Source organism: Bosea sp. PAMC 26642, assembly GCF_001562255.1.
GTDB lineage: Bacteria > Pseudomonadota > Alphaproteobacteria > Rhizobiales > Beijerinckiaceae > Allobosea.
In genome coordinates this window covers 4,497,954-4,611,432 of sequence record NZ_CP014301.1, presented here as the reverse complement: position 1 = coordinate 4,611,432, position 113,479 = coordinate 4,497,954, and the positions used below count along the sequence as shown (strand labels likewise).

Sequence of the window (113,479 nt, the reverse complement as noted above, 5' to 3'; positions counted from 1 at the left end):
GCGAAGCCGACATCCTCGCCTGCCTGGACGAAGCGCTGGCGCTTGCCGGTGTCGCGGGCGAAGGCACGCCGCGGCTCGCCACGCTGTCGAGCCGGATGACCGAACCGGGGCTTACCGCCGCTGCCGCCAGCCGCGCGGCCGAACTCGTGGTTGTGCCCGACGAGGCGCTCAAGGACTATGAGGCCGCCTGCGCCACGCGCTCGACCCGGATCGTCTCGCTCTATGGCGTCGGTTCGGTGGCGGAAGCCGCCGCACTCGCCGCTGCGGGACCGGGCGGAACGCTGGTCCAGCCGCGCATCGCGACGGCGCGCGTGACCTGTGCGCTGGCGAGAGCGGCATCATGACCGTCCATTTCATCGGCGCCGGCCCCGGCGCACCCGATCTCATCACCGTGCGCGGGCGCGATCTGATCGCGAGCTGCCCGGTCTGCCTCTATGCCGGCTCGCTGATCCCGAAGGCGATGCTCGACTGGTGCCCAGCCGGCGCACGCATCCTCGATACCGCCCCGCTCGATCTCGATGCGATCATCGCGGAGATGAAAACAGCGCACGAGGCCGGGCAGGACGTGGCGCGGCTGCATTCGGGCGACGTTTCGATCTGGAGCGCCTGTGGCGAACAGATGCGCCGGCTCGACGCGCTCGGCATACCCTACGACGTGACGCCCGGCGTCCCGGCCTTTGCGGCGGCGGCCGCGGCACTCAGGCGCGAACTGACGCTGCCGGGCGTGGCGCAGTCGCTCGTGCTGACGCGCACATCCGGTCGGGCTTCGGCGATGCCTCCGAAGGAGACGCTCGCGACCTTCGCGGCGTCCGGCGCGACGCTTGCGATCCATCTGTCGATCCATGTGATCGAGCAGGTGGTGAGCGAGCTCTCGCCGTTCTACGGGCCGGATTGCCCCGTCGCGATCGTGTTCCGCGCATCCTGGCCCGATGAGCGCGTGCTGCGCGGGACGCTGTCGGGCATCGCGGCGCAGGTGCGGGAGTCAGGGCTGGAGCGCACGGCGCTGATTCTGGTCGGGTCGGCGCTGGGCTCGGGCGATTTCGGCGAGAGCGCGCTATATTCGGCAGGCTATGATCGCCGCTTCAGGCCGGGAGGCGGCGCATGAGAGCCTCAGCCGATCTTTCGGAACGGCGTCTTCGCCACCAATCCGCCCTGCCGGTCGAACACCGCGATCTCCAGTTCCGAATCAGGCACGCCGAGCGAGCGGGCAGCATTCGTCCAGGCATATCCCGCAACCACCTCGGCCAGCGGCAGGCCGGCGGCTTGGGCTCGTTGCAGCACCTCCAACGCGGTGTTCGCCTGCGGCACCCACGCGGCGAGATCCTCGCCGCCACCGGCCTCGCGCAACCGATCCGACAGCCAGGCGAGATCGACGGGCCCAGCGCGCGAGTGAAGATCGAGCATGCCCTGGCCGAGCTTGACCATCTTTGCGAAGCCGCCGGCGATCGTGACGCGCGCGACCGGGTGCTTGCGCAGGTATTTGAGCATTCCACCGGCGAAGTCGCCCATGTCGATGAGGGCCTGCTCGGGCAGGCCGTGAAGCTGCCGGATCGCAGCCTCGGAGGTCGATCCGGTGGCGCCGGCGACATGGTTCAGGCCCGTCGCGCGCGCGACATCGATGCCGCGATGGATCGAATGGATCCAGGCGGCGCAGGAGAACGGGATCACGATCCCGGTCGTGCCGAGGATCGACAGCCCGCCGACGATGCCGAGTCGCGGATTCATGGTCTTTTGCGCGATGATGTCGCCGCCGGGGATGGCGATGGTGACGGTGACATCGCGCGGGCCGCTGGTCGCGGCCTGCGTCTCAGCCAGAGCCTGTCGGATCATCTCGCGCGGCATCGGGTTGATGGCGGGCTCGCCGACCGGCAAGGGCAGGCCCGGCAGCGTGACCGTGCCGACGCCCTCTCCGGCCTGGAAGACGATGCCTGCCCCGGCAGGCGCCGGACCGACATGGACAAGCACGGTCGCGCCATGGGTGACGTCGGGATCGTCGCCGGCATCCTTGACGATGCCGGCCTGCGCGCCTTCGGCATGGACGGCATGGCTGGCGAGCGCGAAGGCCGGCTGCTGTCCGCCCGGCAGTGTGATGACGACCGGATCGATGAATTCGCCCGTCACCCAGCCGACATAGGCGGATTTGGCGGCCGCCGCGGCGCAGGCGCCCGTCGTCCAGCCGCGCCGCAATTCCCCTGTTGGCATCTCGTCCATGGCGGATTGCATAGCGCAGGCGCGGGCCGGCGTCAGTCATCGTCATTGCGAGCGCAGCGAAGCAATCGAGGGGGACTCGGAGCGCGCGGCTGTAGATTGCTTCGCTGCGCTCGCAATGACGCTGGAGCCCGCCCATGACCGCGCCCGGCCTCATCATCGCGGCTCCCCGCTCGGGCTCGGGCAAGACCACGATCACGCTCGGGCTGCAGCGGGCTCTGGTGCGCCGAGGCTTGACCGTGCGCGGACTGAAATGCGGGCCGGACTATATCGACCCCGCCTTCCATGCGGCGGCGACGGGCGCGCCCAGTGCCAATCTCGATTCCTTCGCCATGCCGACAGCCCTGCTGCACCAGATCGCGAAGGGCGCGGCCGACGGGGCCGACCTCATCATCGCGGAAGGCTCGATGGGGCTGTTCGACGGCGTGCCAGGACCTGAGGGCCGCACCGGTGCCAGCGCCGATGTCGCGGCGCTGTTCGGCTGGCCGATCCTGCTCGTAATCGACGTTTCGGGACAGGCGCAATCGGCTGCGGCCATTGCACTTGGCTGCATGCATTACGATCCGCGCATCAGCATCGCCGGCGTGATCCTCAACAAGGTCGCGAGCGAGCGGCACAGCCGGCTGGTCGGGCAGGGCATGGCCAGGATCGGGCTGCCGGTGCTCGGCGCGTTGCCGCGCGAGGCGAGCTTGATCCTGCCGGAGCGCCATCTGGGACTGGTGCAGGCCGGCGAGACGGCGGATTTGCATCAGCGGCTCGATGCGTTGGCGGATGCCGTGGCGGCGGCAGTCGATCTCGATGCGATCGTCGCGGTGGCCGGCGCGACGACCGTGGCGTCGGCTGTCATGGCCGCCCCTGCCCTGCCCACGCCCGGCCGGTGCATCGCGATCGCGCGCGATGCCGCCTTCAGCTTCGTCTATCCCCATGTCGAGGCGGGCTGGCGCGCGAGCGGCGCCGAACTCGTGCCGTTCTCACCACTGGCCGACGAAGCACCACCGGACGAATGCGACGCCTGCTGGCTGCCCGGCGGCTATCCCGAGCTGCATGCCGGCAGGCTGGCGGGCGCGTCGCAGTTCCTTGAGGGGCTGCGCGGCTTCGCGCAGACGCGGCCGGTGCATGGCGAATGCGGCGGCTACATGGTTTTGGGCAAAAGCCTGATCGATGCCGATGGCGTCAGTCACGCCATGGCCGGGCTGCTCGGGGTCGAGACCTCCTTTGCCCGGCGCAAGATGAACCTCGGCTATCGCCGCGCCGTGCTGCAGGCGGACGGGCCGCTCGGCGACGCCGGCCAGGCCCTGACGGGGCATGAGTTCCACTACGCCACCATCGTCTCGACGGGCGACGATGCGCCCTTCGCGATGGTGACGGACCCGCATGGCTCAGCCCCCATGCCCGCCGGAAGCCGGCGCGGGCTGGTGACCGGCTCGTTCTTCCACGCCATCGCGGTGGCGCCGTGAGTTCGCCGCCGGTGTTCGACGCAGCCTTCGCCGCCCAGTTCGGCCAATTGCTGGCGTGGCGGCGCGATGTCCGGCGCTTCCGGCGCGAGGCGCTGCCCGACGGGCTGGTCGAGCGGCTGCTGGCGCAGGCGGAGCTTTCGCCTTCGGTAGGGCACTCGCAGCCCTGGCGCTGGGTGCGCGTCATGCGGGAGGCGCAGCGCGAGGCGGCGCAAGCGAGCTTCGCACGCTGCAACCGGCAGGCGCTCGACGATTACGAGGGTGAGCAGGCAAGGCTCTATGCCAGCCTCAAACTGGAGGGGATGCGAGAGGCGCCCGAGCAGATTGCGGTGTTCTGCGACCATGCAACCCGGCAAGGACACGGGCTCGGGCAGAAAACCATGCCCGAGATGCTGGACTACTCCGTCGTCGCGGCGATTACGCAGTTCTGGCTGGCGGCGCGGGTCGCGGGCGTCGGGGTGGGATGGGTGTCGATCCTGGAGCCGAAGGTCGTGCGCGAGGTGCTGGGCGCGCCGCCGGAGTGGCGGCTGATCGCGTGGCTGTGCGTGGGGTGGCCGGAGGAGGAGAGCGAGGTGCCGGAGCTGGTGCGGGCGGGTTGGGAAAGCGGGCGGGGGCGGTAGCAGAAAACCCCAACGATGGAGCACGGGGAATCCCTCTCCTGTAAGGAGAGGGGCAGGGGAGAGGTGACGGACGTTTCGAGATTGGCCTGAACGGGAGTGCGGATAGGATCGTGTTTAGCTGGTTGAAGGGCCGACCCCTCACCCTGCCCTCTCCCTACGGGAGAGGGTTCCCAGCGCTCTTGGCCCGAAGGTTCGAGCTTACACCGCGACCTTGAACGCCGCTTCCGTCTTGCTCGTGATCTCGTCGAGCGTGACGCCCTCGGCGAGTTCGATCAGGGTCATGCCGCCGCCATTCTCGTCGATCGCAAAGACGCCGAGGTCGGTGATGACCATGTCGACGACCCCCGCGCCGGTCAGCGGCAGGTCGCAGGCCTTGAGAAGCTTGGCCGATTCCGAGCCGTCCTTGTTCTTGGCGACGTGCTCCATGACCACCACGACCTTCTTGACGCCGGCGACGAGGTCCATGGCGCCGCCCATGCCCTTCACCACCTTGCCAGGGATCATCCAGTTGGCGAGGTCGCCGTTTTCCGCGACCTGCATAGCGCCTAGGATCGAGAGGTCGATATGGCCGCCGCGGATCATGCCGAACGAGTCGGCCGAGGAGAAATAGCTCGTCGTCTTGAGTTCGGTGATGGTCTGCTTGCCGGCGTTGATCAGGTCGGGATCCTCGTCGCCCTCATAGGGAAACGGGCCCATGCCGAGCATGCCGTTTTCGGACTGGAGCTGAACCGAGACACCTTCGGGGATGTAGTTCGAGACCAGCGTCGGGATGCCGATACCGAGGTTGACGTAGTAGCCGTCCTTCAGTTCCTTCGCCGCGCGCGCGGCGATCTGTTCGCGGGTCCATGCCATTGTCTTGATCTCCTCAGGCCGCACGCTTGCGCACGGTGCGCTGCTCGATGCGCTTGGCCGCGTTGGTGACGTGCACGATCCGCTTCACGAAGATGCCGGGCGTGTGCATCTGGTCAGGGTCGATCTCGCCGGCCGGCACCAGATGCTCGACCTGGGCGATGGTCATGCGCGAGGCCGAGGCCATCATCGGATTGAAGTTCCGCGCTGTCTTCCGATAGACGAGGTTGCCTTCGGTGTCGGCCTTCCAGGCGTGGACGAGGGAGAGATCGGCGAAGAGGCCGCGTTCCATGATATAGCGCTCGCCGTCGAACTCGCGCTCCTCCTTGCCCTCCGCGACAAGCGTGCCGACGCCGGTCTTGGTGTAGAAGGCCGGGATGCCGGCGCCGCCGGCGCGGATGCGCTCCGCCAGCGTACCTTGCGGGGTGAATTCGAGCTCGAGTTCGCCGGCGAGGAACTGCTGGGCGAAGAGCTTGTTCTCGCCGACATAGGACGAGATCATTTTCCTGATCTGGCGGGTTTCTAGCAGGATACCGAGGCCGGCCCCGTCGATGCCGGCATTGTTCGAGATGAAGGTCAAATCCTTGGCGCCGCTCTCCCGCACCGCCTCGATCAGGATATCGGGGATGCCACAAAGACCGAAGCCGCCGGCCATGATCGTCATGCCGTCCTTGATGGCCCCGGCGAGTGCCGCCTTGGCGTCGGGAAAAACCTTCTTCGACATTGTGTTGCCCTTGCCTCTGGAATGTTCTGTCGTCGACTGGCCTAGCGAACCACGGAAAGCAGTAGCCGAGCCGATGGTGAGCTTGCAACATCGACCGCTCCAAACCTTGACGCCGCAGTTGCCATCCGCCATCGCTCGGCCCGTGTCCAACCGCCGGAGCCCGCCATGTCCCTGACCGACCTCGCCGCCACCATCGATGCCGCCTGGGAGGCCCGCTCAGAGATCGGCATCAATACGAAAGGCGCGGTGCGCGAGGCCGTCGAGCAGGCGATCGAACTGCTCGACGCAGGGCAGGCCCGGGTTGCCGAGAAGGTCGGTTCCGACTGGGTGGTGCATCAGTGGCTCAAGAAGGCGGTGCTGCTCTCCTTCCGCCTGACCGACAACATGATCATCGCCAACGGTCCGGGCGAGGGCGTGTTCTGGGACAAGGTGCCGTCCAAGTTCGAAGGCTGGGGCGAAAACCGCTTCCGCGCCGCGGGCTTCCGCGTCGTGCCGCCGGCCGCCGCCCGCCGCGGTTCGTTCCTGGCGCCCAACGTCGTGCTGATGCCGTCCTTCGTCAATATCGGCGCCTATGTCGACAGCGGCACCATGGTCGATACCTGGGCGACGGTCGGCTCCTGCGCCCAGATCGGCAAGAACGTCCATCTCTCGGGCGGCGTCGGCATCGGCGGCGTGCTGGAGCCGCTGCAGGCCAATCCCACCATCATCGAAGACAACTGCTTCATCGGCGCGCGCTCTGAGGTGGTCGAGGGCGTCATCGTCGGCGAGGGCTCGGTGCTCTCGATGGGTGTCTTCATTTCGGCTTCGACCAAGATCGTCGACCGCGCTACCGGCCAGGTCCATGTCGGCAAGGTGCCGCCCTATTCCGTGGTTGTGCCCGGCTCGCTGCCGGGCAGGCCGTTCCCGGACGGCACGCCCGGCCCCTCGCTGTCCTGCGCCGTCATCGTCAAGACGGTCGATGCGCAGACCCGTTCGAAGACCGGCATCAACGAGCTGCTGCGGGATTGACGTCTCCGTCCCCGTCCCCGTCATTCCGGACAAGCGGCGAAGCCGCGCCGATCCTGAATCCATCGTAAGGCAATGTATGTCCTCTATGATGGATTCCGGGTCTCCGCTTCGCTGTGCCCGGAATGACGGAGTTCGAACCGTGATGCTCAGCCCACGGGGGAGGGTGCACCCGAGCCTTCAGGAGCCGGGGCGGGCTGGGGCGGGGTCGTGCCACCGGTCGCCACAAGCGCATCGCGCAATTGCTGTTCGCGGGTATGATCGAGCGACGTCTTCAGCACGACGCCGCCGGTGCCCTTGATCGCCTCTAGCACCTTGTCGCCGGTCATCTTGTTGATCAGCACGAACAGCGCCGCATTGCCCGGCTGCAGGCTGGCGGACAGCTCCTTCATGAAGCCGTCATTGACGCCATAGTCGGTCAACGCTCCGCCAAGTGCGCCCGAAGCTGCACCGAGCGCTGCGCCGAAGACCGGCATCAGGAAGATCGCGCCGATCAGCAGGCCCCAGAAGCTGCCCGAGACGGCGCCGAGCGCCGTGGTGTTCAGCAGCTGGTTGAGCTTGACCTTGCCGTCCTCGTGCATGACGGCAATGGCGGCATCGCCGATCTCGATCAGATATTCCTTCTGCAGCGAGATGATCTTGAGACGCATCTCTTCGGCGCGGGCTTCGGTCGGGTAGACGATGACGACGAGATCGGACATGGGGTTCTCCTGCCACGGCATGGTTGCGAGACTTGCACCCAGTGTTTGACGGTGCTGTGGCAAAGGCAAACGAAAGCGCGATTGACGTGTAAAGCCGCGTCAATCTCCGGCGATCGCCTCGGCCACTGCAGCCGCCCCGCCGCGTAGCGGCAACTCCTTCATCCGGACGATGAAGAAGAGCGCCATGGCGAAGCCGAAGGACGTCGCCGCGAAGACATAGCGGAACAGCTGCACCATCATGCCGCGATCCACGGTGCCGAGCTTCAGCGCCTCGGGCGAGAGCCCCGTGCCCGCGGCGCCGACGCCGCCGAGCACGATCGCTCCAAAGACCGCGACGATCAGCGCCCCGCCGATCTGGCGGAAGAAATTGGCCACCGCGGTCGCCGTGCCAAGCTGGTGATTTTGCACCGCATTCTGGATGGAGATGGTCGCGACGGGGAGCATGGTGCCGAGCCCGAAGCTGATCAAGGCGAGGAGCAGGCCGAAGGGCAGCAGCGGCATCCGTCCGGCAAAGACAGTCAGGAGGACCATGCCGGCCACCGCCAGACTCAATCCCACCATCGGCAGACGCTTGTAGTGGGTCACCCGCGTCAATGCGCGACCCGAGGTCGTCGCGCCAAGCACAGTGCCGCAGGTCAACGGCAGGAGGCCCAGGCCCGAATAGGTGGCCGACAGCCCTGCGACCGTTTCGAAGTACAGCGGCAGATAGATCGTCAGGCCGATGAACGTTCCCATGCCGAAGCCGGCCGCGATGGTGCCGTCGCGCACGACGGGATTGGCCAGAATGGCCAATGGGATGAGCGGCTCGTCGGCCGTGCGCAGCCGCCAGGCGAAGCCGAACCAGAGCAAAAGCGAGAACGCCACCAGCCCGACGATCTGCAGCGAGGCCCATGGGTAATGCGTGCCGCCCCAGGACAGCGCGAGCAGCAGCGTCGTCGTCGCGCTGGTGATCAGCAATGCTCCCAGGACATCGAGCTTGTGCGGCCGCTCATGGCGCGGCAGGCGCTTCAGCGCGGAACTCGTCATCCAGTAAGCTGCAGCGCCCAGCGGCAGGTTGACCCAGAAGATAACCGACCAATGCAGGGCCTCGGCAATGATCCCGCCCAGCACCGGCCCGAGCACGGAGGCGGAAAAGAACACGGTGGCGATATAGACCTGATATTTCCCGCGCTCCTTGGGCGGCACCATGTCGGCAATGATGGTCTGCACCATTGCGATCAGACCACCCCCGCCCAACCCCTGGACGAACCGCGCCACGACGAGCAGCCAGAGTGAGGGCGCGAGCGCACAGGCGACCGAGCCCAGCATGAAGATCGCGATGCCGCTCAGCAGCACGACGCGCCGGCCATGAATGTCGGCCAGCTTGCCGTAGAGCGGCGTCACGGCGGTCGATGCGATCAGATAAGACGTCACCACCCAGGGCAGATGCGTGACGTCGCCGAGCTCGCGGCCGATCGTCGGCATGGCAGTGGCGACGATGGTCTGGTCAAGCGCCGCCAGAAACATGGCGAGCATGATTCCAAACAGGATGCTGAGAATATCCTCATGGGTGAGAGGCGTTTGATGCGCCTCCGTCTCGACCCGCTTGTCCATTGATTGTCATGCCTGCGCCTAGGGAATGATCAGAGTCTAGGGTGGGCCTTGGCCATGCGCCAGAGGCGGGGCCGCAGAGTGGCAATGCGTGTCGTGTCATCACTTTGCGGCACCTGCCGCAGAGCCACACCGAGTGCTACCGTGCTGCTCCGGTCCTGGACATCACGCCATGCCACTTATCAGCGCAACGAATACGACACTCGTCATCATCGATTTCCAGGCCCGGCTGATGCCGGCGATCCATGACGGACCGCGGCTCGTCGCCAATGCGAGGCGGCTGGTCGACGCCGCCGGGCAGCTCGGAATTCCGGTTCTGATGACCGAGCAAAATCCGGACGGTCTCGGAACGAGCGTAGCTGAGCTCGCCGGGAGCGGTCCGGTCATCACCAAGATGAGTTTCGATGCTTGCGCGGAACCCGCCTTCCTGGAGGCGCTGGCGGACAAGGGCGATCTCGTGATCTGCGGCTGCGAGGCGCATGTCTGCGTCGGCCAGACGGTGCTGAGCCTGCTCGAACTGGGGCGGCGAACCATCGTCGTGCAGGATGCGATCGGCTCGCGGGCCGTGGAATCGAAGGAGGTTGCGGTCCGCCGCATGGAGCGTCACGGCGCCGAGATCGTTACGACCGAGATGGTGGTGTTCGAGTGGCTGCGCAGTGCGGAGCACCCGCATTTCAGAACGGTTTCGCGGCTGATCAGGTGAGAGCGGGCGTGGCCCGTTCTTCGCCAGTTAGAGCAGTCGCCGAAGCGCGCGGCCCGCTGAACGGGCCGCGCTTCCACTCAGGCAGCGGCGCTCTGGATCGCAGGGCGCTCCCATTCCTCGCCCCAGATCATCACGGCATGGCCGGGCGAGACTTCGCGGAACTGGCGTTCCGGCGACACGTAGTCGGCCGGGCGAACCGGGCTCTTGATCTCGTCGTTGGAGACCGGGCTCTTCTCGTGGCGACGGGCAGGGTCGGCGATCGGCACGGCAGCCAGCAGGCGCTTGGTATAGGGGTGCTGCGGGTTGCCGAAGATCGCCGCGCGCGGGCCGATCTCGACGATCTCGCCGAGATACATCACCGCAACGCGATGGCTGACGCGCTCGACCACCGCCATGTCATGCGAGATGAAGAGATAGGCCAGGTTCATGCGGGCCTGCAGCTCCAGCATCAGGTTGATGACCTGGGCCTTGACCGAGACGTCGAGCGCGGAGACCGACTCGTCGGCGACGATCAGCCTCGGCTCGACGGCGAGCGCCCGCGCGATGCAGATACGCTGGCGCTGGCCGCCCGAGAACTCGTGCGGGAAGCGGCTCGCCATGTCGGGCTGCAGGCCGACGCGGCGCAACAGTTCGGCGATCTGCTCGCGTGCCTGCGAGCGGGTGGCGAGCTTGTTGATGATCAGCGGCTCGGCGATCGCGGCGCCGACGTTCATGCGCGGGTTCAAGCTTGCGAAGGGGTCCTGGAAGATCATCTGGATGCGCTTGCGCTGTTCGCGCAAATCGGTCTGGTTGAGCTTGAGGAGGTCGACGCCGTCGAGCAGAACGGAACCGGCCTGCGGCTCGATCAGGCGCATCACCGAGCGGCCGGTGGTCGACTTGCCGCAACCGGATTCGCCCACCAGCGCCAGCGTCTCGCCGCCCTGAACGCTGAAGGACAGGTTCTCGACCGCATGGACTCGGCCCTTGACGCGACCGAGCACGCCGGCGCGGATATCGAAGCGCGTGGTCAGACCCGAAACCTCGAGCACCGGACGCTCGCTGGCGGCGACGGTATCGGGCGTCTCCTCCGGCACGTCCGACAGGCCTGTCAGGCGATCGACGACGGGGAACCGCATCGGCCGCGTATGGCCGCCCATCGAGCCGAGCTTGGGGACGGCCGAGAGCAGCGAGCGGGTGTAGGGGTGTTTGGCGCGCACGAAGATGTCGTTGGTCTCGCCGGTCTCGACCGCCTCGCCATTATACATCACGACAGTCCGGTCGGCGATTTCGGCAACGACGCCCATGTCATGGGTGATGAAGAGGACGGACATGCCCTCCTCCTCCTGCAGCAGCTTGATGAGCTGCAGGATCTGCGCCTGGATCGTGACGTCGAGCGCGGTGGTCGGCTCGTCTGCGATCAGGAGCTTGGGCTTGCAGGCGAGCGCCATGGCGATCATCACGCGCTGGCGCATGCCGCCCGAGAAGCGGTGCGGATATTCGTTGAAGCGCGACTTCGCCGCCGGGATGCGGACCTTTTCGAGCAGGCGCACGGTCTCGGCCTCGGCCTGCGAGCGCGACATGCCGCGATGCAGGATCAGCGATTCCGCGATCTGGAAGCCGATGGTCAGAACCGGGTTCAGCGAGGTCATCGGTTCCTGGAAGATCATCGCCATGTCGTCGCCGCGGATCTTGCGCATGTCCGAATTGGGCAGCGTCAGCAGTTCGCGACCGGCAAGCTTGATCGAGCCCTCGACGCGGCTGTTGCCCTCGGGCGTCAGGCGCATGATCGAGAGCGCAGTGACGCTCTTGCCCGAACCCGACTCGCCCACCACTGCCACCGTCTCCTTGGGCGCGATCTCGAAGGAGACATTGCGGACGACGGGCTTCCAAACGCCCTCGACACGAAAAGCGGTCGTCAGATTCTGGACCGAAAGGATGGGTTCGCTCATGAGGAGTTGCCTTTTTCGGTTAGATGACGCGGCGCGGATCGAGCGCGTCGCGCAGGCCGTCGCCGATGAAGTTGATGGAGAGCACGGTCAGGAAGATGGCCGCGCCCGGAAACAGTGCCCAATGCGGGGCTGAGTCGAGGTGATCCTTGGCGTCGAAGAGCAGGCGCCCCCAGGTCGGGATGTCGGGCGGGAAGCCCAGTCCGAGGAAGGACAGCGTCGATTCGGCGATGATCGCGGAGGAGACCTCGATCGTCGCCGCGACGATGACCGGGCCGATCGCGTTCGGCAGGATATGGTGGACCATCTGCCGGAACTTCGTCGCGCCATTGGCCTTGGCGGCCTCGACGAACTCCTTCTCGCGCAGCGACATGAACTGGGCCCGCACCAGCCGTGCCACCGGCATCCATTTCAGGCCGCCGATGACGATCACGATCAGGACGAACACGCCGCCCTCGACGCCGAAAGCCGCCTTCAGCTGTTCGCGGAAGAGATAGATCACGAGCAAAAGCAGCGGCAATTGCGGCAGCGAGAGGAACAGGTCGGTCACCCACATCAGGAAGGAATCGACATAGCCGCGCGACATGCCCGCCAATGCGCCGACGATGACGCCGACGAAGGTCGCGACGAACATCGCGGCGAGGCCGACGGCCAGCGAAATCCGGCCGCCATAGATCATTCGCGCCAGAATATCCTGGCCGAGATCGTCGGTTCCGAAGGGGTGGCTCCAGGAGGGAGTCTGCAGCTGCGCCGTGAAATCGATCTCATTGATCGCGACAGGCCAGAGCCATGGACCGACGACGACGCCGAGCACCAGCATGGTCAGCACGACGGTGCTCGCCATGGCCAGCCGATGGCGGCGGAACCGGCGCCAGGTCTCGCGACCGGGCGAGACCGCAGCGTCCGTTTTCACCAATCCCGCGAGGGGATCAGCTGAAGGAGATGCGAGGGTCGAGCCAGCCATAAAGGAAATCCGCGATGAGGTTGAAGAGGACGACGAGACAGGCGAAGACGAAGGTCACCGCCATGATCACAGGGGTGTCGTTGGCGAGGATGGCATCGATCAAAAGCGAGCCGATGCCGGGAATGCGAAAGATCTGCTCGGTGACGATGGCACCGCCGAACACGGCCGGCATCTGGAGCGCAACCAGCGTGACGACGGGGATCAGTGCGTTGCGCGTGATGTGGCGCAGCGTCACGGTCCGCTCGCCCAGGCCCTTGGCACGGGCGGTGGTGACGTAGTCCAGGCGGATGACGTCGAGCACCGCCGAGCGGACATAGCGCGTATAGGAGGCTGCCTGGAACAGGCCGAGCACCATGATCGGCATGATCGCCTGGCGAAACATCTCCCAATACCAGCGCCAACCTGTCGCCGCGATGTCGGAGCGGTAGACGAAGGGAAACCAGTCGAGCGCCACCGAGAAAATCAGGATGAAGAGCAGGCCGGTGAAGAAGGTCGGCAGAGAGAAGCCGACGAAGGCCAAGGTATTGGCGATCTGGTCGAACACCGAATAGGGACGCGTCGCGGCATAGATGCCGACCGGCAGCGCAACGCAAAGCGCCAGAACCTGCGAGGAACCAACGACGAACAGCGTTGTCGGGACGCGCTGTAGGATCAGCTTGTCGACATCGATGCGGCTGGCGAAGGAGAAGCCCCAGTCGCCCTGCATCATCGCCGTCAGCCAGCGCAGATAGCGCACCATGATCGGGTCGTTGAGGCCGAAGCTGGCGCGAAGCGCCTCGCGAACTTCGGGCGGCACGTTGGGGTTGGTCGCCATTTCCGAAAACGGATCACCCGGAGCCATCGCCAGCACGGTGAACAGGATCACGCTTATGCCTAGAAGGCTTGGAATCGCGATGAGCAATCGCCGGATGAGGTAGTTGAACATAAAGGCTGGTCTCTTTGAGCGCGCGGCTAAGCCACGGACCGGGAGCGGTTCTCGACCGACCCCGCTGCGCGTCAGACGCGCTCACAAGGTCAGGCTGGCACGGAGGGGTGCCCTTCACGGCGACGCAGGCCGCCGTGAAGGATCGTTGCGACTCTTAGCTGCGATACCAGGCGGCGACGTTCCACGTATCGACGTCCCAGCCGCTGTGATCATGCATGAGGTTATGCACGGATGCGGCGACGCGGGTGCGCGACAGCAGCGGCAGGATCACATTGGCTTCGCAGAAGATCTCGTCGACTTTGATCAGCAGCGCGGCGCGCTTGGCCGGGTCGAGTTCCTTCTGGGCGGCCTTGTAAGCCTCATCCGCTGCCGGATCGGTGTAGCGCGAGACGTTGCGGCCGAGCCACTTGTTCTCCTTGTTGGAGATCTGCCAGGAGGTGAACTGGTTCAGGAAGACTTCCGGATCGGGCTGCGGCTGCGTCGTGGTGTACATCTCCATGTCGACATAGAGCTTGGTGTAGGTGTCGGGGTTGGCGACGTCCGACGAGAAGAACACCGAGGCCGTAACCGACTTCAGTTCGAGGTCGATGCCGGCACGCTGGCAGGCCTGCTTGATGATGGCCTGGGTCTTCTGGCGCGGGGCGTTGATCGAGGTCTGGTAGACGTATTTGAGCTTCTTGCCGTCCTTCTCGCGGATCCCGTCGGCGCCCTTCTTGTAGCCGGCGTCATCGAGGATCTTGTTAGCCTTGTCGACGTTGAACTCGTATTTCAGCTTCTTCGAGCGGAACATGTCCGGCTGGTTCACGAAGCTCGCCGTCGCGATGCCGCCGCGGCCATAGATGAACTTCTGTATCGAATCGCGGTCGATCAGCAGGTTGATCGCCTCGCGAACCTTCGGGTCGGAGAGGGTCGGGTGCTTGGTCTTGACGCTTGACCGCTCGCCATCGACCTCGGTCCACGGATCGGTGGTGTTGAGGATGATGAACTCGATGTCGCCCGAAACCACGGCGCTGATCTTGCCGCGTCCGCCTGTCTCCATGCGCTTGAGGACCTCGTCCTCGACCTGCAGGTTCCAGGCATAATCGAATTCGCCGGTCTGCAGCACGGCACGGGCCGCCGAGACGGCATCGCCGCCGCCCTTCACGTCGATCGTGTCGAAATGGGGCTGGTTCTTGACGTGGTAATCGGGGTTGCGCTCGCCGGTCAGGATATCGCCCGGCTTGAAATCGACGAACTTGTAGGGGCCGGTGCCGACGGGCTTGAGGTTGGCGGGAGCCTCGCGCGACTTGGCGCCCTTGTACTCGCCGAAATGGTGCTTGGGCAAAATGGCGCCGAAGACGCCGACGAAAGGATCGGCCCAGAACGGCGTCGGCTCCTTGAATAAAATCTTAATCGTCAGGTCGTCGATCTTCTCGACTTTGATATTAGTATAGGAGCCCGAGGTGTAGGCGGCGGTCGCCGGATCAGCGGCATATTCCCAGGTGAAGACGACGTCGTCGGCGGTAAGGGGCTTGCCGTCATGCCATTTGACGCCCGGCTTTAGCTTCCAGATCACTTCCTTGCCGTCGGCCGAGAGGCCGCCATTGGCCTTGGAAGGAGTTTCGGCCGCCAGGCAGGGAATCAGGTTGCCCTCCTTGTCCCAGCCGGCGAGCGGCTCGAAGAAGATGCGCGAGGCAATCTGGTCCTTGGTGCCGCTGGCGAAATGCGGGTTCAGCAGGGTCGGTGCCTGCCAGAGCAGGATCTTAAGCGGGCCGCCGCCGCCAGCCTTGGTTGGCTTGTATGGCAGCGTGGCATTGGCCATCGCCACGCCGTTCCAGGCGAGCAGCTGGCTGGCGATCGGGGCGGTGAGACCGATTGCCGCCGCCTTCTTAATGAAGGAGCGCCGCGACAGGGCGCCATCCTTCACGTCCGCGACGAGCCGTCGCAGGTCTTGATCGTTCATAGAAACTCCTCCACGGATCAATCTGTCTCAGTCTTCAGCGATCGTTCGGCCGCTGTCGGTCGTTGGAGTGTCGAGCAAGCCATGTGCCAACACAGGCGTCAACCATGCAGCGCAGCAGGGCCGGGACATGCAAAGTGCGCGCCGCGCAAGGGATGACCAAGCCTCCACACGCGGCCCTTGCAGCCTTTCGGCACGTCAACCTGAGGCAAGGGAGATCAGAGCGGCCTGCCGATTTTCTTGGCGATGACGCCAACGATGCCCTCTCGGAAGGTCATGACGCAGATGACGAAGATGACGCCTTGGACGACGAGTACCCATGAGCCGAGGCTGGCGAGGTAGTTCTGCATCGCGACAATGACGGCGGCGCCGACGATCGGCCCGAAGACGGTGCCTAAGCCCCCGACCAGCGTCATCAGCACGACCTCGCCCGACATCGTCCAGTAGACGTCGGTCAGCGAGGCGAGCTGGAAGACGATCGCCTTGGTCGCGCCGGCGAGCCCCGCCAGCATCGCCGAAAGCACGAAGACGGCGAGTTTGTACTGGTTGGCGCGATAGCCGAGCGAGATGGCGCGAGGTTCGTTGTCGCGGATCGCCTTGCAGACCTGGCCGAATGGGGAGTGGATGATGCGGTAGATCGCGATCACGCCGGCCATGAAGATGGCCGCGACGAGCCAGTACAGCGTCCGGTCGTCGGAGAGGTCTATCAGGCCGAAGAGTCGCCCGCGGGGTACCGCCTGGATGCCGTCCTCGCCACCGGTGAAGCGCGGCGTCTGCAGCGAAAAGAAGAACACCATCTGCGCCAGCGCCAGCGTGATCATGGCGAAGTAGATACCCTGCCGCCGGATCGCGAGCGCGCCGAACAGGGCGCCGAGCGCCGCAGACACGGCCGTTCCCAGCAGGATCGCCAGTTCCGGCGTCAGGCCCCAATTCTTGGCGGTGAAGGCGCAGACATAGCTCGCCATGCCGAAATAGGCGGCGTGGCCGAAGGAGAGCAAGCCGCCATAGCCAAGCAGCAAATTGAAGGCGAGCGCGAAGAGCGCGAAGCACAGGACCTTCATCACGAAGACCGGATAGGCGACGAAGGGCGCGATAACGAGCGCGATGGCGAGCCCGATCATGATGGCGCGGTGCAGGCGCAACGTGCCCTTGTCGGCCTTACCGGGTAGGAGCGCAGCAGCGGGAGCGTCGGTGGCGGCGATATCGGCCATGGTCAAATCCTCGTCTCGTCGCGGCGGATCGCCATCACGCGGCCCGTCCGAACAGGCCGGCCGGCCGTACCAGCAATACCAGCACCATGATGATGAAGATCACCGTCGCCGAGCCTTCCGGGTAAAACACCTTGGTCAGGCCCTCGATCAACCCCAGCGAGAAGCCGGTGACAATGGCGCCCAGGATCGAGCCCATGCCGCCGATGACAACCACCGCGAAGACGACGATGATCAGGTCGGCGCCCATGTTCGGGTTGACCGAATAGATCGGAGCGGCGAGCACGCCGGCAAAGCCCGCCAGCGCGACGCCGAAGCCATAGGTCAGCGTCACCAAAAGCGGCACGTTGATGCCGAAGGCCTGGGTCAGGGTCGGGTTCTCGGTCGCGGCGCGCAGGTAGGCGCCAAGCTTCGTTTTCTCGATCAGGAACCAGGTCGCGAGGCAGACCACCAGCGAGGCGACGACGACCCAGCCGCGGTAATAGGGCAAGAACATGAAGCCGAGATTCTGGCCGCCGCGCAGTTCCGCCGGGATCTGGTAAGGCAGGCCCGACGAGCCGTAGCTGTTGCGGAACAGCCCTTGGATGATCAGCGCCAGGCCGAAGGTGAGCAGCAGGCCGTAGAGATGATCGACATGGGCGATGCGCTTGAGCAGCAATCGCTCGATCGCGATGCCGGTCGCGCCGACGATCAGGGGCGCGATCAGCAGCGCCGCCCAGTAGTTGATGCCGAGATAGTTCAGGCACATCCAGGCGACGAAGGCGCCCATCATATACTGCGCGCCATGGCTGAAATTGATGATGTTGAGCAGCCCGAAGATCACCGCCAGCCCGAGGCTGAGGATCGCATAGAACGAGCCGTTGATCAAGCCCAGAAGAACCTGGCCGAACAGGGCTTGTGGCGGAATTCCGAGGAGTTCGAACATGCGGGGCTCAGATCATCTGGACGTCGGAGGGTCTTCGTAAAAAACCTCTGCCGTCATTCCGGGCGGAGCGAAGCGGAAACCCGGAATCCATCGAAGGGCGCGACAGCTCTATGATGGATTCCGGATCGGCGCCGCTTCGCGGCGTGTCCGGAATTACGCCGGAGGGGCTGACACCCGACGGAGCCGGGTGTCACAGGTTCACTTCTTGACGAGCGGGCATTCGCTTTCGGCGAGCGGGCGGAAGGCCTGCTCGGCCGGCAGCACCGAGACCTGTTTGTAGTAGTCCCACGGACCCTTCGACTCGGCCGGCTTCTTGACCTCGAACAGATACATGTCGTGCAGCTTGCGGCCGTCGGCGCGCACCGAGCCCTTGCCGAACAGCGGATCGTCCGTCGGCAGTTCCTTCATCTTGGCCATCACGACGGCGGAGTCCTTGCTCTTGGCCGCCTCGACCGCCTTGAGATAGTGCAGCATCCCGGAATAGACGCCGGCCTGCACCATGGTCGGCTTCTTGCCGCCATTGGCCTTGGCGAAGCGGTCGGACCACCCGCGCGTCTGGTCGTTGGTATCCCAGTAGAAGGATTCCGTCAGCACCAGTCCCTGCGCGGTCGCGAGCCCGAGCGAATGCACGTCGGAGAGGAAGACGAGCAGTCCCGCCAGCTTCTGGCCGCCAGCCGTGATGCCGAACTCGCCGGCCTGCTTGATCGAGTTGATCGTGTCGCCACCGGCATTCGCCAGCCCGATGACCTTGGCCTTGGAGGCCTGCGCCTGCAGCAGGAAGGAGGAGAAATCCGTGCCCGGGAACGGCGTGCGCACGACACCGAGCACCTTGCCGCCGTTCTTGGTGACGACGGCGGATGCATCGCGCTCCAGCGCATGGCCGAAGGCATAGTCGGCGGTGAGGAAGAACCATGAATCGCCGCCGGCCTTGACCATCGCGCCGCCGGTGCCCTGCGCCAGCGCATAGGTGTCGTAGGTCCAGTGGACCGTATTGGGCGAGCAGGCCTTGCCGGTCAGGTCCGACGATGCGGCGCCCGAATTGATGTGGATCTTGTTCTTTTCCTTGGTGATCTGGTTGACCGCAAGCGCCACCGACGAGGTCGGCACGTCGAGGATCAGGTCGACGCCGTCCTGGTCGTACCAGGTGCGGGCGATGGTCGAGCCGACATCGGGCTTGTTCTGGTGGTCGGCCGAGACGATCTCGACCTTGATGCCCTTCTCAGTCGCCTTGAAGTCCTCGACCGCCATCTTCGCGGCGATCACCGAGCCCTCGCCGGAGAGGTCGGCATAGAGGCCGGAGCGGTCGTTGAGGACGCCGGCCTTCACACTGATCTGCTGGGCGAGCGCAGGCGCCGCCATCAAAGCGGCGAATGCGGTCGTCGTCAGTAAGGTCTTGAGTTTCATTCGTTCTTCTCCCTGGAATGATGTCGTTTTCGACGTGTGGTCCGATATGGATCGGATTGGGGGCCTTCTATCTCCGTCCGCGGACACAGATTAGACCCCGAGATAACCATGCAGCTTGTCGATATTGGCATCCAATTGGTCGTTGGGGATCATGTCGATCACCTTGCCCTGTTCGACAACATAGTGCCGGTCTGCAACGGTCGCGGCGAAGCGGAAGTTCTGCTCGACCAGGATGATCGTGTAGCCATCCTGCTTCAGCTTGCGGATCGTCGCGCCGATCTGGTCGATGATTACCGGCGCAAGTCCTTCCGTCGGCTCGTCGAGCAGCAGGAAATGCGCGCCGGTGCGCAGGATGCGGCCGATCGCCAGCATCTGCTGCTCGCCGCCCGAGAGCTTGGTGCCCTGGCTCTTCAGCCGCTCCTTGATGTTGGGAAACAGCGTGAAGATCTGCTCCAGCGAGAGCCCGCCCGGCCGCACCCGGGGCGGCAGCATCAGGTTCTCCTCGACACTGAGCGAAGCATAGATGCCGCGCTCTTCGGGCACATACCCGATGCCGAGCCTGGCGATCGCCCGCGAGGGCAGCCCGATCGTCTCGGCGCCCTCCAGCACGACCGAGCCCTTACGCTTGCCGATGACGCCCATGATCGACTTCAGCGTCGTGGTCTTGCCGGCGCCGTTGCGGCCGAGCAGCGTCACCACCTCTCCCGGCGCGACATCGAAATCGATGCCGTGCAGCACATGCGATTCGCCGTACCAGGCTTCCAGGCCACGTACCTGGAGCAGCGGGGCCGTGCCCGCAGCGGGCCTGTCCATCGTAGACTCAGTGAGCATGGCCAACTCCCGAGCCGATATAGGCTTCGATGACGCGGGGGTCCTTGGAAACGGTGGCATAGTCGCCTTCGGCCAGGACCTGACCGCGCGCCAATACGGTGATGCGGTCCGACAGCGAGGCGACCACCGAGAGATTGTGCTCGACCATCAGGATGGTGCGGTTGGCCGAGACTTTCCGGATCAACGCCTCGATGCGCTCGACATCCTCGCGGCCCATGCCGGCCATCGGTTCGTCGAGCAGCATCATCTCGGGGTCCAGCGCCAGCGTCGTGGCGATCTCCAGCGCGCGCTTGCGACCATACGAGAGTTCGACCGCCGGCAGCGCGGCGAAGGCTGCGAGCCCGACGGCATCGACGAGCCGCATCGCCTCTTCGTCGAGCGGCTTCAGCACATCCTCGGAGCGCCAGAAATCGAACGAATCGCCCCGCTTGCGCTGCAAGGCGATACGGACGTTGGTCAGCACGCTGAGCTGCGGGAACACCGCCGAGATCTGGAAGGAGCGCACCAGCCCGAGCCGCGCAATCTCGGCCGGCTTCTGGCGGGTGATGTCGCGCCCGTTGAACATGATCGCACCCCTGGTCGGGCTCAGGAACTTGGTCAACAGATTGAAACAGGTCGTCTTGCCCGCGCCGTTGGGCCCGATCAGCGCATGGATATGACCGCGCCGAACCTTCAGATCGACGCCGCCTACGGCCGTGAAGCCGCCGAACTCTTTCGTCAGGCCTGACGTCGCCAGAATGATGTCGTCAGTCATGCGGCGCCGTCCGGCCCAATCCGCCGGCCAGACCGAATGCGGCGGTGGCTGTCGCGTTGATATGCGTCATATGTCTCCCCGTTCCCAGATGATCCAATTTCGTCCGGACCGCCTCGATGAGAGGCCTCCCGTCGAGACGTTCGGATTCTTCAAGATTTGATTTTTCGTCTGCAATCAGCCGTCGTCTCGATTTCCAATTCCCAGATGGGTCACCTGCCTGCGATATTTCCAGTCTAAGAGCAGTCAGCCCGTCAGCGAAGGATTCTTTTTGATAAAGAGATTCCGGATATGTTCAAGGCCTGCCGCTACCTCTGGTTGCCGGCGCGCCGTTCGCCGATGCGGTTCCGTCACAATCGGTGCAACGGGATGGCAAAGGCTTTTTACGCAGCGCCATCCGCGCTGGCGCATGTTGCGTAGGACCCGTGCCGAAGTCCAGGATGGTCACGCCAGACACCGCTTCCACGCCAGGGCATAGACTCCGTGACAGAACCTCTCGCTTCTTACGTACCGCCGTCCGTTACCGGCGCCTGGGCCACGGTTTCGCCGACCGATGCCAGCTTCGATGCATCCCGCCTGGACGCGGCGATCGCCTTCGCCGAGGCGCATGAGAGTTCCTGGCCGCACAGCCTGTATTATCCCGACGGACGCTATGTCGGCCTCGTCGAGTGGAACGAGTCCGGGCCCTGGAGCGATATCGCCGGCCCTGTCCGAGAGCGTGGCGGCCCCGCGGGCCTGATCCTCAAAGGCGGCCGGATCGTCGCCGAATGGGGCGATACCGCGCGCACCGACATGACCTTCTCGATCGCCAAGAGCTATATCGCGGTGCTGGCGGGGCTCGCCGTTTCCGATGGCCTGATCGCCAATGTCGACGAGCCGGTGGCGGCGACCGTCGATGGTCCATTTTTCGAGAGTGCCCAGAACGCGCCCATCACCTGGCGCCACCTCCTGCAGCAATCCAGCGAGTGGCAGGGCGAAATCTTCGGAAAATCCGATCAGGTCGATCACAACCGGCAGATCGGCCCCGGGGCCGACAACAGTCGCAAGGGGCAAGCCCGTGCGCTCCAGACACCAGGCAGCCACTACGAATACAACGATGTCCGGGTCAATCTGCTGGCCTACTGCCTGCTCAGGCGGTTCCGGCGTCCGCTCCCCGAGATCCTGCGCGAGCGGATCATGGACCCCATCGGCGCCTCGCCGGACTGGGCCTGGCACGGCTACGAGAATTCCTGGGTCGAGATCGAGGGACGGCGGGTCCAGTCGGTGACGGGCGGCAGCCATTGGGGCGGCGGCCTGTTCATCGGCGCCCGCGAACATGCCCGGTTCGGCCTGCTGATGGCGCGCGGCGGCGTGTGGAACGGACGACAACTAGTGTCGTCGGACTGGATCGCGGAGATGTTTGCGCCATCTCCGACGCTGTCGAACTACGGCTATCTCTGGTGGCTGAACCGCGGCGCGACGGCTCGGCCCGGCGTGCCCGAGACGGCCGTTCACGCATTGGGGGCCGGGGTCAACGCCATCTGGATCGATCCCGAGCATGACATCGTGGCCGTGTTGCGCTGGATCGACAAATCGGCATTCGACGGCTTCATCGACCGCCTGCTGGCTGCGATGAAATAGACGACTGCCTCGCCTCTAGCCAATGCACGCGGAGATTTCCCGTGCGAATCGGTGGGGTAAGCGCATTGCGCCGTGTCTCACATGGCGCGGAGATTGTGTAAGGCAATCGCCGGTCGGCCTCCAGCACGCGCAGTGTCAGATCGTAGCCCCACCGGGTAGCCCGTCAGAACGCGACCTTGTCGGCGCCTTTGAGCTGCAGGATTTCGCGTGCGTCGGCGGGAGTCGCAATGTCGAGCCCCAGTCCCTCGATGATCATCCGCGCCGCCCGGACCTGATCGGCATTCGACTTCGCGAACTGTCCCGGTCCGAGCCAGAGCGAATCCTCAAGACCGACGCGCAGGTTGCCGCCCATCGACACCGCCATCGCGGCAATCGGAAGCTGGTGGCGGCCGGCACCCAGCACCGACCAGTGGTAGTCCTCGCCAAAGAGCCGGTCGGCGGTGCGCTTCATGTGGATGACGTCTTCCGGATGGGGGCCGATGCCGCCGAGGATGCCGAAGACCGACTGGACGAAGAAGGGCGGCTTGACCAGTCCGCGGTCGACGAAATGGGCCAGCGTATAGAGATGCCCGATATCGTAGCACTCGATCTCGAAGCGCGTGCCGTTCTCAGCGCAGGTCGTCAGGATGTTCTCGATGTCCTGGAAGGTGTTCTTGAAGATCCGATCCTTCGAGCCTTCGAGATATGGCCGTTCCCACTCGTGCTTGAAATCCTTGAAGCGCGCCAGCATCGGATAGAGCCCGAAATTCATCGAGCCCATGTTGAGCGAGGCGACCTCCGGCTTGAAATGCGCGCAGGGGCCGAGCCGCTCCTCGATGCCCATGGTCGGCGCACCGCCTGTGGTGATGTTGATGACGCAGTCGCTGCGCTGCTTGATCACCTTGAGGAAGGGCTCGAAGGCCTCCGGAGACTGGTCGGGCTGGCCGGTCACCGGATTGCGCGCATGGACATGCACCAGCGCCGCGCCAGCCTCGGCAGCCCCGACGGCGGCGTCGATGATCTCATCGGGCGTCACCGGCAGATAGGGCGACATCGAGGGCGTGTGGATCGCACCCGTCACCGCACAGGTGATGATGACTTTACGGGTTTTGGCCATGGCGTGTTGCCCTTCCGGCTAATCGTATTGGCTCTTGCCTGAACCGTCATCGCGAGCGCAGCAACAATCCAGAGAGCGTAAAGCCCGATGGGATTGCTGCGTCGGCTGCGCCTCCCGCTATGACGTGCGTGATCCAGTCATTCCGGCTTGCTCGCAGCCGCGCGCTTATGGGCCTGCAACGACGCCAGTCGCGTGTCGCGCCAGTCGCTGAGACGTTTCACACGCTCAACGCTTTGCGCCCCCGGCCACTCGCTCATCACGGTTGCGACCGTTTCCGCTCCAAACGGATCGCCACCGGCGCTCCCAGCCACCATACGGGTGAGCGAAGCGCCATAGCGGGCGCAGTAGTCGGGGATGCCGTCGGGTGCATTGAGTTCGATCGTCTCGAACGGCCCCATGAAGGACCAGCGCAGGCCGAGCCCGTCGCGGATCGTCTTGTCGACATCCTCCGCACTGGCGACGCCTTCGCCAACAAGCCGGAAGGCTTCCGCCAGCAGCACGGCCTGGAGCCGGTTGAGCACGAAGCCCGGCTTCTCCTTGCGCAGGGTAATCGGCACCTGCCCCGCCTGCTCGTAGATCGCCTTCGCGCGCTCGACGACGGCCGGATCAGTCCAGGGCGCCGGGGCAAGCTCGACGATCGGCACGAGATGGGGCGGGTTGACCGGGTGGCCGACGAGGCAGCGGGCGCGGCCCGCGAGGCCCTCGCTGAAGACCGAGGCCATGATGAAGGAGGTCGAGGATGCGAGGATGGTCATGGGCGCGGCGAGTGCGTCCATTTCCGCAAACAGCGCCTGCTTGGCAGGCACCGTCTCGGGACCGTTCTCTTGCACGAGGTCCGCGCCGGCAAGCACATCGGCGAGATCGGCGGCGACGCGGATACGGGCGAGCGAACCCTTGGGATCTGCGACGAGGCCATGGCCTGCGAGTTCTTCGAGATTGACCCCGATATGAGCACGCGCTGCCTCGGCTGCGCTGGCGACGGCATCATAAAGTGCAACCTCAAAGCCATGGCTGGCGAAGACGGTGGCCCAGGCGCGGCCGATCAGGCCGGAGCCGACGATGGCGATTTTGGTCATGCAGGAAAATCCTCAGGAAAACGCTTGCCGTCATTGCGAGCAAAGCGAAACAATCCGGGAGACGTCAAGCGCGCGGTCTGGATTGCTGCGCCGCGCTCGCAATAACGGGGTCGGTCTGGCGCGGCCATCACAGCCACAAAACCTGCCGCCTGAGCGCCAGATCCTGGCTCAGCGCCCGCGACGGGCCGGTGTGAACCACCGCGCCGCGCTCCAGCACCACCGTGCGGTCCGAGAGCGCGAGCGCGAGATCGAGATGGTGGTCGACGATGACGATCGCGATCTCCCGCCGCAGTTTGTCGAAGGCCTCGAACAACTCCTCGACGACGGCCGGCGCTAGCCCCTCGAAAGGCTCGTCGAGCAGCAGCACGCGGGTGTCGCCCGAGAGCGCGCGGGCCACCGCCACCATCTGTTGCTCGCCCCCGGAAAGGTAGTCGGCGGGCGAATGCCAGCGCTGCTTGATGCGCGGGAAGAAGGCGAATATCTTGTCGTCGTCCCAATGCGTGCCGTTGCCGGTGACGCGCTTGAGACGACCGAGTTCCATGTTGTCCTTGACGCTCATGCCGGCAAAGAGCCCGCGCCCCTGTGGCACATAGGCGATGCCCGCGCGTGCGATCGCGGCCGGCGGCTGGCCGGCGATGTTCTGGTTGGCCAGCGTGACGCTGCCGCTGGCAGGCGGGACGATCCCGGTGATGGTCTTGAGCAGGGTCGACTTGCCCGCGCCGTTGCGGCCGAGCAGGGCGACGATCTCGTTTTCATGCACATCCAGTGAAACCTGTCGCAGGATGTGGCTCTTGCCATAGAAGGTATCGACCTTGTCGAGGCCGAGCAGAACGCCCGGTCGGGCCGCGCTCTGGCGCGGTTTCTCCGCCAGCGCATGGGCGCCAGAGCCGATATAGATCTCCTGTACGCGCGGCGACGAGCGCGCATCCTCGACCGTGCCATCGACCAGCACCGAGCCTTCGTTCATCACCGTGACGTGGTCGGCGATGGCGAAGACGCGGTCGATATCGTGCTCGACCAGCAGCACCGGCAGGTCGGTCGAGATCGACTTGATCAGATTGCCGACGCGCTCGCGCTCGGCCGCCGCCAGACCGGCCAGCGGCTCGTCGAGCAGGAGAACGCGCGGCTTCGTCGCTAGCGCCAGCGACATGTCGAGAAGGCGCTGGCCACCATAGCTCAAAGATCCGGCCTCCGCCGTCTCGATGCCGCGCAGCCCCATCGTGTCGATCACGGTCGAGGTCTGCTCGTTGACCTCATCGAGTGCGCCTGCCGACTTCCAGAAGCCGAAGCGCTCGCTGGCGCGGGCCTGTACGGCGAGGCGCACATTCTCCTCGACTGACAGGGTCGGAAACAGGTTGGTGATCTGGAAAGCGCGGCCGATACCGGCCTGCGTGATCGCCTCCGGCGACATCCCGCCGATCTGGCGGCCACGCAGATGGACCTCTCCACGATCGGGCGGGAACAGCCCCGAGATCAGGTTGAAGGCCGTGGTCTTGCCGGCGCCGTTGGGGCCGATGAGCGCGTGCAGCCGCCGGTCGGCCATGGTGATATCGACGCCCTCCACCGCCTTGATGCCGCCGAAGCTCTTGGCGAGACCTCTCGCAGTCAGGATCGGGCCGTCGGTCATGTCGTCCGGCTTCATGAACGCCGGCAGCGTCACCGTTCCGGCCTTGCGCTCGGACATGGCGGCGTCGCCGACGGTCTGCTTGCGGAAGGGGCGCAGGATCCGCTCGCCGAAGCCGACGATGCCAGTCGGCGAGAACACGATGAAACCGACGAACAGCAGGCCGAACCAGAACAGCCAGTTCGGCGTGATGCTGGAGAGGTAGTCCCGGAAGATCACGAAGAAAAGCGCGCCCAGCGCCGGCCCCAGAAACGAACGCATCCCGCCGATCACGACCATGGCCAGCAACTCGCCGGAGAACGCGACCGAGATCGGCTCCGCCGAAGTCATGCGGTTGTTGAAGAGCAGGAGCGAACCGGCAAGCCCCGTCAGCGCCGCCGAAAGCGTGAAGGCGATCAGCTTGTAGCGGTCGGTGGAATAGCCGAGGAAGCGCGCGCGCTGTTCGTTTTCGCGGATGGCGACGAGCACGGTGCCGACCGGCGAGCGGTGGAAACGCCAGAGCCCGTAGACGACCGCCATCCCGACGATAGCCACGAGGACATAGAAGCTCGATGCCTGTTCGAAATCCACACCGAGGAAGAGCGGCCGCTTGATGCCGCCCAGCCCATCCTCGCCGCCGGTCAACGCGGTCCAGCGGAAGGCGACGGAATAGGTCATCGCGGCCAGAGCGAGCGTCAGCAGCGAGAAATAGACGCCCTTGCGCCGCAGGATCAGCGCGCCGAAGGCGAATGCAAGCAGCGCGACAAAGGCGACCGCGAACAGGATCGGCAGGACGAACTGGCCGGGCAGAAAATTGCGTTGCATCAGCCCTGCCGCATAGGCCGCCAATCCGAACCAGGCGCCATGGCCGAATGAGACAAGGCCTGTCGAGCCGACGAGGATGTTGAGCGCCATGCAGGCGATGGCGAAGACGACGATCTCGGTCGCCGAGGTGGTGCCGAGCCCGATGACGTGCATCAGGAACGGCAGGGCGACGAGGCCGGCGGCAGCGATGATGAGGGGCGCATGGTCGCGCTGGGTGCGGGTCATGGCGCTTACTCGAACCGCTGGATGCGTTCGCCGAAGAGGCCGCGTGGCCGAAACAGCAGGACGAGCAGCATCATCAGGTAGATCACGGCGGTGGACCATTGCGTGTAGCCGAGCCCGATGGTGATGCCCTTGACGAGGCCCACCAGCAGCGCCGCTACCACGACGCCCCAGAACGACCCGAGCCCGCCGATGACCACGACGACGAAGGCGGGCGTGATGATTTCCTGGCCCATGGCGGGATGGATCGAATAGATCGGCGCCAGCAGCACGCCGGCAAGCCCGGCGAGCCCGATGCCGATGCCGGCGACCGCGACCATGTAGGGCTGCAGCGAGATGCCGAGCGCGCCGACCATGTCGGGGTTCTGCACGCCCGCCCGCACGACGCGGCCGAAGGCGGTGCGCTGGAGCAGGAACCAAAGGCCGAGTACGCATCCCGCCGCGATCAGCAGCAGCATTGCCCGGTAGCGCGAGTAGATGAAGTCGCCGATGAAGATTTGGCCGCGCAGCGCCGGCGGGATCGAGAAGGAGAGCGGCGGCGCCCCGAAGATCATGCGCAGCGACTGCTCGGCCACCATCGCCAGCCCGAAGGTCAGCAGCAGCGAAAGGATCGGGTCCGAGCGGTAGAAGCGCTGGAAAAGCGTGCGTTCGACCGCGATGCCGATCAGCGCGACCAGCAGCGGCGATGCGATGATCGCGCCGCCGAAGCCGATATGGGGTGCCAGCACGATCGTGAGATAGGCGCCGATCGCATAGAAGGCGCCATGCGCCAGATTGACGATGCCGCCGAGCGAGAAGATCAGCGACAGGCCGAGCGCGATCAGGAGGTAGTAGACCCCGTCGAGCAGTCCGTTCAGCACCTGCTGGATGAAGAGGGTGAGCAAGGTGTGGCCTTTGCGTGTTCTTGGCTAACGCCGCGCCCGTCATCCCGAGCGACCGTAGGGAGACCCGGGATCCATGCCGGAACCGTTCAGGCATGGATCCCGGATCGGCGCCGCTGGCGCGGCTTGTCCGGGATGACGGCGCGTGTGTCTGGAAGGGCTAGTGGCCGTTCAGCTCATCTTGCAAACCGCCTCGTCGCCGCTGGTGGCGATCACCTCCATGTCCTCGCTCGGGCCCGGCACCGGGGGCGACGAGGTGAACAGGTCCCACTGGTTCTTGACCTGCGCTGCCGGCAAAGCGGTGATCGTGTACATCTCGCTGATGAGTTGGTGATCGGAGGCGCGGAAATAGCCCTCGCGGCCCTTGAGCACGTCGAACTTCGCGCCCTTCTCCCAATGCGCGAGGATCTTGGCGGTCTCGGTCGATTTCAGCTCGTTCATCGACTGGGCCATGATCTTCACCGCCATGTAGTCGCCCCAGGCCTGGTTCTCGGGCGGCTTGCCGTATTTCTTGGTGAAGGCGGCCACGAAAGTCTTGGTGCCGGGGGTGTCGATCAGGTGGTGCCAGACGCAAGGCCAGATGCCGCCGAAATTGTCCTTGCCCGCCGCCCAGGCAAGCGCCGTGTCGAAGCCGAAGCCCGCGACCGGAAAGGTCAGGCCGAACTCCGAATACTGCTTCAGGAAGTTCGTGATCTGGTTGCCGGCGAGGTTGGAAATCACGAGATCGGGCTTTGCCGCCCGGATCTCCAGCAGCAGCGCCGAGAAGTCGGTGGCGTCGGTCGGCACCAGCTTGTCGGCGGCGAACTGGCCGCCATTGGCCTCCATGAAGCGCTTGGCGACCTTGCTGAGATCATGGCCGAAGGCATAGTCCGCCGTCAGCGAGAACCATTTCTTGCCCTTGACCAGCCCCTGCGCCATCAGCGAACGGCCACAGCTTTTCACATACATCGAGTTCTGGTGCTCGACATGGAACATGTAGCGGTTGCAGCTTTCGCCCCGCAGCGCGTCCGAGTTGCCGCCGGTGTTGACGAACAGCGTTTTGTTGCGGGCCGCGACCTGCGAGATCGTCAGGCAGGAGGCCGACGAGATCTCGCCGAGGATGCAGGCGACCTTGTCGCGCTCGATCATGCGCTCGGCCTTGGTCGAGGCCGTCTGCGGGTTGACCGAATCCTCCTTCAACGCCTCGAGCTTGCGACCGTTGACGCCGCCTGACGCATTGATCTCCTCGACCGCGAGATCGACCGCCATCACGCCATATTCGCCGAGAGGGCCCAGAAAGCCTGTCCGCGGCGTCAGATGGCCGAAACGGATCGCGTCCGGAGTCTGCGCCAGGATGAGCGATGGGCTGGCGATAAGCCCCGTCGCCGCTCCTACGCCGAGTCCGGCCAATGCCTGACGGCGCGAGAGTCGGGTGGTGTTGAACTGGTCTGACATGCGTTCCTCCCAGAACGGGCGCCGTGCCTTTCCGGCATCGGCCGATTTGGTAGCGGTCTGATGCCGCTTGTCGTGATCTGTGATCACAGTTAAGTTGGCAGACATGACCGCTCGTGTCCAGCCCTTCCCGATCGCCTCCGAAAGCTCCGTCCTACCGTCAGGCGATCACGGTTCCGCGCTCGAACAGATCGGCGCCCTTCCTCGCGAAACGCTCGGCGAGCGCGTCACGGGGGAATTGCGGGCGTTGCTTGTCGCGGGACGGCTGGCGCCCGGCGAGAAGCTCTCCCTCCGGCGCGTGGCCGAAGCTCTCGGCGTCTCGATGATGCCGGTCCGCGAGGCCGTCAGCCGGCTTGCCGCCGATCGGGCATTGGAGGTCTTGCCGGGCCGGGCCGTGCGGGTTCCCGTGCTGACGCTGCAGCAGTTCCGCGAACTGACGCGGCTGCGACTCGTCGTCGAAGGTTTTGCGGCCGAGGAAGCGGCGCGCAGGGCCGGGCCCGAGGATATTGCACGGGTCGCAGAGCATGAGGCCTCGTTTCGCCAGGCTGCGAGCGCCGACCCGCCGGACACGGCCGGCGCAGTCGCAGCCAACCGCGATCTGCATTTCGCACTCTATGATGCGGCCGGGATGCCGAGCCTGATCGAGATGATCGAGCGGCTCTGGCTCAAGGCCGGGCCGATCCTCAATCTCGACATGAGAGGCGAGCCGCGCCGTCTCAAGGGCGGCAGCGCCATGCTGGCCCATGCGCAACTGCTGGAGGCCTTGCGGCGACAGGATGGCGCCGCGGCGCGCGCCGCTCTGGAAGACGACATCAGGGCAGCCGCTGCGCATATCGAGGATACGGGCCAACTTGGCGCCTGAGACGATCGAAGAAGGAGACCTGGGGATGGATCTGCAAATCGAGGGCCTGCGCGTGCTGGTGACGGCCGGCGCCAACGGTATCGGCCGCGCCACCGCGCGTGCCTTCGCGGCGGAGGGGGCGAAGGTCCATATCTGCGACGTCGACCGAGCCGCATTGGCAGAGATGGCGGAGAGCGACCCGGCGATGACGCAGTCGTTCTGCGACGTGTCCGACCGCAAGGCGGTGGCCCGCCTCTTCGAGGAGACGATTGCTGCGCTGGGCGGGCTCGATTCTCTCGTCAACAATGCCGGCATCGCGGGCCCGACCGGCCGCGTCGACGAGATCGACCCGGCAGACTGGGATTCCTGCGTTGCCATCGACCTGACCGGGCAGTTCAACTGCACGCGGCTCGCCGTGCCGCATCTCAAGCAGTCGCAAAATGCCTCGATCGTCAACCTGTCGAGTCAGGCCGGCAAGCATGGCTTCCCGCTGCGCTCGCCCTATGCTGCCGCGAAATGGGGTGTAATCGGCTTCACCAAGGCACTTTCGGCCGAACTGGGCGAGTTCGGCATCCGGGCCAATGCGATCTGCCCCGGCCTCGTCGAGGGACCACGCATCCAGAGCGTCATTGCCCACAAGGCGCGCAGCATGAATGTCTCGCATGAGGAGATGACGCAGCGCCTGTTCGCAGGGGTCTCGATCAAGCAGTTCGTTGATCCCAGCGACATCGCCAGACAGATCGTCTTTTTGGCCTCGCCCTTCGCCAAGACGATTTCCGGCCAGGAAATCTCGGTCTGCGGCGACACGCGAATGCTGAGCTAGGTTTCGATCCTGCGCGCGAGGGCGATGGCGATGCGGCCGATCTCGCAAAATGCCACAGCGTTAAGGGATCGCTGACGGTCGCCATCCAGAATGCGTCTGATTCGGCAATGTGTGCCATTCAGCATCGGGTGCGATCGAGATGGGTGTAGTTCTGCAGTTCAGGCTTCCGCCACCAGAATTTGATATCGAGTTACCGACCGAACTGGATCTGCTGTCTGCCGTCGATTTTGCGCTGCGCGACCTGTCCGATATTTCCCGCCAGACCGACTTGCAGGCGGTGCGTGAGCAGGCTCTGCAATGCCGCGATATGCTCGAGGCGGCCTATCTGGCGGCAGCTGGGTAGACCCGGCTACAGGATCCTGGCAAGGCAATCGCCGCCACCTGAAAGACTCGACCGCGGGCGCGTTCGTCAGTCTTTCGGCCGCCGATACTCGGAAGGTGCTGCATGATAACCCGATGGATACGTTCCCTGCAGCAGCATATCCAGCTCTGGGGCCACCTCGGCTTCAACATCCTGAAGGCCATCGCTCTCAGCACCGTGGCTGGCATCATAGGCCTCCTGTTCCTGCTTGGTTTCGAGGTCGCGGCAATGCTCGACTAGGTCGATCCGGCCTGCCTGCCGATGCCTCAAGTCCGGCATCAGCACTGCGTTCATTGCCACGAGGCCGCCCAAACAGCCGGCGATACTCCGACGATGACGGAACAGATTGGGCCGCGAAGGGTTGAGCCTCGACCTAAAGGAGGCATCATCATGGGTCGCGGCATACTGCTCTGGATGTTAGGCATCCCTCTACCGATCATCCTTCTTCTCGCGTTCTTTCGATAAGATCGAATTAACGGGACCGACCGGTACTGCCGGTCGGGTTTGCCCGTGTCAGTGGACGCCGGCGGTGACGAAGGTCTTGAGTTCAGGCGTCTGGGGATTCGCGAAGACCTCTTTTGAGGGTCCGCTTTCCCAGATCTTGCCCTGATGCATGAAGACGGTGGTGCTCGCGACATTGCGGGCAAAATTCATCTCATGGGTCACCAGAAGCATGGTCATGCCGCCTTTCGCCAGCTTCTCCATCACCAGTAGAACTTCGCCGGTCAGTTCCGGATCGAGCGCCGAAGTAACCTCGTCGAACAGCATCACCTTGGGCCGCATCGCTAGCGAACGGGCGATGGCGACACGCTGCTGCTGGCCGCCGGACAGGTTGTCGGGATAGCTGTCGAACTTCTCCGACAAACCAACTTGAGCCAGTACCTCCTCGGCCAGTGTCTTCGCCTCCGCCTGCGGCACATTCTGTGTGATGCGCGGCGACAGCATGATGTTCTGGCCGACCGTCAGATGCGGGAACAGGTTGTAGCTCTGGAAGACGATGCCGACATCCTTGCGCAGTTCGCGCAGGTGCTTGGGATCCTGGTCGAGCTTATGTCCGGCGACCTCGATCCGGCCGGCGTGGAATGGTTCCAGCCCGTTGATGCAGCGCAGCAGCGTGCTTTTGCCGGAGCCGCTGCGGCCGATCAGGGCGACGACCTGACCGGTTTCAACCGTGAGCGAGACGCCCTTCAGGACCTCGAGATTACCGAACTTCTTGTAGACATCGTCAATGAGGACGGCTGGCATTCATCACCTTTTCGAGATGTCGGCTGAGCCTGGAAAGCGGGAAGCAGATGGCGAAATAGATCGCACCCACGAAGGTGAAAATCTGGAAGGCCTGATAGGTCGCGTTGTTGACCAGCATCCCGGCGCGCATCAGGTCGACGAAGCCGACGACCTGGACGATCGAGGTGTTCTTCACGAGCTGGACCAGGAATCCGACCGTCGGCGGCAGCGAGATCCGGATGGCTTGCGGCAGGATGATGTAGCGATACTGCTGCGTGGTGGTCAGCGCCAGCGAGGCCGACGCCTCCCATTGCTGGCGCGGTACCGACTCGATCGAGCCGCGCCAGATATCGGCGAGATAGGCCGAGACGTAGATCGCCAGCGACGCCGAAGCCGCGAAGAAGGGCGGCAGCTCGATGCCGATCGCCGAGAGCCCGTAATAGCTCATGAACAGCACCATGAGCACCGGGATCGACTGAATCACCAGGATGTAGCCGGCCGCAAAGCGGCGCAACGCCCTGACCCGCGACAGCCGCATGAGTGCGAAGACACCACCGATGCTGCCGCCGATGACGAAGGCGATGGCGGTGAGTGCCAGCGTCCAGCTTGCGGAACGCAGAATGAAATAGGCCTCTGGCCAGCCGAAGGTCTGCATCAGGCGGCCTCCCCATGGGCGTCGGAGAGGCGGGCGAGCCCGGACACCTGCGGGAAGATCCTGCGGCCGAGCCAGTTCAGGAAGAGCTTCAGCGAGAGCGCGAGAACGAGATAAATGACCGTGACGACGATATAGGTCTCGAAACTCCGAAACGTATCCGCCTCAATGATCGCGGCCGTACCCGAGAGCTCCTGCACAGAGACAAAAGAGCAGATCGAGGAGGCGAGCATCATCAGCACGAACTGGCTCGACAGCGCCGGCCAGACGCGGGCGAAGGCGGGCTTCAGCACGACGTGCTGGAAGACCTCGCGCTTGCTCATCGCCAGCGCCAGCCCGGCCTCGATCTGCGATTTGTGGATTGAATCGACGCCCGCCCGGATGATCTCGGTCGCATAGGCGGCGAGGTTCAGCGTCATCGCCAGAAGCGAGGCTTCGAGGCCGTTCATGCGGATGCCGATCTGCGGCAACCCGAAGAAGATCATGAAGAGCTGCACCAGGAAGGGCGTGTTGCGCATCAGCTCGACATAGGCATCGACGATATAGCCTGCCCAGCTGCCAGCAAGGCTACGCAATGCAGACATCAGCGTCGCCAGCACGAGACCCAGCCCGATCGCGACGAAAGAAAGGCCGATCGTCAGCAGGACCCCGTTCAGGATCATCGGCCATCTGGCAATAATGTCTTGGAAGAGCAACGGAGCGCTCCTTCAACCTTCGAAGGCGAAAATCGCCGGTGCACCAAGGCACACCGGCGCGTTCATGTGTCGGCTCAGAAGGTCGGCAGTGGCGGCAGCGGGCTGCCGACCCACTTCTGCGAGATCGCGTCGAGCTCGCCATTCTGCTTGACGTAGTAGATGAAGTTGTTGAGCCACTGGCGCAGCTCGTAGGCGTCCTTGCGCATGGTCATCGAGTTGGGCTGGACACCGAAAACGAATTTCAGCTCGGTCTCGGTCTCGCCGCGGGCTTTCATGGCTGCGTTGGCCTGGGCATCGGGCCCGGCGATGGCTTCGACCTGTCCTGAGAACAGCGCCTGCATTACGGTGGCGTCGTCCTCGAAGCGCAGGATGGTGAGGTTAAGTTCCTTCTCGCGGCTGGTGAACTCGCGCTCGACACTGGAGCCGCGGTTGACGCCGACCTTCTTGCCCTTGAGATCGGCCCAGGTTTTGACGGCGACGTTCTTCTTGGCGTAGATGCCGGTCTGGAAAGCGCTGTAGGGGATCGAGAACATCACCGCCTTGGCGCGCTCGGGCGTCGGGGCCAGCGTGGCGACGAGAAAATCGACCTTGTTGGCCTCCAGCGCCGGGATGCGGGCCGGCGGGGTGAGCTGCACCATCTCGACCTTGACGCCGAGATATTTGCCGATCAGCGCGATCACATCGGCATCGTAGCCGATCGCATTACCCTGCGAATCGACCGAGCCGTAGGGCGGCGCGCCGATCAGCACGCCGATCTTGACCGAGCCGCGCTTGATGATGTCGGTGACGCTCTGGGCCGAGGCCGGGCTCGTGGCCGCCAGCAGGCCGGCGCCGAGTGCGAGCAACGTGCCGGCGATCTTGAAATGTTTCGAGAAGCTCATCGATGCGTTTCCTTGGGTTCGGGAATCAGGTTCTTGTGCTCCGGCTTCGATCGGCCGGTTGGCTTTGCGTGTCAGGAGGCGGATCGTCCCTCTCGCACCACGTTCAGGAGTGCGGCGCCGGAGAAGCACCGCTTGATGTTGTCAGCCATGGTCTGCTGGCGGCGCCGGATGGTTCCGCTCGTCCAGCCGGACATGTGAGGGGTCATTAAAACGTTTGAAAGCTCATGAAAAGGCAGCTTCGACGGCAGGATATCGGGCTGTCCCGGATTGGGATACTGATACCATGTATCGATGACCGCCCCGCCGATCCGGTCCGTCTCCAAGGCCTCGAACAGTGCGGCCTCGTCGATCGTCGGCCCCCGCCCGACGTTGAGAATGACAGCGTCCTTGCGCATCGCCGCCAGAGCCGCGGCGCCGACGATCCCCGTGGTTTCGGCGGTCAGAGGCACCGAGACGACGACGGCATCGACCGAGCCGCAGAGTGCCTCGATCTCGTCAAGCGTATAGGCCCGGTCAACCAGCTCGGAGACGGGCACGGCGCTGCGGTTAGCAACGTGGACCTGCATCTCGAATGCCTTGGCGCGGCGGGCGATCGCCTTGCCGATATGGCCGAAACCGATGAGGCCGATCGTCTTGCCGGCGATCTCGCCATGGACCCGGTCCGGCGAGCCGGCCCAGTAGGCCCAGTCACCCTGCCGCAGGCGCCGATCCGCATCGGCCAGCGGGATAGCTCGGGCGAGCAGTGCGCTCATCACATATTCTGCGATCGCCTGCTCATGGCCAAAGCAGTTGCAGACGCTGGCCGCCGCGGGCAGCAGCCCGAGATCGACGGCGTCATAGCCAGCACCAGGAACATGGAACAGTCGCAATGCCGGCGGCTGCGGCAGACTGGCATCGAACTTCACACCGATGATCGCTTCCGCTTCGGCATAGGCGCGCCGGTCGGCTTCGCTGGCAAGGCTGTCGGGCAGGATCGCGACATCGGCCTGTGGCCCGACAAGGTCGGCGAAGCCGGCGCTGAAGGAGGCGGCGTTTTCGCCGTGGAAGATGATGCGCATGGGTGGCGTTGTCCTGGCTGTCAGGGGTGTTTGGGGTTCAGGCGCCAAGCAGAGGCTCGACACTGCAGTCCAGCAGAGACGGATCGATGCGGGCTTCCATCTCGTCGAACATCGTGTCGACGAAGCCGATCAGCGCGTCCGAGGCCGCGACAGCCCGTTCCGCATGTCTGGTCGCGACGGCGTTCAGCACGGCCAGATGGTGGTCGATCGAACCCGCAAGGCTCGTCTTCTCCGACATATAGCTATGGTGGATGAAGCCGATGCGCCGAAAGATCGTATGGAGCGGCCGCAGCGTGTGCTCCAGAAAGGGCTCGCCGGCGGCTGCGAGCACCATCTGATCGATGCGGCGGTCGAGCGTGTTGAATTCGGCCAGCGTCAGTCCCTCGCGCTTCTCGCGCAGGAGCCTTTCCATGTGCAGCATCTGGTTGCGATGCGAGGGGCCGGCGCGCTCGGCGGCGAGCCTGATCACGAAGCGCTCGATGTCGCGGCGCAGATGCAGCAGCACGCGTTCGCGCGCAAGGTCGATCGGGGCGATCTGCAGCCCATGGCGCGGGCGGATGATGATCAGCGTGTCGGCGGCAAGACGGTTGACGGCGTGATGCACCGGCGTCCGGCCGAAGCCGGTCATCTCCTGGAGATCCTGCATGGCGAGGAAGCGGCCGGGAGCCAGCTCGCATCTGACGAGCAGTTCCTCGATGCGGTGATAGGCGAGTTCGAACAGATTGACGCGATTGCGCCGCTGCGGCGCACCCGTTTCACCCTCTTCGACCAGCCGCGGGCGGCTTGGACGCTTGGCCATGTCTCGTTTCCTCATCGCGGAACTCGTTGAACGGTTCCATCTTGCGATCGACCATAAACATGTTGTGATATTTTACAAGCGCTCTTATGGTCGTCTCGCTTTATGCCACCGATCCGATCTGAGAGGTCGCCTCAGTGGCCATCAACCGAGGTGTTCCACGGCCCAAGGCCGGTGAAGAACGCCCGCCGCCAGGGAGGCAGGCCGTGAAAATAACCGCGATCGAAACGCTGCGGACGGAAGAGTTCGCCAATGTCCTGTGGGTACGCGTGCATACCGATGCGGGCATCATCGGGCTGGGCGAGACATTTTATGGGGCCGGCGCCGTCGAGTCGCATCTGCACGATACGCTGGCGATGCGGCTGCTCGGCAAGAACCCGCTGCATATCGAGGCGCTGCACCGCGAGATGACCAACCTGCCGATGGCGCAGGCCTCGACGGGCGTGGAATCCCGCGCGACCTCGGCGGTCGACATCGCGCTGTGGGACGTGTTCGGCAAGGTCTGCGGCCAGCCGGTGCACCAGATGCTCGGCGGCCTGTGCCGCGACAAGCAGCGCATCTACAACACCTGCGCCGGCTACAATTATGTCCGTACGAACAACATCAAGCCGATCTCGACCTGGAATCTCGGCGAGACCGAAGGCCCCTATGAGGATCTCGACGGCTTCATGAACCGCGCCGACGCGGTCGCGGAGAGCCTGCTGGAAAGCGGCATCACGGCGATGAAGATCTGGCCGTTCGACCCAGCGGGAATCGAGAACCAGGGCCTCCACATCACGCCCGACCAGATGCGCCGGGCCTGCGAGCCCTTCGAGAAGATCCGCAAGGCCGTGGGCGACAAGATCGAGATCATGGTCGAGATGCATTCGCTCTGGAACCTGCCGACCGCGATCAAGATCGCTCGCGTGCTCGAGCAGTACAGCCCGACCTGGTACGAGGATCCGATCCGGATGAACTCGCCGCAGGCGCTGGCGGAATTCGCGCGCTCGACGACCGTTTCGGTCTGCGCCAGCGAAACACTAGGCTCGCGCTTCCCCTACAAGGACATGCTCGACCGCGACGCCATGCACATCGTCATGGCCGATCTCTGCTGGACAGGCGGTCTCACCGAGGGCCGCAAGATCGCGGCGATGGCGGACACCTATCACCGCCCCTTCGCGCCGCATGACTGCATCGGCCCGGTCGGCTTCATCGCGGCGATCCACGCCTCCTTCAGCCAGCCCAACACGCTGATCCAGGAATCGGTGCGCGCCTTCTACACCGGCTGGTACAACGAACTCGTCGATACAATGCCTACCATCAAGGACGGCTATGTCCTGCCGATGGAAGGGCCGGGGCTCGGTGTCGAGTTGCTGCCCGCCGTCTTCGACCGTTCGGACCTCACCGTCCGCCGCTCCAGCTTGTGAGATCGGCCGCCATGACCAATCCCCTCTTCGATCTCTCGAGCAAGACGGCCCTCGTCACCGGCTCCTCGCGTGGGCTGGGCCGCGCCATGGCCGAAGGGCTGGCGGTAGCCGGCGCCCGCATCCTGATCAACGGCACCGATCCGGCCCGCGTCGCCGACGCTGTCGCCGATTTCCGTGCTGCGGGCCATCAGGCAGAGCCCGCCCCTTTCAACGTCACCGACGAGGCGGCGATCATGGCCGCCTTCGAGGGCTTCGACGCTGCCGGGATCGCGGTCGACATTCTCGTCAACAATGCCGGCATTCAGTTCCGCAAGCCGATGGTCGAGCTTGCCACGGCCGATTGGCAGCGTGTCATCGACACCAACCTGACCTCGGCTTTCATGATCGGCCGCGAGGCGGCCAAACGCATGATCGCGCGCGGCTCCGGCAAAATCGTCAACATCGGCTCACTGACCAGCGAACTCGCGCGTGCCACCGTCGCGCCCTACACGGTGGCAAAAGGCGGCATCAAGATGCTGACGCGCGCCATGGCGGCCGAATGGGCCGAGCATGGCATCCAGGCCAATGCGATCGGACCCGGCTACATGATCACCGACATGAACCAGGCGCTGATCGATAACCCCAGCTTCGACGCCTGGGTCAAGGGCCGCACGCCGGCCAAGCGCTGGGGCAAGCCCGGCGAACTCGTGGGGGCCGCCGTCTTCCTGGCGTCGGCCGCCTCGGACTATGTCAACGGCCAGATCATCTATGTGGATGGCGGGATGTCGTCGGTCCTTTGACCCCTTGTAGCGCCTGAACCGACTTCGAGCGACCGAACCCGTTCAACCCGGTTCGTCGTTCAGTGTTCTGATTTGCAGCTGCCCCGGCAGATAATTCTTGCCGATTTACGCGAACTTTACGGCCGGGCCCCGCATTCGACATGGCGGCCTTACGGGCATCGACCCTAGCTCCGATCGAACACACGATCGGAGCCTTCCATGATCATCGACACTCTCTTCCTGCTCGGCGGCCTCGGCCTGTTCGGGCTCGCCTGCGTTGCCGTTTCCGCTGCCGACCGGCTGTGAGGCGGATCATGCCCCTCGACATCATCCTCGGGCTGACCGCGGCCGCGCTGCTGCTGGCCTATCTGCTCAAGGCGCTGCTGCGCCCCGAATCCTTCTGAGAGGTCGCACCCCATGACCCTCGACCTGATCCAGTTCCTCATCTTCGGCGCGCTGCTGCTGCTCGCGGCCTGGCCGCTCGGGCACTACATGGCGCGCGTCTTCACCGGCGAAGCCCGGTTCCTCGCGCCAGTGGAAAACGCAATCCTCGGCCTGGCCGGTGAAAGCGCGCCGCAGCCGCAGCGTTGGCAGGCCTATGCCTTCTCGCTACTCGCCTTCAACGCGGCGGGATTCGCACTGCTCTTCCTGATGCTGCGCTTCCAGAACTGGCTGCCGCTGAACCCGCAGGGCTTCGACGGCCTGTCGGCGCATCTCGCCTTCAACACCGCGATCTCCTTCGTCACCAACACCAACTGGCAGTCCTATGGCGGCGAGACGACGCTTTCGAATCTGAGCCAGATGCTGGGGCTGACGACACAGAACTTCGTCTCCGCCGCCAGCGGCGCGGCTGTCGCTGCCGCCGTGGCGCGTGGCTTTGCGGCCAGACAGACGCGAGTACTCGGGAATTTCTGGGTCGATCTGACCCGGTTCACGCTCTACATCCTGCTCCCGGGCTCGCTTCTGCTGGCGCTGGTCCTGGTCGCGCTCGGCCTGCCGCAGACGCTGGCGGGCTCCTTCGACGCGACGACGCTGGAAGGCGCCAAGCAGAGCATCGCGCTCGGACCGGTCGCGAGCCAGATCGCGATCAAACAACTCGGCACCAATGGTGGCGGCTTCTTCAACGTCAATTCAGCGCATCCCTTCGAGAACCCCACCGCGCTCAGCAACCTGCTGACGACGATCTCGATCCTGCTGATCCCCGTCGCCTTCTGCTTCACCTATGGCCGGCTCGTCGGTGATCGACGCCAGGGCCGGGCCTTGTTCGCTGCGATGGCGGTGCTGTTCCTCGTCGGCTTTGCCGCGATCTATGGCGCGGAGCGCCTCGGCAATCCGCTCCATGCCGGGCTGGTCGATGCCGCTGCGGGCAATATGGAGGGCAAGGAGGTCCGCTTCGGCATCCTGGCGTCGACGCTGTGGGCGGCCGCGACGACGGCTGCCTCGAACGGCTCGGTCAACGCGATGCTCGATTCGTTCACGCCGCTGGGCGGTCTCGTCGCAATGCTCAACATCCAGCTCGGCGAGGTCGTCTATGGCGGCGTCGGCGTCGGGCTCACCGGGATGCTGCTCTTCGTCATCATCACCGTCTTCCTGGCCGGGCTGATGGTCGGGCGGACGCCGGAATATCTCGGCAAGAAGATCGAGGCGCGCGAAATCAAGCTCGCGGCGCTGACGCTGCTGGTCATGCCGATCGGCATCCTGGTCTTCGCGGCACTCGCCATCGCGACGGGCCAGGCGCAGTCCTCGGTACAGGACGCCGGGCCACACGGGCTCTCCGAGTTGCTCTACGCCTACACCTCGGCGACCGGCAACAACGGCTCGGCCTTCGCCGGCTTCACTGCCAACACGCCCTGGCACAATGCCTTTCTCGGCATCGCGATGATGCTGGGCCGCTTCGGCTACATCATCCCGATCCTCGCCATTGCGGGCAGCCTTGCAGCCAAGCGTCCCGCGGCCGAGACGGCCGGCACCTTCCCGACGCATGGGCCGCTCTTCGTCACCCTGCTGGTCGCGACGATCCTCATCGTCGGCGCCCTCACCTTCCTTCCCATCCTCGCCCTTGGCCCGATCGCAGAACATGTCTCGATCCTCGCCGGGCAGAGCTTTTAGAGGCCGCTATGAGCAAGCACGCTCCCGCCGAGATGGGCCTGTTCTCGCCCGTCATCATCAGGCCTGCGATCCTGCAGGCCTTCCGCAAGCTCGATCCGCGCAGCCTGGCGCGCAATCCGGTGATCTTCTCGACCGCGCTGGTCTCGCTGCTGGCGACAGCACTGGTCATCCGCGAGGGGCTGACCGGCGGCCCGGTCTTCTGGATCGGGCTCCAGATTGCGATCTGGCTCTGGTTCACGGTGCTGTTTGCAAACTTCGCCGAAGCCGTCGCCGAGGGGCGCGGCAAGGCCCGCGCCGATGCCTTCCGCTCGACCCGCTCCTCGGCGCTGGCCAAGGTGCTGGTCGATCCCGCCAACCGTGTCGTCTACGGCACCAAGGATGTCGAAAGGGTCGAGCCCGGCGAGGTCATCCTGGTCGAGGCCGGCGACACGGTTCCCACCGATGGCGAGATCATCGAGGGCGTGGCTTCGGTCGACGAAAGCGCGATCACCGGCGAATCCGCGCCCGTGATCCGTGAATCCGGAGGCGACCGATCCTCGGTGACGGGCGGAACGCGGCTCGTCTCCGACTGGCTCGTCGTCCGCGTTACCGCCCGGCAGGGCGAGACCTTCCTCGACCGGATGATCGCGCTGGTCGAGGGCGCCAAGCGCCAGAAGACGCCCAACGAGATCGCGCTCGACATCCTGCTGGCGGCGCTGACGCTGGTCTTTCTCTTCGTCGTCGTCACCCTGCCCTTCTTCGCATCATGGTCGGGCACAACGCTGCCCGTGATCTATCTCGCGGCGCTGTTCGTGACGCTGATCCCGACGACCATCGGCGGGCTGCTCTCGGCCATCGGCATCGCCGGCATGGACCGGCTGGTGAAGGCCAACGTCATCGCCAAGTCGGGCCGCGCGGTCGAGGCCGCCGGCGACATCGACGTGCTGCTGCTCGACAAGACCGGCACGATCACCTTCGGCAACCGCATGGCCGACGCCTTCGAGCCGGCGCCGGGTGTCAGCGAGCGCGATCTGGCGGAAGCCGCCTTCCTGGCCTCGCTCGCCGACGAGACGCCGGAGGGCAAGTCGATTGTCGATCTGGCCGCGAAGCGTTTCGGCTTCGAGGCTGCCGCCGGCGCAGGCGCGACCTTCGTGCCCTTCACGGCGCAGACGCGCATGTCCGGCGTCGATCTGCCGGGCGGCATCGCCCTGCGCAAGGGCGCCTCCGACACGATGGCCAGGCTCACCGGCGGCGCGCTTGCGAGCGGGGTCGAGCAGGCCGTGCGCAAGATCGCCTCGTCTGGCGGCACGCCGCTGGTCGTCGCCCGCGACAACGTCGTTCTCGGCGTCATTCATCTCAAGGACGTCGTGAAGCCCAATATCCGCGAGCGTTTCGCCGAGCTGCGGCGCATGGGCATCCGCACGGTGATGATCACCGGCGACAATCCGCTGACAGCGGCGGCGATCGCGGCGGAAGCCGGGGTCGACGACTTTCTCGCGGAGGCGACGCCGGAAGCGAAGCTCGCCCTCATCCGCAAGGAACAGGCGGAAGGCCGGCTCGTGGCGATGTGCGGCGACGGCTCGAACGACGCGCCGGCGCTGGCCCAGGCGGATGTCGGCGTCGCCATGAACTCCGGCACGCCCGCCGCCAAGGAGGCCGGCAACCTGATCGACCTCGACAGCGATCCGACCAAGCTGATCGAGATCGTCATGGTCGGAAAGCAGCTGCTGATCTCGCGTGGAGCGCTGACGACCTTCTCGATCGCCAACGACGTGGCGAAGTATTTCGCGATCCTGCCGGCGCTGTTCGTCACCGCCTATCCGGGGCTGGCCGTGCTCGACGTGATGGGGCTCGGCTCGCCGCAATCGGCGATCCTGTCGGCGATCATCTTCAACGCGCTGGTCATCGTCGCGCTGATCCCGATCGCGCTCAAGGGCGTCAGCTATGTGCCGGCCTCCGCATCCCAGCTTCTGGGCCGCAACCTGCTGATCTACGGGCTCGGCGGGCTCGTCGTCCCGTTCATCGGCATCAAGGCGATCGATCTGATCGTCGATCTGCTTCACCTCGCCTGAAGGACTGAGATCATGACCTCCTATCTTCGCCCTTCGTTTGTCCTGCTCGGCATCTTCAGCCTGCTGACGGGAGCGGCCTATCCGCTCGCGGTCACCGGCGTGGCGCAGGCGGTATTGCCCTTCCAGGCAAACGGCTCTCCGGTGCTGAAGGACGGCGCTGTGATCGGCTCGACGCTGATCGGCCAGTCCTTCGCCTCGGATCGGTATTTCCATGGCCGGCCCTCGGCCACGACCGCGCCCGATCCGCAGGACGCGACCAAATCCGTCGAGAGCCCGTACAACGCCGCCAATTCGACCGGCTCGAATCTCGGCCCGAGTTCGGCCGCGCTCAAGCAGGCGATCACCGACCGCGTCGCGGCGCTCGGAGGCGGGGCGCAGCCGGCCGATCTGGTGACGGCTTCAGGCTCCGGTCTCGATCCGCACATCTCGCCGGAAGCAGCCCTCGTCCAGGTTGGTCGAGTCGCCAAGGCGAGAAGCCTAGGCGAGGATCGCGTGAGGCAGCTCGTCCAGGGCCAGGTCGAACCGCGTCTGCTCGGTGTGCTGGGCGAGCCACGCGTCAACGTGCTGGCGCTCAACCTCGCCCTCGACAGGCTCGGGCGCTGATGCTCTGGTCGGGCTCCCATGCCGAGCGCGCCTGACGAGAGACCGACACCTGAGTCCTTCCTGGCCGCGGCGCGCGGCGAGGAAGGCGGCGGGGCCGGCCGTCTCAAGATCTTCCTCGGCGCCTCGCCGGGCGTCGGCAAGACCTTCGCCATGATCGAGGAGGCCCGCGTCCGCCAGCGCGCGGGCCTCGACGTGGTGGTGGCGCTGGTCGAGACCCATGGTCGGGCGGAAACGGCCGCCTTGCTCGACAGGCTAGAGCAGTTGCCACGTCGGCAGGTGGAGTATCGCGGCCAGACTCTCAGCGAACTCGACCTCGACGCCCTGCTGGGGCGCAAGCCCGGCATCGCGCTGATCGACGAACTCGCCCATACCAACGCGCCGGGATCGCGCCATCCCAAGCGTTGGCAGGATGTCGTCGAAGTGCTCGATGCCGGCATCGACGTCGTCACGACGCTGAACATCCAGCATGTCGAGAGCCTGAACGACGTCGTCGCGCGCATCACCGGCGTGCGCGTGCAGGAGACGGTGCCGGACCATATCCTGCAGAGCGCCGACGAGATCGAGCTGATCGACCTGGCCCCGGAGGAGCTGATCAAGCGGCTCAAGGACGGCAAGGTCTATGTTCCCCAGCAGATCGGCCAAGCGCTGGAGAACTTCTTCGGCAAAGGCAAGCTGACGGCCTTGCGTGAACTGGCGCTGCGCACCGCCGCGAGCCGCGTCGATGCCGAGATGCTGGCCTGGATGCAGGCGAACGCGGTCAAGGGGCCCTGGCCGGCGGAAGAGCGCCTGCTCGTCTGCATCAACGAGGCGCCGGTCGCCCGCAGCCTCGTGCGCGCCGGCAAGCGCATGGCCGAGCGCTCGCGCCTGCCCTGGATCGTCGCCACCGTGATGACGCCGCGACATGAGGCCCTGCCCTCCGAGACGCGTGCGGTCACCGTCGAGGCGTTGCGCCTTGCCGAAACGCTGGGGGCGGAGACGATCGTGCTGCACGCCGAGTGCGACGTCGCAGGCGAAGTGCTGCGCTATGCCCGCCAGCGCAATGTCTCGCGCATCGTGATCGGCCGGCCGCGCTCGCACCGGTCGTGGTGGCAGAGGCTGGTCGGGGTCTTCCGCGAGCCGGTCGCCGACCGCCTGCTCGACGATGCAACCGATTTCGAAATTACGGTGGTGACGCCTCATGCCCGCGTGGAGCGGCGCAAGCTGTCGGCGCCGGCCTGGATCGCGCCTGACTGGCATGGTTATGTCTTCGCGCTCGCGTGCATCGCCATCGCAACGCTGGTGGCGATGCCACTGGCGATCTGGGAAGCCGTGCCTGGCGGCGCGATCTCCGCGATTTATCTGGCGGCCGTCATGGTCGTTGGCGCCCGCCATGGGCTCGGCCCTTCGCTCGCAGCCGGCCTGCTGGGCTCCTGCGCCTATAATTTCTTCTATACGCCACCCTTCTATTCGCTCGATATCCGGCGTCCGGAAGACGTCGTCTCGGTCGTCGTCTACCTGCTCGGCGCGGTGTTCACGGGCAGCCTCGCGAGCCGTTTGAAGGCGCAGGTCGAGGCGATGCGCTCGGCCCAGCGCCGCACCGAGACGCTCTACGATTTCGCCCGCAAGATCGCCTCGGCCAACGACACCGACGACGTGCTCTGGGCGGCGGCCTTCCACATCGCCGCGACGCTGGACTGCCGCTCGCTCATCCTGATGCCGGATCCGGCAGGCGCGCTGCAGCAGGTCCAGGGTCATCCGACCATCGACGAACTCGATGCGCGGGCGGAGGGCGCGGCGCGCTGGGCGTTCGAGAAGAACGAGGCTGCGGGCGCTGGCACCGCGACGCTGCCGATGAGCGAATGGCTGTTCGTGCCGTTGGCCACTGCAACCGCGACGCTCGGCGTCATCGGCGTGCGGTTCCGAGATCGCCTGCGCGGGCTCGACCCGGAGACGCGGCGGCTGCTCATCGCAGTCGAGGATCAGGTCGCGGTGGCCGTCGAGCGCACGCGGCTGGCCGGCGAACTGGCGAATGCGCGGGTGTCGGCGGAGGGCGAGAAGCTGCGCGGCGCGCTGCTGAACTCCGTCAGTCACGATCTGCGCACGCCGCTGGTCACCGTGATCGGGGCAGTGTCCAGCCTGGCGGAGACCGATGGAACGCTCAGCCCTGCCGACCGGCGCGAACTGACGGCGACGGCGCTGGATGAGGCGCGCCGCCTCGACCGCTATGTCCAGAACCTGCTCGACATGACGCGGCTCGGGCACGGCGCGCTGGCGCCCAAGCGCACGGCGGTGGACCTGCGCGAGATCCTCGGCGTCGTCCGCAACGATCTCAAGCGCGTGCTGGCCGGCCACAGCCTCGTCATCGAGACGCCGCGGGATCTTCCGGCGCTGCATGTCGATCCGGTGCTGATCGGGCAGGCCATCGCCAACGTCGTCGAGAACGCCGCGAAATATGCGCCGGCCGGCACCTCCATCCATATCACCGCCAGAAGCGACGGGGGGATGGCTGAGCTCGCCGTGATCGACGAAGGGCCGGGCATCCCCGAAGACGAGCGCGATCGGGTCTTCGAGCTGTTTCATCGCGTGGCGCACGGCGATTCACGTCCGGCCGGGACGGGCCTGGGTCTTTCGATCGTCAAGGGACTGGTCGAGGCGCATGACGGAACGGTCCGCGCCCAGGCGGGGTCCGGTGGACGCGGCACCGCCATCGTGATCAGGCTGCCGCTCGCATCCCAGAGAAACGAAGATCCGGAATGACCGACGGCAAGCCAGCCCGCATCCTCGTGATCGACGACGAAGCGCCGATCCGGCGGTTTCTCGCCATCGTGCTCGGGGCCGGTGGTTTCGAGATGCTGGAAGCCGATCGCGGCCGTCTCGGCATCGAGCGAGCCGCGACGATGGCGCCTGATGCCGTGCTGCTCGATCTCGGCTTGCCCGACATGGATGGCAAGGCGGTGATCGAGGCGATCCGGGAATGGTCGAGCCTGCCGATCCTCGTACTCTCGGTGCGTGACGCCGAGACGGAGAAGATCGCGGCGCTCGACGCGGGGGCCGACGACTATGTGACCAAGCCGTTCTCGACCGGCGAGTTGCTCGCGCGCTTGCGGGCGCTGCTGCGCAGCCGCCGCGAGCGTGCTACCGAACCGGCTGAGATCCGCATCGGTGGACTCGAGATCGATCTTGCGAGCCATATGGTCGTCGTGGACGGCGCTTCGGTTAAGTTGACGCGCAAGGAGTTCGACGTGGTCGCCCTGCTGGCACGCAATGCCGGCAAACTGGTCGGGCACAAGCAGTTGCTGACGACGATCTGGGGACCGGCCCACGCGGCCGACACCCATTATCTGCGCATCGCGATCGGCCATATCCGCGAGAAGATCGGTGACGACGCCGCCGATCCGCGCTTCATCGTCACGGAGCCCGGCGTAGGCTACCGGCTGATCGACGCCCGCAGCCAAGCCCCCTGAAGGCTACAGCGCACCGTATCTGGCAGGCCGTTCGGCGCGCAGTCTGCCGCTGCGGATCGCGACAAGCTGCAGCCCGGTAAGCGTCCCGGGAGCAGACACCTCGGACGTCCGCGATCGAGCATTCCGATAAGCGTGACCCAGTCATCCAGCAGATGCCCATGTTGACGGCGTCGACTTAGGGAGAGGTGGCAGCCTCAAAATCGTCACTCGGCCGCGCCTGCAGCGGCATCCGGAACGTGAAACGCGTTTCAGCCGGGGTCGAGGATACCGTCAGCGTTCCGCCATGGGCCTGCGCGATCATCGAGGCGATGTGGAGCCCGAGCCCGAGACCGTTCGCGCTTGCACGGACGGTGCCGCGGAAGAACGGGCGAAACAACTGGGCCATGGCCGCGGGCGGGATCGGGTCGCCGGCGTTCGAGACCGAGACAGTCAGCCAGTCCGAGCCTGCCGTGGCGTCGACCCGAATGGGCTTGTCCGCCGCGCCATGGGTCAAGGCGTTGCCGAGCAGGTTGGACACCAACTGGCCCATCCGGCCATGATCGCATGCGATCGACCGATCGATCGCGATGTTAACCTCGATGTTCACCTCGGGGTGGGTCGATGCAAGTTCGTCGATCACCTGGCGGAGCGTGTGTTCGAGCGGCATCGACGCGTCGAGGGACAGCGTCAGTCCGCTGCCGAGCTGGCCGCGCGCGAGGTCGAGGACATCGTCGATCAGCCTGTGCATGCGCTGGGAACTCGCCTGCATCAAACCGATCAGGCGAGCCTGCTTGGGGCTTAACGGCTCTTTGCTGACCATGCGCAAGCCAGCCTCGACCGAGGCCAGCGGATTGCGAAGATCGTGGCCGAGCACGGCAATGAACTGCTCTCGCAGCGCTCCTGTGGCCTTCTCCTCCGCAAGACCCTTGGACGCCTCCTCGCGCGATCGGACCAGGGATTGCTCGAAGCTTCGCCTGTCGGTTGCCTTGAATATGATGACCCGCGTGAATTCGAGGGCGTCGTTGTCGTCCCGTCTTTCGTTCGCACTGACGAAAACGGGCAGCTTCGCCGATGTGCCGGTGAGCAGATCCAGCGCGATCTCCGTGACCGAACCATGCATCCGCAAGGCAGGGACGAGGTGCGTCTCGAAGAGGATGCGCCCTGGCATCGTCAGCCTTTCGCGGAACTTGCCGCCGACCAGCTCCTGCACCGGGATTTCGAGCCAGTTCGCCAACGTCGCGTTCGCCCTGCCGATCCTGCCATCGGGAAGGAGAATGATGTAGCCGCAGGGTGCGTTGTCGTAGAGGTCAGCGAGATCCTCCAGGCGCTCCTGCGAGAGTGCCTTCGGTTCCAGGTCAGGCAAAGGCACGGACCTCCCGAATGACCTCCGCCGGCGCACTCAGATTGGGGCAATGGCCTGTCGCATTGAGCAGGACGTACTTGCTGCCCGCGATGCTCTCATGAACGAACCGTCCGACCTGCTCGCCGGCGATGATGTCGTCCCGGCATTGCAGCACGAGCGAAGGAATGCTGACCCGAGCCAAGTCGGCCCGATTATCTGACAAGAAGGTGGTTCGAGCGAAGTGCCTGGCGATGTCTGGATCCGTCCGGCAAAAGCTCGCCGCCAGTTCCTCTCCCAGCTCCGAACGGGCTGGGTTGCCCATTATCGCGGGCGCCATGGCGTTCGACCATCCCATGTGGTTCTGGGACATCGAGTCCAGCAGGTCCTCGATGTCGGTTGCGGTGAAGCCGCCGACGTAGTCACCGTCATCGATGTAACGGGGTGATGGACCCACCAGCACCAGGGAGCCGAACATGCCTGGCGCTTTGAGCGAGGCGAGCACGCCGATCATCGCGCTGACGGAGTGCCCCACGAATACCGCGTCCGTCAGTTCAAGCTCAAGCCCGATCTCGACGACGTCTTCGGCATAACCCGAGAGACTGGCGTATTTGTCAGGATCGAACGCGGACAGATCCGATTTGCCGGCACCGACATGGTCGAACAGGACGGTTTTGAAATCGGATCGAAAAGCCGGCTCCACGAAGCGCCACATGTTCTGATCGCAACCGAAGCCATGGGCGAACATCATCGCCCGATCGCCGTCGCCAGCGGTCTTCACGTTGTTTCGCAGCAGAACTGATCCATTCTTCGCCATGGCAGCGTCTTAGCATCGAGCGATGGCAAAAGTCTCCCCTTGGCCGTTAACTCTACTGGGATGCAGGCTTTCTGCTGTGAGGCGCGGCGATGTTTGGTGGCGGATGGTCGGTCTTCAGACCCGGCAAACGGGAGACGCCGCGGCATTAGCTCTGCTGGACTTTTCAACACGAGCGCAGACGTCCGCTCCGGTCATCGGCTCGGTTCACTTCTGGACGAGAATGCAGGCGTATCCGCGCTGGCGAGCCATTTCGATCGGGGTCACGCCGTTGCGGTCGCCAAGGTCGAGCCGCGCGCCAGCTGCGACGAGATGGCTCGCGGCGCGCTGATGCCGCACCCCGCCATCGCCGAGGATGACGAACTCGATGCTCGAGATGCTCTTCGCCCATCTCAAGCGCATCCTGCGGTTCGATCGGCTGCGCCCTCGCCTCACGAACCACCATAGATTCTAATGTCGAGCTTTGGTGGGTTTTGTACGGTGAGGCGACGCTAGGTTGGGCTCCGACGGTCAGCGCGTCAGCACGATGTGGGTCGCCAGCTCCGTTGGGACCACCTCGCTCACCCGATAGCCGAGGCTTGGCAGATCAATGCCTGCGAACAGAGGTTCGCCGTGGCCCAGGACGACAGGCGACTGCGCTATGTGCACTTCGTCGATCGCCCCCGCGAGTAGATACTGGCGGACCGTCGAAACTCCACCGCCGATCTTCACGTCCAGGTCGCCCGCTACAGCTTTGGCCTGAGTGAGCGCCGCCTCGATCCCGTCTGTGACGAAATGGAAGGTCGTCCCGCCCTCCATCACGATCGGCGCCCGGGCGTGGTGGGTGAGGATGAAGGTCGGCGCGTGATACGGGGGATTGTCGCCCCACCAGCCCTTCCAGTCGGGTCCGCCCCAATCGTCGCCGGCCGGGCCGAACATATTGCGGCCGAGGATGAAGGCGCCGAAGCCTTCCGCTGAGGCGCGGGCGAAGCGGTCGTCGGTCCCGTCGTCTTGCCCGATCATCGATCGAAAGGTCCGGGTCGGGAAGAACCACTTGTGCAGCTCAAGGCCCCCTTTGCCCATCGGATGCTTCAGGCTCTGCTCCGGCCCTGCCCCGAAACCGTCGATGGACACGGCGAAACCACTGACGCGCACCTTGCCCATGGCTGTCAGACCTTTGCGTTCACGATGACGATAAGGTCGTCCAGCTGCGCGAATTGCTCGCCCCACCCATTTGTGCTCCCAGAGGCCATGGCGTCATCGAGCGCTCCTTTCGAAGGATAGAGCTCGTGCACGACGACTCGTGTCGCGCCATCCTCTTCCTCGAAGGTCACCGTTGTGACGGCCCCACCTTCGCCCCCTTCGTCATTGGTCCAGACGAGGCGGGAGTGTGGCGTCACTTCGATGTATCGACCGAAGAACGCCATGGGCTGCTCCGAAGAAGGGTGGCCCATCACTAAACGATACGCACCACCTGTGCGAACATCGGCGTCGTGAGAGATCAGGGAGAGGCCGCATGATATGGGCACCCACCATCGCTGGAACAGTTCCGGCTTGGCCCATGCTTCGAACACGATGCGCGCCGGGCCGGCGACGGTGCGCGTAACGACGAACTCCCGGGCCGATGTCCGCGCCATCGTTGTGCGGGCCTTCCCGGCGGCGGGATCACTCTGTCTGCCTGCGTGCATCGAACGACTCCCTCTGTTTCATTTGCTCGACGATTTGGTCCACCGCGTCGAAACGCGAGGCCGAAAGCCGGCGGTGTTCCTCGATCCATGCTATCTCTTTCACCCGTCGGCTGCGGCCGAGCATGCAGATCCTCACGGTGCCCTACCCTTTTGCGTCGTGACCGGCCCCGCCTGCTCCAAGACGCCGATGTGCTTTTTCATGCCCGTGATGGTCATGTGGAATTTGTCTGCAAGCTCCGACCGAAGCATGCGTACGCCCGAGTTGCTCTATGACGCCGCGTCCTGTGACGTCCGAGAGCGCTGTAAGGATTCAAAGCGAGTTGTCGAAAACTGAACCATTAGGTTTAGTGTTTAATGCGCTGATCGGCGCCATGCAAGGGGCCGAGACCGGCCACCGGAGGATCAGCGAGAAGCGGACCGCCCCCACATCCGACGTGGGTCTATTCCGGTCCAGACTGGGCCGCTGAGTGGAGGTCCGCTGTCGGGCTGACATCCAAATTCCGCTATTGGCGCTTCACTCCGACTAGCGCGGCGTGATTGCAACCCATTTGCGGGGTTTCGAAGGTTAGCTTCCGGTACTTCGACTGGACACAAGGCTGGCTATAGAGTTCGCAGCCAATCGTGACATCCCCAATTTTTGCTCCCCCTGCTGAGAAATTGAAGCCTGCGAAACCCGGTCCAGCCCAATGCGGTCCTGTATGGCGCTTGGAAAGCGGCGTTTACCCCGCCATCACGCGCGGCAATTAAAGAACGATGTCCGGATAGACCGTGAGCAGCAGCGTGAACAGGATCATGATCACGAGATAAGGGAAGGTGACCTTGGCGATGTAGCCCAAGCCATCCCCGGTCAGGCCCTGGATGACGAAGAGGTTGAAGCCGACCGGCGGCGTGATCTGCGCCATCTCGACAACGAGCACCATGAACACGCCGAACCAGATCGGATCGAAACCCGCCTGCTTGATGATGGGCAGCACGATCGGCAGCGTCATCACGATCATCGAGAAGCCGTCGAGGAAGCAGCCCAGCACGATGTAGAAGGCGATCAGCACGACGATCAGCATGAACGGCGTCAGGCTCAGGCTCTGCACATAGGCCGCGACCGCCTGTGGAATGCCCAGGAAGGCGGCCGCATTGCCCAGGATCGAGGCGCCGAGCACGATCAGCGCGATCATCGAGCAGGTGATCACGGCGCCGATCAGGATGCCCTTGACCGCCTCGAAATTCAGCGATCCCTGGAAGGCGGTGACGAGCGCGGCACCGAGCACGCCGACGGCCGCCGCTTCGGAGGGCGTCGCGATGCCGCCATACATCGAGCCGAGCACGCAGACGATCAGGAACAGCGCGGGCGCCAGATCCCGAAGCGCCGAGAAGCGCTCGCGCCAGGACAGGTTCCTCAGGTCGTTCTCGGCGGCAGGCACGAGATCGCCGCGCAAGGCGGTATGGATCATCACCCAGACCATGAAAGTGCCCGCCAGCAGCAGGCCCGGCAGCGCACCGGCCGTGAACAGCTTCAGGATCGAGACGTCGCCCAGGACGCCGTAGATGATCATGATGTTGGAGGGCGGAATCAGGAAGCCGAGCGTGCCGGCGCCAGCCAGCGAACCGATGGCGATATCCTTGGAGTAGCCGCGCTTGAGCAGCTCGGCGAGCGCGATCCGCCCGACCACCTGCGTCGTCGCGGCCGACGAGCCTGAGATCGCCGCGAAGATGGTGCAGCCGAAGATGTTCACATGCAGCAGCCGGCCCGGCAACATTCCCGCCCATGGCGCGAGACCCTTGAACAGCGAGCGCGACAGATGCGTGCGGAACAGCAGTTCGCCCATCAGGATGAAAAGCGGCAGGGCCAGAAGTTCCTGTGTCGTCAGGATGTTCCAGGCATATTGCGGCAGCAGCCGATCGAGCGGCATGGAGCGGAACAGCGCCAGCAGCACCGTCCCGGTCAAGGCGAGGGTGAGGCCGATCCACAACCCGCTGGCCAGCAGGCCAAACAGGATCGCGAACATGACGACGACTTCGATGGACATGGGTTAAGTCCCGGCCGGCTGGCCAATTGGTGAGAAAGGGCGCGTGTCGAAGCGTCGCGTCGCTCAATCGGCCGGCGCAGCGGCCTTCATGGAATCGTCCTCGAGCGGCAGCCCGAAGCCTGCCTGAATCACGCGCGCGAGATATTGCAGGGTCAAAAGCAGCATGCCGAAGGTCACCACGGCCTGGGGAAACCAGACCGGTGTGTCGCTCGACACGGAGGTCTGCCCCCGGCTGAACGAGCCCCATGAGAACCGCACCATCGAATAGGTCAGGAAGGCCATGAAGGCGAAGCCGAGCAGCGCGGCGAAAACCTCCATCAGGCGTCGCAATGCCGGCGGGGCCTTGCCGATCACGAGCGTGACGCGCACATGCCCGCCTGCGCGCAGGGTCATGGCAGCCCCGAAGGTGAAGGACGCCGCCATCAGATAGGACGAATACTCCCATGCCACGGGAATCGAGGCGGGGAAGAAGGGCAGGAAGTTCGACAGGAACCGCGTGCCGATCTCGCAGAGCATCAGCAGGGTCAAGGCCAGCAGGCAGCCGCCGCCGAGCCAGCCGTCGAGACGGCTCAGCCGGTCGATGCCGTCGAGGAGGCCGCGCAGGACAGCGGGAACCGCGACGCTGTGCGCGGAAGCAGGCACGGCGTCGCTCACGAGCCGCGCTTCATCTCGGCGAGATAGGCCTTGATCGGCTTATCTGCCGTGGGAACACGCTTGATGAAGGCGTCGAGCAGGGGGGCAGTCTTCGCCCGGAGATCGGCCATCATCGGCTCGGGAACGGGTACGACTTCCATTCCACCCCCGGTCAGGCGCTTCAGGCTGTCGGTATCGGCCTTCAGCGATTCCGCCCAGAAGGACGGCTCGAGCTTGACCGCGATCTCCTCCATCGCCTTGCGCTCCTCGGGCTTGAGCTTGTTCCAGCTGTCGAGATTGATCGTCACCATCTCCGACGACCAGACATGGTTGGTCGGCAGAAGGTATTTCAGGAACTCCCAGAACTTGCCGTCGACGCCCGACACCGCCGAGGTCGACACACCCGCGACAACGCCCGATGCCAGCGCCGGCACGGTCTCGCCCCAGGGGATCAGCACGGGCGACATGCCGACGGCGTTGAGCATGTCGACGGCATTCTTGTCGGGCACGCGGATCTTGATGCCCTTGAGGGCTTCAACCGTCGTCACCTTGGCCTTGAGCTGCAGATATTGCGTCGGCCAGGGCACGATGAAGAGGATCTTCTGATTGTTGCGCGCGGCGATCTTGTCGTATTCGGGCCGCACATATTTGTGCAGCACTTTCAGTTCCTCGGGCGTGCCGACGAGGAAGGGCACGCTCTCGACGCCCATGAACGGCTCGTCCCCGACCTGCTGGATGTTCAGGACATCGGCCATCGGCACGATGCCGTCGCGCACCGCACGCAGATGCTCGGGCCCCTTGAAGCCGAGCTGCCCGCCGGCCTTGACCAGGATCTCGACGCTGCCATTCGTCGCCTTCTTGACCTCTGCGGCGTAGCGCATGGCGTTTTGCGTATGGAAGTTGCTTTCCGGCCAGACCGTGGAGAGATCGAGCTTGGTCTGAGCCGCAGCCGGCAGGGCGGCCAAACCGAGGAGTCCGACTGCCGCCAGCAGCGCGCGCCGTCCGATGCGATGGTCCGCCATGTCTTGAAACCTCTCAGGTGAAGCCGGTCGTTCGGCAAGGACGAAGCAAGACGCCGGCCAAGCTGCGGCCCGGCGCGTATTCAGGACGCGGTGACGAGTTCTTCGGCAATCTCCCGGCTGATGCGGGCTGGATCGCGCTCGGCGGGATCGCCGATGCCGGCGCCGCCGGGCGTCAGGACGACCAGCCGCTCGCCCGCGGGAATCTCCTGGAAACCCTTGCCTTTGAGCTTCTTGCCGGATTTCAACCCGATATAGCCGGCCGCACCGTCCTTGCCGCCGTCTCGTCCACGCGCCGGGTGATCGATCCTGTCGAAGGCCGCCAGGATTTCGAAGGAGGCGGCGACGCCGCTCTCGATCTCGATGATCTGGCCGTGGCCGCCGCGCGTGCGCCCGTCGCCGCCGCTGTCGGGCCGCAGCTCCTTCTTCCAGAAGATCAGCGGCGTCTGCGTCTCGGCGATCTCGACGGGCGTGCCGCGCACGCCGCTGGGATAGGCGGTCGCCGATAGCCCGTCCTTGTCGAAGCGCGCGCCGGTGCCGCCATTGCTGGTGACGGCCATGGCGAAGCCGTAATTGCCCTGCGCGCCTGCATGCGTGCGGCCGCGCACGTTGAGGTTCCACAGGCAGGAGGTGCCCTCCGCGGGCACGCGCTCGGGGATGACCTGGCGCAGGCAGCCGAAGACGACGTCGGGCAGCATCTGGCCGATGACGTGGCGCGAGGAGACGGCCGCCGGCTTGGGCGCGTTCAGGATCGAGCCGAGCGGCGCCGACACCGTCAGCGGCGCGAGCGATCCTGCATTGTTTGGGATTTGCGCCGCGACGACGCAGCCGAGCCCGAACACGGTATAGGCGGTGGTGTAGGAGTGCGGCACGTTGATCCCGCGCTGGGCCTGGGGCGAGGTGCCCGTGAAATCGACATGGATGCCGGTCCCGGACACGGTCAGCTCGGCTGCGAGCGTGACCGGCTCGTCATAGCCATCCACGACCATTTCATTGCGCCAGGTACCCTTGGGCAGCTTGGCGATCTCGGCCATAACCGCCTCATAGGACCGCTCGCAGATGTAGTCGGCGAGTTCGTCGAGGCTGTCGATGCCGAATTCGTCCATCATCTCGACGAGGCGTTTTGCACCCATGTCGTTGCAGGCGGCGAGCGAATAGGTGTCGCCCTCCGTGTCGACCGGCTGGCGCGTGTTGGCGCGGATGATCGCCATCACGTTCTGATCGACCCTGCCGGCATCGATCAGTTTCAGCATCGGCAGATACAGGCCTTCCATGAAGACGTCTGTGGCGTCGGGCCCAAAGCCGATGCCGCCGATATCCATCAGATGGCTGGTGCAGGAGAACAGGCCGACCGGCTTGCCGTTCCGGAAGGCGGGCGTCGTCACCACGAAGTCGTTGAGGTGGCCGGTGCCCATCCACGGGTCGTTGGTGATGTAGGCGTCGCCTTCCTTCATCGTCTCGATCGGAAAATGCCGGATGAAGTGCTTCACCGATTCCGCCATCGAATTGACGTGGCCCGGCGTGCCGGTGACGCCTTGCGCCAGCATCCGGCCCTGAAGGTCGAAGACGCCTGCCGAGATATCGCCGCATTCGCGCACGATCGGCGAGAACGCCGTGCGCATCAGGATCTGGCCCTGTTCCTCCACCACCGCGATCAGGCGGTTCCACATGATCTGGAGATCGATCAGGCTGAGTTTCTCGGTCATCTCGGATCTCCTCAGGCAGCCAGGAGCTTGGGCAGCCCCGGCGCGGCGACCTTGCGGTCCATCACGATGCAGCCGATGGCGTCGATATGGGCGTCGAAGCTCATCGACACGAAGGTAGAGGTCTCGTCTTCGGCGATGATGGCGGGGCCGGCGATGCGGGCGCCTGGCGTCATCGCCTCGCGTCGGTAGAGCGGGATCATGGCGGTGGTGCCGGCTTTGCCGTCATGGAAGCTGCGGCTGCCGGACGCTTCCGGCACGCCGGACATCGCCACCTTCGGCACCGGGATGGGTTTGGGCGGCTGCGTCGTGGCCAGCACCGACCAGCTCAGGATTTCGATCGCGGCTCCGGGGATCGGCCGGGCGAACAAGGCCGCATAGTCCGCCTCGAAGGCGGTGCGCAGGGCCGGGACATCGTCGCTGCCGAGTGCGCCTTCGGGCAGCGTCACGGTGATCTCGTGCCCCTGGCCGACATACCGCATGAAGGCGACCCGCCGCGCAATCACAGGCTCGCCGCGTGCGCCGGGTTCGACCAGTGCGCGCGCCTCCTGCTCCATCGCCGCGAGAAGCTCGGAGACCAGCGCACCGTCGAAGGCATCGAGCCGGACATGGCGGCTGCGCACCAGTTCATAGGAGACCGGCGCCGCAAGAAAGCCGACCGCCGAGCCGACGCCGGCATTGGGCGGAACGACGACGCGGTTGACGCCGATTTTCTCGGCGACGCGGGCAGCGTGCAGAGGCGCGGCGCCTCCGAAGGCGATGAGCGTGTGCTCGCCGACGACCGCCCCGCGCTCGACCGCATGAACGCGCGCCGCGCTCGCCATGTTTTCGCAGACCATTTCGTGGACGGCATAGGCAGCGGTTTCCGCATCGAGACCGAGCGGTTCGCCGATATCGGCCAGCAGAGCCTTCTTCGAAAGTTCGGGATCGAGCGGAATCGTGCCGCCGGCAAAGGTCGCAGGGTCGATCATGCCGAGCACGACATCGGCGTCGGTCACGGCGGGATGAATGCCGCCGCGTCCGTAGCAGGCGGGGCCGGGTTCCGACGAGGCGCTTTCGGGGCCAACCGTGATGCGCTTGAGTGCATCGATCCGGGCGATCGAGCCGCCGCCGGCGCCGATCTCGACCATCTCGATTACCGGAATGCGCACCGGAAGCCCCGAGCCCTTGAGGAAACGCGCGGCGCGGTCGACCTCGAAGATGCGGGAGGATTGCGGCTCGAACTTCTCGATCAGGCAGATTTTGGCGGTGGTGCCGCCCATGTCGAAGGAGAGCACCTTGCTCTCGCCGAGTTGGGCGGCCGTCAGCGCCGCGAAGATGGCGCCGCCCGCAGGTCCCGATTCGACCAGGCGCACGGGAAAGCGCTGCGCGGTCTCGATCGAGGTCAGGCCGCCGCCGGACGTCACGAGATAGATCGCGCCACGAAACTGCTCAAGCGCGAGCCCGTCCGCCATGCGGGCAAGATAGCCCGCCATCAGCGGCTGGACATAGGCGTTGGCGATCGCCGTCGAGGTCCGCTCGTATTCGCGCACTTCAGGGCAGACCTCGCTCGACAGCGTAATGCCGAGTTCCGGCATCGCGTTTTTGAGCAGGGCGCCGGTGCGGCGCTCGTGGTCTGCATTGGCGTAGGAATGCAGGAAGGCGATGGCGACGCTTTCGACCCCGGCCGCCTGGAGCCTGGGCACCAGCGCAGCCACTGCCGCCTCGTCGAGCGGCAGGCGGACCCTGCCCTGCACGTCGACCCGCTCGGGCACGGTGAAGCGCAAGGCGCGGTCGACGAGCGGGCGCGGCTTCTCGATCTGGAGATCGTATTGGTCGTAGCGGCTCTCCGTGCCGATCTCGATGATGTCGCGGAAACCATCGGTGGCGATCAGCGCTGTTCGCGCGCCGCGCCGCTCGATGATCGCGTTCGTCGCCAGCGTCGTGCCGTGCACGAAGACGTCGATGTCGGACATGTGCAGCTTCGCATCCGACAGGATGAGGCGCATGCCGCCTAGCACGCCTTCTTCGGGCCGTGTCGGCGTCGTCAGCACCTTGCGGGTGATCCGGCCGGATTCCGTTTCCAGCACGACATCGGTGAAGGTGCCGCCGATATCGACCGCGAGCCTGACATGGGCTTGTTTCGTCACGAATGTCGTCTCCGATGCGCCGAGCGTGCAGGGCGAAACAGTATGCAAGAACGAGCGCAGCCGGGATGCAGAAGGCGCATGCCGCTCATGCCGACTTTTGGCTGTCCGCTTTCAGGATATGAGCCACCGTCAGCTCTTGGCGCGTTTGGTCCGGGGCGGGGACGGCATTTCCGGCTCGTAGCCCATATCCACGATGTTTACTCTTGGGCGATCCAGTTGACCGAGACCTGGGCGTTTATAACCCCGCGCATGCCGGCGGCTCGCCGAAGAGAGCTGGCTCGGTTTGTTTGAACAGTTTGCGGGCTGTCGTTAAGTGGATTTCGGCCCTGGTTATGCCGCAACCGGGATTGGCTGCAGCGCGTTGAAGTAGGCCTGATCGGGTGTTTGCCGTCCCAGGCTCTGGTGAGGTCTCCGGCCGTTGTAGAAGGCGAGATACCGGCTGATCGAGGCGCGCGCATGGACACGCTGGCGTAAGCGCGCAGGTAGACCTCCTCGTATTTGACCGATTTCCAGATGCGCTCGACGAAGACGTTGTCGCGCCAGGCGCCCTTGCCGTCCATGTTGATCTTGATGCCCGCGCCGATCAGCAGGGCGGTGAACTCGCGGCTGGTGAAGTGCGAGCCCTGGTCCGTATTGAAGATCTCGGGCTTGCCGAAGCGGGCCATGGCGTCCTCGGCGGCCTCGACGCAGAAGGCGACGTCCATCGTGATCGACGGCCGCCAGGCCAGAACCTTGCGGCTGAACCAGTCAACGACGGCCGTCAGAGACGAAGCCCCGCGCCATGGGGATGTAGGTGATGTCCATCGCCCAGACCTGATTGGGCCGCGTCACCGGCAGCTTGCGCAGCAGGTAGAGGAAGATCTTGTGCCCCGGCGCCGGCTTCGAAGTGTTTGGCCTACGGTAGAGCGCCTCGATCCCCATGCCCTTCAGCAGCGTCGCGACGTGAAGACGCCCGGCGACATGCCCCTCGGCCAGCAGCAGACCTTGCAACATGCGGCTGCCTGCGAAGGGGTATTCCAGATGCAGCGCGTCGATCGCGCGCATCAAGGCCAGATCGGCGGCAGGAACCGCGCGGGGCAGGTAATAGACGCTGCGCCGGCTGATCCCGAGCACCTTCGCCTGCCGGTTGAGTGGCAGAACAGCGCGGTCGATCATCGCTTTGCGCTCAGAAGGCCGGCCTTGCCGAGCGCGCCGGACAAAAAATCATTCTCCAGCGCCAGCTCCCCGATCTTCGCATGCAGCGTCTTCACGTCGATCGCGGGCACGGCGGGCTCCGACTTCGCCTCTGACCCAAACGCCGGCCGCCCCGTCAAGGAGCTGGCTGCGCCATTGCGTGATCTGGTTGGGGTGGACGTCGAACTGCTGCGCCAGGTCGGCCAGCGTCTTCTCGCCTTTGATCGCAGCCAGTGCGACCTTCGCCTTGAAAGCCGGGCTGTGGTTCCGGCGAACGCGTCTCGTCATATCCGCTCCTGTTCACGGCGATCAGCCGCGTTCAGGCCGAAAATCCACCTACGCCCGCTGTCCAGATTTCCGAGCCAGCTCTGTGGCGACAGAACGGAGAGAATTCTCAGCGTGCCGGGCTTGTGTAATGCGAGCACCTGGCCGGTTATGCATCTGAATAAGCGACAGACATCTGTGGCCCTTAACGGAAGCACTGCGCGTCCGCTTATGGCCATTTCATCCGCAAGTGTTCAATTCATTAACATGGCGATGCGAGGCTCCTCATGGAGGAAACCAGCCATGAAGGCGGTCCGCATCGCTCATCGAACTCTCGCCCTGCCGCGTCTGCCGTTCTGGGCGGCTGTTTTCGTGACGTTGATATGCCTCGCCATCCTCGCCCTGAGCGGCTGGCGGGAATGGACGTCACGCGACGTCGATATGAAGAACGCCGAAGTGGACATGGCAAATCTCGCGCGCTCACTGACGCAGCACGCGGAGGACACCATAGAACTCGCCGACGCCACACTTATGGGTTTGGCCAGCAGACTAGAAACAAACGGCACGGACCATACCGCGCTCGCGAGAGTCCAGGACTTTCTGGAGCAGCGCAAGGCGACGCTAGGGCGTATACGCGGCCTCTTCGTCTATGACGACACGGGACGCTGGCTGGCCACGACGGAAAAAGTCAGCCTCACCGGCTTGAACAATAGCGATCGCGCCTATTTCCAGCGTCATCGAATGCTGGACGACAAGCATGCCTATCTGGGCCGGCCCGTGAAAAGCCGTTCCGGGGGCCAATGGATCATCACGGTTTCCCGCCGCTTCAACCATCCCGATGGAACTTTCGCGGGCGTGGTCCTCGCGACGATCGACACTGCGTATTTCGCTCAGTTTTATCGGCAGTTCGAGATCGGACCCAACGGCACCGTCACGCTGCTCAGCGCCGACGGCATCCTGCTGGCGCGCAGTCTCGATGACAGCAACTTTGTTGGTAGAGACATGTCGGCGACGCCGCTCATCAAAGACCGTTTGTCCCGTGCCTCGTTCAGCGCATATTACTTCAAGTCGCCTCTGGATGGAATCCAGCGATTGAGTTCGTTCAGGTTCAGCGACAGATATCCAATCGTACTGCTCGCGACGCAAGCTCAGGAGGATGTGCTGGCCAACTGGCGCCAGGGCGCCGCCGCACGGACCGTCTTCGTCGTGGCCTTGACCTTGCTCATCAGCGTCATCGGCATATTTTTGGTACGGCAACTCTTCGAACGTCAACGCATGGCCGGGGCATTGGCAGCCAAGGAAGCTGACTTTCGTCTGCTCGCGGAAGAATCGAGCGACATGGTCACCCGGATCGGTTTCGACGAACGTATTCTCTACGCTTCGCCGTCTTGCGCGCGCGTTCTGGGCTGGGATCCATCGCAGCTAGTTGGAACGCCGGCTCTGGCTGGCGTCAACCCGGAGGACCTGCCCCGGGTCGCACAGGCCGTCGCGTCGCTGAAGCGAGGTGATGTCGAGGAAGCCAAGATCCTCTATCGCACGCGGCATCGGGAGAAGGCCGAAATCTGGATCGAGACGTCGCTACGCGTCACGAGAAAGACAGAAACCGGCATGGTCGACGGGGTCGTGGCGATCTCGCGCGACATGACCGAACACAAGGATCTCCAGGATAAACTGGCGGCGCTGGCAACATCCGATGGTCTGACCGGACTTGCCAATCGACGATGCTTCGACGAACGGCTCGAACACGAATGGGCGAGAGCAGTGCGAGCGGGTGCCTCTCTCTCCGTGTTGATGATCGATATCGACAATTTCAAGGAATTCAACGATCGCTACGGGCATCTGGCCGGCGACGAGTGCCTTCGTGCCGTGGGGGGTGTCTTGTCGTCCGAAGCTCGACGACCGGCCGATCTGGCCGCGAGGTATGGCGGCGAAGAGTTCGTCCTCCTGCTGCCAGATACGGACGCCGAGGGCTGCGAGCAGGTCGGACTCAGGGTGGGCGAGGCAATTCGTGGACTTGCGATCCCGCACCTGATGAAGCTCGCCTCCAAGGTCGTTACTGCGAGCCTCGGTGGCGCGACCGCCTGGCCAACGGACGCCTCCGCGTCGGATGGCGCCTCGTTGGTCGGAGCAGCCGACCGGGCTCTCTACGCGGCCAAAGGCAGCGGGCGTGATCGCCTTGTCATGTCAGGAAAGGTCGCGATCTGGCCACATGCGAAAAGAGCCTGAAAAACGCGAAGGTGTTTTTACCGCGTCAGTCGGCCGCCACCGCGTCAGATTCCACGCTGCGCCTGGCGGAGTAGCCGCCGCCTTCCAACGTTCAGCGCAGGCTCACTCGATCCAAACCGCGACATGAGATCAGGCGTGAGCGGCATGATCGAGGCGAGCCGCTTTAGTCTAAGCCCCCAATGAGGCGGAATTCGACGGTGCAACGCGAGGGGGCGTTACGGCAGGATGCCAAGTGGCGAAGTATACGGCGGTGTCGAATGTCTCGGTGAGGAGACGTCCGTTGTTGACGGACCCTGCAAGGATTGGTTCTTTCGGCGACGCAAGTCTTGGCCGGACCGGAAAACGGAGTTTTCTGCGGGGCATCGCCAAATCCGCCGGCCATACGCAAGCCAGATCGCGTGTCTCCTGCTATTGATCTCCAGAGACCATACCAGTTCCGCAATGCCTGCCGTCACGCTTGATCTTAGGATGCACGCGGATGTCTGAAAATGATGCCGAGCTCGCCATTCTGCTCGCGGATGTGGTCGGCAGCACCTCGCTCTACGAATCCCACGGCAACGACCGGGCGCTGGGTCTCGTCACCGACTGCATCGACCGGATCTGCAGGCTGATCACCGAAGCCGGCGGAGAGTTCGTCCATTCCAAGGGCGACGACATCCTCGCCGCCTTCGTCGATCCGGCTGCCGCGCTCAGCGTCGTTTTCGCGATCTTCGCGCCGGGAGCCGATACCGTTCTGCCGATCAGGGTGGGCCTCCATTTCGGCTCGATCATCCGGGCGCGCGCCGATATCTTCGGCGACGCGGTCAATCTGACCGCGCGCCTGGCGTCGACGGCCAATCCTGGCGAAGCCCTCATCAGCCAGGATCTCGTCGACCGGTTGCCGCGTTCGATGAGAAGCCAGTTGCGGTACCTCGATGCCATGGCGCTGAAGGGCAAGTCGCAGCCCTGCCGCATCTACACGCTCCCCACGCCCGACCACTCGCTGCACACCGACATTTCGTCCATCCTCCTCCCGCGCAAGACCCGGATCGAGACGTCCCCGCGCGCGGTCGAGATGACCCTCGTCTATCGCGACCGGACATGGCAATTCGGCGAGGGGGCGACCGTGACGCTCGGGCGCCTGCCGGACTGCGATCTCCTGATCGACCGCCCCTGGGTCTCGCGGCTCCATGCCTCGATCACGATTGCGGACGGCCGCGTGCGGCTGGCCGAGCGCAGCAGTTCCGGCACGTTCATCATGATGGGGCACAGTCGGGAGGCGTTCATCCGCAGGGAGGACGTGCTCCTCCTCGGGTCCGGAACCATTTCGCCGAGCCTTCGCCCCGCAGCCGAAGGTGCCGAAGTGGTTCGATACGCGATAAGCTGAGGCCAGCGCGTTGAGAATAGCTGGTGAGCGCGTCGGGGCTCGAACCCGAGACCTACAGATTAAAAGTCCGTTGCTCTAGCAGGCCGCACCGACCTTGTTCCGCAGAACATCAGATCGCTCTGACCAAAAGCAACCGTCACCATGACGAAACCGCGACGCATGCACTGACATGCGGATGACTTGAAGCGTGAACGCGTCTCAATCGAACAGGCGGCGCACGATGGCCGTCGTCACGCCGGACGCCTGGACCTGCTCGAAGGCGTTGACGTAGTTGCCGGCGTAAAAGCCTCTGATCATGTCGACGCGAGAGCCGAGGGCCTCGTCGAACTTGATGGCGAAGCTGTCAGAGAGGTCGCGCACGATCGTGGCCTCTACAATGCCACCCCTGATCGTGCAGGTCAGGACGGTCCCGAGCGGGGCCGGTATGTCGCCTTTCAGCCTTGCCCCGGTGATCGAGATATCGACGAGGCGCATCATCAGAGTGCGACCGTTGATATCGACGAGTATCGCCTCATCAGTCTCGAAGCGCTCGGCCTTGCGGCGGCGTGGCTGCTCGATGCAGACGAAGCACACAATGGTCAGGATGATGAGATTGTACCAGCTCCAGGCGAAGGCGAGCCCGCCCGAGGTGAGGCTGTCTCCGCGGACATGGATCGCGAAGGCATAGATGAGCCCGGCCAGCGTCAGTGCGATGAGGCTGCCATAAATCTTGACGAGCGGCCATTCGACGAAGCGCCGCCCCCGGTCTCCGCCTTTGGCCGTGACCTTGAACTTCTGACCTTGCGGCCGCAGGAGGCCCGTGAAGATCGCCTTCAAGATCGCAGGTGTGGCGATGAACTGCGATACGTCGGTCATGAAGATCAGCGAGCGGCCACGCGAGATCCAGCTCATCGTCAGCGAATGCCAGAGGAAGAACGGCAGGAAATACCCGAGCAGATCGAGCAAATCCGCGCGGACGGCATGGACCCCGAAAAGCAGGTAACCGATCGGGACGAACAGCCCTAGCGCTTTGGCGATGTAAACGGCGGTCCAGTTCAGGAACGTATCGACGAGCGACAGCCGGTCGATGAAGCTCAGGTTCGACGAGCGCGAGAATGGGCCGCTGCGTCCCCGAGTAATCTGCATGAAGCCGAGGCACCAGCGGCCGCGTTGCGTGATGTATTCCTTCAGCCCCTCCGGAGCGAGGCCGAGCGTCAACTTCTCGTTGAGATAGGAGGTCGTAAAGCCCGTCTCCTTCAGCCGCAGGGTGAGTAGGTAGTCTTCCGTCACGGAATCAGTCGGAAATCCACCGACCGCCAGCAACGGCGCAAAGCGGATAACCGACGAGGTGCCGCAGCAGAAGGCGGCGCCCCAGGCATCCTTGGATGCCAGCACCACGTCGAAGAAGAAGCGCTGCTCGTCGGGCCAGACATGGCCGGCCGCGAGATTGGTCTGGATCGGATCGGGATTGATGAAGTGCTGCGGCGTCTGCACCAACCCGACCGAGGACTCGCGGAACAGGCACAGCGCGCGCGACAGGAAATCCGGCAACGGCACGAAATCCGCATCGAGAATGGAGACGAACTGCGGCGGGCGGAGCAGCGCGGCCAGATGCGTCAGGGCATGGTTGATATTGCCGGCCTTGGCATGGGCGTTGTCGGGCCGCGCCAGGTAACGGCATCCCAGCCGTCTCGAGAGATCCTCCAGCCAAGGCCGTCGCCCGTCGTCGAGCACCCAAACGCGATAATTGCCATGGTTCATCCCGGTGGCACCGATGATGGTGCGCTCCAGGATCGCTTCCTCTTCATTGTAGGTGCAGATCAACACATCGACGAGCGGCGGCTCCAGACCTGCAAGCCACGCCTTGTTGTCCTCAACCTCCTGCGAGCGATTTCGGGTGCGGCACAGGAAGATCGAGGCCAGGACCGCCGCGAGCAGCGAAGCCGATTCCGCAAGAAGGAAGATGATCCCGGCCGCGAAGTCGATAGACCACCCGGTTTCCGGCAGCGTTTGAGTGACTCGCCAGACGAAGTAACGCGCCAGCAACAGCAATGCGATGCCGACCATCAGCACTCGTGCGGGCGTCTGGTCATGCCTGAGCCAAGGCGTGACCATTACCGCAAGGCCGGCGGCGGCGAGGCCGGGAGCCAGCGCCGTCAGGAGATCGTGCGTCACGGCGCAAGCCCGTGTTCGCCGAACACGACGCGGCCCGTGCGCCCGACCCCGCAGGACTGGGAGCCCAGTTCCCGCACCGAAACTGTAACGCGATAAGACTCTTTGCTGAGCGCGGCCGGCTCGATCGCGAGATTGGCTGGCGCTCCGGCCAACCCGGTCAGATTGACGACCCTGCCCTGGAGTTCCTTGCCGCCGTCGGCCGGAATGAAACGCGCTGTGCTGCCGACCGAAAGTCGATTGTAGACGGATTCCGTCACGTTCGCCGTCACGATCGCCGTGGAGCAATCGATCAACCTGACGAGATCCTGGCCGACACGAACCTGCTCGCCCGGGGAGACCATCGTCTCCCAGATGCGACCTGCGACCGGAAGCGTCATGGCGACGTCGGCGAACGCCTGATGGCGCGTCTGCTCGGCTTCCAGCTCCGGGCCCAAGCGCTGCAACTCGGCTTCGAGGCTGGCAAGGTCCGCTCCGAGATCAACGATACGCTGGCGCATCTCGTCGCCGCGCTGAACGGAACTTGGCCGGTCATTGTAGCTGTCGCCAATGAATATCCCGGCGCGCGCCGCCGCAAGCTCGACGGCAATGGCCGCGAGCCGATGGCGCGTGGCGGTTTCCGTCTCCGTCATGGCCGTGACCTCGCGCGTCAGACGCGCGAATTCCGCGGCGGTCACATTGCCGGAACGTGCCAGGGTTTCGGAGCGCTCGCGCGCGGCGACGGCCTCCTCGCGTCGAGCACCGGCAACCGCGATCAGGCTCTCTGTTTCCGCGATGCGAGACGCGAGTTGCTCGATCCGCCCGAGGCGAAACTTTTCGGCTTGCCGGTCAAGATCGGCTTCCGACAGGCGCGCTGCCGCGAGCTTGGCTTCGACGGCTTTATGCTGGTTCTTCATCTGGCCGAACGAGCGACGCAAATCGTCGAGGCGGGTGCGATCCGCGCGCGGATTGACGACGCTTAGCAATATCTTACCCGCCGGGACCGCTTCCGAAGCGGCCAGATCCACCGGCAAGGCGACGATTTCTCCCGCGATCGGCGCGCGCAAGGTCATGACTCGCGCATTGATGACCGCCTCCACGCTGGACGTCTGCAGAAGCGTTCGCAACGGGATCAGCCCGAACACCGCTAGCACACTCGCCCCCAAGAGGAACTTGCCGATGCGCCGGATTGTTGGTCCCCGCGGCGCCTGCCTGCGTTGAGCCGGCGCCACGTCATCCCCCTCGGGCTGTGGCTCGCCCGGAGCGACGCGCTCTTCGAGCCTGCGCTGAAGGCTACGAACATCGAGCGTGTCCTGCACCTCGACGGACACCGGGCCGAGCCCGCGCTTTTGACCAATCTGCTGCAAAGGATCCAGCTCGGACCTGTTTCCAGAGTGCAGCTCTGCTGAATTGCGTTTGATCATCGTCGATGTTCCGCCTCTGTATCGGGACAGTCTGCGGAATGGCTTTACCGAATGGTAAGATTCTCGAAGGCCCCTCGACCTGACAAGAGATCCCGTCAACTTAGTGAATCGTATCCTCCAAGATCCCGCTCAGTTGTCCGATGGTCGGCGGTAGCGAAACGGGCTACCGGTACGGACGGTTATTTTGACTCTCGACCGTGCCACGATCGCAGCTTGTGTCGACAAGCTACGGAGGTCCGGTTTTGGACGCTCAATTTATGTCTGCAATTGGCGCAATTCGCCCGGACGCACGAGAGCCTTAGGATGCACAGCGCCAAATAAATTTCTGTCAGGCCAGCTCGTCGCGCGCCATCCAGCCATGAGGTCCATCGAAGCGAGCTGGTGGAGCGCAAAATGGACGGAAATCTGTTACGGCGCATAATGCAAATAAAAACATATACTTAAACAAAGTCGATGGCGGACAGGGAGGGATTCGAACCCTCGATACGGTTTCCCGCATACACACTTTCCAGGCGTGCGCCTTCAACCACTCGGCCACCTGTCCGGCGCGCTGCTTATGACCGCCGAGCCGGCTTCTTTCAAGCCCGGATTGCAGGCCGTCGCGAGAAGAGCCCCTCCGGCCGCCGGCCGCGGTTGCAATGCGGGCGCGGAATGGGCACATCGGCGCTGTAGATTTGCGGTTTCGAGGGACGGAATGCTGGGTTTTCTCGTGCGGCTCTGCGGCTATTTGCTTGTCGCGGCAGGGTTCGTGGTGCTGCTGCTCGACGGCGCGCGGTCGATCGCCAATTCAGCGGTGCTGGTCACGCCTTTGGGCGAAACGCTACTGACGCTGCTACGCGAGCGTTATCTGGCGATCCAGCCAACGGTCGAGCGGATCTATCTACCGCTATGGGATCCGGTGCTGCTGACGTTGACCCGGACGCCGACCGCGCTGGCGGCGCTTTTGCTCGGCTTCCTGCTCCTGCGGCTCGGCGCGCGGCGCGAGCCGCATATCGGCATCGTCACGCGACGGTGAAGGGTCGGGCGCGGCGCGAAGTCTGTGCGAACGGCGCCGCGATGCTTATATCATGCTCCATACCGACAGAGATGGGAGCCAGATCATGTTCTTCCTGCGCAAGAAGACCGCCCTGCCACAGCCAGGCGAGGCGTTGCCCGGACGCACTCAGCCGATTGCCACCGCCGAACGGCATTTCCTGAACAAACGCCCATTGCAGGGGCCCTATCCGGAGGGTCTGCAAAAGGCCGTGTTCGGCATCGGCTGTTTCTGGGGCGCCGAACGCAAGTTCTGGCAGCTGGAGGACGGCATCTGGATCACTGCGGTGGGCTATACTTGCGGTTTCACGCCAAATCCGACCTATGAGGAGGTCTGCTCGGGACAGACGGGCCATAACGAGGTGGTGCTGGTGGTCTACGATCCGGCCGTGGTCTCCTATGAGACGCTGTTGAAGACCTTCTGGGAAAGTCACGATCCGACACAGGGTATGCGTCAGGGCAACGATGTCGGGACGCAATATCGCTCCGGCCTCTATGTCTTCGACGACGCCCAGCGCGCCGCGGCAGAACGCTCGAAGGCGGACTACGAGCAAGCGCTTTCCGAGCGCGGCTATGGGGCGATCACGACCGAAATCCTCGACGCGCCGCCGTTTTATTTCGCCGAGGACTACCACCAGCAGTATCTGGCCAAGAACCCGGCCGGCTATTGCGGCCTAGGCGGCACGGGCGTCGCCTGCCAGATCGGCGTCGGCGTCGCCGCCTGATCTACAGTCGTAGGATCGCTTTTGGAGAAGCCCCGCAGCCCGTCTTGCGGGGCTTCTTCGCATCATGGCACAAGCGAAGGAACGAGCGAAGGCACGGTCGAGGCGGGCGCGACGATGAACCAGGACGAGAATACGGCCGGGATTGCGCCCGAGCATGCGCCCGGGCCGGCCGAGCGAACCCTGGAAAGCGTCCTTTCCGCCAGCCGCTGGCTACTCGCGCCGTTCTACCTGCTGCTGGTCGTCGCGCTTGGCGGGCTCCTGGTCAAGGCGCTGCAGGAGGCCTGGCACTTCATCAGCCACGTGTTCACCGCGACGGAATCGGAGGTCATCCTCGGCGTGCTCGCCCTGATCGACCTGACCTTCACCGGCTCTCTGATCGTGATCGTAATCTTTTCGGGCTACGAAAACTTCGTCTCGAAGATCGACCCGAGCGCGCATCGCAACTGGCCGGAATGGATGTCCCGGATCGACTTTTCCGGGCTCAAGCTGAAACTGATCTCGTCAATCGTCGCCATCTCGGCGATCCAGGTGCTGAAGGCGTTCATGAACGTGAAGGGTACCAGCGACCGCGACCTTATGTGGCTGGTCGTCATCCATGTCGTCTTCGTCGGCTCGGGACTGCTGATGGCCTGGACCGACCGCATCTCCGGAGAGAGCGGAAAAGGGCACTAAGAGCGGAAACGCGGCCGCCGACCCAAGTCAAGTTCTCTTTATGTTCTTGCGCGCGGCTTGAACCTCCGCTAGCCTCACCCAAGGGCAAGGGGCAGCGCGGATGGTGGTGCGGGTCGCGACGGTAGCGTTCGAGGGCATCGAGGCGCGCGCCGTCGATGTGCAGGTGCAGGTGACGCCGGGCGGCGTGAATTTCATCCTCGTCGGCCTGCCCGACAAGGCGGTTGGCGAGAGCAAGGAGCGGGTGCGCGCCGCGCTGATCGCCTCGGGGCTGGCACTGCCTGCCAAGCGCATTACCGTCAATCTCGCGCCGGCCGATCTGCCGAAGGAAGGCAGCCACTACGACCTGCCGATCGCGCTCGGCGTGATGGCGGCGATCGGGGCGATACCGGCCGATGCACTAGCGGGCTACACGGTGCTGGGGGAGCTTGCGCTCGACGGCTCGATCACGGCGGTGGCGGGCGTCTTGCCGGCGGCGATTGCCGCCTATGGCCGGGGCCAAGGCCTGATCTGCCCGGCGGCGTCCGGTCCGGAAGCGGCCTGGGCCGCGGCCGATATCGATATTCTGGCGCCCCGCTCGCTGATCCAGCTCGCCAACCATTTCAAGGGTACGCAGGTAATGGCGCGACCGGAGCCTGCGGTGGCGCGGCAATCGGGTCCGTTGCCCGATCTCTCCGACATCAAGGGCCAGGAGAGCGCCAAGCGTGTGCTGGAGATCGCCGCGGCCGGTGGGCACAACCTGTTGATGGATGGTCCACCTGGCGCCGGCAAGTCGATGCTGGCGAGCCGGCTGCCTTCGATCCTGCCGCCGCTGACCCCGCGCGAACTGCTCGAGGTCTCGATGGTGCTGTCGGTGGCGGGCCATCTCGCCGACGGGGCGCTGACCGACCGGCGGCCTTTTCGTGCCCCGCATCACTCGGCTTCGATGGCGGCGCTGGTCGGCGGTGGGCTGCAGGCTAAGCCCGGCGAGGTCTCGCTCGCCCATCACGGCGTGCTCTTCCTCGACGAACTGCCGGAGTTCCAGGCGCAGGCGCTCGACGCGCTGCGCCAGCCGATGGAGACCGGCGATGTGTTGATCTCGCGCGCCAACCACCGTGCCGTCTATCCGGCCCGCTTCCAGCTCGTGGCGGCGATGAATCCGTGCCGTTGCGGGCGCGCCACCGAGCCCGGCTTCGCCTGCCGCCGCCAGCCGAACGAGCGCTGCATGGCGCAGTACCAGACACGCATCTCCGGCCCGATGCTCGACCGCATCGACATCACCATCGACGTGCCCGCCGTCACGGCGTCCGACCTGATCCTGCCGGCGCCGAGCGAGGGCTCGGCCGAGATCGCGGCCCGTGTCGCCGTGGCACGCGCCATCCAGACTGCGCGCTTCGAGGCGCTGGGGCTCGGCCACGTCACGACCAACGCCGCCTGCCCGGCCAATGTGCTCGACGAGATCGCGAGGCCCGACAAGGCGGGGCTTGCCCTGCTACGCGATGCCGCCGACGCGATGCGTCTGACGGCGCGGGCCTATCACCGCGTGCTCAAGGTCGCGCGGACGCTGGCCGATCTTGACGGAGAGGAAACCGTCGGACGCATTCATCTGGCGGAGGCGCTGTCCTACCGCTCGCGGGTCGATCAGGTGGCGCAGGCGGCTTGAGACGGCGAGTCCGCAATCGCGCGAACGCTTTCTCAACCCGGCGATGCTAGGGGCAGGCCATGGATCTGCCCGTCTCGCCTTCTCTGGCCTGGGCCGTCGCGGCGACGCTGGTCGCCGGGCTCGCCTGCCTGTCGGTATTGTCGCTGCTGCGGCGGCGGGCCGCAATCATGCGGCAGGCCACGGAGCTGACGCAGAATCTCGAAAGCCTGAACGATCGGCTCTGGACGCTGGCCGACAGCGAGGAGCGCTATCGCAGCCTGATCGAGGCGCAGGGCGATCTGATCGTGCGGCGAGACGAGGGCCGGATCGTCTATGCCAATGCCGGCTATGCCGCTCTGCTCGGCCTCGATCCGGAAACGGTTATCGGCAGCACGCTGCTGCCCCGTCAGATCGCGGTGCGTCCTGCCGATCTCTCGGCCGACGGGGCCCGTGTCTTCGACGAATGCCTCGCCGCGCCCGACGGCGAGCGCTGGATCTCCTGGGTCGAGACCGTGGTGCCGGTCGCGCTGGGCAAGACAGTGCTGCAGCGCGTCGGCCGCGACATCTCGGCCCGCATCGCCAGCGAACAGGAGTTGGTGGAGGCCCGCGCCCGGGCCGAGGGCGCCAGCGAAGCCAAATCGCGCTTCCTCGCCACCGTCAGCCACGAATTCCGCACGCCGCTCAACGGCATTCTCGGCATGGCCGACCTGCTCAACGACACGCGGCTCGACCCCGAGCAGGCGACCTATGTGCGGGCCCTGCGGACCTCGGGCGAAGCGCTGCTCGGCCTCGTGGACGACATTCTCGATTTTGCCAAGGTCGAGGCCGGCAAGCTCGAACTGGCGCATGTGCGCTTCGATCTCGGTCAGCTGGTCGAGACGGTGTCGGAGTTGATGGCGCCGCGTGCCCAGGCCAAGGGCATCGAGATCGCCACCTCCTGGGCGCCCGACCTGCCCACCGCGTTCCTCGGCGATCCCGACAGGGTGCGGCAGATCCTGCTCAACCTCGTCGGCAATGCGATCAAGTTCACCGAGCAGGGCGGCGTCGGAATCCGCATCGCCTGGGCCGGCGAGGCAATCGCGATCACGGTCGCCGACACCGGGCCGGGTATCCCGGAGACACGGCTAAAGGCGATCTTCGAGGAGTTCGAGCAGGCGGAGAGCTCCGCGGCGCGACGCCACGACGGCACGGGACTGGGGCTGGCGATCGTGCGCCGGCTTGCCAGACTCATGGGCGGCGAGGTCGATGTCGAGAGCACGTTGGGCGAAGGTGCGCGCTTCCGCGTGCTGCTGCCTTTGACTGCCGCGCCCGAGTCGAAGGCGCCCGCACTGCCCGACTGGTCCGGCAAGCGCGTCCTGATCGTCTCGGCGGCTGCCTTCGGCGCACGCTATATCGCTGAGATCGTCGAGGCGGCGGGTGGGGCTACCCTGCTGACCGCCGATCCGGCCGAAGCCTACGACCTGTTGAAGTCGGGCGAGCGCTTCGATGCGGCGCTGATCGACCAGGCGCTCGGCGGGACGCAGGCAAGGGAGCTGGCGCAGGCGGCACGCGAGGCGCAGGTGTCCGAATGCCTCGTCGTGCTGTCGCCATTCGAACGCCGGCAGTTCGGCCCGCCACGCGAAGCCGGCTTCACGGGGTTTCTGGTCAAACCGGTGCGGGCGCGCTCGCTTTATGAGCGGTTGTCGCCGAGCCCGCCGCGCGGCGTGACCGGCGCTCTGCCGGCGATCGAGGCGACACCGGCCCTGTCGACAAACGCGCCGCGTCTGAATGTGCTGGTCGCCGAGGACAACGAGATCAACGCTCTGCTGGCGACGCGGACGCTCGAGCGTCTCGGCTGCGCGGCGACCTGGGTGCGCGACGGCCGAGAGGCAGTGGCGCTCGTCGAAGCCGGCTTCGCCGGAAAAGGCCCGGCTTTCGACCTCATCCTGCTCGACATCCGAATGCCGGAACTCGACGGGCTCGGCGCCGCACGCGCCATCCGAGCATTGGAAGTAGCCACGGGCCGCACGACGCCGGTGCCGTTGCTCGCCGTTTCGGCCAATGTCGCAAGCGAGGACAAGCGGGCGGCGCTCGCGTCCGGGATGAACGATTGCCTGGCCAAGCCGCTCGACCGGGATGCTCTGCGGCGCTGGATCGACCACCTTGCCCATGGCCCGGCACAGGCAGTGCCGGCTAAGCTTTCGTCATAGCTCTGACGTAGTATTGTCGCGATCCTGTCAGATCAGCGGCGCTAGCCTTCTTTCATTGCCGAGGTCGATGGCACTGGATCGGGACGAGCGATGGCATTCGAGGTATTTCGCGGCCTGAAACAGCCGGCAAAGCAATTTCCTGCCGGCCACCCGCTGCTGTCACGGTTCTCGCCGATGATGCTGATCACAGGTGACACCGTCCGCCGCCTAGGCGGATGGCAGGCGCAGTCCGACCCGCTGTCCGGATCGCTCGGGCGGGCCGGTTCCCTCGAAGTCCGGCTGGCGCGCGGCCCGCGCGAGATCTGGCGGGCGCAGCGCTTGCGCTACCGGGTGTTCTATCAGGAAATGTCTGCCAAGCCCGACGTCGTCTCGCGGATGTTCCGGCGCGATGCAGACCGCTTCGACGGCGCCTGCGACCATCTGCTGGTGATCGACCATGCCGCCCGCGGCCGCTTCGGCGGCACGAAACCGAGGGTCGTCGGCACCTACCGGCTGATGCGGCAGGACGCGGCTGCACGGCTCGGCGGCTTCTATACGCAAGGAGAGTTCGACCTCGCGCCGCTGCTGGCGCACCATTCGGGCAAGCGCCTGCTTGAACTCGGCCGCTCCTGCGTGCTCCAGCCCTACCGCAACAAGAAGACGGTCGAGCTACTCTGGCACGGGATCTGGGCCTATATCCGCCATCACCGCATCGACGCGATGTTCGGCTGCGCCAGTTTCGACGGCGTCGATCCCGAGGCGCTGGCGCTGCCGCTGTCCTTCCTCCACCATCATGCCCGCTCGCAGGACGAATGGGCGGCCAGCGCCCGCCCCGAGCGCCATGTCGCGATGGACCGGTTGCCGTCCGAAATGGTTGATATGAAGCTTGCGCTGAAAGAGATGCCGCCCTTGATCAAGGGCTATCTGCGGCTGGGCGCCCGCTTCGGCTCCGGCGCGGTAATCGACCGGCAATTCGGTACCACGGACGTGCTGGTGATCCTGCCGGTTGCGGCGATCGACCGCCGCTATGTCGCCTATTACGGCGATGAGGGACAGCGCTACGCGGCTTGAGGGTGAACGGGGCTTCAGAAGCCGGATGATTTCGTGAAAGCACCACCGTCATTCCGGGGCTTCGCGAAGCGAAGAGCCTGGAACCCAGAACCACTGCGCGCTTCGAAAATAAGCCGCACCGTGTCGAGCCCACTCTCGACCACCTGTGTGCGTATGGGTTCCGGGCTCGACCCTGCGGGTCGCCCCGGAATGACGGGGGAGTTGCCCGTTCTACGCCTCCGCCACCAACGCCCGCAGCGCCTCCCGATAGGTCGGATAGCTGAACTCGTAGCCGAGCTCCCGCTTCACCAAAGCGTTCGAGACGCGCTTGTTCTCGCCGTAGAAGCTCGCCGCCATGGGCGACAGCTTTGCCGAGTCGAACGGGATTTCGGGCGGGGGTTCGACGTCGATCAGGTCGGCTGCGAAGGCGACCACGTCCTGCGGCGGCGCCGGCTCGTCGTCGGTGACGTTGTAGACGGCGCCGTTGCGAGGGCGGTCGAGCGAGGCCAGCAGGATGCCGGCGATGTCGTCGACATGGATGCGGTTGAAGACCTGGCCGGGCTTGACCAGCCGGCGCGCCATGCCCGCCCGCAGATTGACGATGGCATTGCGGCCCGGTCCGTAGATGCCGGAGAGCCGGAATATCTGCACGGCCTTCCCCGCTCTTTCGCCGAAGGCGAGCCAGGCCTCGTCGGTGGCGAGCCGGAGCCGTGACCGGGCGCTGCCCGGCCGGCATTGCGTACTCTCGTCGATCCAGGCGCCGCCATGGTCGCCATAGACGCCGATGGTCGAGAGATAGCCGATCCATCGCAGATTCGGCGCAGCCGCTAGTTGGCTAGAGAGCGCCACCAAAACCGGGTCGCCGTCCTCGCCCGGCTGGATCGAGACCAGCACTGCGTCCGCCTCGGCTATCGCTGCAGCCACGCGCGAGGAGACCGCAAAACCGCCGAAGACGAGGGTCGGGATGCCCTCGCGGCTGAGGGCGCCGGCTCTTTCGGCCGAGCGCACGGTGCCGACCACCTCCCAGCCTTTGGCGAGGGCGGCGCGCGCGAAAAAGCCGGCCGAGTAGCCGAGGCCGAGGATGACGAGCTTCATGCGGCAAGGTCCGGTTGCGGCGGGAGAAGAGCGCGCCATTCGCGGCGGACGTCCGCGTCCGGTTCGCACGCGAGAGCCTTCGCCGCAAGCGCAGCGGCGCGGCCCGGAACGAGCCGGCCAAGCGCCCAGGCGGCCATGGCGCGCACCAGCGGCGAGGCATCAGCGATCAGGGCCTCGGCGCTTGCAGCGAGTTCGGGACGGCCGCTGTTGCCGATCGCGATCAACACGTTGCGAACGAAGCGGTCACGGCCGGTGCGCTTGATCGGCGTGCCGGCAAACAGCGTCCGGAAGGCAGCGTCGTCAAGTCCGGCGAGCATCGCCAGCGGCAGCGCTTCGAGATCGTCCTTGAGCGCGAGGCGGGTTTCCTGCGCGGCCTGGGCGAACTTGTTCCAGGGGCAGACGGCTAGGCAGTCGTCGCAGCCGAAGACGCGGTTGCCGATGCCCGGACGAAGCGCCGCATCGATATGGCCTTGATGCTCGATCGTCAGATAGGCGATGCAGCGGCGGGCATCGAGCTGGTAGGGCCGCGGGAAGGCGTCGGTCGGGCAGATGTCGAGGCAGCGCCGGCAGGTGCCGCAATGGTCGATCTCGGGCGCGTCCGCCGGAAGTTCGGCGCTGGTGTAGATCGCTCCGAGAAACAGCCAGGAGCCGTGCTCGCGCGAGACAAGAACGGTGTGCTTGCCCTGCCAGCCGAGTCCGGCGGCCTGTGCGAGCGGCTTTTCCATCACCGGGGCTGTATCGACGAAAACCTTGACGTCGGCCCCGCCGCGCGCCGCCAGCAGGCCGGCGACGCTTTTGAGCTTGCCCTTGATCACGTCGTGATAGTCGCGTCTGCGGGCGTAGAGCGAGATCGCGGCACGATCGGGGTGGTCGAGGATCGCGAGCGGGTCGCTTTCGGGGGCGTAGCTCATGCCGAGCATCACGACCGAACGCGTTTGATCCCACAGTGTCGCCGGATCGGCACGCTGCGCGGTGCGCTCCTCCATCCAGGCCATGTCGCCGTGATGGCCGGCGGCGAGCCAGTCCTTCAGCCGCGCCGGTGCGTCGGGAATGCTGTCGGCGCGCGCGATGCGCGCGACGGTGAACCCCTCGGCACGGGCGCGCTCGACGACGGCCTGCTTCAGGCGCTCGCCGCTCAAAAATCCAGATTGTCGTAATGCGCGCTCGGGGCCATGCCCGGCACCCGGTCGTTCAGCAGCGGCCGGAAGCTCGGCCTCGACTTGATCCTCGCATACCATGCGCGCGCCGCCTCGTCCTCGTCCCAGGGCACGTCGCCGAGATAGTCGACGCAAGAGAGATGCGCCGCCGCGGCGAGATCGGCATAGCTCAGTTCGCTGCCGGCGAGCCAGTTCCGCTTCGCCGTCAGCCAGGCGATGTAACGCAGATGATAGCGCACATTGCTGCGCGCCGCGCGGATGGCGCTCATCTCCGGCGAGCCGCCGCCCTCCTCGCGGCCCATGAAGCGCTTCATCACCTTTTCCAGCACGAGCGGGCCGGTGATCTCCTCGTGGAATTTCAGGTTGAACCAGTCGAGCAGGCGCCGCACCTCGACGCGCTCGGCCGTTCCTTCCGGCAAAAGCCGGCGCTCGGCCAAAGCGAGCCCGCGCGTCTCGTCGAGATATTCGGCGATCACGCCGGCGCCGGGCACGGCGAAGCCGTGGTCCTCGCGGAAGACCGGCGTCGTGCCGGCCGTGTTGAGTTCGAGAAATTCGCGCCGGCGCTCCCAGACGCGCTCCTCGACCAGAGCAGTTTCAAGCCCGTACTCGCTCAGAACCAGACGGATGAAGCGCGAATGCGGACACAACGGATAATGATGGAGGGTCGCCATGGCACTCTTGAATCAGGGATGTGAGGCGCAAACAGGGCCGTGCGGCAGGCTGCGAAGGCGATCAGGCGAGGCCCCTGCTATAATCCCGGGCTGCGGGTGCCACAACCCGAGGCGCGAGAAACCGCCTCAATCGTGCGGATCAAGTTGCGGAACTGGTAACCAATTGGCAAAGAGCTTGGGCGCAGTGCAGCAATCGACCGTATCGGTCGATGCGGATGAATGATCTGCCTGAAGGGACTGTCGATGGAAAACTGGGTTGAAGCACTGGTCCTGGGCCTCGTCGAGGGCCTGACCGAGTTCCTGCCCGTCTCCTCGACCGGCCATTTGCTGCTGCTCGGGCATTTCCTCGGCTTTGAATCCAACGGCAAGAGCTTCGAGGTGCTGGTGCAGCTCGGCGCGATCCTGGCGATTACGCTGGTCTATTTCCGCCGCTTGCTCGACATCGCGCTGCGCCTGCGCACCGACCCGACGGCGCGGCGCTTCCTCATCGGCGTTCTGGTCGCCTTCCTACCGGCGGCGCTGATCGGCGCCGTCCTGCACGGCTTCATCAAGGGCGTGCTGTTCAACCCCTTCCTGGTCTGCTGCGCGCTGATCGCCGGCGGGCTTGTGCTGCTGGTGGTCGACGAACTGGAACTCGAGGTGAAGCACACCGACGCCACCACCTTCCCGCTGCCGATGTATCTCAAGATCGGCTTCATCCAGTGCCTGGCGATGATTCCCGGCGTCTCGCGCTCGGGCTCGACCATCGTCGGCGCGATGCTGTTGGGCGCCAGCAAAAGAGCGGCGGCCGAGTTCTCCTTCTTCTTGGCCATGCCGACCATGGCCGGCGCCTTCGCCTACGACCTGCTCAAGAACTACAAGGTCCTGACCTTCGACGACACGATCCTGATCGTGATCGGCTTCGTCGCGGCCTTCTGCTCGGCGCTCGTCGTGGTCCGCGTGTTTCTGGACTACGTCTCAAAGCGCGGCTTCTCGCTCTTCGCCTGGTGGCGGATCGTGGTCGGGCTGGTTGGCCTGGCGGGGCTCTGGATCGTCGGGTAAGGCTTTTAAAAGTCGCTACGCCGAGCGCGCATCGGTCAGCGGCGCCGCCAGCGTTTGCGCGCTGATCGTCGCGACCGTGGGCAGGGAGCCGGGCTGGCGCTCGACCATGCGATGCACGACGGGCGGATGCGGCCCCTTGTGAAGCGCGCGGACGCGGTCGCCGATTTCGGCATCGGCCTGGGTGACACGCTGGTTCTGGCGGACATATTCGACCCAGGTCGGGCTGTCATAGCGCTCGACCCAGAGTTCGGCATCGGTGAGATCACGCAGCAGCGCCCAGTGGCGCGCGCCGTCGCGGCGGCGGATGCGGCGGCGCTCGGCCATCGCATTGAGAAAAGCGACGACATCGGCTTCGGCGATCCGATATTCGATCGTCACGATCACGGGTCCGCTGCGCGGCTCGATGTCTACGGCGACAGTGGGCTCGCGCCAGCGGCTGAGGGGATCCAGGTTGAGCGCCTCCAGCGGCGGCAGCGCATAGCGCAGCCCAATCGCGGCGCCCGCCAGCAGGGCGAGCCCCGCCAGCAGCAGGGCCTGTTCGGGGCCGAAATGGACCGTAGCCTTGCCCCAGACCCAGCTGCCGATCGCCATGCCGCCGAACGCGCCCATCTGGTAGAGCGCCAGTGCTCGCCCGACGACCCAGCGCGGAGCGGAAAGCTGGACGGTGGCGTTGAAGGTCGAGAGGGTCATGACCCAGCAGGCGCCGGCCACGCCGAGCGCCGGCATGGTGAACCACAGCGTCCTACTGATCGCGATGATCGCGACCGCAACCGCGAAGGCCGTGAAGGTCAGGCGAACCAGCGCCTCCGTGCTCAACAGGCGCCGCAGCCGCGCGCTTGCGAACGCGCCGCAGACTGCGCCGGCGCCGAAGGCGCCGAGCAGGATGCCGAAGGTAAGCGGCCCGCCGACGACGAGGTCGCGCGCGACCAGCGGCAGCAGGGCCAGCGCCACGATGCCGCCGAATCCGAAGGCAAAACTGCGCAGGATGACGCTGCGGATATTGGGCGACATCGCGACATAGCGCAGCCCCGCCCCCATCGCGATCCAGAGCGTCTCGCGCGGCAAAAGCCGCTCGACCTTGGGCGGGCGCCAGCGAAACAGCACGACCATCAGCGAGATGTAGCTGAAGGCGTTGATCACGAAGGCGGCGACGGCGCCCGCGGCCGCCACGATCGCGCCGCCGATCGCAGGACCTACGCTGCGGGCGATGTTGAAGGCGACGCTGTTCAGTGTCACCGCGGCCGGCAGGTCGCGGCGCGGCACCATGTCGCCGACCGAGGACTGCCAGGCCGGATTGTTCAGCGCCGTGCCGCAGCCGATCAGGAAGGTGAAGCCCAGGAGCAGCCAGGGCGTTATCAGCCCGAACCAGGCGAAAGCGGCCAGAGCCACGGACACGCAGAGCATGAAGGCCTGCGCGACCAGCATGATCTTCCGGCGGTCGAAATTGTCCGAGACCGCGCCAGCGGCCAGCGAGAACAGCATTACCGGCAAGGTAGTGGAGGCCTGGACCAACGCGACCATGTCGGGAGAGGTCGAAATCGAGGTCATCATCCAGGACGCACCGACCGCCTGGATCAGCCCGCCGAAATTGGAGGAGAGGCTGGCCAGCCACACGGCGCGAAAAATTGGCTGGCGCAGCGGCAGAAAGGGCGAACTGCGCTCGTCGGGCGCTACCAGACCTTCGGCGGCGAGATCGGCAGCGGCGACGTCGGCGACCGGCTGGGCATGTTCATCGGTTGGCATATCACAGGGTTAAAGGCTGGGGCCCGGACTGCCAACCATGAAAGGCGGTTCCGGCGTCACGAGCCCGCCTGCACCGGCGCCGGATTGCGGGCACCCCTCGGCTGTCTTGCGGCCGGCGCGCGCCAGGCGTGAGCCACCGCCACGACGAGTCCCGCCAGCGCGACCCAATGTCCCGGCCGCAGGAATGCCGGATCCTGATAGGTGACGACATCGAAATTGGCCTGGAACACCATCCAGGCCGAGACGCCGGTCGTCAGGGCATACCAGACCGTCTCGCACAAGGCGGTCGCGAGTCCTGTCGCCAGCGCGGCAGCGACGAGAACAGGCGTGGAGAACCAGATCTTGAATCGGTTCAGTCCGCGATACACGAGGAGCAGCGCGAACAGCCCGTTCAGCAAGGCCGGCTGCGTCACGTCGATCTTCGACTGCAGCGCGAAATGCAGCAGGCCGAGACCGGTGATGAGATAAACGAGATTGTGCAGACGCTGCCAGTTCTTCGCGCCCATGCGTTTGATCATGCCGTCCGTAGAGGTAACGCCGAGCGCGACGAGCCCGATCAGCGCGACGAAGCCGACCGTCAGGTAAAAGCGCTTCACGATCTCCGAGACGATCAGCCCCCAGTCGAAGGAAAGGTCGATGCAGTAGAGCAGCAAATGCGCAACGGCATAGGCCAGGACGGAGAGCCCCAGCATCCGGCGGATGCCGATGAGCTTGCCCCAGTCGAGCAGCTTGCGGAATGGCGAGACCGCGAGCGTGACCAGAAGCAGTCGGATCGCCCAGGTGCCGGTGTCGTGCACCGCGCGCGTCCAGGGCTTTGAGCCGAGCTGCCCGGTCCAGGCCTCGTAGGCCAGGATCAGCGCCGGCACCAGCACCAGCGCGAAGGCCACGGCACGGAAGGCCGAGAAACGGCCTTGCCGGTCCAGCCATGGCATGTATCCGCGCAACCCTGCTGCCGTCATTCGATCCTCACCGTTTCGTCGTCGATGTCGCATGAGATACGCGACACGTGTTGCTTGTGTCCTGCACGTCTGCACACAAGGCTGTGAGCATGACACTGGCCGTAGCTACAACGCGAGACCGCGCGGGCATTCGGCTTACAGGCGATCCATTTCGAATCGGTCGATCTCAGGGCATGCACCATGCAGGCTCGGCGTCGCGATCTGACGGGCGTCTTGCCGAACGCCGATCCCGGTGCCATTGCAGGACCAGCCATCCTCCGAGAGACGGGTTCCCCATGACCAAGCTGATCGTCACCGCCGGCCCCTTCACCTTCGAGGGGCAGCTCGAGCTCGAAGCCGCGCCCAAGACCTGCGCCGCCTTCCTCCGGCACCTGCCGTTCGAGAGCAAGATCGTGCATGTGCGCTGGAGCGGCGAAGGCGTCTGGATGCCGCTGGGCGAGCTCGATTTCGGCGTCGGCTACGAGAACCACACCAGCTATCCCGCGCCCGGACAGATCATCCTCTATCCCGGCGGGATCAGCGAGACCGAGATCCTTCTCGCCTATGGCGGCGTGCACTTTGCCAGCAAGATGGGCCAGCTCGCCGGCAACCACTTCATCACCCTGACTTCGGGGCTGGAGAACCTCTACACGCTCGGCCGCAAGACGCTCTGGGAAGGCGCCCAGGAGATCAAGTTCACGCTGGCCTGAGCAGGATATCGCTCAGGAGCGGGTTCCCCGCTCCGCTACTTCCCCATCACCAGATTGGGCAGCCAGGTCGTCAGCGGCGGCCAGAGCGTGATCGCGACCAGGACGGCCAGCAGCGGCAGCAGCCAGGGGATGATCGCCCGCGACATCGCCTCGAAGCTGATCCCGGCGATCTTCGAGGTGACGAAGAGCACGACGCCGACCGGCGGGGTGATCGTCCCGATCATCAGATTGAGTACGAAGATCAGCCCGAACTGGATCGGGTCGATGCCGAACTGAGCCGCCGCCGGCACCAGGATCGGGATCAGGATCAGCATCGCCGCCAGCGCCTCCATGAAGCAGCCGACGAAGAGCAACAGCAGATTGACGATCAGCAGGAACATCAGCGGATTGCCGGCCAGATCGACCAGCATGGGCCCCATCGTCTGCGGAATCCGTGAGATCGACAGGCACCAGCCGAGCGCGGCCGCCGTCATTACCAGCGCCAGCACGACGCCCGTGGTCTCGACGGTCTGGACCACGAGCTCCGGCAGATCGTCGAGATCGAAGCTGCGATAGACGAAAAGCCCAAGTACAAGCGCGTAAGCCGTGGCGACGGCCGCAGCCTCGGTCGGCGTGAAGATGCCGGCCATCATCCCGCCGAACAGGATGACCGGCGTCATCAGCGCCCAATGCGCTTCCTTGTAGGCGACCCAGAGCTGCGCCGCGCCGGGAAATGGATGGCGCGGCAGGTCGCGCTTGCGGGCGACATGCACCACCATCGCCATCAGCGCGCCGGCCATCAGCAGGCCGGGAATGACACCGGCCAGGAACAGTCCGCCGATCGAGACATCGGCCGAGACGCCATAGATCACCATCGGCAGCGAGGGCGGGATGATCGGGCCGATCGTCGCCGAGGCTGCCGTGATCGCAGCCGCCGTCTCGGCATCGTAGCCCTCGTCCTTCATCGCCTTGATCTCGAGCGTGCCGACGCCGCCGGCATCCGCCACCGCCGAGCCCGACATGCCCGCGAAGATCACGCTGGCGAGGATGTTGGCGTGGCACAGCCCGCCGCGCAGCCAGCCTACGCAGGCGGTGGCGAAGGCGAAGATCCGGTCGGTGATCCCGGCCGAGTTCATGATGTTGCCCATCAGGATGAACAAAGGCGCCGCCAGCAGCGGGAAGGAATTGGCCGATTGCGCGATCTTCTGCGGCACGATGCCGAGCGGAAAGCCGCCGAGGAAGGCAAAGGCGATCGCCGCCAGCCCCATCGAGACGAACAAGGGAACGCCGATCAAAAGCGAGGCGAACCAGACCGGGAGGATCTGCAGCATGATGGCGGTCATAGCGGCTGGCTCCCGGGTTCCGGCGCAGCGAATTTGCGGCCCGCCACCACGTCGGCAATCTCGGCTACGGCCTGCAGGATCAGAGCGAGGCCGGCCAGCGGCATGACGATGTAGAGCGCCGCGCTGGACACCGGCAGGGCGATCGACTCGACATCCCAGTTGCGCTCGATCAAGGCGAAGGAATAGCGGATCAGCACGGCGGCGAAGACGATGATCAAGGCTTGAGTGACGATCTCCAGCACGCGTCCCGCGCCCTCGGGCAGCTTCTCGGCGAAGACCGTAATGCGGATATGCGAGCGCCGCCGCGCGGCGATGATCCAGCCGACGAAGCCGGTCCAGACCAGTAGGTACTGCGCGAGTTCGTCCGTCCAAGCCAGCGGCGCATTGAGCTGGCGAGACAGCACGCCGAGCAGCACGGCCGTCAGCAGCGCCAGCAGCAGCACCACGGCGGACCAGCGCACGATGCGGTCTGAGAGGTGGAGGAGGGATTTCAAAGCATCAGCACCATTGACGACGATCACGATGAAACACGCCGGGTCATCCCGGGCGCAGCGAAGCGGAGATCCGGGATCCATGCCGGAACGGTTCAGGCATGGATCCCGGATCTGCGCCGCTACGCGGCTTGTCCGGGATGACCCGGAGAGTGGCGGGCCCGCCTCAGCTCACAGCGCCGCGAGCGCGTCCCAGGTGCCCTTGCCCCATTTGCCCTCGAACTGCTTGGGCAGGGTGGCCAGAACCGGCTTGGAGAAGCTTTCGAGATCGGGCTCGGTCACGGTCATGCCGGCGGCCTTCAGCGTTGCGACGAGGCTGCCCTCCTGACTCGACAGTTCCGCATCCTGCCAGGTGACGCCCTCGGCGATAGCCGCCTCCAGCAGGCTCCGGTCGGCATCCTTCAGCCCTTTCCAGAAATCGGCGTTCACGATGACGAGGCGCGGCGTGATGATGTGGCCGGTCAGGATCAGGTGCTTCTGCACCTCCTGCAGCTTGGCGCTGTGGATCGTCGGCAGCGGGTTCTCCTGCCCATCGACGGCGCCCTGGCTCAGCGCCAGATACAGCTCGTTGAAGTTGACCGGCGTCGCCTTGGCGCCCCAGGCCTCGACCATGGCTCGGAAGGTATCGACCGGCGGCACCCGGAGCTTGAGGCCGACGACGTCGGCTGCGCTCTTCACCACCTTGGAACCCGTGGTCAGGTGGCGCTTGCCATAATAGGTCACAGCGGCCATGCGCATGCCGCGCTTCTTCTCCAGCTCGGCGTTCATCTGGGTGAAGACCGGCGCGGTGGCGACCTTCGACATATGGGCGGCGTCGCGCCAGAGATAGGGCGCCTCCACCACCGAAAGCTGCGGCAGAAACGAGCCGAGCGCGGCCGCCCCGTCGGTCGTCATGGTCAGCGCGCCCGAAGCCACCGACTCCATCATGTCCTTGCCGGAGCCAAGCTGGCCGGCGGGGAAGGTCTGGATATCGACGCGGCCGGAGGTCTTCTCCTTCACCGCCTTGCTGATGCGCTCGACCATCTGCACCTGCGGGTGAGTCGCAGGCAGCATCTCGCCCCAGCGCAGAACGGTTGCCTGCGCGCGTAGGACGGCGGGCATGAACAGCGCGACACCGCCGGCGGCGGAGCCCTTGAGAAGCGTGCGTTTCGTCAGTCTGGTCATCGTGGTCTCCTCCCAATGCGGCCGGTTATCCAGCTCGATCTCGTTTCCGGCCTCGTTCGAGAGCCGGCTATCCCTTAGCGATCCCAAGTGCCCCATCATTCCGGGCGCAGCGAAGTTGAGACCCGGAATCCATCGTCGAGGACCGGCGGTATCTTATGATGGATTCCGGATCGGCACCGCTGTGCGGCTTGTCTGGAATGACGGAGTGGTTCCCTTTCAATTCCTCGTCAGTAGCTCATCGCCCGGTTTCGGGCGTTGCCGATATGGACCGCCATTTCAGCGGCGGCGGCGTCTGGGTCGCGCGTCTCGATCGCCGCTATGATCTTGAGATGGTCCTGCATCACCGGCACCAGGATGTGGTTCTGTATCCGGGTTTCGTATTGCCGGATCAGCCTGATCTTCAGCCAGGTGACACGGAAGGCCTTCGAGACGATGTCGTTGTCGAGATGGTCGATGATCGCCTCGTGCATCAGGCGGTCGACGTCCTCGGCATCCTCGATCAGCGCCTCGTCGCCGCCGGCCTGCGCGCGGGCGACGATCGCCTCGTGCCGAGCGCGCTGCTGCGCGATCTCATCGTCGGTCGCGTTCAACGTATAGAGCGCCGTCGCCTCCTTTTCGAGGAAGAGCCGAAACTGGAAGGCGTTGCGGATCAGATCGAGATCGACATGGGCGACCTGCATGCCGCGCTGCGGCACGGTCTTGATCAGCCCCTCGGCCTCGAGTCGCGGGATCAGCTCGCGGATCGCTCCGAGCGGGAAGCCCGTCATGGCCACGAGTTCGCGCTGGGTGACGAATTGGCCGGGCTTGATCTCGCGCGCCAGCAGTCGCTCGGTGAAGGAAGCATAAGCCCGCTCCCGCAGTTTCAGCGGTTCGGCCTCGGGTGCGTCCTCCTCCGACTGGCTCAACGCCGCCTCCTCAGGCTGCCTTGGCGCGGGTGATCGTGTCGAAGGCGGCGATGAGGCGCTTGCGTTGAGCCTCGTCGAGGGCCGCGAGCGGCGGCGCCATCGCGCCGTAGCCGGCGTCGCCATGCACATGGCCGACCAGCGCTTTCACCGCCGCCATGACGGGGTAGGAGCAGATTTCGTCGACGAGCGCATTGATGACGGGGCTGTCGGTGCCTTCATAGACCAACGGGCGCACGAGATGCGGCACGATATTGGAGACGCCGCAGATCGAGCCCTGCGCGCCTGCGCGCACGGCGCGGGCGAGCTGGCGCTCGTCGCCGACGAGGATCGCCAACTCGCCATGGGCCTTGAGGAAGGCCTCGGTCGAGGCATAGTCGCCGGAGGAATCCTTGACGCCGGTGACGACGCCGGGGAACGCCTTCTTGAGACGGTCGACCAGCGCGACGCTGATGGAAACCGCCGTGACCGAGGGGATATGGTACAGGATGGTGCTGCGGGCGGATGTGCCCAATGCCTCGAAGAACTGCGAGAACCAAGCATAAAGCGCCTCGTCACCGATGCCCTTGAAATAGAAGGGCGGGGCCAGCAGCAGGCCCTTCACGCCGGCGTTCACGGCGATGCGGGCCTGGGCCAGCGCATCCTCCAGCGAGGAGGCGGCGATGCCGGCATAGATCCGTGACGGTTCGACGCCGGCACCCAGCAGGGCGCCCATCATCTGGTCGCGGGCGGAAAGGCCGAGCCCCGCACCCTCACCCGTCGTGCCGTAGAGCGTCAACGAATCGCAGCCCTCCGCCAGGACATGTTTGGCGTGGCGGACGAGGCGCGGCAGATCGACGGCCCCGCCCGGATGCATCGGCGTCGTCATGGCGCAGGAAAGGCCGAAGCGGTTGGGATCGAGGGCCATGGTCGGGTCTTTCTCCAGATGAATGTCAGGCTGACAGGTTCTTATGCGTATTCGGAACGTCGGCAGGGACGCCTGCGGAAGCGATCTCAGCCATCCTTCAGCCCTCCCGCCGAGAGGCCGGCGACGATCTGGCGCTGGGCGATGACGGTGACGAGCAGGACGGGCAGCGTGACCAGCAGCGCGGCGGCCGCCAGCGGCCCCCACGAAATCTGCTCGAAGGTCAGCGAGTTGTAGACCGCCGAGGGCAGGGTGCGACTGTTCTTGCCGCCGAGCACGACCGAGAAGATGAAGTTGTTCCACGAGAAGATGAAGGCGAGGATGCCGCCGACGACGATGCCGGGCAGCGCCAGCGGCAGGGCGACATGGCGGAAAGCCTGCCAGGTGGTGGCGCCGTCGATGCGCGCGGCGTCCTCCAGCTCCATCGGCACGTTCTCGAAATAGCCGATCATGATCCAGACGATGATCGGGATGGTGATGACGAGATGGGTGATGACGAGTGCTGTGATCGTGCCGACGAGGCCGGTGATCTGGAAGAGAAGGAACAGCGGGATCAGATAGGACAAAGCCGGCGTCATGCGGGCGATCAGGATCAGGATGGCGAACTTCGCCGCTTTGCCGCGCGCGATCCCGTAGCCCGCCGGGACGCCGACGAGCAGCCCGATCAGCACCGCCCCGCCGGTGACCAGGATCGAGTTCCAGAGATACAGCGCGAAATTGTTCTGCGCGAAGACGTCGATGTAGTTCTTCAGCGTCGGCGGATTGGGGATGAAGACCGGGGGGAAGGCCGTGTTGTCGAGTTCGTTCTTGAACGACAGCGACAGCATCCAGAGGAAAACGAGCACGGCCGGCGAGACCAGCACGAAGACGGAGGCATAGAAGCCGAGCTTTGTGGCGAGGCGCTTCATGAAATGGTCCTCCACCAGCTCTTGACGCTGACCTTTCCGTCATTCCGGGCGGAGCGAAGCGCAGACCCGGAATCCTTGCCTGGACCTCCCGAGACCAGCGTTCCGGCATGGATTCCGGGTCGACCTGCGGTCGCCCGGAATGACGGCGTATTTCCTCGCGAAACTACCATCACGCGTTCCACTTCGACTTCTGGCGCGCATAGAGCAGCAGCAGGGAGAGCATGATCACGATGATGAAGAAAATCACCACCACGGCCGAGGCGTAGCCGATCTTGTAGAACTGGAAGGCTTGCAGATAGAGGAAGATGTTGAGCGTTTCCGACGCCGTTCCCGGTCCGCCCTGGGTGATCACGAAGATCGTGTCGAAGGCTTTCAGCGCATCGATGGTGCGGATCACGATCGCGACCATGATGAAGGGCCAGACCAGCGGCAGCGTGATGTGGCGGAACATGTGCCAGGCATTGGCGCCGTCGATCAGCGCGGATTCGTAGGGTTCGCGCGGCAGTCCGGCGAGGCCGCCGAGCACGATCAGCATGACCAGCGGCGTCCAGTGCCAGACCTCGACCAGGATCAGCGTCGGGATCACCGTTGCGGGATCGTAGACCCAGTTCTGCGGGCCGATGCCGACCAGCGAGAGCAGATAATTCAGCACGCCGAGCTGCGGGTGGAACATCATCGTCCAGACCAGCGCGACCGCGACAGGCGTCGCCATCATCGGCATGATGAACACGGCACGCAGCAGGCCGCGGAAGGGGAATTCGCGGTGAAAGACGAGCGCCGCCGCTGTGCCGAACAGGATCGGCAGCACGACCGCCAGCACCGTGAAGTAGAACGTATGCCCCATCGATTCGACGAAGCGCGCATCGCGGAACAGGTCGACGAAATTCTGCATGCCGACGAATTCCGGCCCGGCGCCGATCTTCCAGTCCTGCGTCGACATGTAGAGCGTGAACAGCCAGGGAAACACGATCACGCCGAAGACGATCAGCACCGCCGGCAGCGAGAACAGCCAGTAGCGCGGCGTGAAATCAGCCGAATGCTTGAACGGCACGGACTGCGGGACGGCAAGTCCGGCGGCCGGGAGGCTTGAAGTGGTCATCGTCATATCCGCTCCGATGATGAGCTAAGCCGTCATGCCCACCCGGGTGGCGAGCATCCACGTCTTCACGCGACGATGGCCGGCGAAGATGGGGATGGTCGGGGCGAGCCCGACCATGACGGGAGCAAGCTCAAGCCTGTTCGCTTTTTTCGAGGATCGGCTTGAAGGTCTCGGTCGCCTTCTTCAGCTCCGTGGCCGAATCCCCGCCAGTCAGCGTGTTGGTGATCGCCACGCCAAAGACGTCGCGGAACTCCGTCACGGGAATGATCTGAGGCAGGCCGGCGCGGGCAATCTTGCCGGATTCCGCCAAACACTCGAAATACTGCTTGGGGAAGCGCGAGCCGGCCGAGGCTTCCGGGCTGCTCAGCGCCGAAAGGCGCCCGGGCGCGCCGGCGCCGGCCTTGATCATGGCGAGCTGATTGCCCTTGTTGCACATGTACTGGAGATAGAGCCAGGCGGCCTGCTTGTTCTTCGAGGAGCGCGCGATGCCGAGGCCGTCGCCAAACAGGGCCGAGTGATGCGCCTTGGGACCAGCCGGCGTCACGCCATAGCCGACCTTGCCGACGATGCGCGACTTGGTGGCATCCTCGAGCGGCGTGGCGAAGCCGATGCCGTCGAGCCACATCGCGGCACGGCCCTGCATGAAGGTCGTCTGGCACTCGTTCCAGTTGAAGCCGACGACGCCGGCCGGGCCGTAATCCTTGTTGAGCTTGCGGTACATGTCCGCCGCCCAGATCGCCTCTGGCCCGTCGGTCTGCAGCTTGCCGGTGGCCGAGACCGTCTCCAGGCCCTGGCCGAGCAGCCACGAGGTCCAGACCGGAATGTTGGCGTTCTTTAGGCCGCGCGAGACGAAGCCCGCGACGCCCTTGGCCGGATCGTGCAGTTTGCCGGCGGCGACGACCAGCTCGTCCATGGTCTTGGGATATTCGATCCCCTTCTGGGCGAACATCTCCTTGTTGTAATAGACCATCCAGAAATCGATGAAGTGCGGCAGGGTGTCGATCGAGCCGTCGGCCTGCTTGCCGAAATCGACCGCACCCGGCGCGAAGTCGGCATAGTCGAAATCAGGCGAGGTCAGCGAGGCGTCGGCCATGTAGGGCCGCAGGTCCTCCATCCACTTGCCCTTGGCCGAGAGCCGCTTCTGGACATGGAGCGCGAGCATCGTCACGTCGAAGGCCGGCTTGCCGGCGGAGAACTCGATCATCGCCTTCTGGCGCTGCTGTTGCTCCGGCACCTGCTCGGAGGAGACCTCGATGCCGGTGAGCGCGGTAAAGGCCTTCTCCTCGGACTGCATCAGATCGGAACGTGGGTTCTTGACCATCATCACGTCGAGCTTGGTGCCGGCAAAGCGCTTCCAGTTGAAGCTGGACTGGGCGTTCGCCTCGCGAATGATCGCAGGGGCGGCAATCGTACTCAGCGCACCGAGCATTGCGGCGTTGCGCAACAAGACGCGACGGGTCGGCTTGAGAATCTCAGATGACATCGGCGTCCTCCCTATGGACATGGCACAGCCCGTTGTCGGGCCTGTTGGTTGTGCGACCAGCCGCAGTGGCTTCACTTCGTCATGGTCGATCCGGCAACGAGGCTAGCGCCGTTCGTTCTCGGTTGCAAGCTAACATGTTGGCGTGCACATAGTGCTGGAGATGATCATGGAAACGCCGACCGTGCCCGCTATAAAAGCTCTCGCGAAGCGACTTCTCGGCCGCACGGGGCTGCCCGTCTCGACACTCGGCTTCGGCGGCGCCCCGCTCGGCGATCTGTATTCCAGGCTGGATGAGGCCGAGGCCGTCGCGACCGTAGAGGCTGCGCTCGCGGGCAGCGTGACCCTGATCGATACCTCGCCGCTCTATGGGCATGGCCTCTCCGAACACCGCATCGGCGCGGCGCTCCGGCGTGGCGCCGGCAGCGGCGTTGTCCTCTCGACCAAGGTCGGGCGAGTGGCGCAGCCCTTCGCAGGGCGTGGCGACGGGTCGGGCTATCTCGGCGGCCTGCCCCATGGAATGAGGTTCGACTATTCCTATGACGGCGCGATGCGCTCGCTGGAACAGTCGGCGCTGCGACTCGGCGTCGACCGGCTCGACGTCGTCCTGATCCATGACGTCGATATCTGGACGCATGGTGCCGATGCCATCGAGGCGCGTTTCAAGGAGGCCATGGACGGCGCCTATCGCGCGCTCGAAAGCCTGCGCGCAGCTGGCGCGGTCAAGGCGATCGGCGTCGGCGTCAACGAAGCACAGATGTGCGAGCGCTTCGCCCGCGCAGGCGATTTCGACACGATGCTGCTGGCGGGGCGCTATTCGCTGCTGGAGCAGCCGGCGCTCGCCTCCTTCATGCCGCTGGCGCTCGAGAAGGGCATCGGGCTGATGCTCGGCGGCGTGTTCAACTCCGGCATCCTCGCCACCGGCCCGGTGCCGGGCGCGAAGTACAACTACAAGCCGGCTCCGCCCGATATCCTCGCTCGCGTCGCAGCAATCGAAACCGTCTGCGCCCGTCATGGCGTGCCGCTCAGGCGGGCAGCGCTGCATTTCGCGCTCGGGCATCCGGCGGTGGTGAGCCTCGTCATGGGCGCGGTTTCGCCGGCCGAGGTCGAAGACCAGATCGCCGAACTCTCGGCAGCCGTACCGCCCGCGCTTTGGGTTGCACTCAAGACCGAGGGCCTGCTCGGACCCAATGTTCCGGTGCCGGGCTGAGCCGATGCGGATCGACGCCCATCAGCATGTCTGGACTCTCGCGCGCGGCGACTATGACTGGCTGACGCCGGCACTCGGCGTCATTCATCGCGATTTCGGCCCGAACGATCTGCAGTCGCTGCTGGCCACCCACCGCATCGACCGCACAATCCTCGTCCAGGCCGCGCCGACCGAGGCCGAGACGGCCTTTATGCTGGAGATGGCGGCGCGCACGCCCTTCGTGGCCGGTGTCGTCGGCTGGTGCGATTTCGAGGCGGCCGATGTCACGGAGCGTATCGCGCGGCTGGCCGGCAATCCACTTCTCATGGGCCTGCGGCCGATGGTGCACGATATCCCCGATCCGGACTGGCTGGCTCGGCCGACGCTGGCCCCAGCCTTCGCCGCGATGGTCGCGCATGGCCTCGTCTTCGACGCGCTGATCAAGCCCGCCCATATCGCGGCGACGCTAGCGATGGCCGGGCGCCATCCCGACCTGACTATTGTGATCGACCACGGCGCCAAGCCTGCTCTCATCGACTGCGATCTCGCGCATTGGCGGCGGGGCATCGCGGCGCTTGCTGCGCGTCCTAACGTGGTCTGCAAGCTATCGGGACTCGTCACGGAAGCAGCACCGGACTGGACGGTCGAGACGCTGCGCCCGGCGGTCGATCATCTGTTGGCAAGCTTCGGGCCGGAGCGCCTGATCTGGGGCAGCGACTGGCCGGTGGTGACGCTGCGCGCAAGCTATGGCCGGTGGGTCGAAACCGTCGAAGCCCTGCTCGCCGCAGTAGGCGAGACCGAGCGGGCCGCGATCATGGGTGAAAACGCCCGCCGGGTTTATCTGACGCAAAGGGGGCGGGGGTGAGCGCGCGCTCAATGGAAAGCATGATACCGCCGTCATTCCGGGCGCAGCGCAGCGGAGACCCGGAATCCATTATAGAGCATTGAGCTTTACGATGGATTCCGGATCGGCGCCGCTTTGCGCCTTGTCCGGAATGACGGCGCGCTCGACCGACGGATCGACACACAGGACACGACCAATGCTCAAGGGCCTCGACCCCATTTTGTCCGCCGACCTGCTCTGGATTCTCGCCGCGATGGGGCATGGCGACGATCTGGCGCTGGTCGATGCCAACCATCCCGCCGAGACGATCGCGAGCGCGACGACCAGCGGGCGGCTGGTGCGGCTGCCAGGACTGACCATGGGGCGTGCCGCCCGCGCCATCCTCTCCGTGCTGCCGATCGACGATTTCGAGCCGGATCCGGCGCGCCGCATGCAGGTGGTGGGAGATGCGGAGACGGTCCCGGCCGTGCAAGCCGAGGTCCAGCGGGAGCTCGATCGCGCGCTGGGCCATGCGCTGCCGCTTTCAGGCATCGAGCGCTTCGCCTTCTACGAGGCGGCCAAGGAGAGCTTTGCGGTCGTTCAGGTCGGCGATCCGCGACCCTATGGCTGCTTCCTGTTCCGCAAGGGCGTGATCGCGGGTTTGCCTGACCTCGCCGACTGAACATGCCGATCGGTAAGGATCGAAGGCGATGTCCTCCAACCTTTCATAGCGGGCGTTCGACCCGCGCACGCCACGGCGCTGTCGAGGGGGCGCGGGCATAGCGCGGTGGAAACGTTCACGAACCATTCACTTCAAGTTCATTCCGATGCGGCTAAGCATTTTCAAGATCCGTTCGCGGTCACGGGCATCGCCTGACGCAATCGGCATCTCGGTCCGGGGGGAACCGCAAGCTTGCAGCCGTCGAGCGATCCAGACGCAGGTGACGGCCTGCCGAATGACAGGCAGGTCGCCTGCCGATTCGCGCGGCTGACCGGCGGTTTCTGGCGCGGCAAAAGCGCGAGAAAAGCCTGGTTCTGGTCCCTTTCGCTCGCCGGGGCCATCGTCGTCTCCGTCTTCGCCAACGTTACCGTCAACCGCTGGAATGGCTGGTTCTTCGACGCGCTGGAGAAGAAAGACGGCGAGAGCGCACTGGTCGCGATGGCCGTCTTCCCGGTCCTTTGCCTGATCGTGGCGGGCATCGGCGTCGTCATCCTGATCTCGCGCGAGACTTTTCAGGTCCACTGGCGCGAGTGGGTGACGGGCAAGCTCACCGATGGCTGGGTCGGCGAACGCCGCTTCTTTCGGCTGTCGGCCTCGGGCTACGAGCCCGCCAACCCCGAATACCGCATCGCCGACGATATCCGCTGGGCGACGGAGCCGGTGGTCGATTTCGCCATCGGGCTGCTCTCCTCGATCATTACCGCGATCACCTTCATCGGCATCCTGTGGAGCATCGGCGGCAGCCTCACGCTCCATGCCGACAGCGGCCCAATCGAGATCCCGGCCTATATGGTGCTGGCGGCTATCGTTTACGCGGTCCTCGTCTCAGCTCTGATCAGCATCGTCGGGCGGCGCCTGCCGCGGCTGATCGCGGCGCGCAACGAGGGCGAGGCCCGGTTGCGCTTCGCGCTGATGCGCATTCGCGACCATGGCGAGACCATCGCGCTCGCCCGCGCCGAGACGGGCGAGCGCCGCGCCGTCGCGCAGACCTATGACGGCTTGGTGCAGCGCTGGCTCGCGATGATCCGCCAGCGCGGCCGGCTGACCTGGATCACCAACGGGTCCGGCGCGCTTGTGCCGGTGGTGCCGCTGCTGCTGGCCGCGCCGAAATACCTTGCGAGCGAGATGTCGCTGGGCGAGGTCGTCCAGGTCGCGGCCGCTTTTGTGGCCGTCCAGAACGCCTTCAACTGGCTGATGGATAATTTCATGCGTATCGCCGAATGGCTCGCCGCCGCGCGGCGCGTCAACGAACTTTCCGACGCGCTGGAGCGGGTCGACGGCCCGCCGCCCGGCGACCACCTCGCGGTGAAACCGAGCCGCGACGGGCTGCTGCGGCTCGACGAGGTCACGCTGATCGATCGCGACGGCCGCACGCTGGTCGCCGATGTGGCGTTCGCGCTGCCGCCGGGCGCGACGCTGCATCTTTCGGGCGAACTCGGCCTCGGCAAGGCCGCCCTGATCCAGGCGATGGCGGGGCTGTGGCCCTGGGGCCGGGGCGAAATCGCGCTGCCGGCCGGCGCGCTCGTCACCGTGGTGCCGCAGAAACTGCATCTTTCGACCGGGAGCCTGCGCGACGCGCTCGACACAAGCGTATCGTTGCCCCACCACGCGCTGGCGACGGCCTTGCAGCGCTACGGCCTGTCGCATCTGGTCCCGGCGCTCGACGAGAGCCGCGACTGGGACAAGGAACTCGCCACGGGCGACAGGCAGCGCCTGGCGCTGGCTCGGGCCGAACTGGAGCGGCCCGACGTCGTCCTGCTCGACGAGGCGACCAATGCGCTCGACACCGATACGGCGCTCGAACTCCTGGCCGCGCTGCGCGAGATGCGACCCGATGCGATGATCCTCGCCTTCGGCCACAGCGCCGGCTTTACGGAGGCCGCGACGCACCGACTGGCGATGAAGCGGGCCGGCGGTGTCGTGCGGATGGTCACCCAAGACCTGCCGCCGCAGGCCAAAAGCCGTATCGAACTCGCCGAGCAGTCGCCCTGATGCCACCCGGTGTTCAGCCGAAGTTCAGCCAAGTCGCGCCTTCTGGACGACAACCGCCCCACCCTAACCGACACCGGACGCAAGGCCGGCCTAGCCGATGGAGCCGACGAGCATGAACGCCGCGCCGATGAACATCTGGGACGTCTATTGGGGCCTGCGCGTCGAACAATGCCCTTGCGACGTGCATTTCGTCGAATGGATCGAAGAGCAGGGCCTGACCGGCAAACGCATCTACCATTTCGGCACCGGCGGGCATCACTATGTCGGCATCCGCTGCGCCGAGCCGGAGCTGAACAACACCGTGCTGGGCATCACAGCTTCGCCGAAGGAGTACGATGCCTTCGTCAAGCTGGCGACCGGCAACCCGACGATCACCAAGACCTACAGCGCCTATTTCGGCGACATCTACACCAGCAACGCCAAACTGCTGCCGCGCTTCGACGTCGTCACGCTGTTCCACTCCTGCGAATTCCGCACCGAGGCCAACGATGCCTATGGGGCGCTGACCGACCACGAGGTGATCGATCTCTTCACCGCCCAGACCGATGCCGGCGGGCATCTCCTGTTCTATACCGGCTCGTTCGCCTATGCCTCGGCGGAGCCGATCATCGCGGATTGGGCGAAGACCGCGCCGGTCGAAGAGGTCACGGCATTCAAGTCGCTGCGGGTCTTCAGAAAAACGGCCTGAGGGTGCCGGACCGTCGATCGGTCTGCGCCATGGCCGATGTCCCATCTGCTCCAATATCGCCGAAAAAGTTCACCTCACCCTCGGCATGAGCCCGGCGGATTCGCCGCGCCCTCCCGGCTTGTGCATTGCCGACAAGGCGCTATGTCTCACGTCCGGCGTGTGTCATGCGCGTCCTCGTTCCAACAGGGGTCTTGCGCGGCTGCGCCCGGCCACACCAGTCTTTCGAAAGTTCGCGTATGTCGTTTGGCCCGCAGGAGCCCGGGATGCCGCTGCGCAAGCGCAGCCGCTGGTGGTGGCTCGGCCCTCTCGCAAGCGCACTGATATTCTGCGCCTCGCTGGTGGTGCTCTGGTTCATCGTCAAGGAGATCGAGCCCGGCGAGTTGACGGCGGCGTTTCGCAATGCAAGCGCCCGGCAGGTCGGCTTGGCGCTCGGCTTCACCGCGCTGAGTTACCTGCTGCTGACCGGCTATGATGCGCTCGCCCTGAAGCGGCTGGGCCTGTCGATCCCCTATCGCACCACGGCGCTCGCCTCGTTCACCAGCTATTCGGTCTCCTTCACGCTGGGCTTCCCAATCGTGACCGGCGGCACGGTGCGCTACTGGATCTATTCGCCTAAGGGCGTGCGGGCCTCCGAGGTCGCCAGCCTCACCGTGATCGCAGGCCTGACCTTCTGGCTGGGCTTGGGTGCGATCCTGTGTGCCTGCATGTTCTACGACCCTGAGGGCGTCGCGCGCCTCGCCCGCGTCTCGCCGCTGGTGGTGCAGGGTGTCGGCGCCGCCGTGGGACTGGGGACGCTCGGCTATCTGGTCTGGATCGCGACCGGCGAGCGCACCGTGCGTGTCCGTGGCTGGAATCTGCCCTTGCCGGGCTTGGGCATCACGCTCGGCCAAATGGCGCTGGGCGCCTGCGAAGTCTGCGCTGCCGCCGCCGTACTCTTCGTGCTGCTGCCGGGCGGGCATAATCTCGACTATCCGAGCTTCCTGGCGGCCTATGTCTTCGCCTGCCTGATCGGCATCGCCAGCCATGCGCCCGGCGGCCTCGGCGTCTTCGAGGCGACGATGCTGATCGCGCTGAGCCAACTGCCCTATGAGGGCGTGCTCGGCGCGCTGCTGCTGTTCCGGATCGCCTATTATCTGCTGCCCTTCATCCTGGCGCTGGTCCTGCTCGCCCTGAACGAGATGGTCCGGCGGATCAGGCGACGGGAACGGTGAGCGATACCTCTCAACGCTCGCCGCCCTTGTCCAGATAATCCTCCGCGCTCAGCATGATCTTACGGTCGATCTCGCCAAGCGCCGCCTCGTCCTTGCCGGCATAGGGGATCGCGTCCAGCACGAGACGGATCGCGCTCAGCCGGGCGCGGAGCTTGTCGTTGGCCCGCAACACATGCCAGGGCGCCCAGTCGCTCGAGGTCTTGGCCAGCATCTGCTCGAACGCCTGCGAATAGGCGTCGTAGCGCGGGATCGCCTCGAAATCGATTGGCGAGAGCTTCCAGCGCTTCAGCGGGTCGTGCCAGCGGGCGTGCAGCCGCGTCATCTGCATCTCACGGCCGATCGTCAGGAACAGCTTGATCAGGCGGATGCCGTCGCGGGCCAGCATACCCTCGAAGGCGGGAGCCTCGCGCAGCAGCGCGTCCGTCTGCTGTGGCGTGCAGAAGCCCATGACGGCTTCCACGCCGGCGCGGTTGTACCAGGAGCGGTCGAAGAAGACGATCTCGCCGGCAGTCGGCATCTGCGCGGCATAGCGCTGGAAATACCATTGCCCCTGCTCGATGTCGGAGGGCTTGGACAGCGCCACGACGCGGGCCTGGCGCGGATTGAGATGCTGGGTGAAGCGGCCGATCGTGCCGCCCTTGCCGGCGCCGTCGCGCCCCTCGAAGACGATCACGATCCGTTCGCCGGTCTCGCGGACCCAGCTCAACAGCTTTTGCAACTCGATCTGGAGCGGCTCCAGTTCCCTGTCGTAGCGCTTGCGCTTCATGCGTTTGCCATAGGGATAGTCGCCGCTGTGGTAGGACGCATCGACGATCGCCTGCGGCAGAACCTCGGCCTCGATGTCGAAGACCGGTGCGGCAGGCATCGTCTTCGTGGAGCTTTTGGCAGCGCGCTTGGCGGCAGGCGGGGGGCGCTTTTCCTTCGGCGCCACGTCGATCATCCCTTTGAGCTTTGCTCCCGAAAATGCTTTCGCCATCGCCTTGCTCCCTGTTTCAGTCAGCAATCTAGACGCCCTCCCCGGTGAAGGGAATTGACGCTTGCGGGCGTTCCGATCAGGAAGGAGCATTCGGCGCTTCCCTGCCTGCCGCCTGCGCAAGGTTCTCGTGTCCCGATGCTCGATACGGTCGACCCCAATACCGGTCCAACGCTCGCTCTGATCGAGGCGCTGGGCGCCGCCGTCGTCCTGCTTGATCCGCAGGGCCTGGCCCAGGCGTTGAGCCCGGCGTTGCGCGCACTGGTGCCGGGCCTCGATATCGGCAAGCCGCTGACCGTGGTGATGCGCGATCCCGACCTGCTCGGGGCGGTCGACCAGGTCTCGCGCGAGGGCGGGCGGCGCGTCATCGAGCTGATCGAGCGCGTGCCGGTCGAGCGCACCTTCCGCATCCACATCGCCGCGCTGAAAGGCGCCGGCTGGCGGCGGCCCGTGCTGCTGACCTTCGAGGATCTCAGCGAGCAGCGCGTGACCGAGCGAATGCGCGTCGATTTCGTCGCCAATGCCAGCCACGAACTGCGCACGCCGCTGGCCTCGCTGCTCGGCTTCGTCGAGACTCTGCAGGGTCCGGCCCGCAACGATGCCGGCGCGCGCGACCGGTTCCTGGCGATCATGCGCGAGCAGGGGCTGCGCATGGCCCGCCTCGTCGACGACCTGCTCTCGCTCTCGCGCATCGAACTGCGCGCGCATCTGGCGCCCGACAGCCCGGTCGATCTCGCCGGCATCTCGCGCGAGATCGTCGACTCTTTGACGCTGATGGCGCGCGAGCGCAACGTCACGCTCCGGCTCGAGGTGCCACCCGAACCGGTCAAGGTCGCAGGAGATCGCGACGAATTGTTGCGGCTGATGGAAAACCTGGTCGAGAACGCGATCAAATACGGCAAGGCAAACGGCGAGGTCGCGATCGAGGTGCTCGGCGGGCCCGCAGAGGCCAGCGTCAGCGTGCGGGACGATGGGCCGGGCATCGCACCCGAGCATCTGCCGCGCCTGACCGAGCGCTTCTACAGGGTCGATACCGCCGCCAGCCGCGAGGCGGGCGGCACGGGGCTGGGGCTCGCCATCGTCAAGCACATCGTCCTGCGCCATCGCGGACGACTGACGATCGAGAGTTCGCTGGGGCAAGGCGCGACATTCCGTGCGATTTTGCCGCGCTTCGGGACGCAGCCCCGCAACACCGCATAACGGTTTGTGACAGCTTTGATGACGGAATGTCATGCACCTGTCATACTGAGGGTGTTCTGACGGGGCGCTGAAACTTGCGACCCAACGAGGACCCCTCAATGCGCAAAATTCTCATTCTCGCGGCGGCGACCGTCGGCCTGTCGGGCATCGCCCAGGCCGCCGACATCACCGGCGCCGGTGCGACCTTCCCCTTCCCGATCTATGCCAAGTGGGCCGAGGCCTTCAAGAAAGAGACCAATATCGGTCTCAACTATCAGTCGATCGGCTCTGGCGGCGGTATTCGCCAGATCAAGGCCAAGACCGTCGCCTTCGGTGCGACCGACGCCCCGCTCAAGGGCGAGGACCTGACCAAGGACGGCCTGATCCAGTTCCCGACCGTGATGGGCGGCGTCGTCCCCGCGATCAACGTCGCCGGCGTCGAAGCCGGCAAGCTCAAGCTGACCGGCCCGATCGTCGCCGCGATCTATCTCGGCGACATCAAGAAGTGGAACGACCCCAAGATCGTCGCGCTCAATGCCGGCGTGACCCTGCCCGACGCCAACATCAACCCCGTCTACCGTTCGGACGGCTCGGGCACGACCTATGTCTTCACCGACTACCTCTCCAAGGTTTCGGCCGAGTGGAAGTCCAAGGTCGGCGCCAACCAGTCGGTCCAGTGGGCTGTCGGCATCGGCGGCAAGGGCAATGAAGGCGTCTCGGCTTCGGTCAAGCAGGTCGCCAATTCGATCGGCTATGTCGAGTACGCCTATGCCAAGCAGAACAAGCTCAACTACGCGCTGCTCCAGAACGCGGACGGCAACTTCCCGGCGCCCGACGACAAGGCTTTCCAGGCCGCCGCCGCCAACGCCAACTGGAACGAGGCTCCCGGTTTCGGCATCTCGCTGAACAACCAGAAGGGCGCCGAGGCCTGGCCGATCACAGCCGCGACCTTCATCCTCGTCCACGCCAAGCCGGAGAAGCCGGAAGAAGTGCAGGCCGCGCTGAAGTTCGTCGACTGGGCCTTCAAGAACGGCGACAAGCTCGCTCTCGACCTCGACTACGTGCCGCTTCCGGCCGCCGTCAAGGATCAGGTCCGCAACGCCTGGAAGGGCGTCACCGACCCGGCCGGCAAGCCGATCTTCTGATCGTCGATCCAAGGGCGAAGCGGGATTCATCCCGCTTCGCCTCTCTCGACCCTCATCCCGAGGAGCGGTTTATTTCATACCCGCTCTTCGGGATGAGGGTTCGATCCAGAGATAACGATCGCTTTCGCCTCTCCCCGCCTCGCTTCTTCTTGCCTCGATTTGTTTTGCTTTGACCGGAGTTCCACGGATGACAGCCGTGACAAACCAAATGGACATCCCGGCTGCGCCGATCCAGCGCAAGACGCCCAAGGGCACCTTCGACATCATCTTCCGCAATGCGAGCTTCCTCTCGGCACTCTTTGTGCTCGTGCTGCTCGCCGGCATCATGTTCTCGATGGTGGTCGGCGGCTGGCCTGCCTTCCGCGAGATGGGCATCGGCTTCATCACCTCGAGCGTCTGGGACACCCAGAACGACCAGTACGGCGCCTGGCCTGCCATCGTCGGCACGCTGTCGACCGCTTTCCTGGCGCTGGTGATCGGCGTGCCGCTGTCCCTGGGCATCGCGGTCTACCTGACGCAGCTCGCGCCGCCCTGGTTCAAGCAGCCGGTCTCCACCGCGATCGAACTGCTCGCCGCCGTGCCCTCGATCATCTACGGCATGTGGGGCCTGTTCGTCTTCGTGCCGCTGTTCGCGGCCTATGTGCAAATTCCGCTCTCCAACATCGTCGAGGGACTACCGATCGTCGGCACGGTTTTGTATTCGCGCTCGCCCTCGGGGCTCGGCATCCTGACGGCGGGCATCATCCTCGCCTTCATGATCATCCCCTTCATCGCCTCGATCACCCGCGACATGCTCGACCAGATCCCCTCCGTGCTGCGCGAGAGCGCCTATGGCATCGGCGCGACGACCTGGGAGGTCGTGCGCCACGTGCTTGTCCCGCAGGCCGGCGTCTCGATCATCGGCGCGGTCATGCTGGGGCTGGGCCGCGCGCTCGGCGAGACCATGGCCGTGACCTTCGTCGTCGGAAATGCGAACCGCCTCTCGGCCTCGATCATGGATCCGGGCTCGACGATCGCCTCGCGTATCGCCAATGAATTCAACGAGGCCATGGGCCTGCAGCTCAACGCGCTGATCGCGCTCGGCTGCATCCTGTTCTTCGTCACCTTTGTCGTCCTCGTCATTGCGCGCATCCTCGTGTCGCGCGTCAAAGCCTACTGAGCGAGCTGGTCATGAGCCTGACGACACCGTCCACCGTCCGCGCCCTTCCCCATGCCGAATGGGGCCGCGTCCGCCAGTCGCGCCGCACCGCCGACAAGCTGATGCGCGTCATCGCCACCGGCTTCACCTTCCTGGCGATCTTCGTGCTGTTCTGGATCCTCGGAATGCTGATCGTGAAGGGCATCGGCGGGTTGTCCGTCGCGACCTTCACCCAGGTCACGCCCGGCCCCGGCTCCGAGGGCGGCGGTCTCGCCAACGCCATCGTCGGCTCGATCGTGCTGACCTTCCTCGGCATCGTCGTGGCGACGCCGATCGGCGTTCTGGCAGGGACCTATCTCGCCGAATACGGCAAGGGCTCGAAGCTCGCCGACCTGATTCGCTTCATCAACGACATCCTGCTCTCGGCACCGTCGATCCTGATCGGCCTGTTCGTCTACGTCATCATGGTCGAGCCGCTGGGCGGCTATTCCGGCTGGGCCGGCGGCGTGGCGCTCGGCATCATCGCGATCCCGGTGATCGTGCGCACCACCGAGGACATGCTGCGGCTCGTGCCCGGTCCGCTGCGCGAGGCAGGCTCGGCGCTCGGCGCGCCGCCCTCTGTCGTGATCACCTCGATCACCTGGCGGGCGGCGAAATCCGGCATGGTCACCGGCATCCTGCTGGCACTCGCCCGCATCGCCGGCGAAACCGCGCCGCTGATCTTCACCGCGCTGAACAACAATTTTTGGTTCTCGCCCACGCTCAAGGGCGGCGTCTCCAACCTGCCCGTGACGATCTACCAGTTCGCCTCTGCTCCTTATGAGAACTGGCAGGAGCTCGCCTGGGCCGGTTCGCTGATCATCACGGTCTCGATCCTGCTGCTTTCGATCATCGCCCGCCGCATCGTGCGCGGCTCCAAGTAAAAGCCGACGCCAAGACCCGTCGCGTCCGATCTGAAGGAACCTGTCGATGCTTTCGACTCTTGAACTGAGCCCGCAATCGCTCGACGCCGATGCCCCCGTCCGGATCGCGGTCAAGAACCTCGATTTCTACTATGGCGAGCACAAGGCTCTGAAGAGCATCAACCTCGACTTCCGCGACCGCCATGTCACGGCGCTGATCGGCCCCTCGGGCTGCGGCAAGTCGACCCTGCTGCGCATCTTCAACCGCATCTACTCGCTCTATCCGGAGCAACGCGCGACGGGCGAGATCATGCTCGACGGCCGCAACGTCATCTCCAACGACATCGACGTCAACGAGTTGCGCTCGCGCATCGGCATGGTCTTCCAGAAGCCCACACCCTTCCCGATGTCGATCTACGACAACGTCGCCTTCGGCATCCGCCTGTATGAGAAGCCGCCGAAATCCGAGCTCGACGACCGCATCGAGGGCGCCCTGCGCCGCGCCGCGCTCTGGGATGAGGTCAAGGACAAGCTCAAGGCGTCGGGCATGGGCCTTTCTGGCGGCCAGCAGCAGCGCCTGTGCATCGCGCGCACCATTGCGCAGAAGCCCGAGGTGATCCTGTTCGACGAGCCGACCTCGGCGCTGGACCCGATCTCGACCGGCAAGATCGAGGATCTGCTGGAGCAGCTGAAGACCGACTTCACCATCGTCATCGTCACCCACAACATGCAGCAGGCGGCGCGCATCTCGCAGTACACCGCTTTCATGTATCTCGGCGAGGTGATCGAGTTCGCTCCGACCAACACCATCTTCATGAACCCCGCCAAGAAGCAGACGCAGGACTACGTCACCGGCCGCTTCGGCTGAATCGAACTCCGCTCTGCACAGGGACACACGCCGATGACCGACCATATCGTCCGCTCCTACGACGCCGAACTTGAAGCGCTGCGCCGCAGCCTTGCCGAGATGGGCGGGATGTCCGAGCGTATGCTCGGCGATTCCACCGTGGCGCTGGTGCGCCGCGATACCGCGCTGGCCCAGAAGGTGATCAGCGCCGACCAGCGCCTCGACAACCTGCAGCGCGATGTCGAAGAACGCGCCGTGCTGACCATCGCGCGCCGCCAGCCGCTCGCCAACGATCTGCGCGAACTGATCTCGGCGATCCGCATCGCCTCCGACATCGAGCGCGTCGGCGATCTCGCCAAGAACATCGCCAAGCGCGCCGTGGCCATCTCCGGCCAGTTCCAGCCGCCGCACCGCGCCGTGGTCGGGCTGGAGCATATGAGCCGCCTCGTCCAGGCCCAGCTCAAGGACGTGCTCGACGCCTATGCCGCTGGGAACGAGCAGAAGGCGATGGAAGTCTGGCACCGCGACGGCGAGATCGACGCGCTCTACACCTCGCTCTTCCGCGAGTTGCTGACCTACATGATGGAAGATCCGCGCAACATCACCTTCTGCACGCATCTGCTGTTCTGCGCCAAGAACGTCGAGCGTATCGGCGACCACACCACCAACATCGCCGAGACGATCCATTATCTCGTCACCGGCGAGTCGCTGGACCTGAACCGGCCCAAGCTCGACACGACCGATATCAGCGTCGAGGCAGTGCTCGGGAGCTGACACCCGTCGCGTCATGGTCGGGCTTGACCCGACCATCTCGGACACCAGAGGGTTCTGGTGTGAGGGATTCTCGGGTCAATCCCGAGAATGACGCGCAGGGAACCGCCCAACATCTGGAAACCCGCCATGCCCGCACGCATCCTGATCGTCGAGGACGAGGAGCCGCTAACGCTGCTCCTGCGCTACAATCTCGAAGCCGAGGGCTTCGAGGTCGACAGCGTTGCGCGCGGGGACGATGCGGAGCTGCACCTGCGCGACAACACGCCCGATCTCGTGCTGCTCGACTGGATGCTGCCCGGCCTGTCGGGCATCGAGCTCTGCCGCCGCCTGCGGGCGCGGCGCGACACCGAGCGCGTGCCGATCATCATGCTGACGGCTCGCGGCGAGGAGACCGAGCGGGTGCGCGGTCTCGCCACCGGGGCCGACGACTATGTCGTCAAGCCGTTCTCTCTGCCCGAGCTGATCGCGCGCATTCAGGCGCTGCTGCGCCGGGCCAAGCCGGGCCACGTCGCGGGGCTGCTGGCAGCCGGCGATCTCGAACTCGACCGCACGACGCGGCGCGTGCGCCGCTCGGGTTCCGAGCTGCATCTGGGACCGACCGAGTTCCGGCTGCTCGAATTCCTGATGCAGGCGCCGGGCCGGGTCTATTCGCGCGCTCAGCTGCTCGACGCCGTCTGGGGCCGCGACGTCTATATCGACGAGCGCACTGTCGACGTCCATGTCGGACGCCTGCGCAAGGCGATCACGCCGGATAATACGAAAGACCCGCTGCGCACCGTGCGCGGCGCCGGCTACGCCTTCGACGAGACATTCGCTCGGGGGTGAGGCGTTCGCGTCGCGCGGCGGCCCTGCGTCCATGGCGATTGCGAACGGCGTCCGGGTCTGGTCCCTTGCATCATTCGCCATGAAGGACGCTTTCCCATGCTCACCCGCAATCTCGGTCGCTCCGGCCTTCGCGTTTCGCTCGTCGGCCTCGGCTGCAATAATTTCGGCGGCCGGATCGATGACGACGCGGCACGCAAGGTCGTCGATGCGGCGATCGAGAACGGCATCACTTTGTTCGATACCGCCGATGTCTACGGCAATCGCGGCGGCTCCGAGACCGTGCTCGGCCAGTTGCTCGGCGCGCGCCGCAAGGACATCGTGCTGGCGACGAAGTTCGGCATGGACATGAACGAAGCCGGCACGATGAAGGGCGGCTCGCGGCACTACATCATGAACGCGGTCGAGGCTTCGCTGAAGCGGCTGAAGACCGACTGGATCGACCTCTACCAGATTCATCGGCCCGACTCGCTGACCCCGATCGAGGAGACGCTGCGGACGCTCGAAGACCTGATCCGTCAGGGCAAGGTGCGCTATATCGGCTGCTCGAATTTCGCGCCTTGGCAGGTGGCGGATGCCGCCTGGACGGCGCGCGATCTGGGCGTTACCGGCTTCGCCTCGTGCCAGGACGAGTACAGCCTGCTCAAGCGTGGGGCCGAGAGCTACCTGCTGCCCGCCACCCGTCACTACGGCATGGGGCTCCTGCCGTATTTTCCGCTGGCCAACGGCCTTCTCACCGGCAAGTACAAGCGCAACGCCCCACTGCCGGAGGGCGCGCGCATGACGCGCGAGGCGCCGCGCGCTGCGGAAGTCCTGACCGACGCCAACTGGGACAAGACCGAGAAGCTGGCGGATTTCTGCGAGTCGCGGGGCCGGACGCTGGTCGAGCTCGCCTTCTCCTGGCTGGCGGCCCAGCCGGTGGTCTCCAGCGTGATCGCAGGCGCGACCAGGCCAGAGCAGATCGCGGCGAATGTGAAAGCAGCTGACTGGGTGCTGTCGCCCGAGGATCTGGCCGAGATCGATACGATCACGAAATAGGGCGCTACCGTCATTCTCGGGCGACGCGAAGCGCAGACCCGAGAATCTCAGGACGAGAAGGCACTGTCGAAGAGATGCTCGGGTCAAGCCCGAGCAGGACGCCATGGCCACTCCTGACAGCTTCTTGCGGATCGCGCCGCCTCTGCGATAGACCGCCCGGCGCCGGTTGCTTATGGTCCGCGCCATGAGCGAGACAGCCCCGAACGCCGCCGCCCCGGACCTCAAGCCCGGCGACCATCTCTTCCTGGTCGACGGCTCGAATTTCATCTTTCGGGCCTATTTCCAGTCGATCAACCAGGACCGGAAATACAATGCCCGCTCGGACGGGCTGCCCTCGGGCGCGGTGCGGCTGTTTGCCACCAAGCTCTTCCAGTTCGTCAAGGACGGCGTGCTCGGGGTGAAACCGACGCATCTCGCCATCATCTTCGACAAGTCGGAGAACTCGTTCCGCAAGGAGATCTACCCGGCCTATAAGGGTAACCGCTCCGAGCCGCCGCCGGACCTGATCCCGCAATTCCCGCTGATGCGCGCGGCGGTGCGGGCTTTCGGCCTGATCCCGGTCGAGCAGGATGTCTACGAGGCCGATGATCTGATCGCGACCTATGCAAGGCAGGCGCGCGAGGCCGGGGCCGACGTGCTGATCGTCTCGGCCGACAAGGATCTGATGCAGCTCGTGGGTCCGGGCGTGGCGATGTACGACCCCGCCTCCGGCGACGCTAAGAAGGGTGCCGGCTTCAGGCCCGAGCGCAAGATCGGCGAGCCGGAGGTGGTCGAGTATTTCGGCGTGATGCCCAACCGCGTGGTCGATGTGCAGTCGCTCGCAGGCGATGCGACCGACAATGTGCCCGGCGCACCCGGCATCGGCATCAAGACGGCAGCCCAGCTGATCGGCGAATATGGCGATCTCGATACGCTGCTGGCGCGCGCCGGCGAGATCAAGCAGCCCAAGCGGCGCGAGACGCTGACCAATCCCGAGATCGTCGAGAAGGTGCTGATGTCGCGCCGGCTCGTCAGCCTGGTCGATGACGTCAAGGTCGAGACGCCGCTGTCACATCTGACGCTGAGCCAGCCCGACCCGGCGCCGCTGATCGCTTTCCTCAAGGCGATGGAATTCACCACCATCACCAAGCGGGTGGGCGAGGCTTACGAGGCCGATGTCTCGGCGATCGAGGCCGATGCGGATTTGGCGCCCGGAGGCTCCCGTGCGGCCGAACTCAAGGCGCTTTATGTCGGCGCCGATGCGGCGGGCACCGGGCCGTCGCTCTCGCTGGCCGCCAGTGCGGCGGTGACGCAGCCCGGTGCGGCCACACCCGCGACCGACGGCGCGTCGACCCCAGCCGACCTCGCCGCCGCGCGCAAGAACCAGGCGCTGGCGCAGAAGATCGACCGCGCGAGCTATGAATGCGTGCGGACGCTTGCCGATCTGGAACGCTGGATCGGCTGGGCTTTTGAGGCTGGGGTCGTTGCGCTCGATACCGAGACCAGTGCGCTCGACGCGATGCAGGCCGATCTCGTCGGGATTTCGCTCGCGGTGGCGCCCGACAAGGCCTGCTACATCCCGCTGCAGCATCGCGGCGGCACGGATCTGTTCGGCGGCGGCATGCTGGAAGGGCAGATTCCGCTCGACGATGCGATCGCGGCGCTGAAGCCCCTGCTCGCCGATCCCGGCGTGCTCAAGGTCGGCCAAAACATCAAATACGACCTCGTGCTGCTGCAGCGCTACGGGTTCGTGGTGGCGCCGATCGACGACACGATGCTGATTTCCTACGCGCTCGATGCCGGCAGCAATTCGCATGGCATGGACAGGCTGTCGGAGCTGCATCTCGGCCATGAGACAATTACCTATGGCCAGGTTGCCGGCACCGGCAAGGCGCAGGTGAGCTTCGACAAAGTCGCGCTCGACAAGGCGACGGACTATGCCGCCGAGGATGCCGACGTGACGCTCCGGCTCTGGAGGGCGCTGAAGCCCCGGCTTGCGGCCGAGGGCAGGACCACCGTCTACGAGACGCTGGAGCGGCCTTTGATCGGCGTGCTTGCCCGCATGGAGGCGCGCGGCATTGCAATCGATCGGCAGATCCTGTCGCGGCTGTCGGGCGAGTTCGCGCAGTCTCTGGCGCGGCTCGAAGACGAAATCTACGAGATCGCAGGCGAGAAATTCACGATCGGCTCACCCAAGCAGCTTGGCGACATCCTGTTCGGCAAGATGGGGCTCGCCGGCGCCAAGAAGACCGCGACCGGCCAGTGGGCAACGGGTGCGGGCGTGCTCGAGGACCTCGCCGAGCAGGGCCATCCGCTGCCCTCGAAGATCCTGGAATGGCGCCAGCTCGCCAAGCTGAAATCGACCTACACCGACTCCCTGCCGGCCTATGTGAACCCGCAGACCCGGCGGGTGCACACCTCCTTCGCCCTGGCCGCGACGACGACCGGCCGGCTCTCCTCCTCAGAGCCGAACCTGCAGAACATCCCGATCCGCACCGAAGCCGGCCGCAAGATCAGGACGGCCTTCATTGCCGAAAAAGGCCACAAGCTGATCTCGGCCGACTACAGCCAGATCGAATTGCGCCTGCTCGCCCATATCGCCGAGATCCCGCAGCTGCGTCAGGCCTTCGCCGACGGGATCGACATCCATGCGATGACGGCGTCCGAAATGTTCGGCGTGCCGGTCGCCGGGATGCCGAGCGAGGTGCGCCGGCGCGCCAAGGCAATCAATTTCGGCATCATCTACGGCATTTCGGCCTTTGGCCTGGCCAACCAGCTCGGCATCGGGCGCGAAGAGGCGAGCGCCTATATCCGCAAATATTTCGAGCGCTTCCCCGGCATCCGCGACTACATGGACGCGACCAAGACCTTCGTGCGCGCCAACGGGCATGTCGAAACGATTTTCGGGCGTATCTGCCATTTCCCGGCGGTGGCCTCCAAGAATCCCTCCGAGCGGGCCTTCGTCGAGCGGCAGGCGATCAACGCGCCGATCCAGGGCTCGGCCGCCGACATCATCCGCCGGGCCATGATCCGGATGGAGGGCGCGCTGGCGGCGGCGAAGCTCGATGCCCGCATGTTGCTGCAGGTGCATGACGAACTGGTCTTCGAGGTCCCCGACGCCCAGGTCGAGGCGGCCCTGCCGGTCATCACCAGGGTGATGGTCGATGCACCGCATCCGGCGCTGCAGTTGCGCGTGCCGCTGCAGGTCGATGCAAGGGCTGCCGGCAACTGGGACGAGGCCCATTGACGGCATGGCCGGTGCCGGAAGCCGCGCGCGTTCCGGCAACCATACCGGCCGATTTCTGCTCTCGGCGAGTTGTCTTGCCTCGGAAACGGTGGCTCTGTTAAGTCACCTTCAGACATTCATGCCCAAGACGTGGCTCTTTCAGCAGGTGCTGGCAGGATATGGACACCGTTCGCAGCGCGGATGCCAATAATCTGGGACTGCTGCTGGCCGTGCTGGCGCCGGTCGCCGTGCTGTCGACCGCGATCGGGATTTTCGATCTCCAAGCAGGGCTGATCATCTTCGGGGCGATGGTCGTCCCGTTCCTGACCTATGCCGGCTACAAGGGTATTCTCGGCGAGACGAGCTTCGGTACCGTGCTGGCGGTCGCCCTGATCTTCGTCCTGTGCGCCAATTTTCGCTATCGCGAATATGGCGAGAAGAGCATCGATTTTCAGGTTGCGCTCAAGCTCTTGGCCATCATGGCCGTGATGGCCATATCGGCGTTTTCCTTCAAGCAGATCGTCAACAGGCTGTATCTGTACGGATTGTTCTACTGGTATCTGTTTCTGGGCTTTCTGGTCATCTCGTCTTTGTATTCGATGGCCCCGGCGCACTCCCTGACCTCGACGGTTTCGCTGATCGGGGGGTTCACCTTCCTGTGCTATTGCTGCGTCAAGTTCGGCTCCGAGCAGACGATCAAGATCGTGGTCTGGTCGGGAATGGTGATGGCCGTAGTTTCGCTGGTCGTCTACATCCTCTTCCCGTCCTTCGGGCGCATGAGCGACTGGTACGGCAACGAGTTCGTCGTGACGTCGCGGCTCCAGGGCATCTATGGTTCCTCGAACGGCGCGGGCTCCTCGGCAGCGACCGGGGCGTTCCTTGCGATGACGTTCTACGCCAAGCAGAAATCGGCGTCCCGGCTGGTCCTTTACGGCGGAACCTTGGCGATGCTGCTGTGCATGGTGCTCAGCAACAACCGCATGGCGGTGATCGCGCTGGGCGTATCCGTCGGACTGAACTACATCTTAGCCAAGGATTTCGGCAAACGGCTGCTCGTTTCTCTCGCCTTCCTGATGGTCGCCGTGTGCCTGCTCATCCTCTTCCAGGAGGAAATCTTTTCGCTGGTCTCGCGTTCGGGCGATAGCGAGGAGATCACCAGCGCGACCGGTCGGACGCGGATCTGGCCGGTGGTCATCGACCTTTGGTACCGTTCTCCCATCATCGGATGGGGCTTTTCCTCGGCACAGCATATCCTGCCGATCCACCCGGATCTGTTCCTGGCCGCGGCCCATGCCCATAATGTCTATCTTGAAATCCTGTTCAGCACCGGCATCATCGGCTTCGGCCTGTTCATCTGGTGCATCCTGACGACGATCGTCCTGTGCATCCGGATCGGCGCCCGCAGAGAGCTGTCTCTCTTTGCGTTCTTCATGGTCTACGGACTGACCGAACCTCTTTTGAACGGCCCGATCAGTTATCCGATCTTCGCCTGGTTCCTGATCGTCGTATTGCTGTTCCACAAGGCCAAGACCGTCATGGACGGCGCCGAAGAGCCGACGATCGATCTGCCACGGCTGCCGCATCTGCGGCTGCTGCGCCCGAACTAGAGCGATGCTGGTCGAGCCGCCGCTGCTGTCTCCAGCCTTCGACATATCGCCCTGACGCACCGGGCGGATCGACTGTCGAAGGTGCGGCCAGATTTCGAATTGTCACGCCAGCGTTGCAGGTCGAAATCTTCGATCGCGCCCAGCTATTCGACCTCTGCGGCCATGTCCGTGATTAACTAACAACTTATAAACGACTAGAATTCGACTGATTATGTGCGCCTATTCGCCACTCATGCAGCCTAAGAAGGCGGCAGAGGAAGATCGATCGTTCTCGACGGAACACGGTCTGCGAGGGACGCCATCATGACGCTCACACGGAAAACGTTTCTGCGGTCGCTCCTGGCCGGGGTCGTCACACCAGCCAGCACGCTGATCGAATTGTCGTCGGCCACGGCGGTCGCCGCCAATGTGCCGCGTCCGGCTATCGGCGTGTATACCGGTTATGGACTGTCGCCCGCAACCGCGGAAACCAGTGTCAAGAATTTCGAAAAGATTATCGGTCGCACGGTCGACTTCATCTCCGACTACGGCTCGGACAGGGACTGGGTCGACGCCAGGACATCTCCGGCGCATTCGATCCGGACGTGGCGTGAGGTCACGGTCGGCAGTCCGCGCAAGCTTCTCTGGAACCAGCCGCTGACAGTCGCGGGAACGCCGTTGGCCGCCGTCGCTTCAGGCAAGTACGATGCGATATTCCGGGAAAACGCGACCGCCTTGCGCATCAATGGGTTCTACGACGCCGTGGTGCGACTCGGCTGGGACATGAATGCGAGCTGGGTCAGCTGGGCGGCGAAAGCCGACACGGCCAAGGACTACATTGCAGCTTTCCGGCGTGTCGCCACGATCTTCAGAGAGGTGTCGCCGTCGTTCCGGATCTGCTGGAGCCCGGCGCGAGACGAGCAGGTCATCACGCCCGAAAAGGTCTATCCCGGCGACGACGCCGTCGATTTTATCGGCCTGTCAGTCGTGATCAAGGCCATCCCCAGCGACGTCGCTGCCGAGGAGTTCTTCCAGAAGACCGTCATCGGTCACGGGGTCGAGCCCAAGGAGGGTATGCAGGCATACTCCCTCGCCTGGCTCGCAGAGTTCTCGAAGAGCCATTCGAAAGGCATGATCATTCCCGATTACGGAATCGGCATCGACACGACGTCGGGTCCACTCACGCCAAAGCAGATCGATGCGCAGCAAACCTTCGTCAGGCTGATGTCGGAATGGATCGTGGCCAACCAGGTCGCCTTGCATTGCTGGCGCGATACTCCGGAAACCGACTGGAATCCGGTCAACACCCGCATTTCGCTGGCGTCGCCGATCGCAGGGCAGACGCCGTCGAACCCCGCCGATGAGAAGCCAAACCTCGCAATCGCCTTCAGGAATGCCTGGCGGGTGAAGTAGCCCGCGCCTGCGGGTCGCAAGCCGACCCGCAGTAGCGCACCCTGGCGGGAATCTGGCTTCTCGCCGCGCCAAGTGGCGCTCAGCATGGATCCAATGGCAAGCACCGGTGCTGTGAACCTGTCATGCCAAGCCCGCTTTGCAGAGCGACGCCGATAAGGCGTTGCTCAGATGCCCCTGTTGGGCACGCCGCCGGTTGCCGGTCTTATCCATTGCAGTTGCGCTCGTCGCGGAAATGGTCGAAGTGGCAGCGTACCGTTGGGTCAATGTCCCCGCGAAGATCGCCTGCGGAGAAAAACGTCCCCGAAGTAAACAAATTGTGACGAAAACTTGGCGATGACGGACAGATTTATCACCAGATCATCTTTACCAGTTGCAGCGAAGCAACTTCGCTATCGCAGCACGATGGTCTATCATTGCTCTCGATCGACGGCGTTCCGCGTCAGCGCCGCCACGGACGATACGACGGGCCTTCTGGATATCTCCAAAGGGGCCACTAAGCTGTTTTGGAGGTTCTGTTGATACACCAGCGCGGGATACAGCCAGTAAAAGCGCGAGAGGAGCAGGGCGAAGGCATCGAACTCAACTTCGATGAGGTCTTCGCCATCATGCGCGCTCGCTGGCGGCTGATCGCCATTTGCGTGTTCATGTCCGTTGCCTTCGCTGTTGCATACCTCATGGTGACGGTGCCGCAATATACGTCGGTCACCTCGATTCTGATCGACACCAAGACGAATGTGCTGCCGTCCCAGCAGGTTCGAGCCAGCGATGCGAACAGCGAATCGGCGAACGTCGAAACGCAGGCCGAAATCCTTCGCTCCGAGCGCATTGCCCGCGCCGTGATCAAGGAACAGAAGCTCGCGGAGCACCCGGATTTCGCCAAGTCCGACAAGTTCAATCCGATCTCGTTCTTACGGTCGTTCCTGAAGACCCCGACTGAAGAGACCGGCGCCGACGGCGACGTCTCGGCCTCGGCCGTCAAGGAGTACAAGTCGCGCATCGACGTGAAGCGCAGCACCTCGACCTACATCATCGAAATCAGCTTCAAATCGTCCGATCCGAAGACTGCCGCCGATACGGCGAACGCCGTCGCGAAGGCGTATCTCAGCGATCAGTTGAACCAGCGCGAAGAACTGATCAGAAGCACCAGCCAATGGCTCAACCAGCGCTCGATCGAGCTTCGCGCCGCAGCCCATGCGGCCGAGACGGCACTGGACCAGTTCAGGAACACGCAGGCGCAAACCGCCGGGAATGCGCTCGGACGTGTGGCATTGCGCGATCTCGAGTCGACCGCGCAGACCTACAGGGTCATCAGCGACAGCTTCCAGAAGCGCTTCCTTGAGACATCCCAAGGCCAGACCTTCGCCCTCCCCGACGCACGCATCGTCTCCGAGGCCTATCCTCCCCTGGACAAGAGCCACCCGAAATCGCTGCTGACGCTCGCGGTCGGCTTCGCAGTCGGTCTGTCGATCGGCTTCCTGGCGGCGCTTGCGAGAGGCTTCTCCCCGGGCTCCCGGCAGCCTCGCCCCGCAAAGCGAACGGCCTGAGTCGACACGCAGCATTCATCCGCCGGACCCAACCGACGAGCGATTTAAAGTGAAACTCCATGCGGATTGCCTACGTCCTGCAGACGTTCAGAGCCCTTGATCAGATTCGGAAGCTGGTTTCGGCTCTCAAGCGAGATCGGACCGACAATGTCATCGTGGTGAGCCATAACGGCCCCCCCGATGAACTGGCCGCTCTTCGCGCCATGGTGGGAGTCGATCACGTCATCCCGTCGCCTGGCGGGCGGGCGCGTTTCACGGTCATCGACGGGCTGATCAGCACCATGAGGTGGCTCGAGAACTCGGAGGCCGGCTTCGACTGGCTCGTCGT

Annotated in this window: 99 protein-coding genes, 1 tRNA gene and 2 pseudogenes (2 of these 102 only partly in view); 47 read left to right on the top strand and 55 right to left on the bottom strand. The window is 65.0% G+C overall.

Annotated features, from left to right (window positions below):
* On the top strand, positions 1-344 hold the 3' portion of the coding sequence (locus tag AXW83_RS22055; protein WP_066617359.1) for a cobalamin biosynthesis protein. The gene continues 46 nt to the left of window position 1, outside the view; 344 of the gene's 390 nt are visible here — the last part of the coding sequence; its start codon lies beyond the left edge, outside the window; its stop codon occupies positions 342-344.
* Positions 341-1,105 carry a precorrin-4 C(11)-methyltransferase gene (gene cobM, locus AXW83_RS22050; protein WP_066617356.1) on the top strand — a complete coding sequence of 255 codons (765 nt, stop codon included), beginning with the start codon at positions 341-343 and terminating at the stop codon, positions 1,103-1,105. Before AXW83_RS22055 ends, cobM begins: the two co-directional genes overlap by 4 nt.
* A 5-nt stretch (positions 1,106-1,110) precedes the next feature.
* Here cobM and AXW83_RS22045 read toward each other — a convergent pair whose 3' ends face one another.
* Positions 1,111-2,211: a cobalt-precorrin-5B (C(1))-methyltransferase gene (locus tag AXW83_RS22045; RefSeq protein ID WP_066621053.1), complete on the bottom strand. Its 1,101-nt coding sequence runs from the start codon at positions 2,209-2,211 to the stop codon at positions 1,111-1,113.
* A 134-nt stretch (positions 2,212-2,345) separates the two neighbouring features.
* Here AXW83_RS22045 and AXW83_RS22040 point away from each other — a divergent pair, with 134 nt between their 5' ends.
* Complete coding sequence (locus AXW83_RS22040) at positions 2,346-3,665, top strand: cobyrinate a,c-diamide synthase (protein ID WP_066617353.1); 1,320 nt, start codon at positions 2,346-2,348, stop codon at positions 3,663-3,665.
* An 11-nt stretch (positions 3,666-3,676) separates the two neighbouring features.
* Entirely contained in the window at positions 3,677-4,282 is a 606-nt protein-coding gene (gene bluB, locus AXW83_RS22035; RefSeq protein ID WP_156640295.1) for a 5,6-dimethylbenzimidazole synthase, read from the top strand.
* A 198-nt stretch (positions 4,283-4,480) separates the two neighbouring features.
* Here the strand turns inward: bluB and AXW83_RS22030 are convergent, their stop codons facing one another.
* Positions 4,481-5,134, bottom strand: a complete 654-nt coding sequence (locus AXW83_RS22030) for a 3-oxoacid CoA-transferase subunit B (protein WP_066617348.1) — start codon at positions 5,132-5,134, stop codon at positions 4,481-4,483.
* A 13-nt stretch (positions 5,135-5,147) separates the two neighbouring features.
* A complete protein-coding gene (locus AXW83_RS22025) occupies positions 5,148-5,855 on the bottom strand; it encodes a CoA transferase subunit A (protein WP_066617343.1) in 708 nt (235 codons plus the stop codon).
* Positions 5,856-6,020: 165 nt separating this feature from the next.
* Between AXW83_RS22025 and dapD the strand changes: the two genes are divergently transcribed.
* Positions 6,021-6,863, top strand: a complete 843-nt coding sequence (gene dapD, locus AXW83_RS22020; RefSeq protein WP_066617340.1) for a 2,3,4,5-tetrahydropyridine-2,6-dicarboxylate N-succinyltransferase — start codon at positions 6,021-6,023, stop codon at positions 6,861-6,863.
* Positions 6,864-7,009: 146 nt separating this feature from the next.
* On the opposite strand, the gene AXW83_RS22015 is transcribed toward dapD, so the two are convergent.
* A complete protein-coding gene (locus AXW83_RS22015; protein WP_066617337.1) occupies positions 7,010-7,561 on the bottom strand; it encodes a DUF1269 domain-containing protein in 552 nt (183 codons plus the stop codon).
* A 99-nt stretch (positions 7,562-7,660) separates the two neighbouring features.
* Positions 7,661-9,154: an MDR family MFS transporter gene (locus AXW83_RS22010; protein WP_066617335.1), complete on the bottom strand. Its 1,494-nt coding sequence runs from the start codon at positions 9,152-9,154 to the stop codon at positions 7,661-7,663.
* A gap of 169 nt (positions 9,155-9,323) precedes the next feature.
* Here AXW83_RS22010 and AXW83_RS22005 point away from each other — a divergent pair, with 169 nt between their 5' ends.
* Positions 9,324-9,854, top strand: a complete 531-nt coding sequence (locus tag AXW83_RS22005) for an isochorismatase family protein (RefSeq protein ID WP_066617333.1) — start codon at positions 9,324-9,326, stop codon at positions 9,852-9,854.
* Positions 9,855-9,931: 77 nt separating this feature from the next.
* Here the strand turns inward: AXW83_RS22005 and AXW83_RS22000 are convergent, their stop codons facing one another.
* From AXW83_RS22000 to AXW83_RS21960, 9 genes are all read right to left on the bottom strand, one after another.
* Positions 9,932-11,782: an ABC transporter ATP-binding protein gene (locus AXW83_RS22000; protein ID WP_156640293.1), complete on the bottom strand. Its 1,851-nt coding sequence runs from the start codon at positions 11,780-11,782 to the stop codon at positions 9,932-9,934.
* A 19-nt stretch (positions 11,783-11,801) separates the two neighbouring features.
* Positions 11,802-12,743 carry an ABC transporter permease gene (locus tag AXW83_RS21995; protein WP_066617330.1) on the bottom strand — a complete coding sequence of 314 codons (942 nt, stop codon included), beginning with the start codon at positions 12,741-12,743 and terminating at the stop codon, positions 11,802-11,804.
* Positions 12,709-13,668 (bottom strand): ABC transporter permease, encoded by a 960-nt coding sequence (locus AXW83_RS21990; RefSeq protein WP_066617327.1) that lies wholly within the window; start codon positions 13,666-13,668, stop codon positions 12,709-12,711. The genes AXW83_RS21995 and AXW83_RS21990 overlap by 35 nt, the downstream gene beginning before the upstream one ends.
* Positions 13,669-13,822: 154 nt before the next feature.
* Positions 13,823-15,610 (bottom strand): peptide ABC transporter substrate-binding protein, encoded by a 1,788-nt coding sequence (locus tag AXW83_RS21985; RefSeq protein ID WP_066617325.1) that lies wholly within the window; start codon positions 15,608-15,610, stop codon positions 13,823-13,825.
* A gap of 215 nt (positions 15,611-15,825) precedes the next feature.
* A complete protein-coding gene (locus AXW83_RS21980; RefSeq protein WP_066617322.1) occupies positions 15,826-16,818 on the bottom strand; it encodes a branched-chain amino acid ABC transporter permease in 993 nt (330 codons plus the stop codon).
* A 34-nt stretch (positions 16,819-16,852) separates the two neighbouring features.
* A complete protein-coding gene (locus AXW83_RS21975) occupies positions 16,853-17,740 on the bottom strand; it encodes a branched-chain amino acid ABC transporter permease (RefSeq protein ID WP_066617319.1) in 888 nt (295 codons plus the stop codon).
* Between the two features lie 198 nt (positions 17,741-17,938).
* Positions 17,939-19,144: an ABC transporter substrate-binding protein gene (locus tag AXW83_RS21970; RefSeq protein WP_066617316.1), complete on the bottom strand. Its 1,206-nt coding sequence runs from the start codon at positions 19,142-19,144 to the stop codon at positions 17,939-17,941.
* 90 nt (positions 19,145-19,234) lie between these two features.
* Complete coding sequence (locus tag AXW83_RS21965) at positions 19,235-19,975, bottom strand: ABC transporter ATP-binding protein (protein WP_066617313.1); 741 nt, start codon at positions 19,973-19,975, stop codon at positions 19,235-19,237.
* A complete protein-coding gene (locus tag AXW83_RS21960) occupies positions 19,965-20,729 on the bottom strand; it encodes an ABC transporter ATP-binding protein (protein WP_066617310.1) in 765 nt (254 codons plus the stop codon). The genes AXW83_RS21965 and AXW83_RS21960 overlap by 11 nt, the downstream gene beginning before the upstream one ends.
* Positions 20,730-21,209: 480 nt before the next feature.
* Here AXW83_RS21960 and AXW83_RS21955 point away from each other — a divergent pair, with 480 nt between their 5' ends.
* Complete coding sequence (locus AXW83_RS21955) at positions 21,210-22,346, top strand: serine hydrolase domain-containing protein (RefSeq protein WP_082767319.1); 1,137 nt, start codon at positions 21,210-21,212, stop codon at positions 22,344-22,346.
* Between the two features lie 163 nt (positions 22,347-22,509).
* On the opposite strand, the gene AXW83_RS21950 is transcribed toward AXW83_RS21955, so the two are convergent.
* From AXW83_RS21950 to AXW83_RS21930, 5 genes are all read right to left on the bottom strand, one after another.
* Positions 22,510-23,442: a 3,5-dioxohexanoate:acetyl-CoA acetone transferase gene (locus AXW83_RS21950; protein WP_066617308.1), complete on the bottom strand. Its 933-nt coding sequence runs from the start codon at positions 23,440-23,442 to the stop codon at positions 22,510-22,512.
* Between the two features lie 137 nt (positions 23,443-23,579).
* Complete coding sequence (locus tag AXW83_RS21945) at positions 23,580-24,518, bottom strand: 3-hydroxyacyl-CoA dehydrogenase (protein WP_066617304.1); 939 nt, start codon at positions 24,516-24,518, stop codon at positions 23,580-23,582.
* 127 nt (positions 24,519-24,645) lie between these two features.
* The gene (locus AXW83_RS21940; RefSeq protein ID WP_066617301.1) at positions 24,646-27,171 is read right to left on the bottom strand and encodes a branched-chain amino acid ABC transporter ATP-binding protein/permease; all 2,526 of its coding nucleotides are present in this window, start codon (positions 27,169-27,171) and stop codon (positions 24,646-24,648) included.
* Between the two features lie 5 nt (positions 27,172-27,176).
* The gene (locus tag AXW83_RS21935) at positions 27,177-28,052 is read right to left on the bottom strand and encodes a branched-chain amino acid ABC transporter permease (protein ID WP_066617299.1); all 876 of its coding nucleotides are present in this window, start codon (positions 28,050-28,052) and stop codon (positions 27,177-27,179) included.
* A gap of 168 nt (positions 28,053-28,220) precedes the next feature.
* The gene (locus AXW83_RS21930; protein ID WP_066621049.1) at positions 28,221-29,483 is read right to left on the bottom strand and encodes an ABC transporter substrate-binding protein; all 1,263 of its coding nucleotides are present in this window, start codon (positions 29,481-29,483) and stop codon (positions 28,221-28,223) included.
* A 103-nt stretch (positions 29,484-29,586) separates the two neighbouring features.
* On the opposite strand from AXW83_RS21930, the gene AXW83_RS21925 reads away from it, so the two are divergent.
* The 3 genes from AXW83_RS21925 to AXW83_RS21915 all read left to right on the top strand — a co-directional run bounded on the left by AXW83_RS21925 (position 29,587) and on the right by AXW83_RS21915 (position 31,487).
* Positions 29,587-30,342 (top strand): GntR family transcriptional regulator, encoded by a 756-nt coding sequence (locus AXW83_RS21925; protein WP_082767318.1) that lies wholly within the window; start codon positions 29,587-29,589, stop codon positions 30,340-30,342.
* A gap of 25 nt (positions 30,343-30,367) precedes the next feature.
* The gene (locus tag AXW83_RS21920; RefSeq protein WP_066617297.1) at positions 30,368-31,144 is read left to right on the top strand and encodes an SDR family oxidoreductase; all 777 of its coding nucleotides are present in this window, start codon (positions 30,368-30,370) and stop codon (positions 31,142-31,144) included.
* Positions 31,145-31,283: 139 nt separating this feature from the next.
* Positions 31,284-31,487, top strand: coding sequence for a hypothetical protein (locus AXW83_RS21915; protein WP_066617292.1), 204 nt, complete (start codon positions 31,284-31,286; stop codon positions 31,485-31,487).
* Between the two features lie 66 nt (positions 31,488-31,553).
* Here AXW83_RS21915 and AXW83_RS27315 read toward each other — a convergent pair whose 3' ends face one another.
* The 7 genes from AXW83_RS27315 to AXW83_RS21885 form a co-directional block, all read right to left on the bottom strand.
* Entirely contained in the window at positions 31,554-31,799 is a 246-nt protein-coding gene (locus tag AXW83_RS27315) for a hypothetical protein (protein WP_156640291.1), read from the bottom strand.
* A gap of 219 nt (positions 31,800-32,018) precedes the next feature.
* Positions 32,019-32,750, bottom strand: coding sequence for an amino acid ABC transporter ATP-binding protein (locus tag AXW83_RS21910; protein ID WP_066617285.1), 732 nt, complete (start codon positions 32,748-32,750; stop codon positions 32,019-32,021).
* Positions 32,731-33,384, bottom strand: coding sequence for an amino acid ABC transporter permease (locus AXW83_RS21905; RefSeq protein WP_066617276.1), 654 nt, complete (start codon positions 33,382-33,384; stop codon positions 32,731-32,733). Before AXW83_RS21905 ends, AXW83_RS21910 begins: the two co-directional genes overlap by 20 nt.
* Positions 33,384-34,043 carry an amino acid ABC transporter permease gene (locus AXW83_RS21900; RefSeq protein ID WP_066621044.1) on the bottom strand — a complete coding sequence of 220 codons (660 nt, stop codon included), beginning with the start codon at positions 34,041-34,043 and terminating at the stop codon, positions 33,384-33,386. The genes AXW83_RS21905 and AXW83_RS21900 overlap by 1 nt, the downstream gene beginning before the upstream one ends.
* 107 nt (positions 34,044-34,150) lie before the next feature.
* Complete coding sequence (locus AXW83_RS21895) at positions 34,151-34,957, bottom strand: transporter substrate-binding domain-containing protein (protein WP_066617274.1); 807 nt, start codon at positions 34,955-34,957, stop codon at positions 34,151-34,153.
* A gap of 71 nt (positions 34,958-35,028) precedes the next feature.
* Entirely contained in the window at positions 35,029-36,015 is a 987-nt protein-coding gene (locus AXW83_RS21890; RefSeq protein WP_066617273.1) for a 2-hydroxyacid dehydrogenase, read from the bottom strand.
* Between the two features lie 37 nt (positions 36,016-36,052).
* A complete protein-coding gene (locus AXW83_RS21885; RefSeq protein ID WP_066617270.1) occupies positions 36,053-36,814 on the bottom strand; it encodes a GntR family transcriptional regulator in 762 nt (253 codons plus the stop codon).
* A gap of 203 nt (positions 36,815-37,017) precedes the next feature.
* Here AXW83_RS21885 and AXW83_RS21880 point away from each other — a divergent pair, with 203 nt between their 5' ends.
* The 8 genes from AXW83_RS21880 to AXW83_RS21850 all read left to right on the top strand — a co-directional run bounded on the left by AXW83_RS21880 (position 37,018) and on the right by AXW83_RS21850 (position 47,181).
* Positions 37,018-38,217: a mandelate racemase/muconate lactonizing enzyme family protein gene (locus tag AXW83_RS21880; protein ID WP_066617267.1), complete on the top strand. Its 1,200-nt coding sequence runs from the start codon at positions 37,018-37,020 to the stop codon at positions 38,215-38,217.
* Positions 38,218-38,228: 11 nt separating this feature from the next.
* On the top strand, positions 38,229-38,996 hold the full coding sequence (locus AXW83_RS21875) for an SDR family oxidoreductase (protein WP_066617260.1): 768 nt from the start codon (positions 38,229-38,231) through the stop codon (positions 38,994-38,996).
* A 293-nt stretch (positions 38,997-39,289) separates the two neighbouring features.
* The gene (locus AXW83_RS27585; protein WP_168166133.1) at positions 39,290-39,379 is read left to right on the top strand and encodes a potassium-transporting ATPase subunit F; all 90 of its coding nucleotides are present in this window, start codon (positions 39,290-39,292) and stop codon (positions 39,377-39,379) included.
* Between the two features lie 13 nt (positions 39,380-39,392).
* Positions 39,393-41,084 carry a potassium-transporting ATPase subunit KdpA gene (gene kdpA, locus AXW83_RS21870; RefSeq protein WP_066617259.1) on the top strand — a complete coding sequence of 564 codons (1,692 nt, stop codon included), beginning with the start codon at positions 39,393-39,395 and terminating at the stop codon, positions 41,082-41,084.
* An 8-nt stretch (positions 41,085-41,092) separates the two neighbouring features.
* Entirely contained in the window at positions 41,093-43,135 is a 2,043-nt protein-coding gene (gene kdpB, locus AXW83_RS21865) for a potassium-transporting ATPase subunit KdpB (RefSeq protein ID WP_066617258.1), read from the top strand.
* Positions 43,136-43,147: 12 nt separating this feature from the next.
* Positions 43,148-43,738 carry a potassium-transporting ATPase subunit KdpC gene (gene kdpC / locus AXW83_RS21860; RefSeq protein WP_066617254.1) on the top strand — a complete coding sequence of 197 codons (591 nt, stop codon included), beginning with the start codon at positions 43,148-43,150 and terminating at the stop codon, positions 43,736-43,738.
* Positions 43,739-43,756: 18 nt separating this feature from the next.
* Positions 43,757-46,474: a sensor histidine kinase gene (locus tag AXW83_RS21855; protein WP_066617252.1), complete on the top strand. Its 2,718-nt coding sequence runs from the start codon at positions 43,757-43,759 to the stop codon at positions 46,472-46,474.
* Positions 46,471-47,181 carry a response regulator gene (locus tag AXW83_RS21850; RefSeq protein WP_066617251.1) on the top strand — a complete coding sequence of 237 codons (711 nt, stop codon included), beginning with the start codon at positions 46,471-46,473 and terminating at the stop codon, positions 47,179-47,181. The genes AXW83_RS21855 and AXW83_RS21850 overlap by 4 nt, the downstream gene beginning before the upstream one ends.
* Positions 47,182-47,356: 175 nt before the next feature.
* Here AXW83_RS21850 and AXW83_RS21845 read toward each other — a convergent pair whose 3' ends face one another.
* The 12 genes and pseudogenes from AXW83_RS21845 to AXW83_RS21790 all read right to left on the bottom strand — a co-directional run bounded on the left by AXW83_RS21845 (position 47,357) and on the right by AXW83_RS21790 (position 59,949).
* Positions 47,357-48,529, bottom strand: coding sequence for a PAS domain-containing sensor histidine kinase (locus AXW83_RS21845; RefSeq protein ID WP_236841738.1), 1,173 nt, complete (start codon positions 48,527-48,529; stop codon positions 47,357-47,359).
* Positions 48,516-49,316, bottom strand: coding sequence for an alpha/beta fold hydrolase (locus AXW83_RS21840; protein WP_066617248.1), 801 nt, complete (start codon positions 49,314-49,316; stop codon positions 48,516-48,518). Before AXW83_RS21840 ends, AXW83_RS21845 begins: the two co-directional genes overlap by 14 nt.
* 204 nt (positions 49,317-49,520) lie before the next feature.
* Complete coding sequence (locus AXW83_RS21835) at positions 49,521-49,715, bottom strand: hypothetical protein (protein WP_066617243.1); 195 nt, start codon at positions 49,713-49,715, stop codon at positions 49,521-49,523.
* Between the two features lie 108 nt (positions 49,716-49,823).
* Positions 49,824-50,456, bottom strand: a complete 633-nt coding sequence (locus AXW83_RS21830; RefSeq protein ID WP_066617240.1) for a dihydrofolate reductase family protein — start codon at positions 50,454-50,456, stop codon at positions 49,824-49,826.
* Positions 50,457-50,461: 5 nt separating this feature from the next.
* A complete protein-coding gene (locus AXW83_RS21825) occupies positions 50,462-50,980 on the bottom strand; it encodes an SRPBCC domain-containing protein (protein WP_066617238.1) in 519 nt (172 codons plus the stop codon).
* Positions 50,958-51,319, bottom strand: a pseudogene (locus tag AXW83_RS27905) (ArsR/SmtB family transcription factor). The gene AXW83_RS21825 and the pseudogene AXW83_RS27905 overlap by 23 nt, the downstream one beginning before the upstream one ends.
* Before the next feature lie 404 nt (positions 51,320-51,723).
* Positions 51,724-53,004 carry a TRAP transporter large permease gene (locus AXW83_RS21815; RefSeq protein ID WP_066617237.1) on the bottom strand — a complete coding sequence of 427 codons (1,281 nt, stop codon included), beginning with the start codon at positions 53,002-53,004 and terminating at the stop codon, positions 51,724-51,726.
* Between the two features lie 63 nt (positions 53,005-53,067).
* A complete protein-coding gene (locus tag AXW83_RS21810) occupies positions 53,068-53,646 on the bottom strand; it encodes a TRAP transporter small permease subunit (protein WP_236841737.1) in 579 nt (192 codons plus the stop codon).
* A gap of 8 nt (positions 53,647-53,654) precedes the next feature.
* Positions 53,655-54,659 (bottom strand): TRAP transporter substrate-binding protein, encoded by a 1,005-nt coding sequence (locus AXW83_RS21805; RefSeq protein ID WP_082767317.1) that lies wholly within the window; start codon positions 54,657-54,659, stop codon positions 53,655-53,657.
* An 80-nt stretch (positions 54,660-54,739) separates the two neighbouring features.
* Positions 54,740-56,362 (bottom strand): hydantoinase B/oxoprolinase family protein, encoded by a 1,623-nt coding sequence (locus AXW83_RS21800; RefSeq protein WP_066617232.1) that lies wholly within the window; start codon positions 56,360-56,362, stop codon positions 54,740-54,742.
* A gap of 11 nt (positions 56,363-56,373) precedes the next feature.
* Entirely contained in the window at positions 56,374-58,488 is a 2,115-nt protein-coding gene (locus AXW83_RS21795) for a hydantoinase/oxoprolinase family protein (protein ID WP_066617229.1), read from the bottom strand.
* A 330-nt stretch (positions 58,489-58,818) separates the two neighbouring features.
* A pseudogene (locus AXW83_RS21790) lies at positions 58,819-59,949 on the bottom strand (IS3 family transposase).
* Positions 59,950-60,228: 279 nt separating this feature from the next.
* Here AXW83_RS21790 and AXW83_RS21780 point away from each other — a divergent pair.
* Positions 60,229-62,151: a diguanylate cyclase domain-containing protein gene (locus AXW83_RS21780; protein WP_066617226.1), complete on the top strand. Its 1,923-nt coding sequence runs from the start codon at positions 60,229-60,231 to the stop codon at positions 62,149-62,151.
* Positions 62,152-62,629: 478 nt separating this feature from the next.
* The gene (locus AXW83_RS21775; protein WP_066617223.1) at positions 62,630-63,517 is read left to right on the top strand and encodes an adenylate/guanylate cyclase domain-containing protein; all 888 of its coding nucleotides are present in this window, start codon (positions 62,630-62,632) and stop codon (positions 63,515-63,517) included.
* A gap of 198 nt (positions 63,518-63,715) precedes the next feature.
* On the opposite strand, the gene AXW83_RS21765 is transcribed toward AXW83_RS21775, so the two are convergent.
* The 3 genes from AXW83_RS21765 to AXW83_RS21750 all read right to left on the bottom strand — a co-directional run bounded on the left by AXW83_RS21765 (position 63,716) and on the right by AXW83_RS21750 (position 67,615).
* Positions 63,716-65,611, bottom strand: coding sequence for a glycosyltransferase (locus AXW83_RS21765; RefSeq protein WP_066621036.1), 1,896 nt, complete (start codon positions 65,609-65,611; stop codon positions 63,716-63,718).
* 56 nt (positions 65,612-65,667) lie between these two features.
* Positions 65,668-67,071 (bottom strand): HlyD family secretion protein, encoded by a 1,404-nt coding sequence (locus AXW83_RS21760; RefSeq protein ID WP_082767316.1) that lies wholly within the window; start codon positions 67,069-67,071, stop codon positions 65,668-65,670.
* Positions 67,072-67,525: 454 nt separating this feature from the next.
* A tRNA-Ser gene (locus AXW83_RS21750) sits at positions 67,526-67,615 on the bottom strand.
* A gap of 150 nt (positions 67,616-67,765) precedes the next feature.
* On the opposite strand from AXW83_RS21750, the gene AXW83_RS21745 reads away from it, so the two are divergent.
* The 6 genes from AXW83_RS21745 (at position 67,766) to AXW83_RS21720 (ending at position 74,357) form a co-directional block, all read left to right on the top strand.
* Positions 67,766-68,086 carry a hypothetical protein gene (locus tag AXW83_RS21745; protein ID WP_066617217.1) on the top strand — a complete coding sequence of 107 codons (321 nt, stop codon included), beginning with the start codon at positions 67,766-67,768 and terminating at the stop codon, positions 68,084-68,086.
* An 85-nt stretch (positions 68,087-68,171) separates the two neighbouring features.
* Complete coding sequence (msrA, locus tag AXW83_RS21740; protein ID WP_066621025.1) at positions 68,172-68,828, top strand: peptide-methionine (S)-S-oxide reductase MsrA; 657 nt, start codon at positions 68,172-68,174, stop codon at positions 68,826-68,828.
* A gap of 114 nt (positions 68,829-68,942) precedes the next feature.
* Positions 68,943-69,500 carry a TIGR00645 family protein gene (locus AXW83_RS21735; RefSeq protein ID WP_066617215.1) on the top strand — a complete coding sequence of 186 codons (558 nt, stop codon included), beginning with the start codon at positions 68,943-68,945 and terminating at the stop codon, positions 69,498-69,500.
* 100 nt (positions 69,501-69,600) lie between these two features.
* Positions 69,601-71,139: a YifB family Mg chelatase-like AAA ATPase gene (locus tag AXW83_RS21730; RefSeq protein WP_066617211.1), complete on the top strand. Its 1,539-nt coding sequence runs from the start codon at positions 69,601-69,603 to the stop codon at positions 71,137-71,139.
* A 59-nt stretch (positions 71,140-71,198) separates the two neighbouring features.
* The gene (locus AXW83_RS21725; protein ID WP_066617207.1) at positions 71,199-73,307 is read left to right on the top strand and encodes an ATP-binding protein; all 2,109 of its coding nucleotides are present in this window, start codon (positions 71,199-71,201) and stop codon (positions 73,305-73,307) included.
* A 177-nt stretch (positions 73,308-73,484) separates the two neighbouring features.
* Complete coding sequence (locus tag AXW83_RS21720) at positions 73,485-74,357, top strand: l-ornithine N(alpha)-acyltransferase (protein ID WP_442855257.1); 873 nt, start codon at positions 73,485-73,487, stop codon at positions 74,355-74,357.
* 210 nt (positions 74,358-74,567) lie between these two features.
* Here AXW83_RS21720 and AXW83_RS21715 read toward each other — a convergent pair whose 3' ends face one another.
* The 3 genes from AXW83_RS21715 to AXW83_RS21705 all read right to left on the bottom strand — a co-directional run bounded on the left by AXW83_RS21715 (position 74,568) and on the right by AXW83_RS21705 (position 77,259).
* A complete protein-coding gene (locus tag AXW83_RS21715) occupies positions 74,568-75,431 on the bottom strand; it encodes an SDR family oxidoreductase (protein WP_066617192.1) in 864 nt (287 codons plus the stop codon).
* Positions 75,428-76,483: a tRNA epoxyqueuosine(34) reductase QueG gene (gene queG, locus AXW83_RS21710; protein WP_066621021.1), complete on the bottom strand. Its 1,056-nt coding sequence runs from the start codon at positions 76,481-76,483 to the stop codon at positions 75,428-75,430. Before queG ends, AXW83_RS21715 begins: the two co-directional genes overlap by 4 nt.
* An 83-nt stretch (positions 76,484-76,566) precedes the next feature.
* Complete coding sequence (locus AXW83_RS21705; protein WP_066617190.1) at positions 76,567-77,259, bottom strand: glutathione S-transferase family protein; 693 nt, start codon at positions 77,257-77,259, stop codon at positions 76,567-76,569.
* A 243-nt stretch (positions 77,260-77,502) separates the two neighbouring features.
* On the opposite strand from AXW83_RS21705, the gene AXW83_RS21700 reads away from it, so the two are divergent.
* Positions 77,503-78,300, top strand: coding sequence for an undecaprenyl-diphosphate phosphatase (locus tag AXW83_RS21700; protein ID WP_066621020.1), 798 nt, complete (start codon positions 77,503-77,505; stop codon positions 78,298-78,300).
* A gap of 15 nt (positions 78,301-78,315) precedes the next feature.
* On the opposite strand, the gene AXW83_RS21695 is transcribed toward AXW83_RS21700, so the two are convergent.
* Positions 78,316-80,043 (bottom strand): MFS transporter, encoded by a 1,728-nt coding sequence (locus tag AXW83_RS21695; RefSeq protein WP_082767314.1) that lies wholly within the window; start codon positions 80,041-80,043, stop codon positions 78,316-78,318.
* Positions 80,044-80,099: 56 nt separating this feature from the next.
* Positions 80,100-80,975: a protein-methionine-sulfoxide reductase heme-binding subunit MsrQ gene (locus AXW83_RS21690; RefSeq protein ID WP_210179620.1), complete on the bottom strand. Its 876-nt coding sequence runs from the start codon at positions 80,973-80,975 to the stop codon at positions 80,100-80,102.
* A gap of 302 nt (positions 80,976-81,277) precedes the next feature.
* Between AXW83_RS21690 and AXW83_RS21685 the strand changes: the two genes are divergently transcribed.
* A complete protein-coding gene (locus AXW83_RS21685; protein ID WP_066617188.1) occupies positions 81,278-81,691 on the top strand; it encodes a DUF3830 family protein in 414 nt (137 codons plus the stop codon).
* A 35-nt stretch (positions 81,692-81,726) separates the two neighbouring features.
* Here AXW83_RS21685 and AXW83_RS21680 read toward each other — a convergent pair whose 3' ends face one another.
* From AXW83_RS21680 to AXW83_RS21645, 8 genes are all read right to left on the bottom strand, one after another.
* Positions 81,727-83,013 carry a TRAP transporter large permease gene (locus AXW83_RS21680; RefSeq protein WP_066617185.1) on the bottom strand — a complete coding sequence of 429 codons (1,287 nt, stop codon included), beginning with the start codon at positions 83,011-83,013 and terminating at the stop codon, positions 81,727-81,729.
* The gene (locus AXW83_RS21675; RefSeq protein WP_236841735.1) at positions 83,010-83,474 is read right to left on the bottom strand and encodes a TRAP transporter small permease; all 465 of its coding nucleotides are present in this window, start codon (positions 83,472-83,474) and stop codon (positions 83,010-83,012) included. Before AXW83_RS21675 ends, AXW83_RS21680 begins: the two co-directional genes overlap by 4 nt.
* Before the next feature lie 201 nt (positions 83,475-83,675).
* A complete protein-coding gene (locus AXW83_RS21670) occupies positions 83,676-84,668 on the bottom strand; it encodes a sialic acid TRAP transporter substrate-binding protein SiaP (protein ID WP_066621014.1) in 993 nt (330 codons plus the stop codon).
* Between the two features lie 227 nt (positions 84,669-84,895).
* Positions 84,896-85,573, bottom strand: coding sequence for a GntR family transcriptional regulator (locus tag AXW83_RS21665; RefSeq protein ID WP_066617181.1), 678 nt, complete (start codon positions 85,571-85,573; stop codon positions 84,896-84,898).
* Positions 85,574-85,583: 10 nt separating this feature from the next.
* A complete protein-coding gene (locus AXW83_RS21660) occupies positions 85,584-86,477 on the bottom strand; it encodes a dihydrodipicolinate synthase family protein (protein ID WP_066617178.1) in 894 nt (297 codons plus the stop codon).
* 86 nt (positions 86,478-86,563) lie between these two features.
* Positions 86,564-87,382 carry a carbohydrate ABC transporter permease gene (locus tag AXW83_RS21655; RefSeq protein WP_066621012.1) on the bottom strand — a complete coding sequence of 273 codons (819 nt, stop codon included), beginning with the start codon at positions 87,380-87,382 and terminating at the stop codon, positions 86,564-86,566.
* Positions 87,383-87,551: 169 nt separating this feature from the next.
* Positions 87,552-88,481, bottom strand: coding sequence for a carbohydrate ABC transporter permease (locus AXW83_RS21650; protein WP_066621007.1), 930 nt, complete (start codon positions 88,479-88,481; stop codon positions 87,552-87,554).
* Between the two features lie 130 nt (positions 88,482-88,611).
* A complete protein-coding gene (locus tag AXW83_RS21645) occupies positions 88,612-89,964 on the bottom strand; it encodes an ABC transporter substrate-binding protein (RefSeq protein ID WP_066617176.1) in 1,353 nt (450 codons plus the stop codon).
* A gap of 166 nt (positions 89,965-90,130) precedes the next feature.
* Between AXW83_RS21645 and AXW83_RS21640 the strand changes: the two genes are divergently transcribed.
* From AXW83_RS21640 to AXW83_RS21615, 6 genes are all read left to right on the top strand, one after another.
* A complete protein-coding gene (locus tag AXW83_RS21640; protein ID WP_210179619.1) occupies positions 90,131-91,171 on the top strand; it encodes an aldo/keto reductase in 1,041 nt (346 codons plus the stop codon).
* A gap of 4 nt (positions 91,172-91,175) precedes the next feature.
* Entirely contained in the window at positions 91,176-92,015 is an 840-nt protein-coding gene (locus tag AXW83_RS21635) for an amidohydrolase family protein (RefSeq protein WP_066617174.1), read from the top strand.
* Positions 92,016-92,190: 175 nt separating this feature from the next.
* Positions 92,191-92,655, top strand: a complete 465-nt coding sequence (locus AXW83_RS21630) for an RbsD/FucU family protein (RefSeq protein WP_066617171.1) — start codon at positions 92,191-92,193, stop codon at positions 92,653-92,655.
* Between the two features lie 231 nt (positions 92,656-92,886).
* The gene (locus AXW83_RS21625) at positions 92,887-94,686 is read left to right on the top strand and encodes an ABC transporter ATP-binding protein/permease (protein WP_066617164.1); all 1,800 of its coding nucleotides are present in this window, start codon (positions 92,887-92,889) and stop codon (positions 94,684-94,686) included.
* Positions 94,687-94,798: 112 nt separating this feature from the next.
* Complete coding sequence (locus AXW83_RS21620; RefSeq protein WP_210179618.1) at positions 94,799-95,374, top strand: hypothetical protein; 576 nt, start codon at positions 94,799-94,801, stop codon at positions 95,372-95,374.
* A gap of 263 nt (positions 95,375-95,637) precedes the next feature.
* The gene (locus AXW83_RS21615; protein ID WP_168166132.1) at positions 95,638-96,585 is read left to right on the top strand and encodes a lysylphosphatidylglycerol synthase domain-containing protein; all 948 of its coding nucleotides are present in this window, start codon (positions 95,638-95,640) and stop codon (positions 96,583-96,585) included.
* 10 nt (positions 96,586-96,595) lie between these two features.
* On the opposite strand, the gene ppk2 is transcribed toward AXW83_RS21615, so the two are convergent.
* Complete coding sequence (ppk2, locus tag AXW83_RS21610) at positions 96,596-97,525, bottom strand: polyphosphate kinase 2 (protein ID WP_066617160.1); 930 nt, start codon at positions 97,523-97,525, stop codon at positions 96,596-96,598.
* Positions 97,526-97,696: 171 nt separating this feature from the next.
* Here ppk2 and AXW83_RS21605 point away from each other — a divergent pair, with 171 nt between their 5' ends.
* From AXW83_RS21605 to AXW83_RS21545, 13 genes are all read left to right on the top strand, one after another.
* Positions 97,697-98,758 carry an ATP-binding protein gene (locus tag AXW83_RS21605; RefSeq protein ID WP_066617157.1) on the top strand — a complete coding sequence of 354 codons (1,062 nt, stop codon included), beginning with the start codon at positions 97,697-97,699 and terminating at the stop codon, positions 98,756-98,758.
* 98 nt (positions 98,759-98,856) lie between these two features.
* Positions 98,857-99,882 carry a phosphate ABC transporter substrate-binding protein PstS gene (gene pstS / locus AXW83_RS21600; protein WP_066617156.1) on the top strand — a complete coding sequence of 342 codons (1,026 nt, stop codon included), beginning with the start codon at positions 98,857-98,859 and terminating at the stop codon, positions 99,880-99,882.
* 187 nt (positions 99,883-100,069) lie between these two features.
* Entirely contained in the window at positions 100,070-101,041 is a 972-nt protein-coding gene (gene pstC / locus AXW83_RS21595; RefSeq protein ID WP_066617154.1) for a phosphate ABC transporter permease subunit PstC, read from the top strand.
* 11 nt (positions 101,042-101,052) lie between these two features.
* Positions 101,053-101,943 carry a phosphate ABC transporter permease PstA gene (gene pstA, locus AXW83_RS21590; protein ID WP_066617152.1) on the top strand — a complete coding sequence of 297 codons (891 nt, stop codon included), beginning with the start codon at positions 101,053-101,055 and terminating at the stop codon, positions 101,941-101,943.
* A gap of 46 nt (positions 101,944-101,989) precedes the next feature.
* Positions 101,990-102,790, top strand: coding sequence for a phosphate ABC transporter ATP-binding protein PstB (pstB, locus tag AXW83_RS21585; protein WP_066617149.1), 801 nt, complete (start codon positions 101,990-101,992; stop codon positions 102,788-102,790).
* A gap of 33 nt (positions 102,791-102,823) precedes the next feature.
* Complete coding sequence (gene phoU / locus AXW83_RS21580) at positions 102,824-103,543, top strand: phosphate signaling complex protein PhoU (RefSeq protein ID WP_066617148.1); 720 nt, start codon at positions 102,824-102,826, stop codon at positions 103,541-103,543.
* A gap of 126 nt (positions 103,544-103,669) precedes the next feature.
* Positions 103,670-104,368, top strand: coding sequence for a phosphate regulon transcriptional regulator PhoB (gene phoB / locus AXW83_RS21575; protein ID WP_066617147.1), 699 nt, complete (start codon positions 103,670-103,672; stop codon positions 104,366-104,368).
* Between the two features lie 96 nt (positions 104,369-104,464).
* The gene (locus tag AXW83_RS21570) at positions 104,465-105,403 is read left to right on the top strand and encodes an aldo/keto reductase (RefSeq protein WP_066617143.1); all 939 of its coding nucleotides are present in this window, start codon (positions 104,465-104,467) and stop codon (positions 105,401-105,403) included.
* Between the two features lie 184 nt (positions 105,404-105,587).
* Complete coding sequence (polA, locus tag AXW83_RS21565; RefSeq protein ID WP_066620998.1) at positions 105,588-108,629, top strand: DNA polymerase I; 3,042 nt, start codon at positions 105,588-105,590, stop codon at positions 108,627-108,629.
* A 158-nt stretch (positions 108,630-108,787) separates the two neighbouring features.
* Positions 108,788-110,215, top strand: coding sequence for an O-antigen ligase family protein (locus AXW83_RS21560; RefSeq protein WP_066617140.1), 1,428 nt, complete (start codon positions 108,788-108,790; stop codon positions 110,213-110,215).
* Between the two features lie 303 nt (positions 110,216-110,518).
* Positions 110,519-111,607: a glycosyl hydrolase gene (locus tag AXW83_RS21555; protein ID WP_066617137.1), complete on the top strand. Its 1,089-nt coding sequence runs from the start codon at positions 110,519-110,521 to the stop codon at positions 111,605-111,607.
* Positions 111,608-112,122: 515 nt separating this feature from the next.
* The gene (locus AXW83_RS21550; protein WP_156640287.1) at positions 112,123-113,151 is read left to right on the top strand and encodes a Wzz/FepE/Etk N-terminal domain-containing protein; all 1,029 of its coding nucleotides are present in this window, start codon (positions 112,123-112,125) and stop codon (positions 113,149-113,151) included.
* Positions 113,152-113,210: 59 nt separating this feature from the next.
* Positions 113,211-113,479, top strand: the 5' end (the start) of a protein-coding gene (locus AXW83_RS21545) for a beta-1,6-N-acetylglucosaminyltransferase (protein ID WP_066617132.1). The gene runs 670 nt beyond the window's last position; 269 of the gene's 939 nt are visible here — the first part of the coding sequence; it begins with the start codon at positions 113,211-113,213; its stop codon lies beyond the right edge, outside the window.

What these genes read in the sequence shown, in the direction of transcription:
- AXW83_RS27585 (WP_168166133.1), top strand. Translation starts at nt 39,290, where the DNA reads ATGCCCCTCGACATCATCCTCGGGCTGACCGCGGCCGCGCTGCTGCTG.
- pstC (WP_066617154.1), top strand. Translation starts at nt 100,070, where the DNA reads ATGACAGCCGTGACAAACCAAATGGACATCCCGGCTGCGCCGATCCAG.
- pstA (WP_066617152.1), top strand. Translation starts at nt 101,053, where the DNA reads ATGAGCCTGACGACACCGTCCACCGTCCGCGCCCTTCCCCATGCCGAA.
- AXW83_RS21765 (WP_066621036.1), bottom strand. Translation starts at nt 65,611, where the DNA reads ATGGTCACGCCTTGGCTCAGGCATGACCAGACGCCCGCACGAGTGCTG.
- AXW83_RS22045 (WP_066621053.1), bottom strand. Translation starts at nt 2,211, where the DNA reads ATGGACGAGATGCCAACAGGGGAATTGCGGCGCGGCTGGACGACGGGC.
- AXW83_RS21700 (WP_066621020.1), top strand. Translation starts at nt 77,503, where the DNA reads ATGGAAAACTGGGTTGAAGCACTGGTCCTGGGCCTCGTCGAGGGCCTG.
- AXW83_RS22025 (WP_066617343.1), bottom strand. Translation starts at nt 5,855, where the DNA reads ATGTCGAAGAAGGTTTTTCCCGACGCCAAGGCGGCACTCGCCGGGGCC.
- AXW83_RS21720 (WP_442855257.1), top strand. Translation starts at nt 73,485, where the DNA reads ATGCTGATCACAGGTGACACCGTCCGCCGCCTAGGCGGATGGCAGGCG.
- polA (WP_066620998.1), top strand. Translation starts at nt 105,588, where the DNA reads ATGAGCGAGACAGCCCCGAACGCCGCCGCCCCGGACCTCAAGCCCGGC.
- AXW83_RS21640 (WP_210179619.1), top strand. Translation starts at nt 90,131, where the DNA reads ATGGAAACGCCGACCGTGCCCGCTATAAAAGCTCTCGCGAAGCGACTT.
- dapD (WP_066617340.1), top strand. Translation starts at nt 6,021, where the DNA reads ATGTCCCTGACCGACCTCGCCGCCACCATCGATGCCGCCTGGGAGGCC.
- AXW83_RS21830 (WP_066617240.1), bottom strand. Translation starts at nt 50,456, where the DNA reads ATGGGCAAGGTGCGCGTCAGTGGTTTCGCCGTGTCCATCGACGGTTTC.
- AXW83_RS21925 (WP_082767318.1), top strand. Translation starts at nt 29,587, where the DNA reads ATGACCGCTCGTGTCCAGCCCTTCCCGATCGCCTCCGAAAGCTCCGTC.
- AXW83_RS21715 (WP_066617192.1), bottom strand. Translation starts at nt 75,431, where the DNA reads ATGAAGCTCGTCATCCTCGGCCTCGGCTACTCGGCCGGCTTTTTCGCG.
- phoB (WP_066617147.1), top strand. Translation starts at nt 103,670, where the DNA reads ATGCCCGCACGCATCCTGATCGTCGAGGACGAGGAGCCGCTAACGCTG.
- AXW83_RS21815 (WP_066617237.1), bottom strand. Translation starts at nt 53,004, where the DNA reads ATGTCCATCGAAGTCGTCGTCATGTTCGCGATCCTGTTTGGCCTGCTG.
- AXW83_RS22015 (WP_066617337.1), bottom strand. Translation starts at nt 7,561, where the DNA reads ATGTCCGATCTCGTCGTCATCGTCTACCCGACCGAAGCCCGCGCCGAA.
- msrA (WP_066621025.1), top strand. Translation starts at nt 68,172, where the DNA reads ATGTTCTTCCTGCGCAAGAAGACCGCCCTGCCACAGCCAGGCGAGGCG.
- AXW83_RS21965 (WP_066617313.1), bottom strand. Translation starts at nt 19,975, where the DNA reads ATGCTCACTGAGTCTACGATGGACAGGCCCGCTGCGGGCACGGCCCCG.
- AXW83_RS21930 (WP_066621049.1), bottom strand. Translation starts at nt 29,483, where the DNA reads ATGTCAGACCAGTTCAACACCACCCGACTCTCGCGCCGTCAGGCATTG.
- AXW83_RS21940 (WP_066617301.1), bottom strand. Translation starts at nt 27,171, where the DNA reads ATGACCCGCACCCAGCGCGACCATGCGCCCCTCATCATCGCTGCCGCC.
- AXW83_RS21620 (WP_210179618.1), top strand. Translation starts at nt 94,799, where the DNA reads ATGAACGCCGCGCCGATGAACATCTGGGACGTCTATTGGGGCCTGCGC.
- AXW83_RS21685 (WP_066617188.1), top strand. Translation starts at nt 81,278, where the DNA reads ATGACCAAGCTGATCGTCACCGCCGGCCCCTTCACCTTCGAGGGGCAG.
- kdpB (WP_066617258.1), top strand. Translation starts at nt 41,093, where the DNA reads ATGAGCAAGCACGCTCCCGCCGAGATGGGCCTGTTCTCGCCCGTCATC.
- AXW83_RS21555 (WP_066617137.1), top strand. Translation starts at nt 110,519, where the DNA reads ATGACGCTCACACGGAAAACGTTTCTGCGGTCGCTCCTGGCCGGGGTC.
- AXW83_RS21730 (WP_066617211.1), top strand. Translation starts at nt 69,601, where the DNA reads ATGGTGGTGCGGGTCGCGACGGTAGCGTTCGAGGGCATCGAGGCGCGC.
- AXW83_RS21655 (WP_066621012.1), bottom strand. Translation starts at nt 87,382, where the DNA reads ATGAAGCGCCTCGCCACAAAGCTCGGCTTCTATGCCTCCGTCTTCGTG.
- AXW83_RS21780 (WP_066617226.1), top strand. Translation starts at nt 60,229, where the DNA reads ATGAAGGCGGTCCGCATCGCTCATCGAACTCTCGCCCTGCCGCGTCTG.
- AXW83_RS21805 (WP_082767317.1), bottom strand. Translation starts at nt 54,659, where the DNA reads ATGGCGGACCATCGCATCGGACGGCGCGCGCTGCTGGCGGCAGTCGGA.
- AXW83_RS21690 (WP_210179620.1), bottom strand. Translation starts at nt 80,975, where the DNA reads ATGCCATGGCTGGACCGGCAAGGCCGTTTCTCGGCCTTCCGTGCCGTG.
- AXW83_RS21745 (WP_066617217.1), top strand. Translation starts at nt 67,766, where the DNA reads ATGCTGGGTTTTCTCGTGCGGCTCTGCGGCTATTTGCTTGTCGCGGCA.
- AXW83_RS21875 (WP_066617260.1), top strand. Translation starts at nt 38,229, where the DNA reads ATGACCAATCCCCTCTTCGATCTCTCGAGCAAGACGGCCCTCGTCACC.
- AXW83_RS21660 (WP_066617178.1), bottom strand. Translation starts at nt 86,477, where the DNA reads ATGGCCCTCGATCCCAACCGCTTCGGCCTTTCCTGCGCCATGACGACG.
- AXW83_RS21650 (WP_066621007.1), bottom strand. Translation starts at nt 88,481, where the DNA reads ATGACCACTTCAAGCCTCCCGGCCGCCGGACTTGCCGTCCCGCAGTCC.
- AXW83_RS21895 (WP_066617274.1), bottom strand. Translation starts at nt 34,957, where the DNA reads ATGAGCTTCTCGAAACATTTCAAGATCGCCGGCACGTTGCTCGCACTC.
- AXW83_RS21615 (WP_168166132.1), top strand. Translation starts at nt 95,638, where the DNA reads ATGCCGCTGCGCAAGCGCAGCCGCTGGTGGTGGCTCGGCCCTCTCGCA.
- AXW83_RS22005 (WP_066617333.1), top strand. Translation starts at nt 9,324, where the DNA reads ATGCCACTTATCAGCGCAACGAATACGACACTCGTCATCATCGATTTC.
- AXW83_RS21630 (WP_066617171.1), top strand. Translation starts at nt 92,191, where the DNA reads ATGCTCAAGGGCCTCGACCCCATTTTGTCCGCCGACCTGCTCTGGATT.
- AXW83_RS21990 (WP_066617327.1), bottom strand. Translation starts at nt 13,668, where the DNA reads ATGTTCAACTACCTCATCCGGCGATTGCTCATCGCGATTCCAAGCCTT.
- AXW83_RS21850 (WP_066617251.1), top strand. Translation starts at nt 46,471, where the DNA reads ATGACCGACGGCAAGCCAGCCCGCATCCTCGTGATCGACGACGAAGCG.
- AXW83_RS21635 (WP_066617174.1), top strand. Translation starts at nt 91,176, where the DNA reads ATGCGGATCGACGCCCATCAGCATGTCTGGACTCTCGCGCGCGGCGAC.
- cobM (WP_066617356.1), top strand. Translation starts at nt 341, where the DNA reads ATGACCGTCCATTTCATCGGCGCCGGCCCCGGCGCACCCGATCTCATC.
- AXW83_RS21950 (WP_066617308.1), bottom strand. Translation starts at nt 23,442, where the DNA reads ATGGCCAAAACCCGTAAAGTCATCATCACCTGTGCGGTGACGGGTGCG.
- AXW83_RS21985 (WP_066617325.1), bottom strand. Translation starts at nt 15,610, where the DNA reads ATGAACGATCAAGACCTGCGACGGCTCGTCGCGGACGTGAAGGATGGC.
- AXW83_RS21905 (WP_066617276.1), bottom strand. Translation starts at nt 33,384, where the DNA reads ATGCAGACCTTCGGCTGGCCAGAGGCCTATTTCATTCTGCGTTCCGCA.
- AXW83_RS21910 (WP_066617285.1), bottom strand. Translation starts at nt 32,750, where the DNA reads ATGCCAGCCGTCCTCATTGACGATGTCTACAAGAAGTTCGGTAATCTC.
- AXW83_RS22010 (WP_066617335.1), bottom strand. Translation starts at nt 9,154, where the DNA reads ATGGACAAGCGGGTCGAGACGGAGGCGCATCAAACGCCTCTCACCCAT.
- AXW83_RS21855 (WP_066617252.1), top strand. Translation starts at nt 43,757, where the DNA reads ATGCCGAGCGCGCCTGACGAGAGACCGACACCTGAGTCCTTCCTGGCC.
- AXW83_RS21760 (WP_082767316.1), bottom strand. Translation starts at nt 67,071, where the DNA reads ATGATCAAACGCAATTCAGCAGAGCTGCACTCTGGAAACAGGTCCGAG.
- AXW83_RS21995 (WP_066617330.1), bottom strand. Translation starts at nt 12,743, where the DNA reads ATGGCTGGCTCGACCCTCGCATCTCCTTCAGCTGATCCCCTCGCGGGA.
- AXW83_RS22040 (WP_066617353.1), top strand. Translation starts at nt 2,346, where the DNA reads ATGACCGCGCCCGGCCTCATCATCGCGGCTCCCCGCTCGGGCTCGGGC.
- AXW83_RS21735 (WP_066617215.1), top strand. Translation starts at nt 68,943, where the DNA reads ATGAACCAGGACGAGAATACGGCCGGGATTGCGCCCGAGCATGCGCCC.
- AXW83_RS21695 (WP_082767314.1), bottom strand. Translation starts at nt 80,043, where the DNA reads ATGCCAACCGATGAACATGCCCAGCCGGTCGCCGACGTCGCCGCTGCC.
- AXW83_RS21680 (WP_066617185.1), bottom strand. Translation starts at nt 83,013, where the DNA reads ATGACCGCCATCATGCTGCAGATCCTCCCGGTCTGGTTCGCCTCGCTT.
- AXW83_RS21605 (WP_066617157.1), top strand. Translation starts at nt 97,697, where the DNA reads ATGCTCGATACGGTCGACCCCAATACCGGTCCAACGCTCGCTCTGATC.
- ppk2 (WP_066617160.1), bottom strand. Translation starts at nt 97,525, where the DNA reads ATGATCGACGTGGCGCCGAAGGAAAAGCGCCCCCCGCCTGCCGCCAAG.
- AXW83_RS22030 (WP_066617348.1), bottom strand. Translation starts at nt 5,134, where the DNA reads ATGGCATGGACCCGCGAACAGATCGCCGCGCGCGCGGCGAAGGAACTG.
- AXW83_RS21560 (WP_066617140.1), top strand. Translation starts at nt 108,788, where the DNA reads ATGGACACCGTTCGCAGCGCGGATGCCAATAATCTGGGACTGCTGCTG.
- AXW83_RS21920 (WP_066617297.1), top strand. Translation starts at nt 30,368, where the DNA reads ATGGATCTGCAAATCGAGGGCCTGCGCGTGCTGGTGACGGCCGGCGCC.
- AXW83_RS21775 (WP_066617223.1), top strand. Translation starts at nt 62,630, where the DNA reads ATGTCTGAAAATGATGCCGAGCTCGCCATTCTGCTCGCGGATGTGGTC.
- AXW83_RS21570 (WP_066617143.1), top strand. Translation starts at nt 104,465, where the DNA reads ATGCTCACCCGCAATCTCGGTCGCTCCGGCCTTCGCGTTTCGCTCGTC.
- AXW83_RS21670 (WP_066621014.1), bottom strand. Translation starts at nt 84,668, where the DNA reads ATGACCAGACTGACGAAACGCACGCTTCTCAAGGGCTCCGCCGCCGGC.
- AXW83_RS21840 (WP_066617248.1), bottom strand. Translation starts at nt 49,316, where the DNA reads ATGGCGAAGAATGGATCAGTTCTGCTGCGAAACAACGTGAAGACCGCT.
- AXW83_RS21960 (WP_066617310.1), bottom strand. Translation starts at nt 20,729, where the DNA reads ATGACTGACGACATCATTCTGGCGACGTCAGGCCTGACGAAAGAGTTC.
- AXW83_RS21705 (WP_066617190.1), bottom strand. Translation starts at nt 77,259, where the DNA reads ATGGCGACCCTCCATCATTATCCGTTGTGTCCGCATTCGCGCTTCATC.
- AXW83_RS27315 (WP_156640291.1), bottom strand. Translation starts at nt 31,799, where the DNA reads ATGAACGCAGTGCTGATGCCGGACTTGAGGCATCGGCAGGCAGGCCGG.
- AXW83_RS21980 (WP_066617322.1), bottom strand. Translation starts at nt 16,818, where the DNA reads ATGGCCGATATCGCCGCCACCGACGCTCCCGCTGCTGCGCTCCTACCC.
- AXW83_RS21645 (WP_066617176.1), bottom strand. Translation starts at nt 89,964, where the DNA reads ATGTCATCTGAGATTCTCAAGCCGACCCGTCGCGTCTTGTTGCGCAAC.
- AXW83_RS21915 (WP_066617292.1), top strand. Translation starts at nt 31,284, where the DNA reads ATGGGTGTAGTTCTGCAGTTCAGGCTTCCGCCACCAGAATTTGATATC.
- pstS (WP_066617156.1), top strand. Translation starts at nt 98,857, where the DNA reads ATGCGCAAAATTCTCATTCTCGCGGCGGCGACCGTCGGCCTGTCGGGC.
- AXW83_RS22000 (WP_156640293.1), bottom strand. Translation starts at nt 11,782, where the DNA reads ATGAGCGAACCCATCCTTTCGGTCCAGAATCTGACGACCGCTTTTCGT.
- kdpA (WP_066617259.1), top strand. Translation starts at nt 39,393, where the DNA reads ATGACCCTCGACCTGATCCAGTTCCTCATCTTCGGCGCGCTGCTGCTG.
- phoU (WP_066617148.1), top strand. Translation starts at nt 102,824, where the DNA reads ATGACCGACCATATCGTCCGCTCCTACGACGCCGAACTTGAAGCGCTG.
- AXW83_RS21970 (WP_066617316.1), bottom strand. Translation starts at nt 19,144, where the DNA reads ATGAAACTCAAGACCTTACTGACGACGACCGCATTCGCCGCTTTGATG.
- AXW83_RS21800 (WP_066617232.1), bottom strand. Translation starts at nt 56,362, where the DNA reads ATGACCGAGAAACTCAGCCTGATCGATCTCCAGATCATGTGGAACCGC.
- kdpC (WP_066617254.1), top strand. Translation starts at nt 43,148, where the DNA reads ATGACCTCCTATCTTCGCCCTTCGTTTGTCCTGCTCGGCATCTTCAGC.
- AXW83_RS21885 (WP_066617270.1), bottom strand. Translation starts at nt 36,814, where the DNA reads ATGGCCAAGCGTCCAAGCCGCCCGCGGCTGGTCGAAGAGGGTGAAACG.
- AXW83_RS21825 (WP_066617238.1), bottom strand. Translation starts at nt 50,980, where the DNA reads ATGCACGCAGGCAGACAGAGTGATCCCGCCGCCGGGAAGGCCCGCACA.
- AXW83_RS21835 (WP_066617243.1), bottom strand. Translation starts at nt 49,715, where the DNA reads ATGCGCTTGAGATGGGCGAAGAGCATCTCGAGCATCGAGTTCGTCATC.
- AXW83_RS21890 (WP_066617273.1), bottom strand. Translation starts at nt 36,015, where the DNA reads ATGCGCATCATCTTCCACGGCGAAAACGCCGCCTCCTTCAGCGCCGGC.
- AXW83_RS21725 (WP_066617207.1), top strand. Translation starts at nt 71,199, where the DNA reads ATGGATCTGCCCGTCTCGCCTTCTCTGGCCTGGGCCGTCGCGGCGACG.
- pstB (WP_066617149.1), top strand. Translation starts at nt 101,990, where the DNA reads ATGCTTTCGACTCTTGAACTGAGCCCGCAATCGCTCGACGCCGATGCC.
- AXW83_RS21945 (WP_066617304.1), bottom strand. Translation starts at nt 24,518, where the DNA reads ATGACCAAAATCGCCATCGTCGGCTCCGGCCTGATCGGCCGCGCCTGG.
- AXW83_RS21900 (WP_066621044.1), bottom strand. Translation starts at nt 34,043, where the DNA reads ATGATCCTGAACGGGGTCCTGCTGACGATCGGCCTTTCTTTCGTCGCG.
- AXW83_RS21975 (WP_066617319.1), bottom strand. Translation starts at nt 17,740, where the DNA reads ATGTTCGAACTCCTCGGAATTCCGCCACAAGCCCTGTTCGGCCAGGTT.